This is a genomic window from Iodidimonas sp. MBR-22, assembly GCF_029946565.1.
Taxonomy (GTDB): Bacteria; Pseudomonadota; Alphaproteobacteria; order Sphingomonadales; family Rhodothalassiaceae; genus Iodidimonas; species Iodidimonas nitroreducens.
Genome location: NZ_JARKVQ010000004.1, coordinates 57,672 through 173,014, shown reverse-complemented (window position 1 = coordinate 173,014; position 115,343 = coordinate 57,672). Strand labels below are relative to the sequence as shown.

The 115,343-nt window shown below is 56.7% G+C and carries 100 protein-coding genes, 1 tRNA gene and 1 other RNA gene (2 of these 102 cut by a window edge); 70 read left to right on the top strand and 32 right to left on the bottom strand.

Annotation, left to right across the window (positions count from 1 at the left end):
- The 7 genes from merA to QK300_RS04980 form a co-directional block, all read left to right on the top strand.
- Nucleotides 1-209, top strand: partial view of a mercury(II) reductase gene (gene merA, locus QK300_RS05010; RefSeq protein WP_281300493.1) — the end only. Its footprint begins 1,216 nt before the window's first position; 209 of the gene's 1,425 nt are visible here — the last part of the coding sequence; its start codon lies beyond the left edge, outside the window; it ends in the stop codon at nucleotides 207-209.
- 54 nt (nucleotides 210-263) lie between these two features.
- On the top strand, nucleotides 264-1,640 hold the full coding sequence (gene chrA / locus QK300_RS05005; protein ID WP_281300494.1) for a chromate transporter: 1,377 nt from the start codon (nucleotides 264-266) through the stop codon (nucleotides 1,638-1,640).
- 24 nt (nucleotides 1,641-1,664) lie between these two features.
- On the top strand, nucleotides 1,665-2,378 hold the full coding sequence (locus QK300_RS05000; protein WP_281300495.1) for a hypothetical protein: 714 nt from the start codon (nucleotides 1,665-1,667) through the stop codon (nucleotides 2,376-2,378).
- A gap of 157 nt (nucleotides 2,379-2,535) precedes the next feature.
- Nucleotides 2,536-2,844, top strand: coding sequence for an EthD family reductase (locus QK300_RS04995; protein ID WP_281300496.1), 309 nt, complete (start codon nucleotides 2,536-2,538; stop codon nucleotides 2,842-2,844).
- A gap of 52 nt (nucleotides 2,845-2,896) precedes the next feature.
- Nucleotides 2,897-4,324 (top strand): leucyl aminopeptidase family protein, encoded by a 1,428-nt coding sequence (locus QK300_RS04990; RefSeq protein WP_281300497.1) that lies wholly within the window; start codon nucleotides 2,897-2,899, stop codon nucleotides 4,322-4,324.
- Nucleotides 4,325-4,386: 62 nt separating this feature from the next.
- Nucleotides 4,387-4,773 (top strand): MarR family winged helix-turn-helix transcriptional regulator, encoded by a 387-nt coding sequence (locus QK300_RS04985; protein WP_281300498.1) that lies wholly within the window; start codon nucleotides 4,387-4,389, stop codon nucleotides 4,771-4,773.
- 11 nt (nucleotides 4,774-4,784) lie between these two features.
- Nucleotides 4,785-5,666 (top strand): C40 family peptidase, encoded by an 882-nt coding sequence (locus QK300_RS04980; RefSeq protein WP_281300499.1) that lies wholly within the window; start codon nucleotides 4,785-4,787, stop codon nucleotides 5,664-5,666.
- A 69-nt stretch (nucleotides 5,667-5,735) separates the two neighbouring features.
- Here the strand turns inward: QK300_RS04980 and QK300_RS04975 are convergent, their stop codons facing one another.
- From QK300_RS04975 to nudC, 3 genes are all read right to left on the bottom strand, one after another.
- A complete protein-coding gene (locus QK300_RS04975; protein WP_281300635.1) occupies nucleotides 5,736-6,332 on the bottom strand; it encodes a cytochrome c family protein in 597 nt (198 codons plus the stop codon).
- Between the two features lie 269 nt (nucleotides 6,333-6,601).
- Complete coding sequence (locus QK300_RS04970; protein ID WP_281300500.1) at nucleotides 6,602-9,331, bottom strand: M1 family metallopeptidase; 2,730 nt, start codon at nucleotides 9,329-9,331, stop codon at nucleotides 6,602-6,604.
- A gap of 57 nt (nucleotides 9,332-9,388) precedes the next feature.
- The gene (nudC, locus tag QK300_RS04965; RefSeq protein WP_281300501.1) at nucleotides 9,389-10,342 is read right to left on the bottom strand and encodes an NAD(+) diphosphatase; all 954 of its coding nucleotides are present in this window, start codon (nucleotides 10,340-10,342) and stop codon (nucleotides 9,389-9,391) included.
- 177 nt (nucleotides 10,343-10,519) lie between these two features.
- On the opposite strand from nudC, the gene QK300_RS04960 reads away from it, so the two are divergent.
- The 6 genes from QK300_RS04960 to recR all read left to right on the top strand — a co-directional run bounded on the left by QK300_RS04960 (nucleotide 10,520) and on the right by recR (nucleotide 14,566).
- The gene (locus QK300_RS04960) at nucleotides 10,520-11,104 is read left to right on the top strand and encodes an RNA polymerase sigma factor (RefSeq protein WP_281300502.1); all 585 of its coding nucleotides are present in this window, start codon (nucleotides 10,520-10,522) and stop codon (nucleotides 11,102-11,104) included.
- A complete protein-coding gene (locus tag QK300_RS04955; protein WP_281300503.1) occupies nucleotides 11,088-11,474 on the top strand; it encodes a DUF6768 family protein in 387 nt (128 codons plus the stop codon). Before QK300_RS04960 ends, QK300_RS04955 begins: the two co-directional genes overlap by 17 nt.
- Before the next feature lie 80 nt (nucleotides 11,475-11,554).
- An RNA gene (gene ffs / locus QK300_RS04950) (signal recognition particle sRNA small type) lies at nucleotides 11,555-11,649 on the top strand.
- 106 nt (nucleotides 11,650-11,755) lie between these two features.
- Entirely contained in the window at nucleotides 11,756-13,621 is a 1,866-nt protein-coding gene (locus QK300_RS04945; protein WP_281300504.1) for a DNA polymerase III subunit gamma/tau, read from the top strand.
- On the top strand, nucleotides 13,618-13,941 hold the full coding sequence (locus QK300_RS04940) for a YbaB/EbfC family nucleoid-associated protein (protein ID WP_281300505.1): 324 nt from the start codon (nucleotides 13,618-13,620) through the stop codon (nucleotides 13,939-13,941). The genes QK300_RS04945 and QK300_RS04940 overlap by 4 nt, the downstream gene beginning before the upstream one ends.
- Nucleotides 13,942-13,948: 7 nt before the next feature.
- Nucleotides 13,949-14,566 (top strand): recombination mediator RecR, encoded by a 618-nt coding sequence (recR, locus tag QK300_RS04935; protein WP_042088106.1) that lies wholly within the window; start codon nucleotides 13,949-13,951, stop codon nucleotides 14,564-14,566.
- A gap of 73 nt (nucleotides 14,567-14,639) precedes the next feature.
- Here the strand turns inward: recR and QK300_RS04930 are convergent, their stop codons facing one another.
- Nucleotides 14,640-15,038, bottom strand: coding sequence for a (deoxy)nucleoside triphosphate pyrophosphohydrolase (locus QK300_RS04930; protein WP_348651827.1), 399 nt, complete (start codon nucleotides 15,036-15,038; stop codon nucleotides 14,640-14,642).
- Between the two features lie 157 nt (nucleotides 15,039-15,195).
- Here QK300_RS04930 and QK300_RS04925 point away from each other — a divergent pair, with 157 nt between their 5' ends.
- Nucleotides 15,196-15,414 carry a Flp family type IVb pilin gene (locus QK300_RS04925; protein WP_281300507.1) on the top strand — a complete coding sequence of 73 codons (219 nt, stop codon included), beginning with the start codon at nucleotides 15,196-15,198 and terminating at the stop codon, nucleotides 15,412-15,414.
- Nucleotides 15,415-15,448: 34 nt separating this feature from the next.
- Here the strand turns inward: QK300_RS04925 and QK300_RS04920 are convergent, their stop codons facing one another.
- Together QK300_RS04920 and argJ are read right to left on the bottom strand one after the other, a co-directional pair.
- Nucleotides 15,449-15,661 (bottom strand): hypothetical protein, encoded by a 213-nt coding sequence (locus QK300_RS04920; RefSeq protein ID WP_281300508.1) that lies wholly within the window; start codon nucleotides 15,659-15,661, stop codon nucleotides 15,449-15,451.
- Nucleotides 15,662-16,008: 347 nt separating this feature from the next.
- Nucleotides 16,009-17,247 carry a bifunctional glutamate N-acetyltransferase/amino-acid acetyltransferase ArgJ gene (argJ, locus tag QK300_RS04915; RefSeq protein WP_281300509.1) on the bottom strand — a complete coding sequence of 413 codons (1,239 nt, stop codon included), beginning with the start codon at nucleotides 17,245-17,247 and terminating at the stop codon, nucleotides 16,009-16,011.
- 398 nt (nucleotides 17,248-17,645) lie between these two features.
- On the opposite strand from argJ, the gene secA reads away from it, so the two are divergent.
- From secA to QK300_RS04860, 11 genes are all read left to right on the top strand, one after another.
- Entirely contained in the window at nucleotides 17,646-20,381 is a 2,736-nt protein-coding gene (secA, locus tag QK300_RS04910) for a preprotein translocase subunit SecA (protein ID WP_281300510.1), read from the top strand.
- 239 nt (nucleotides 20,382-20,620) lie between these two features.
- Nucleotides 20,621-21,178: a F0F1 ATP synthase subunit delta gene (locus QK300_RS04905; RefSeq protein ID WP_281300511.1), complete on the top strand. Its 558-nt coding sequence runs from the start codon at nucleotides 20,621-20,623 to the stop codon at nucleotides 21,176-21,178.
- Nucleotides 21,179-21,180: 2 nt separating this feature from the next.
- Nucleotides 21,181-22,710: a F0F1 ATP synthase subunit alpha gene (atpA, locus tag QK300_RS04900; RefSeq protein WP_348651826.1), complete on the top strand. Its 1,530-nt coding sequence runs from the start codon at nucleotides 21,181-21,183 to the stop codon at nucleotides 22,708-22,710.
- Nucleotides 22,711-22,769: 59 nt separating this feature from the next.
- Nucleotides 22,770-23,663 carry a F0F1 ATP synthase subunit gamma gene (locus QK300_RS04895; protein WP_281300513.1) on the top strand — a complete coding sequence of 298 codons (894 nt, stop codon included), beginning with the start codon at nucleotides 22,770-22,772 and terminating at the stop codon, nucleotides 23,661-23,663.
- Between the two features lie 46 nt (nucleotides 23,664-23,709).
- Nucleotides 23,710-25,137, top strand: a complete 1,428-nt coding sequence (atpD, locus tag QK300_RS04890) for a F0F1 ATP synthase subunit beta (protein ID WP_281300514.1) — start codon at nucleotides 23,710-23,712, stop codon at nucleotides 25,135-25,137.
- A gap of 44 nt (nucleotides 25,138-25,181) precedes the next feature.
- Nucleotides 25,182-25,589 carry an ATP synthase F1 subunit epsilon gene (atpC, locus tag QK300_RS04885; RefSeq protein WP_281300515.1) on the top strand — a complete coding sequence of 136 codons (408 nt, stop codon included), beginning with the start codon at nucleotides 25,182-25,184 and terminating at the stop codon, nucleotides 25,587-25,589.
- A 216-nt stretch (nucleotides 25,590-25,805) separates the two neighbouring features.
- Nucleotides 25,806-26,633: a ferritin-like domain-containing protein gene (locus QK300_RS04880; protein ID WP_281300516.1), complete on the top strand. Its 828-nt coding sequence runs from the start codon at nucleotides 25,806-25,808 to the stop codon at nucleotides 26,631-26,633.
- Nucleotides 26,634-26,978: 345 nt separating this feature from the next.
- Complete coding sequence (locus QK300_RS04875) at nucleotides 26,979-27,773, top strand: helix-turn-helix domain-containing protein (RefSeq protein ID WP_281300517.1); 795 nt, start codon at nucleotides 26,979-26,981, stop codon at nucleotides 27,771-27,773.
- Nucleotides 27,748-29,286 carry a GNAT family N-acetyltransferase gene (locus QK300_RS04870; RefSeq protein WP_281300518.1) on the top strand — a complete coding sequence of 513 codons (1,539 nt, stop codon included), beginning with the start codon at nucleotides 27,748-27,750 and terminating at the stop codon, nucleotides 29,284-29,286. Before QK300_RS04875 ends, QK300_RS04870 begins: the two co-directional genes overlap by 26 nt.
- Nucleotides 29,283-29,822, top strand: a complete 540-nt coding sequence (locus QK300_RS04865; protein WP_042088086.1) for an AAA family ATPase — start codon at nucleotides 29,283-29,285, stop codon at nucleotides 29,820-29,822. The genes QK300_RS04870 and QK300_RS04865 overlap by 4 nt, the downstream gene beginning before the upstream one ends.
- Nucleotides 29,823-30,008: 186 nt before the next feature.
- Nucleotides 30,009-30,131, top strand: coding sequence for a hypothetical protein (locus QK300_RS04860; protein WP_281300519.1), 123 nt, complete (start codon nucleotides 30,009-30,011; stop codon nucleotides 30,129-30,131).
- 50 nt (nucleotides 30,132-30,181) lie between these two features.
- On the opposite strand, the gene QK300_RS04855 is transcribed toward QK300_RS04860, so the two are convergent.
- Nucleotides 30,182-32,887 (bottom strand): M14 family zinc carboxypeptidase, encoded by a 2,706-nt coding sequence (locus tag QK300_RS04855; RefSeq protein ID WP_281300520.1) that lies wholly within the window; start codon nucleotides 32,885-32,887, stop codon nucleotides 30,182-30,184.
- 129 nt (nucleotides 32,888-33,016) lie between these two features.
- On the opposite strand from QK300_RS04855, the gene arsC reads away from it, so the two are divergent.
- Complete coding sequence (arsC, locus tag QK300_RS04850; protein WP_281300521.1) at nucleotides 33,017-33,358, top strand: arsenate reductase (glutaredoxin); 342 nt, start codon at nucleotides 33,017-33,019, stop codon at nucleotides 33,356-33,358.
- A gap of 5 nt (nucleotides 33,359-33,363) precedes the next feature.
- Here the strand turns inward: arsC and metH are convergent, their stop codons facing one another.
- From metH to QK300_RS04830, 4 genes are all read right to left on the bottom strand, one after another.
- The gene (gene metH, locus QK300_RS04845; RefSeq protein ID WP_281300522.1) at nucleotides 33,364-36,027 is read right to left on the bottom strand and encodes a methionine synthase; all 2,664 of its coding nucleotides are present in this window, start codon (nucleotides 36,025-36,027) and stop codon (nucleotides 33,364-33,366) included.
- A 93-nt stretch (nucleotides 36,028-36,120) separates the two neighbouring features.
- Nucleotides 36,121-37,197, bottom strand: coding sequence for a homocysteine S-methyltransferase family protein (locus QK300_RS04840; protein ID WP_281300523.1), 1,077 nt, complete (start codon nucleotides 37,195-37,197; stop codon nucleotides 36,121-36,123).
- The gene (gene metF, locus QK300_RS04835) at nucleotides 37,194-38,132 is read right to left on the bottom strand and encodes a methylenetetrahydrofolate reductase [NAD(P)H] (protein ID WP_281302269.1); all 939 of its coding nucleotides are present in this window, start codon (nucleotides 38,130-38,132) and stop codon (nucleotides 37,194-37,196) included. Before metF ends, QK300_RS04840 begins: the two co-directional genes overlap by 4 nt.
- Nucleotides 38,129-39,094 carry a metalloregulator ArsR/SmtB family transcription factor gene (locus QK300_RS04830; RefSeq protein WP_281300525.1) on the bottom strand — a complete coding sequence of 322 codons (966 nt, stop codon included), beginning with the start codon at nucleotides 39,092-39,094 and terminating at the stop codon, nucleotides 38,129-38,131. The genes metF and QK300_RS04830 overlap by 4 nt, the downstream gene beginning before the upstream one ends.
- A gap of 309 nt (nucleotides 39,095-39,403) precedes the next feature.
- Here QK300_RS04830 and QK300_RS04825 point away from each other — a divergent pair, with 309 nt between their 5' ends.
- A complete protein-coding gene (locus tag QK300_RS04825; protein WP_281300526.1) occupies nucleotides 39,404-40,198 on the top strand; it encodes a VacJ family lipoprotein in 795 nt (264 codons plus the stop codon).
- Nucleotides 40,199-40,211: 13 nt separating this feature from the next.
- On the opposite strand, the gene QK300_RS04820 is transcribed toward QK300_RS04825, so the two are convergent.
- Nucleotides 40,212-43,523: a S41 family peptidase gene (locus QK300_RS04820; protein WP_281320820.1), complete on the bottom strand. Its 3,312-nt coding sequence runs from the start codon at nucleotides 43,521-43,523 to the stop codon at nucleotides 40,212-40,214.
- A 190-nt stretch (nucleotides 43,524-43,713) separates the two neighbouring features.
- Here QK300_RS04820 and QK300_RS04815 point away from each other — a divergent pair, with 190 nt between their 5' ends.
- The 6 genes from QK300_RS04815 to QK300_RS04790 all read left to right on the top strand — a co-directional run bounded on the left by QK300_RS04815 (nucleotide 43,714) and on the right by QK300_RS04790 (nucleotide 54,701).
- Complete coding sequence (locus tag QK300_RS04815; RefSeq protein WP_281302270.1) at nucleotides 43,714-46,719, top strand: TonB-dependent receptor; 3,006 nt, start codon at nucleotides 43,714-43,716, stop codon at nucleotides 46,717-46,719.
- 276 nt (nucleotides 46,720-46,995) lie between these two features.
- Nucleotides 46,996-47,472, top strand: coding sequence for a MerR family DNA-binding transcriptional regulator (locus tag QK300_RS04810; RefSeq protein WP_081836942.1), 477 nt, complete (start codon nucleotides 46,996-46,998; stop codon nucleotides 47,470-47,472).
- Nucleotides 47,473-47,506: 34 nt separating this feature from the next.
- Nucleotides 47,507-49,297, top strand: coding sequence for an acyl-CoA dehydrogenase C-terminal domain-containing protein (locus QK300_RS04805; protein ID WP_281300530.1), 1,791 nt, complete (start codon nucleotides 47,507-47,509; stop codon nucleotides 49,295-49,297).
- Between the two features lie 134 nt (nucleotides 49,298-49,431).
- Nucleotides 49,432-50,640, top strand: coding sequence for an acetyl-CoA C-acetyltransferase (locus QK300_RS04800; protein WP_281300531.1), 1,209 nt, complete (start codon nucleotides 49,432-49,434; stop codon nucleotides 50,638-50,640).
- Between the two features lie 23 nt (nucleotides 50,641-50,663).
- A complete protein-coding gene (locus tag QK300_RS04795; protein ID WP_281300532.1) occupies nucleotides 50,664-52,871 on the top strand; it encodes a 3-hydroxyacyl-CoA dehydrogenase NAD-binding domain-containing protein in 2,208 nt (735 codons plus the stop codon).
- 222 nt (nucleotides 52,872-53,093) lie between these two features.
- The gene (locus tag QK300_RS04790) at nucleotides 53,094-54,701 is read left to right on the top strand and encodes a lysine--tRNA ligase (protein ID WP_281300533.1); all 1,608 of its coding nucleotides are present in this window, start codon (nucleotides 53,094-53,096) and stop codon (nucleotides 54,699-54,701) included.
- A 16-nt stretch (nucleotides 54,702-54,717) separates the two neighbouring features.
- Here QK300_RS04790 and QK300_RS04785 read toward each other — a convergent pair whose 3' ends face one another.
- The 7 genes from QK300_RS04785 to QK300_RS04755 form a co-directional block, all read right to left on the bottom strand.
- A complete protein-coding gene (locus QK300_RS04785) occupies nucleotides 54,718-55,320 on the bottom strand; it encodes a peroxidase-related enzyme (RefSeq protein ID WP_281300534.1) in 603 nt (200 codons plus the stop codon).
- A 110-nt stretch (nucleotides 55,321-55,430) separates the two neighbouring features.
- Nucleotides 55,431-56,231, bottom strand: a complete 801-nt coding sequence (locus QK300_RS04780; RefSeq protein ID WP_281300535.1) for a HesA/MoeB/ThiF family protein — start codon at nucleotides 56,229-56,231, stop codon at nucleotides 55,431-55,433.
- A 123-nt stretch (nucleotides 56,232-56,354) separates the two neighbouring features.
- Nucleotides 56,355-56,819 (bottom strand): Rrf2 family transcriptional regulator, encoded by a 465-nt coding sequence (locus QK300_RS04775; protein ID WP_281300536.1) that lies wholly within the window; start codon nucleotides 56,817-56,819, stop codon nucleotides 56,355-56,357.
- A gap of 103 nt (nucleotides 56,820-56,922) precedes the next feature.
- On the bottom strand, nucleotides 56,923-57,387 hold the full coding sequence (gene dut, locus QK300_RS04770) for a dUTP diphosphatase (protein ID WP_281300537.1): 465 nt from the start codon (nucleotides 57,385-57,387) through the stop codon (nucleotides 56,923-56,925).
- Between the two features lie 35 nt (nucleotides 57,388-57,422).
- Nucleotides 57,423-58,673, bottom strand: coding sequence for a bifunctional phosphopantothenoylcysteine decarboxylase/phosphopantothenate--cysteine ligase CoaBC (gene coaBC / locus QK300_RS04765; RefSeq protein ID WP_281300538.1), 1,251 nt, complete (start codon nucleotides 58,671-58,673; stop codon nucleotides 57,423-57,425).
- A 50-nt stretch (nucleotides 58,674-58,723) separates the two neighbouring features.
- Entirely contained in the window at nucleotides 58,724-60,271 is a 1,548-nt protein-coding gene (gene ubiB, locus QK300_RS04760; protein WP_281300539.1) for a 2-polyprenylphenol 6-hydroxylase, read from the bottom strand.
- Nucleotides 60,272-60,286: 15 nt separating this feature from the next.
- The gene (locus QK300_RS04755) at nucleotides 60,287-61,123 is read right to left on the bottom strand and encodes a class I SAM-dependent methyltransferase (RefSeq protein WP_281300540.1); all 837 of its coding nucleotides are present in this window, start codon (nucleotides 61,121-61,123) and stop codon (nucleotides 60,287-60,289) included.
- Nucleotides 61,124-61,264: 141 nt separating this feature from the next.
- On the opposite strand from QK300_RS04755, the gene mutM reads away from it, so the two are divergent.
- From mutM to QK300_RS04705, 10 genes are all read left to right on the top strand, one after another.
- Nucleotides 61,265-62,107, top strand: coding sequence for a bifunctional DNA-formamidopyrimidine glycosylase/DNA-(apurinic or apyrimidinic site) lyase (gene mutM / locus QK300_RS04750; RefSeq protein ID WP_281300541.1), 843 nt, complete (start codon nucleotides 61,265-61,267; stop codon nucleotides 62,105-62,107).
- A 154-nt stretch (nucleotides 62,108-62,261) separates the two neighbouring features.
- A complete protein-coding gene (locus QK300_RS04745; protein ID WP_042082706.1) occupies nucleotides 62,262-63,038 on the top strand; it encodes an enoyl-CoA hydratase in 777 nt (258 codons plus the stop codon).
- A 161-nt stretch (nucleotides 63,039-63,199) separates the two neighbouring features.
- Nucleotides 63,200-63,466 (top strand): 30S ribosomal protein S20, encoded by a 267-nt coding sequence (rpsT, locus tag QK300_RS04740; protein WP_281300542.1) that lies wholly within the window; start codon nucleotides 63,200-63,202, stop codon nucleotides 63,464-63,466.
- 581 nt (nucleotides 63,467-64,047) lie between these two features.
- Nucleotides 64,048-65,598, top strand: a complete 1,551-nt coding sequence (gene dnaA / locus QK300_RS04735) for a chromosomal replication initiator protein DnaA (protein WP_281320819.1) — start codon at nucleotides 64,048-64,050, stop codon at nucleotides 65,596-65,598.
- Between the two features lie 226 nt (nucleotides 65,599-65,824).
- Nucleotides 65,825-66,343, top strand: coding sequence for a polymer-forming cytoskeletal protein (locus QK300_RS04730; RefSeq protein WP_281300544.1), 519 nt, complete (start codon nucleotides 65,825-65,827; stop codon nucleotides 66,341-66,343).
- Nucleotides 66,344-66,459: 116 nt separating this feature from the next.
- A complete protein-coding gene (locus QK300_RS04725; RefSeq protein WP_281300545.1) occupies nucleotides 66,460-67,167 on the top strand; it encodes a ParA family protein in 708 nt (235 codons plus the stop codon).
- A gap of 204 nt (nucleotides 67,168-67,371) precedes the next feature.
- Nucleotides 67,372-68,484 (top strand): DNA polymerase III subunit beta, encoded by a 1,113-nt coding sequence (dnaN, locus tag QK300_RS04720; protein WP_281300546.1) that lies wholly within the window; start codon nucleotides 67,372-67,374, stop codon nucleotides 68,482-68,484.
- Nucleotides 68,485-68,579: 95 nt separating this feature from the next.
- The gene (gene recF, locus QK300_RS04715; protein WP_281300547.1) at nucleotides 68,580-69,863 is read left to right on the top strand and encodes a DNA replication/repair protein RecF; all 1,284 of its coding nucleotides are present in this window, start codon (nucleotides 68,580-68,582) and stop codon (nucleotides 69,861-69,863) included.
- A 95-nt stretch (nucleotides 69,864-69,958) separates the two neighbouring features.
- Entirely contained in the window at nucleotides 69,959-72,391 is a 2,433-nt protein-coding gene (gene gyrB, locus QK300_RS04710) for a DNA topoisomerase (ATP-hydrolyzing) subunit B (RefSeq protein WP_348651825.1), read from the top strand.
- 63 nt (nucleotides 72,392-72,454) lie between these two features.
- Complete coding sequence (locus QK300_RS04705) at nucleotides 72,455-74,458, top strand: penicillin-binding protein 1A (RefSeq protein WP_281300549.1); 2,004 nt, start codon at nucleotides 72,455-72,457, stop codon at nucleotides 74,456-74,458.
- Nucleotides 74,459-74,471: 13 nt separating this feature from the next.
- Here the strand turns inward: QK300_RS04705 and QK300_RS04700 are convergent, their stop codons facing one another.
- On the bottom strand, nucleotides 74,472-75,161 hold the full coding sequence (locus QK300_RS04700; RefSeq protein WP_281300550.1) for a SprT family zinc-dependent metalloprotease: 690 nt from the start codon (nucleotides 75,159-75,161) through the stop codon (nucleotides 74,472-74,474).
- Between the two features lie 63 nt (nucleotides 75,162-75,224).
- The gene (locus QK300_RS04695) at nucleotides 75,225-75,443 is read right to left on the bottom strand and encodes a DUF3126 family protein (RefSeq protein ID WP_281300551.1); all 219 of its coding nucleotides are present in this window, start codon (nucleotides 75,441-75,443) and stop codon (nucleotides 75,225-75,227) included.
- Nucleotides 75,444-75,769: 326 nt separating this feature from the next.
- Between QK300_RS04695 and QK300_RS04690 the strand changes: the two genes are divergently transcribed.
- Nucleotides 75,770-76,390 (top strand): cell wall hydrolase, encoded by a 621-nt coding sequence (locus QK300_RS04690; protein WP_281300552.1) that lies wholly within the window; start codon nucleotides 75,770-75,772, stop codon nucleotides 76,388-76,390.
- A 21-nt stretch (nucleotides 76,391-76,411) separates the two neighbouring features.
- Here the strand turns inward: QK300_RS04690 and QK300_RS04685 are convergent, their stop codons facing one another.
- The 3 genes from QK300_RS04685 to QK300_RS04675 all read right to left on the bottom strand — a co-directional run bounded on the left by QK300_RS04685 (nucleotide 76,412) and on the right by QK300_RS04675 (nucleotide 79,015).
- Nucleotides 76,412-76,957, bottom strand: a complete 546-nt coding sequence (locus QK300_RS04685) for an ActR/PrrA/RegA family redox response regulator transcription factor (RefSeq protein ID WP_281300553.1) — start codon at nucleotides 76,955-76,957, stop codon at nucleotides 76,412-76,414.
- Between the two features lie 86 nt (nucleotides 76,958-77,043).
- Nucleotides 77,044-78,444, bottom strand: coding sequence for an ActS/PrrB/RegB family redox-sensitive histidine kinase (locus QK300_RS04680; protein WP_281300554.1), 1,401 nt, complete (start codon nucleotides 78,442-78,444; stop codon nucleotides 77,044-77,046).
- A gap of 7 nt (nucleotides 78,445-78,451) precedes the next feature.
- Nucleotides 78,452-79,015, bottom strand: coding sequence for an ankyrin repeat domain-containing protein (locus tag QK300_RS04675; protein ID WP_281300555.1), 564 nt, complete (start codon nucleotides 79,013-79,015; stop codon nucleotides 78,452-78,454).
- Between the two features lie 225 nt (nucleotides 79,016-79,240).
- On the opposite strand from QK300_RS04675, the gene QK300_RS04670 reads away from it, so the two are divergent.
- The 3 genes from QK300_RS04670 (at nucleotide 79,241) to QK300_RS04660 (ending at nucleotide 80,764) form a co-directional block, all read left to right on the top strand.
- Nucleotides 79,241-79,876, top strand: a complete 636-nt coding sequence (locus QK300_RS04670; protein ID WP_281300556.1) for an SCO family protein — start codon at nucleotides 79,241-79,243, stop codon at nucleotides 79,874-79,876.
- The gene (locus tag QK300_RS04665) at nucleotides 79,876-80,328 is read left to right on the top strand and encodes a YcgN family cysteine cluster protein (RefSeq protein WP_281300557.1); all 453 of its coding nucleotides are present in this window, start codon (nucleotides 79,876-79,878) and stop codon (nucleotides 80,326-80,328) included. Before QK300_RS04670 ends, QK300_RS04665 begins: the two co-directional genes overlap by 1 nt.
- Nucleotides 80,329-80,407: 79 nt before the next feature.
- Nucleotides 80,408-80,764: a DUF962 domain-containing protein gene (locus QK300_RS04660; protein WP_281300558.1), complete on the top strand. Its 357-nt coding sequence runs from the start codon at nucleotides 80,408-80,410 to the stop codon at nucleotides 80,762-80,764.
- A gap of 15 nt (nucleotides 80,765-80,779) precedes the next feature.
- Here the strand turns inward: QK300_RS04660 and QK300_RS04655 are convergent, their stop codons facing one another.
- Nucleotides 80,780-81,892 carry a quinone-dependent dihydroorotate dehydrogenase gene (locus tag QK300_RS04655; protein ID WP_281300559.1) on the bottom strand — a complete coding sequence of 371 codons (1,113 nt, stop codon included), beginning with the start codon at nucleotides 81,890-81,892 and terminating at the stop codon, nucleotides 80,780-80,782.
- Complete coding sequence (locus QK300_RS04650; protein WP_281300560.1) at nucleotides 81,889-82,251, bottom strand: DUF952 domain-containing protein; 363 nt, start codon at nucleotides 82,249-82,251, stop codon at nucleotides 81,889-81,891. The genes QK300_RS04655 and QK300_RS04650 overlap by 4 nt, the downstream gene beginning before the upstream one ends.
- Nucleotides 82,252-82,342: 91 nt before the next feature.
- Between QK300_RS04650 and QK300_RS04645 the strand changes: the two genes are divergently transcribed.
- Complete coding sequence (locus QK300_RS04645; protein WP_281300561.1) at nucleotides 82,343-83,917, top strand: long-chain-fatty-acid--CoA ligase; 1,575 nt, start codon at nucleotides 82,343-82,345, stop codon at nucleotides 83,915-83,917.
- A gap of 51 nt (nucleotides 83,918-83,968) precedes the next feature.
- On the opposite strand, the gene QK300_RS04640 is transcribed toward QK300_RS04645, so the two are convergent.
- On the bottom strand, nucleotides 83,969-86,653 hold the full coding sequence (locus QK300_RS04640; RefSeq protein WP_281300562.1) for a M14 family metallopeptidase: 2,685 nt from the start codon (nucleotides 86,651-86,653) through the stop codon (nucleotides 83,969-83,971).
- A gap of 217 nt (nucleotides 86,654-86,870) precedes the next feature.
- Between QK300_RS04640 and QK300_RS04635 the strand changes: the two genes are divergently transcribed.
- The 4 genes from QK300_RS04635 to QK300_RS04620 all read left to right on the top strand — a co-directional run bounded on the left by QK300_RS04635 (nucleotide 86,871) and on the right by QK300_RS04620 (nucleotide 88,994).
- Nucleotides 86,871-87,941: a class I SAM-dependent methyltransferase gene (locus QK300_RS04635; RefSeq protein ID WP_281300563.1), complete on the top strand. Its 1,071-nt coding sequence runs from the start codon at nucleotides 86,871-86,873 to the stop codon at nucleotides 87,939-87,941.
- Between the two features lie 108 nt (nucleotides 87,942-88,049).
- A tRNA-Ile gene (locus QK300_RS04630) sits at nucleotides 88,050-88,126 on the top strand.
- Nucleotides 88,127-88,159: 33 nt separating this feature from the next.
- Nucleotides 88,160-88,633: a GAF domain-containing protein gene (locus QK300_RS04625; protein ID WP_281300564.1), complete on the top strand. Its 474-nt coding sequence runs from the start codon at nucleotides 88,160-88,162 to the stop codon at nucleotides 88,631-88,633.
- 163 nt (nucleotides 88,634-88,796) lie between these two features.
- Nucleotides 88,797-88,994 carry a hypothetical protein gene (locus QK300_RS04620; RefSeq protein ID WP_042082662.1) on the top strand — a complete coding sequence of 66 codons (198 nt, stop codon included), beginning with the start codon at nucleotides 88,797-88,799 and terminating at the stop codon, nucleotides 88,992-88,994.
- On the opposite strand, the gene QK300_RS04615 is transcribed toward QK300_RS04620, so the two are convergent.
- Nucleotides 88,991-89,458, bottom strand: coding sequence for an iron-sulfur cluster assembly scaffold protein (locus QK300_RS04615; protein ID WP_281300565.1), 468 nt, complete (start codon nucleotides 89,456-89,458; stop codon nucleotides 88,991-88,993). The genes QK300_RS04620 and QK300_RS04615 overlap by 4 nt on opposite strands.
- Nucleotides 89,459-89,713: 255 nt before the next feature.
- Between QK300_RS04615 and folE the strand changes: the two genes are divergently transcribed.
- The 4 genes from folE to QK300_RS04595 all read left to right on the top strand — a co-directional run bounded on the left by folE (nucleotide 89,714) and on the right by QK300_RS04595 (nucleotide 93,852).
- Nucleotides 89,714-90,295 carry a GTP cyclohydrolase I FolE gene (gene folE / locus QK300_RS04610; RefSeq protein ID WP_348651824.1) on the top strand — a complete coding sequence of 194 codons (582 nt, stop codon included), beginning with the start codon at nucleotides 89,714-89,716 and terminating at the stop codon, nucleotides 90,293-90,295.
- A gap of 18 nt (nucleotides 90,296-90,313) precedes the next feature.
- Complete coding sequence (gene hisI, locus QK300_RS04605; protein WP_281300567.1) at nucleotides 90,314-90,751, top strand: phosphoribosyl-AMP cyclohydrolase; 438 nt, start codon at nucleotides 90,314-90,316, stop codon at nucleotides 90,749-90,751.
- Between the two features lie 10 nt (nucleotides 90,752-90,761).
- Nucleotides 90,762-91,538, top strand: a complete 777-nt coding sequence (gene gloB, locus QK300_RS04600) for a hydroxyacylglutathione hydrolase (protein WP_281300568.1) — start codon at nucleotides 90,762-90,764, stop codon at nucleotides 91,536-91,538.
- 76 nt (nucleotides 91,539-91,614) lie between these two features.
- The gene (locus tag QK300_RS04595; RefSeq protein WP_281300569.1) at nucleotides 91,615-93,852 is read left to right on the top strand and encodes a prolyl oligopeptidase family serine peptidase; all 2,238 of its coding nucleotides are present in this window, start codon (nucleotides 91,615-91,617) and stop codon (nucleotides 93,850-93,852) included.
- Nucleotides 93,853-93,902: 50 nt separating this feature from the next.
- Here the strand turns inward: QK300_RS04595 and QK300_RS04590 are convergent, their stop codons facing one another.
- Complete coding sequence (locus tag QK300_RS04590) at nucleotides 93,903-94,919, bottom strand: DMT family transporter (RefSeq protein ID WP_281300570.1); 1,017 nt, start codon at nucleotides 94,917-94,919, stop codon at nucleotides 93,903-93,905.
- Nucleotides 94,920-95,053: 134 nt separating this feature from the next.
- Here QK300_RS04590 and QK300_RS04585 point away from each other — a divergent pair, with 134 nt between their 5' ends.
- The 3 genes from QK300_RS04585 (at nucleotide 95,054) to QK300_RS04575 (ending at nucleotide 97,826) form a co-directional block, all read left to right on the top strand.
- Nucleotides 95,054-95,716, top strand: coding sequence for a glutathione S-transferase N-terminal domain-containing protein (locus tag QK300_RS04585; RefSeq protein ID WP_042082652.1), 663 nt, complete (start codon nucleotides 95,054-95,056; stop codon nucleotides 95,714-95,716).
- A 150-nt stretch (nucleotides 95,717-95,866) separates the two neighbouring features.
- Entirely contained in the window at nucleotides 95,867-96,682 is an 816-nt protein-coding gene (locus tag QK300_RS04580) for a methyltransferase domain-containing protein (RefSeq protein WP_281300571.1), read from the top strand.
- 103 nt (nucleotides 96,683-96,785) lie between these two features.
- Entirely contained in the window at nucleotides 96,786-97,826 is a 1,041-nt protein-coding gene (locus QK300_RS04575; RefSeq protein WP_281300572.1) for a LacI family DNA-binding transcriptional regulator, read from the top strand.
- A 2-nt stretch (nucleotides 97,827-97,828) separates the two neighbouring features.
- Here QK300_RS04575 and QK300_RS04570 read toward each other — a convergent pair whose 3' ends face one another.
- Nucleotides 97,829-99,418, bottom strand: coding sequence for a sodium:solute symporter (locus tag QK300_RS04570; RefSeq protein ID WP_281300573.1), 1,590 nt, complete (start codon nucleotides 99,416-99,418; stop codon nucleotides 97,829-97,831).
- A gap of 338 nt (nucleotides 99,419-99,756) precedes the next feature.
- Between QK300_RS04570 and zwf the strand changes: the two genes are divergently transcribed.
- The 8 genes from zwf (at nucleotide 99,757) to QK300_RS04530 (ending at nucleotide 110,792) form a co-directional block, all read left to right on the top strand.
- On the top strand, nucleotides 99,757-101,247 hold the full coding sequence (gene zwf, locus QK300_RS04565) for a glucose-6-phosphate dehydrogenase (RefSeq protein WP_281300574.1): 1,491 nt from the start codon (nucleotides 99,757-99,759) through the stop codon (nucleotides 101,245-101,247).
- A complete protein-coding gene (gene pgl, locus QK300_RS04560; RefSeq protein WP_281300575.1) occupies nucleotides 101,240-101,953 on the top strand; it encodes a 6-phosphogluconolactonase in 714 nt (237 codons plus the stop codon). Before zwf ends, pgl begins: the two co-directional genes overlap by 8 nt.
- Nucleotides 101,954-102,128: 175 nt before the next feature.
- Nucleotides 102,129-102,659 (top strand): hypothetical protein, encoded by a 531-nt coding sequence (locus QK300_RS04555; RefSeq protein WP_281300576.1) that lies wholly within the window; start codon nucleotides 102,129-102,131, stop codon nucleotides 102,657-102,659.
- Nucleotides 102,660-102,671: 12 nt separating this feature from the next.
- Nucleotides 102,672-104,483, top strand: coding sequence for a phosphogluconate dehydratase (gene edd / locus QK300_RS04550; protein ID WP_281300577.1), 1,812 nt, complete (start codon nucleotides 102,672-102,674; stop codon nucleotides 104,481-104,483).
- A gap of 31 nt (nucleotides 104,484-104,514) precedes the next feature.
- Nucleotides 104,515-105,159 carry a bifunctional 4-hydroxy-2-oxoglutarate aldolase/2-dehydro-3-deoxy-phosphogluconate aldolase gene (locus QK300_RS04545; protein ID WP_281300578.1) on the top strand — a complete coding sequence of 215 codons (645 nt, stop codon included), beginning with the start codon at nucleotides 104,515-104,517 and terminating at the stop codon, nucleotides 105,157-105,159.
- 213 nt (nucleotides 105,160-105,372) lie between these two features.
- Nucleotides 105,373-107,856 (top strand): TonB-dependent receptor, encoded by a 2,484-nt coding sequence (locus tag QK300_RS04540; protein ID WP_281300579.1) that lies wholly within the window; start codon nucleotides 105,373-105,375, stop codon nucleotides 107,854-107,856.
- 108 nt (nucleotides 107,857-107,964) lie between these two features.
- A complete protein-coding gene (locus QK300_RS04535) occupies nucleotides 107,965-109,887 on the top strand; it encodes an alpha-amylase family protein (RefSeq protein ID WP_281300580.1) in 1,923 nt (640 codons plus the stop codon).
- Nucleotides 109,884-110,792: an ROK family protein gene (locus QK300_RS04530; protein ID WP_281300581.1), complete on the top strand. Its 909-nt coding sequence runs from the start codon at nucleotides 109,884-109,886 to the stop codon at nucleotides 110,790-110,792. Before QK300_RS04535 ends, QK300_RS04530 begins: the two co-directional genes overlap by 4 nt.
- Nucleotides 110,793-110,833: 41 nt before the next feature.
- Here the strand turns inward: QK300_RS04530 and QK300_RS04525 are convergent, their stop codons facing one another.
- Both QK300_RS04525 and QK300_RS04520 read right to left on the bottom strand, forming a co-directional pair.
- Nucleotides 110,834-111,229: a hypothetical protein gene (locus tag QK300_RS04525; RefSeq protein WP_281300582.1), complete on the bottom strand. Its 396-nt coding sequence runs from the start codon at nucleotides 111,227-111,229 to the stop codon at nucleotides 110,834-110,836.
- A 14-nt stretch (nucleotides 111,230-111,243) separates the two neighbouring features.
- Nucleotides 111,244-111,696: a type II toxin-antitoxin system antitoxin SocA domain-containing protein gene (locus QK300_RS04520; RefSeq protein ID WP_281300583.1), complete on the bottom strand. Its 453-nt coding sequence runs from the start codon at nucleotides 111,694-111,696 to the stop codon at nucleotides 111,244-111,246.
- 176 nt (nucleotides 111,697-111,872) lie between these two features.
- On the opposite strand from QK300_RS04520, the gene QK300_RS04515 reads away from it, so the two are divergent.
- The 3 genes from QK300_RS04515 to QK300_RS04505 all read left to right on the top strand — a co-directional run.
- Entirely contained in the window at nucleotides 111,873-113,228 is a 1,356-nt protein-coding gene (locus QK300_RS04515; RefSeq protein ID WP_281300584.1) for a cytochrome P450, read from the top strand.
- A gap of 25 nt (nucleotides 113,229-113,253) precedes the next feature.
- Nucleotides 113,254-114,906 carry a GMC family oxidoreductase N-terminal domain-containing protein gene (locus QK300_RS04510; protein ID WP_281300585.1) on the top strand — a complete coding sequence of 551 codons (1,653 nt, stop codon included), beginning with the start codon at nucleotides 113,254-113,256 and terminating at the stop codon, nucleotides 114,904-114,906.
- A 134-nt stretch (nucleotides 114,907-115,040) separates the two neighbouring features.
- Nucleotides 115,041-115,343, top strand: partial view of a peptidylprolyl isomerase gene (locus tag QK300_RS04505; RefSeq protein WP_281300586.1) — the 5' portion only. Its footprint extends 126 nt past the window's final position; the window shows 303 of its 429 coding nt (coding positions 1-303); its start codon is at nucleotides 115,041-115,043; its stop codon lies beyond the right edge, outside the window.

Sequence of the window (115,343 nt, the reverse complement as noted above, 5' to 3'; positions counted from 1 at the left end):
AAACCACCGATCGCCTGTTGGGCGGACAGATCATGGCGCCTGAAGGGGCGGATTCGATCCAGACTTTGGTTCTGGCGATCAAGCATGGCATGACCACAGCAGAGCTGGGGGCGACGATTTTCCCCTATCTCACCACGGTCGAAGGGTTGAAACTGGCGGCACAGACCTTTGACAAAGATGTGGCCAAGCTGTCCTGCTGCGCGGGATAGGGCCTGTGGCCCCCTTGCCTTATGCAAAGCCCCCGTCATGATGGTCAAAGCCCGATGATCCAAAAGCGCCCCTATCCCAGCCTTGCCGAGGCCACCCGCATCTGGGCACAGATCGGCCTTTTGAGCTTTGGCGGCCCGGCGGGGCAGATTGCCCTGATGCACCGGATTCTGGTCGAAGATCATAAATGGCTGGGCGAAAAGCGGTTTCTCCATGCGCTCAACTATTGCATGCTGCTGCCCGGACCCGAGGCCATGCAGCTTGCGGTTTATATCGGCTGGCTGATGCATCGCACGCCGGGCGGGATCATCGCCGGTGTCTTATTCGTTTTGCCCGGTGTGGTGGCGATCATGGCCTTGAGCTGGATCTATGCCCTTTGGGGCCATGCCGGGCCGGTTGAAGCCTTGTTTTTCGGGCTGAAGGCGGCTGTCCTGGCCATTATTGTGGATGCGGTGATCCGTATCGGATCGCGCGCTTTGAAAAACAGGGCCATGCTGGCCATCGCGGGGGCTTCCTTCATTGCCATTTTTGGCTTTGCCGTCCCCTTTCCGCTGATCATCATCGGTGCGGGGCTGATCGGATTTTTGGGGGCCCGGGCCGGGCTTGGTGCCTTCATGGCTGGCGGTGGACATGGCAAGCCGGGCCAGATCGAAGTGGCGGATCGCGATAGCCTTTTGGGCGAGGAAGCGCCCGCGCACAGCCGGGTGAACCGTGGCTGGGCTTTTCGCATCTCAGCCATTTTTCTTGGCGCCTGGCTCGTTCCCCTGATGGCACTGTTTGGGGTATTTGGCCCGGAGAATATTTTTACCCAGATTGCCGGATTTTTCAGTGTCATGGCGGTGGTCACCTTCGGTGGTGCTTATGCGGTGCTGGCTTATGTGGCACAGGAAGCGGTGCAGAATTTTGGCTGGCTGGCCCCGGGTGAGATGCTCGATGGGCTGGGCATGGCGGAAACCACCCCCGGCCCGCTGATCATGGTCACCCAATTTGTGGGCTTCATGGGGGCCTTTCGCGATGCCGGGGGCCTGCCGCCGCTATTGGCCGCAACACTGGGCGGCCTGCTCACCACATGGATGACCTTCACCCCGTGTTTTTTATGGATTTTTCTGGGCGCGCCCTTTATCGAACGGCTGCGGGGAAATCAAACGGTGACAGCGGCGCTGACGGCGATCACCGCCGCCGTGGTGGGGGTGATCCTCAATCTTGCCTTATGGTTTGGATTGCATGTGATCTTTACTGAATTGCGCCCCTACAATGCCTTTGGTTTAGAACTCGATATTCCCATCATGGCCTCTCTCAATGGCCCGGCTTTGGTGCTGGCGGCCTTGGCCACGCTGGGGGTTTTTTATCTTCGTTTAAAGCCGGTCATCATTCTGGCGGGCTGCGCTGGGATTGGCTTTGTCTTTCATCTCTCCGGGATAGCCGTGATCTGAACCTCCGATATAAGATTGACCCCTATGAGCATGCTTTTTGAAGAATTGGACTATCAACCCACCGCCATCGGGGATCTGAGCCTGCGCCGCCGTCGCGAATTGAGCTTGGGCATCGATGTTTTTGAAATCAAGCTCGGCGATGCCTTTTTGATGTCGAGCCTCTTTACCCAATCCGAGATTGCCCTCGCCCGCTTAGGCATCGCGGCCCTTACAGGGGATAAGCTCGATATTCTGGTGGGGGGCTTGGGGCTTGGCTATACCGCGCAGGCGGTTTTGGAGCATGAACAGGTGGGATCGCTGGTTGTGATCGAAATGCTGGATGCGGTGATCAATTGGCACCGCAGCGGGCTTTTGCCCCTTGGCCCTGTGCTGATGGATGATCCGCGCTGCCAGATCATCGCCGGTGATTTTTTTGCTCTGGCCAAAAGCGAAAAAGGCTTTGATCCGGCTATGCCTGGGCGGCTATTTGATGCGATTCTGGTGGATATCGATCATGCACCCGATGATTTGCTCGATGCCCGCAGCACGAATTTCTATCAAGCCGATGGCCTGCGGGCAGTGGCATCCCATCTGAAGCCGGGCGGGGTGTTTGGCCTATGGTCGAATGATTTGCCCGATGATGCCTTTACCGCGCGGCTCAACACTGTTTTTTCCAAGGCCTGGGCCGAGCCGGTGACATTTCATAATCCACTGCAAGACAAACCCTTTACCCAAACCGTTTATCTCGCGGAATCATAAGGGCCTTAAAACGGCCTTCCGATCCTCAAGGGGCACCCTCGGTGCAAATCATTGCCGAAAGGGCATGAGGGCGCTTATGCTGATGGTCTGATCCTGCTCTTACGTCCTCCGGGTTCCTGATCGTGGAACAGGGGGCCTTCATTTTGAAAGGTTGTTTATGTCTTTATCCTTGCAGGTTTTATATCCTCAGGCTGAGGGAACCCACTTTGATCACGCCTATTACAACAGCACGCATATGGCGATTGTCGCCAGGCAGATCGGCGCCCAGATCGAAAGCACCATGGTGATCAAGGGCCTGGCCGGTGGCCCTGATACGGCACCGCCCTTTCATGCCATTGCCACCATCCGCTTTGCCGATCAGGCCAGCATGGATGAAGCCATGACCAAAATGGGCCCGGCGGTGGCCGATATCCCCAATTTTTATAATGGAACACCATTGACCATGATCGGTGAAATCGTCGGCTGATGAGGCGGCAAAGCCACTCTCCCCAAAAAAACCCCGATGAAGAGGTGAAACCGTGACGTTTGATGCCGGGCCGTGCCTTTTGGCGAAGGCCGATGATCGCGCTTTTGAAGATTGTCTGGCGATCCGGGCGTTGGATCAGGCCGGTTTTGAGCAGTGGCTTCAAACCGCCCCGCCATCGAGCCGGGCATGGGTGGAGCGGCATCAATTCCGGCCCCAGAAAGGCGCGGTGCTGATGCTGCCCGGAGCCACGGATTTCGCGCCGGTCATTCTGGTGGGCTTGGGTGAGGCTGGCAGCCTTCAAGGCCCCGATCCCTGGGGCTGGGCGCTGGTGGCCGAACGCTTACCGCCGGGATGCTATTTCATCGATGGGGATATGCCGCCCCAGGCCCAGATGATGGCCGGGCTTGGCTGGGCTTTAGCCCATTATCGCTATGATCCCTATCTTCAAAATCAGCCGGATCGCCCGCTCAGGCAATTGATCATTCCCGATGCAAAAGCGCGGATCGCGGCCATCCGGGATGCGAAAGCCATCGCCTTGGTGCGTGATCTGATAAACAGCCCCGCCAATGATATGCTGCCGGGCGATCTGGAGCGGGTGGCCCGCGATCTGGCGAAAAGCTGGTCGGCGGATATCGAGGTGATCTGCGGCGAGCAGCTTTTGGCGCAGAATTTCCCCACCATCCATGCGGTTGGCCGGGCATCGAGCGATGCGCCGCGTCTCATCGATATCCGCTGGGGGTCGCCCGATGCGCCCCGCCTCACTTTGGTGGGAAAGGGTGTGTGTTTTGATTCGGGGGGGCTGGATATCAAACCCGCGAGCGGGATGCGCCTGATGAAAAAAGACATGGGTGGTGCTGCGCATGTTCTGGGGCTGGCCCAAAGGATCATCGATGATGATCTGCCCGTGCGCCTGCGGGTGCTGATCCCGGCGGTGGAAAATGCCATCGCGGGCAATGCCTTTCGCCCCGGCGATATTCTGCGCACCCGCAAGGGATTGTCGGTGGAGATTGGCAATACCGATGCCGAAGGGCGGCTGGTTTTATGTGATGCGCTGGCCTGGGCCTGTGAGGAAAAGCCCGATCTTTTGCTCGATTTTGCAACGCTGACCGGGGCGGCGCGGGTGGCTTTGGGGCCGGATCTGCCCGCTTTATTCACCGCCGATCATGCTCTGGCCGAAAGCTATGCCAAAGCCGCGATCCACACGGGTGATCCCTTGTGGCGGCTGCCTTTATGGGATGCATATCTCGAATATCTCGATAGCTCCATCGCCGATATTGCCAATGCGGGCGATAGCCCCTTTGCCGGAGCCATTACGGCGGCGCTTTATCTCTCGCGGTTTATTGAAAAAGGCCAGTGCTGGGCGCATTTCGATGTCTATGCTTGGGCGCAAAAGCCCCGCCCCGGTCGCCCGATGGGGGGGGAAGCGATGGCCCTGCGTGCCAGTTTCGAGGTGATCAAAAACCGCTATACCGCATCCTGACTTGCCTTTTGAGCCAATTTTGTTACGCTATCCTAATGAATATGGGGTGATAGGATCAGATCTTGGCACAACAGAATTTGGCTGATGTTTTGGGGCTTTGGCACCGTGCTTTGGTCAGCAGTGTGCGCCATGATGCGCCGGATCTCACCACCCGGCAGATGGCCATTCTGCTCAGCGTTTATACCACCTCGCCGCCACATACCGTGCGCGGGCTGGCGGCTGAACTGGGGGTTGCAAAACCTGTGATCACCCGGGCGCTGGATAGTTTGAGCGTTCATGGCTATCTGAAAAGAAAGCGCGATGAAAAAGATCGGCGCAGCGTTCTGGTGCAACGCACGGTGAAGGGGGCTGTTTATCTCAGCGAATTTCGCGATTCGGTGGTTCGCGCCGGTGAGCCGCAAAGGCCGCAGGCAGATCACTCCGCACAAACGGCAGCACAGGCTTTGTAATTCTTTTGAAGATGGACCCCCGTATAACCCCGGCCCGCCCCGATCTTGCGGCCTCTGCCTTGAAAGATAAGGTGAAGGCCCTGCGCTATGCAGAAGGGCACACGGCGATCATAATCAAAGGCAGCACGGCCCTGCGCGGCAGCCGAAACAGCCGTGGCAAGCAGATGACCGAGCTTTTATTTGGCGAGCGGTTTACGGTTTATGAAAATCGCGTGGGCTGGATCTGGGGGCAATCTCAACGCGATGGCTATGTGGGCTATGCCACCGCCAAGGCTTTCAATATCGATCTGCCGCCTGAGCCAGCGCCGCCCAGCCATATCATCATCAGCCTGTTTGCCCATCTTTACAGTAAGGCCGATATGAAATCGCCGGTTCTTGGCCTGCTGCCCATGACATCCCTTTTAAGCCTTGATGATCTAAGCGCATGCGGCCGATTTTATCATGTGGTGGAATGTGATGGCTGGATCAGCACCCGGCATGTGGCGCCCCTTGATGGCCCTTATGAAGATGCGGTGCTGGTTGCGGAACGTTTTTACGATGTTCCTTATTTATGGGGGGGCAAAACCGCCAGCGGTATCGATTGCAGCGGTCTTGTTCAGGTCTCGATGGCTCGGGCCGGATTTGATCTGCCGCGCGATAGCGATCTGCAATATCAGGCGATATTGGCCAAAGGCTGGTCCCCGCAAAGCCTTGAAACCGCCCGTCGGGGTGACCTCGCGTTTTTTCCCGGTCATGTAGGGATCATGCTGGATCAGGAAACCCTGCTCCATGCCAATGCCACTTTCATGGCCGTCACCGCCAATCCCATCGAAGATGTGATCGGCTGGGTGGGCAAACATCATGAAGCACCGTTTCGCGGGCTGTTCCGCCCCCCCAAACCCGCCGGATCATAAAAGCCTGATCATAAAAAAAGGGGGGCCCATCTTCGGGCCCCCGCATCTCCATCCACTTGAAAGCTCGGCTTATTCCTGAGCCGCCTGATCTTCTGCGGCTTCTTCATCTGCGGCTTCTTCATCTGCGGACGCTTCTTCTGCGACCGGCAAGGGCTCGGGGTCATCCGCCTGCATACGCAAAAAAGCAATCAGATCAGCGCGTTCCGTTTCCTTGCGGACCCCGGCAAAGGCCATTTTATTCCCCGGAATCGTGCTTTTGGGATCGAGCAGCCAAGCATCAAGGCGCTCATAGGTCCAATCGCCTTCATGATTTTGCAGGGCATCGGAATAGCTAAAGCCATCCACATGCGCAATCGATGCCCCCACCACAGCATAAAGATTGGGGCCGATCTTGTTGGCTCCGCCCTTATCATAGCTGTGACAGGCCGCGCATTTGGCAAAGGCACGCTGGCCCTTATCGACCGATGCATCAGCCAGCAACATGGCAAGGCTGGGGCCTTGTTCTTCCGGTGCGGCGGCATCAGCCGTTTCGGCTTCGGGCAGGGCCACGGCATAGGCCGGGGTTTCCGGGGCTTCAACATGAAACCGCCCTTCGGCCAGCATGGCGCTGCCCTTGACCAGCAAAAGCGAGATCAGGATCCCCGCAAGGATTTTGTTAATCGTCATCGTATCCACGAACTGTGCTCCTATACCCCAGTTTTTTAGCCAAAACATGTTGACCCAAACATGCTGGCTTAAACGTGCCAAACCCGCTCAATTTTGCGGCGCAAAGCTTAAACCGCCTGCCGCAGATCTGACAAGCCGCACCCTCTTTGGGCTGCTTTTATCCTGCGAAACCGCCCGATGCAATGCGACAGAACGTCAATATGACCGATAAACGCAAAAAGCGCCGGATGATCCACCCGGCGCTCCTTTCTGAATCAGGGCATCAAAGCTTAGCGCGCGGCGAAATAGGCATCCACTTCCGGGCCTTTTTCTGCCAAAAGCGCGGCGCATAAAGTGATCCGCTCCACTGTTTGGGCCAGTTCACGCGGGCCGCCTTCAAGGTCTTCAACCTTATTTTGGAAGAAGGCATCCACTTCGTTCGCCCGTTCGGTGGAACAAAAGCCCGCCCCCATATTGACGATGGCCCCTTTGCGCCAAGTGGGGATGCGCGGCAAAAGCACATCCATATTGCTTTGCATCCAGGTCCAGATGGCTTCGCGTTGGGCAGGCTCGCCGCTTTGGGTGAAGGCAATCATGGTGGCTTCATTATCCCGCAGGCGGGGATCGCCGATGATGCCGCGCATCATGTCCGCTACCTTATCATCGGCTGCGGAAGCAAGGGCCGAAAGCGCCCGCTGACGGAAGGTGGCATCCCGCGATGCCAAAGCCCGATCCAGCAGATTTTGCGCAAAAGCCGGGTCTTTATCGGCCACCGCCACGGTGAGAGCGGTGCCCACAAGGCCGGAGTCGATGGCCGCAGGGTCGAGGTCATCGGCTGCCAGATAATTTTCGATACGGCTGACTAAAGCCGCCCGCACCGCATCATCTTCGGCAAGGAGGGCCAAAGCCCCCACAAGGCTGGCGCGGAACAGGCTGCTATCGCCATCCTCACCCGCTTTGGCTTCAAGCCCCAAAGACGCCAGACGCTCGCTATAAAGCTGTTGGATCAGCGCCGCAATTCCAGCTTTCGCCGCGTCAGTTCCCGCAAGACGTTCCTTCATCAGGGCCAGATCCCCCAAAGGCTGGGTTGCGACTTCGCGATCAGACGCCGCAGCCAGAACAGGAAAGGCTTCGACCAGGGTTTCGGTGGTGGCATCACCAGACCGATAGGCCGCCGACAGGGAACTCAAAAGCGCCTGAGCTTCCCGGTCGCTCAACTGATTGAAATTCTCAAACAGTGCCGACCAGCCTTCATCTGAAAGCGCCATACGATAATAGCCAGAGCCCTGATCATTGGGCATCAGCCAGGCCGGGCATTGATCCATGGGCAGATCGACAGTGGCCTGTTCGGTGCTGAGCAAGGTGCAAATGCGGCTGCGTTCGTCCCCTTCGGCCCCAAAAGCCATACACACCGGAACCTGCCATGTGCGATTGCGATCCCCCTCAGAGCCAAGAGGGAAATAGCGCTGCTGCGACAGGGAAACCGTTGGATTGGCGCCATCGGCACAGCTTAATTCCGCCCGCACGATGGGAACGCCGGGCTGAAACAGAAAGCTGCGGAAAGCATCCACCACATCCGGGCGGCCCGATCCATCTGCCAAAGACGACAGAAAATCATTCACATCCGCCACATCATGGGCAAAACGCTGCATATGCAGCCGCACCCCTTCGCGGAAGGCATCTTCGCCCAGCCAGGCTTCAAACATCGCCAATACCCCGCCGCCTTTGCGATAGGTGATCCCATCGAAAGCGGTGGCGATATCATGGTTCGACAGGATCGGCTCCCGGATCTGCCGGGCGGTGCTGAGCGAATCAGCCCCCATCACCCCCAGCGCCCCACGGAAGGTTGCGGTGGCATATCCGCCCCCCGGAAAGGCCATATCAACGGCCTTGTTCCCCATCCATGTGGCAAAAGATTCATTCAGCCAGATATCATCCCACCATTTGGGGGTAACCAGATTGCCAAACCACTGATGCGCCAGTTCATGAGAATGAACCGAGGCATAGCGGCGCTTTTGCGCTTCGGAAACGGTTGTGCCATCCCCCAGCAAAAGCAATTGCTCGCGATAGGTGATCGCCCCCACATTTTCCATGGCACCGGCGGCAAAATCGGGCACCGCGATGATATCAACTTTGGGATAAGGGAAGGGAACATTGAAATAGGATTCCAGCGCATCAACGATAGGCTGGGTATTTTCAAGGGCATAGCCAAGCTGATCCCCCTTGCCCTTTGTGGCCACCCCGCGCAGGGGCAAAGGCCGGTCGCGCACATCATTGGGCGGCAGATCGCCAAAATCAACCACCTCCAAAGGCCCCACGGCAAAAGCGATCAGATAAGTAGGCAGGGGCGGGGTGGTGGCAAAGCTGCGGGTGACCAGCCCATTTTCAGGATCGGTGACAGCGGTTTGCGGGGTGGCGGTGATCACCACATCATCGGCTTTGGCTGTGACCTTGATATCAAAAGGCGTTTTAAACACCGGCTCATCAAAGCTCGGGAAAGCCAGCCGCGCCGAAGTCGCTTCAAATTGCGTAAAGGCATAAGCATCGCCCCCGTCGCTCACCTTATAAAGCCCTTCAAGGGCGCCATTGAACGGGGCATCATAAACAAAATGGAGGGTTGCAGCCCCAACGGGTGGCACCTGATCCAGATCAAGACGCGCAATGCCGGTGGCATCCACCTGTTCATAGCTGGCCTCAATCCGCTGCTCGCCGGTTGTCAGCCACACATCCTCAACCGTCAGATCATTGCCATGCAAAAAAATCACCGATGCGGGCTGATTGATGGTGATATCAATGCCCACACGCCCGGAAAAGCGCTCTTCTTCCGGCAGAATGGTGAGATTGAGGCGATAATGTTCGGGCACCACCGCCATGCCAAGCTGGCCGGCGGGGATCGCATCCGCGACCTTTTCTGCTTTGTTTTCAGGGCCCGATCCGGTTTCGCCCTCATTGCCACAAGCGGCCAGGGCCCCAAGGCCCATAAGCGCCATGGTTGTATAAAATGTGCGCATGATGCGCATGTGCCGTCTCCCGATGCTTATTGGTATTTTGACTGTATCGAACCATAATATCAGTGATTAGCGTTCGTCCAGCCATCTTCTGAGCAAATGATGGGCGATGGCAATGGATTGGGGAAGAACGAGGCTTGGATTCGTTCCCATCAAGGCCGCCGTCACCTCATCACGATGAAACCAGCGGACATCTTCCAGCTCTTCTCGATCCATCACGATCTGATCATCCAGGGCTTCGGCCAAAAATCCCAGCATCAGATTCGAGGGAAAAGGCCAGGGCTGACTGCCCACATACTGCACCCCGCCGATTGTGATGCCTGCTTCTTCATGAACTTCACGGCGGACCGCGGCTTCAAGGCTTTCGCCCGATTCCACAAAGCCCGCCAGCGCCGAATACATGCCCGCCGGAAAGCCGGGCTGTCGCCCCATCAGGCAATGATCGCCGCGCACCGCCAGCATGATCGCCACCGGATCGGTGCGGGGATAATGCTCGGTTTCACAGGCCGCGCACCAGCGCTGATAGCCGCCCCGCCGCGATTCTGTCGGGGCACCGCAGCGGGCGCAGAAACGATGATGGCGGTGCCAGACCAGAATGGCCAGCGCCTGGGCGGCGATCCCGGTGGTCCCCTGATCATGGCGGGGATCGCTTAATTGTAAGGCCAGTGATCGCCCATCGATGAAAAAAGGTGATGGGGATGCCGGGCCCATAGCATCCGGCAGAACCCAGTCATCCGGGGCGCGGATGGCAAAAAGCGGGGTTTGGTCGGGGTCTACGCCCAAAAACACAAGATCAGCCCCGGCTTTGATCAAGGGGGCGATCTGTGCCTGATCAAACAGGCATAAGCGGAGCGGAGGACCGGCATGAACGGCGATTTTCCCGGCCCGTATGGCCAAAAAACGCCCCTTTTGAGACGCGTCCTGCAGCCAGTGTTCGTCACCGCGGCGATTTTCACAGCGATCAAGAGGATTGCCGCAATAGGCGATGCGCAGGTCCGGGCGATAAAGAGATGCGGATTTCATCTGCCTGTGATGCCATAGATCAGTCGCCAGACCAATCGTCCTTTAAAAAAAAGCGCTCGCAAAAAAACAACATTGGTCAATGAACCGAGATGGAACAATCCGACACCTTATTCCTGTGTGACAGTGTGTTGAGGCGATCAAGGCAGAGAGCACCAACACTAAGGAGGGGACCACATCGTGCGCAGCGATAAAGAGCACCTGCTTGATGAATATCTGGTGACGGCCGCCCGCGTAGGCGACCGACGGGCACTGGATCATCTGGTAGCCCGCTTCCATCCTCGGCTTTTGCGCCATGCCTACAGGCTTTTAGAACATGAAGCCATGGCGCAGGATATGGCGCAAGAAGCATGGGAGCAGATTGTGCGTGGTCTGGCACGGTTGGATGATGCCCGCGCATTTCCCGCCTGGGCCTATCGCATCGTCACGCGCCGCTGCGCCCGCGCTATTCGGCAATTGGAAAAGAACCGGACTGGCCAGAAAGCTCTGGCGGCCGAACCGACCCCGCTTGCCGATGCACCGCATGTTGATCAGGAGGCCGACAGCGCGCGCCAAACGAACATAGCCCGCGTTCTGGCGGCTTTGCAGACTTTGCCGGGGCCGCAAAAGGCCGCTTTGGCCCTTTTTTATCTGGACGATCTGAGCGTGGCAGACATTGCCATCGCGCTGGAAATTCCTGTGGGAACGGTGAAGACCCGCCTGATGCACGGGCGCTCGAAAATTCGCGACATCATGAAAGGATATGACGATGAGCAAGCTGGATGAGTTGATCGAAGACGCCCTGAAGCATGAAAACAGGACAGTGTCGGGCCACAGCCGGGAACCGGGATATTTCACGCAGGCCAAGGGGCTGTTTCGCGGCCCGCTCGGCTGGGTGATATGGCTGGTTAATCTGATGCAAATTTTTGCTTTCTTGGGCGGCGTTTATGCCTTTTGGCAGATGCTCATCGCGCCGGAAAGCGTTATGGCCGTGCGCTGGGGTGTGGGGACCATTCTTCTATTCCTGACCACCCTTTCAGGCAAAAGCTTCATGGGCAGCCATATGGAAGCGAATCGCATCCTGCGTGAAGTGAAACGGCTGGAATTGCGGTTGTCCTTAATGGAAACGACAAAAACCGACAGCAAAGCGGAATAAGGCCGCCAGAGAGAGGGGCATCCGCATCAACCATGTGCATCCCCTCTTGCATCATCGGCGCCAAACACGCATATAGCCCGTGGAAGCCGGTGCGGACGAACCATTCGCCAATCCGGTCAGGTCCGGAAGGAAGCAGCCGTAACGAATTCGGTCCGGGTCGTGCCGGTTTCCACCTTGACGATTTTGCCATCCTGCGGGATCTGCACGCAAAGATCGGTGGCCACAGGGGCGCGCTTTGCCATAAGATCGGCCCATCATCAGTCCAGAACAGGGTCGGCCCCATGAGCGATAACCGCGAATCCAATCCTGAGCCTAGCAATGTTCCCTATCGGGTTCTGGCGCGCACATATCGCCCGCAAACCTTTGAAGCCCTGATCGGCCAGGAGGCGATGGTCCGCACATTGGGCAATGCCATTGCCGCCGGTCGGCTGGCCCATGCCTTCATTCTCACCGGGGTGCGCGGCGTGGGCAAAACCACAACCGCACGGCTGATCGCCCGGGCGCTTAATTGCATTGGCCCCGATGGCAATGGCGGCCCCACCACAAGCCCCTGCGGCCAGTGCGATCCCTGCACGGCGATTGCCGCATCGCGCCATGTGGATGTCATCGAAATGGATGCCGCCAGCCGCACCGGCGTTGATGATATTCGTGAAATCATCGATGGCGTGCATTATGCGCCGGTGTCTGCCCGCTATAAAATTTACATCATCGATGAAGTGCATATGCTTTCGAAAAATGCCTTCAATGCCCTTCTCAAAACCCTTGAAGAGCCGCCTGCCCACGTCAAATTCCTGTTTGCCACCACCGAAATCCGCAAGCTTCCGGTCACTGTTTTATCGCGCTGCCAGCGCTTTGATTTAAAGCGGGTGGATGCGCAGGCGATGATTGCCCATCTGAAGGGCATTTGCGAGAAAGAGAGTGCCGAGGCCGATGAAACGGCGCTGGCGATGATCGCCCGGGCTTCCGAAGGATCGGTGCGCGATGCGCTTTCTTTGCTCGATCAGGCGATTGCCCATGGCGGCGGCGCGGTGCGCCTTGATGATGTGCGCGATATGCTGGGGCTGGCGGATCGGGCGCGGGTTCTCGATCTCACCAAAGCGGTGATGGCAGGCGAGTTGCCAGAAGCTCTCACCATCCTGCGCGGGCAATATGATCTGGGGGCCGATCCGGCGGTGGTGCTGGGCGATATGCTCGATCTCATCCATTGGCTGACCCGGCTGAAGGTGATGCCCGAAGCCGGGGAAACAAGCGCCCCCGAAGCCGAGCGCCATCAGGGGGCCGAGATGGCCCAAAGCCTTGCCATGCCGCATCTGACCCGGGCATGGCAGATGCTTTTGAAAGGGCTGGATGAGGTGCGCCGTGCCCCCAGCCCGATTGCGGCGGCGGAAATGGTGCTGATCCGGCTGGCTTATGCCGCTGATCTGCCCAGCCCTGCCGATGTGATCCGGGCGCTGCAAAAAAATGATACCAAAAGCACTGATGCGGCCCCATCATCGGGCCAGACTTCGGCTCCCTCCTCAGCACCTTCCTCTGAAAACCAGCCCCAAAGCGCCCGCATTCTGGCCCTGAGGCCCGATCATCAGGGCGCGGGAACTGCCGCCGGTTCGCCGCCCCAACAGATGCCGCCCCAAAAGATGCAGCCCCGGCATGCCCCACCAAAAGATTTTGCGGCTCTGGTCCGCCTGTTTCATGCTGAAAAGGAAGGGGTGCTGGCAACAACCCTGAAAGATCAGGTGCGGCTGGTGGATTATCGCCCCGGGCGGCTGACGATCAATGTTTCAGACAAGGCCCCGCCCGATCTGGCGCGCCGGGTGCAAAGCTGCCTCCTTGCATGGACCGAAATGGCCTGGCAGGTGGTGATCAGCAATGAAGATGGTGCCCCCAGCTTGCGTGACAACGAACTGGAGCAGCAAAAACGCCAGCACGAAAATGCTTTGGCCGATCCCCTTGTCAGTGCCGTTCTCACGCAGTTTCCCGGGGCGAGGATCGTCGATATCCGGCCCCCCCATCGGATCGAACCATCGCTCGATGAACCGCCGGAGGGGGATGGATTTGATCCGTCCGATGGGCTATTTCCCGATGCGGGTTCATCGGATGATCTTTTGTTTCAAGGCCCGTCATTAAAGGGCAAGGAGAAGAATGCATGAAAAATCTGGGCCAAATGCTCAAGCAGGCACAACAGATGCAGCAGAAAATGGCCGATATGCAGCAGGTGTTAGACAGCATCGAGGTGACTGGCCAAGCGGGTGGCGGCCTGGTGCGGGTGACCTTATCGGCCAAAGGGGATTTGCGCGGCCTTCATATCGATCCGTCGCTGCTCAAGGCCGAAGAGGGCGAAATTCTCGAAGATCTGATCAAGGCGGCGCATCATGATGCCCGGCAAAAAGCACAAGAGCGCAGCCAGGAAGAAATGAAAAAAATCACCGGAGGGCTGACCCTGCCCGAAGGCATCCAACTGCCTTTCTGAACAGCAGATGCCTGATCGCTTCACTCCTCCAGCCGCGCCGGTTGGTATCGATGGCCTGATCGCTTTGCTGGCGAAATTGCCGGGCCTTGGCCCGCGTTCGGCGCGTCGGGCGGTTTTGCAGCTCATCAAAAAGCGCGAAGGGCTGATGCAGCCTTTGGCCCGGGCTTTGGCAGATGTCGCCGAAAGCATCAAAATCTGCGGCCAGTGCGGCAATGTGGATGTTGTCGATCCCTGCGCCATCTGCCGCGATCCCCGCCGGGATGCCGGGCTTTTATGCGTCGTCGAAGATGTTGCTGATCTGTGGGCGCTGGATCGGGCTGGATTGTTTCGGGGCCGTTATCATGTTTTGGGGGGTACCTTATCGGCGCTCGATGGGGTGGGGCCTGATGACCTGTCGATCCCGGCCCTGATCGCCCGGGCCCAAAGTCCCGATCTGCAAGAGGTGATCCTTGCCCTTAATGCCACGGTCGATGGGCAGACCACGGCCCATTATATCACCGATCGGCTGGCCGATTGCGGGGTTGAGGTTACCGCCCTTGCCCATGGCCTGCCGGTGGGGGGCGAGCTTGATTATCTCGATGATGGCACCCTGGCCGCTGCCTTGAAGGCCCGCCGAAAATTCTGAGCGGCTGGCTCAATCTCATTCGATGCTCCGGATCAAGCCCGGGGCCACAAAGAAGAAAAATCAGGGCCAGCGATCACAGATGATCCTGTAGCATGGCCACCAAAGGCAGATCGGCGGCGGGCATGGGATAATCCCCCAAACGCTGGGGCCGCACCCATTTCAGATCCTGCGCCACCAGGGGTCGGGGCAGGCCATCCCAATTGCGGATCAGAAACAAGGGCATCAGCAGATGAAAATCTGCATAGGAATGGGATGAGAAGCTGAAGGGCAACATGCACGATGGGCACACATCGATGCCCAGCTCCTCATAAAGCTCCCGCGCCAGGGCGGCTTCGGGGATTTCTCCCCCCTCGATCTTGCCCCCGGGAAATTCCCACAAACCGGCCATTGCCTTGCCTTCCGGTCTTTGGGCGATGAGCACCCGGCCATCGGCATCGATCAGCGCCCCGGCCACCACCTGAATGATCGGCAGGCGACCGCTGAGATCAATCGGCCGTGGGGGGCAGCTTTTGGATGATGCGGGCGCAGCCGCAGATGACGATCCCATATCAGCCCCTTCTCACGTCTTTGATTTTCATCGAATTGTTCGTTTAACGACATGGCAAGGATTGCTTGTCAGATTAGGCATCATGACACAGCACTTTGCAGATTTGCAGGTTTTTCTGGCCCGCCTCATTCATGACAGGCGCGGCGTCACCATCCTTGAATATGGGCTGATTCTTGCGGTGATGTCTTTGGTGATTCTGGCCGTTGCCTCGCTTTTCGGCAGCGAGGTCATTGATAATTTCAATGCCTTGTCCGGCGCGGTGGAGCAGGCGGACGCCAGAGGGGATGAAACGGCACCCTGAAGCCCCGATTCCGTCTTTTGTCGCGTGCGAAAAATCAGCGGCCGGCATGCGCCGTTCTGGGGGGCGCCACCTGCTCTTGATTGCGATCCAGCATGGCTTTGCGCACGGCGGCGACCTCGCGGCGCATGGCTTCCAGTTCATCATGCTGGCTGTGCTCTTTGGGCACGCGACCGCTTAACAGCGCTTCATCAAGGGCGCATTCCACTTGTTGCAGCAAGATCAGATAGGCATCGGATGGCTTGGTCATGATTGTTTCACCTCCAGACAGATAAGCATGTCGGTGCTCTCCATTCAAAAGCCGTGCCAGTTTTGAATGGGTCTGAAAATCCGCCTGAAAGTGGCCGATTGGGGATGCCGGGCTCATATCCATGGGCCAAAAAGGCGACCCGCAAGGCAAAGACTGCCGATCCACCCGGCACCACCCGGCAGAGAGTTCCCCCTAAAACATGATAGCCAGACCATGAGACTAGAGCATTTTCCGATCAAAGTGGATCGGATCAAATGCTCTAAATATTTGTTTGAACGCGATTTCCTTGCCGCGTCGTGATCCCACTCCGCTCGAAATCGCTCTAGGGCTTTGAGGGTCGCCGCCCTTCAGCTCCGATAATCGGCATTGATCGAAATATAGCCATGGGTGAGATCACAGGTCCACACCGTGGCCGCGCCTTCGCCCACCGCCACATCCACATGGATCGCGATATTTTGCCCGCGCATATGGCCGGCGGCGGCGGCTTCGCTATAATCGGGATGGCGGGCGCCTTCTTCGGCCACAAGCTGATCGCCGAGCCAGATTTTAAGCCGGTCCCGATCCGCCTTTTGCCCCGATTTTCCCACCGCCATGATGATGCGCCCCCAATTGGGATCGCTGCCGGCAATGGCGGTTTTGATGAGCGGTGAATTGGCGATGGCAAAGCCGATGATCTGAGCGGCAAACTCGTTCTCTGCCCCCGTAACCTTGATGGTGATGAATTTTTGCGCCCCTTCGCCATCACGCACCACCTGATGCGCCAGATCGATGAGCACGGCCTTCAACTGGCGGCGGAAATCATCGAGTCGGGGATCATCGGCGCGGCTGATGGGGCTGTGGGTCACGCCACAGCCGCTGGCCAGCATCAGGATGCTATCGCTGGTCGAGGTATCGGAATCAACGGTGATGCGATTGAAGCTTTGGCCAACCGCTTCGCGCAGCAGATCGATCAGCGCATCGGGAGCAATGGCCGCATTGGTGCAAATAAATCCCAGCATGGTGGCCATATCGGGCTGGATCATCCCCGATCCCTTGGCAATGCCGGTGATCACCACCTCATCCCCATCGATGCGGGCGCGGGCCGAAGCGCCTTTGGGAAAGGTATCGGTGGTGGAAATGGCGCGGGCCGCCTGTTCCCAATCACCGCTGTTGAAAGCCAGCCCCGGCAAAGCGGCCAGCAAAGGCGCTGGATCAAGGGGTTCGCCAATCACTCCGGTGGACGCCAGCGCAATGGCATCGGGGGTGCAGCCAAGATGGGCGGCATAGGCACGGGCCAGCGTTTCATTGCACAGCGCCCCGGCTTTGCCGGTAAAGGCATTGGCATTGCCCGCATTCACCAGAATCCCGGCCAGATGGCCCGCCCCATCGGGCAGCACGCTCTTGCACCAATCCACCGCCGCCGACGGCATGAGCGAGCGGGTAAAAACCCCGGCCGCCGGGATCGGTTTTTCCGCGCGGATGGCCAGCAGATCGACCCGCCCCTTATAGCGGGCACCGGTTTCAGCCACCGCAAAAGCGATGCCCGGAACGGGGGGCAGATCGGGAAAATGATCGGGTGCCAAAGGCGAACGGGCAAGAACGGCCATCGATGATCCTTTAAAGTCATGCACAAGACCCCGGAAGATGCGCGATGATGCGGCGAAAATCCGCCCCTCACACGCCGCTGTCACATGCCGGGATATAGGCTTTTATCAGCCTTCTTTGGTCTTTTGAAAGGGCGAAATCAGGCGATCAAATAGCCCCTTCATGGCAGGGCTTTTGCGCGGCTTGGTTGACAGGCTCTGATGCCCCGCTTATTTCCACAGGCACTGTCTGTCAACGTCAATGGCTTTTCCGGTCAGGGCAGCTATCTTCAAGGCTGTTCAAAACGGCAAAAAAGGCGGATTGGCAGATGGGTTTGGGTTCAGGTCCGGCCAAAGCTGAGCAGGATCGATAACAGTATGGCGCACAGCGATGATGATTTGCGTCTTTCAAGGGGTTGCACATGATGGGTTTCGGCGCTTTTGCCAAAAAGATTTTCGGCTCGCGCAATGACCGGATCGTCAAGGGGCTGATGGCCCGCGTGGCGGCAATCAATGCCCTTGAGCCTGAGGTTGAAGCCCTTACGGATGAAGCGCTGATGCAGCGCACTTCGGATTTCCGGGAGCGATTGGCCAAGGGCGAAACCCTTGATCAGATTCTGCCCGAAGCCTTTGCCACGGTGCGCGAGGCGGCGCGGCGCGGCTTGGGTCTGCGCCATTTCGATGTGCAGATGGTCGGCGGCATGGTTTTGCACAATGGCGATATTTCAGAAATGAAAACCGGCGAAGGCAAAACCCTGGTCTCCACCCTTGCCGCCTATCTCAATGCCCTCGAAGGCAAAGGCGTGCATATCGTTACGGTCAATGATTATCTGGCCCAGCGCGATAGCCAGTGGATGAAAAAGGTCTATGACCGTTTGGGCCTTAGCGTGGGGGTGATCGTCAATGGCCTTGATGATCAGGAGCGCCGGGTCGCCTATGCTGCCGATATCACCTATGGCACCAATAATGAATTCGGCTTTGATTATCTGCGCGACAATATGAAATATCGTCTCGATCAGATGGTGCAGCGGCCCTTCAATTTCGCCATCGTCGATGAGGTTGATTCCATCCTGATCGATGAGGCCCGCACGCCCCTGATCATTTCCGGGCCCACGGAAGATAAATCCGATCTTTATCTGAAAATCGATCGGCTGGTGCGCCGTCTTGAAGAGCAGCATTATGAAAAAGACGAAAAGAACAAGACCATCGCCCTCACCGAAGCCGGCGCCGAGCATATCGAGGAGATTCTCCGCGATCAGGGGCTTTTAAAGGGCGATAATCTTTATGATTATGAAAATACCACCATCGTCCATCATGTGGATCAGGCCCTGCGCGCCCGGAAAATGTTCGAGGCCGATACCGATTATATCGTAAAGGATGGCAAGGTCGTCATCATTGATGAATTTACCGGACGGATGATGCCCGGTCGGCGCTGGTCGGGCGGGCTGCATCAGGCGGTCGAGGCAAAAGAAGGGGTGGAGATTCAATCGGAAAACCAGACTTTGGCTTCGATCACCTTCCAGAATTATTTCCGCATGTACCCCAAGCTTTCGGGGATGACCGGCACGGCGGCCACGGAAGCGGCGGAATTTGCCGAGATTTACGGGCTTGATGTCATCGAGATTCCAACCAATCAGCCGGTACGTCGGGCCGATGATCATGATGAATTCTATCGCACCGCCGATGAAAAAAACCATGCCATTGTCGAAGATATCCGTGATTGCCAAAAGCGCGGCCAACCGGTGCTGGTGGGGACGGTTTCCATCGAGAAATCAGAACAGCTTGCGGCGCTTTTGAAGAAAGGCAAGATTAAGCACAATGTGCTGAATGCCCGCTATCATGAACAGGAAGCCAGCATCGTGGCGCAGGCCGGACGCCTGGGCGCGGTGACCATTGCCACCAATATGGCCGGTCGGGGTACCGATATTCAATTGGGTGGCAATCTTGAGATGCGCATTCATGATGAAACGGCGGCCCTCGATGATGAAAGCAAGCGCGCCGAACTGATCAGCCGCATCACCGCCGAGATCGAGGCGGAAAAGGCGAGGGTTCTGGAGGCGGGCGGCCTTTATGTGATGGGCACCGAACGCCACGAATCACGGCGCATCGATAATCAGCTGCGCGGACGGTCGGGGCGGCAGGGCGATCCGGGCCGGTCGAAATTCTATCTGTCCTTGCAAGATGACATGATGCGCATTTTCGGGCCGGAACGCATGGATTCGATGCTGGTAAAGCTCGGCATCGAGGAAGGCGAGGCGATTGTCCATCCCTGGCTCAATCGGGCCATCGAAAAAGCGCAGGAAAAGGTGGAAGCCCGCAATTTCGAGATGCGCAAGCATGTCTTGAAATATGATGATGTGATGAATGATCAGCGCAAGGTCATTTTCGATCAGCGCCGGGAAATCATGGATCTCGAAGATGTGGCGGAAACCGTCAAGGGCATGGGCGAAGATACCTGTTTCCATCTGATCGAAAGCCATTGTCCGCCGAAAACCTACCCTGAACAATGGAATATCGAAGGGCTGCATGTGGATGTGCGGCGGATTTTGTCCCTTGATCTGCCGCTGGCCGAATGGGCGGGCGAAGAAGGCATTGATCGCGACAAGATGACCGAGCGCCTTGAAACCGCGCTGGAACGGCATCTGGCCCAAAAAGCCACCCATTATGGGGCTAATGTCTGGCGGCAGGTGGAAAAAAGCCTGCTTTTGCAGATCATCGATCAGGAATGGAAAGATCATCTGGGCAATCTGGATTATCTGCGCCAGGCGGTGAATTTGCGCGCTCTGGCCCAGCGCAATCCGCTCAATGAATATAAGACCGAAGCCTTTTCCATGTTCGAGGCGATGCTTGGCCATGTGCGGGAATCGGTAACGCAGATGCTGTGCCATGTGGAATTGCAGCGCCCCGAAGCGCCGCCCGAACCCCAGGCCCCCCAGCAGATGAACACCCGCCATGATGATCCCCATACCGGTCGCAATCTGGTGGATGATGGCGGCCATGCCGGGCGGGTGGTGAATGCCGGCGGGACGATTGCCGCGCGGCAGCCGGCGGCCCAGCCCGATCCCAATAATCCGGCAAGCTGGGGGCGGGTGGCCCGCAATGCACCATGCCCTTGTGGTTCGGGCAAGAAATACAAGCATTGTCACGGCGTTTTGTGATCGCAGCATGCCGGGGCGGCGATACCGGGATTTTTTGCCGGAAATGCCAGAGGGTTTTTTGCCTGAAATGAAAGAATTGCCCGTCCCTTGCTTGCACCTCAAAATCCCGTGTGCTAAGGGGTGCGCGCCCGACTGAGGAACATCTGTGTGATGGCCGCTTTGTGCGCCGGTTCGCTTTGTTTCAAAAGATCGTGTATCCATAGCCTTATAATCAAGATTTCCACTTGAGGAATAAACCGTTGCCCGCAGAAAAAGCGATCGTATCAGGATTGTCCGGCCGTTATGCCACGGCTCTTTTTGCGCTGGCCCGCGAGTCCGCCTCGTTGGAGGCGCTGGCCCGTGATCGGGCGCATCTCACGGCTTTTTTTGGTGAACAGCCGGGTTTGTTGTCTTTGGCGGCGTCCCCACTTTTGACCCGCAATCAGCAGGGCGCGGTGGTTGAAACTTTGGCGACCCGGCTTGATTTATCGGCTCTGATGAAAAAATTTCTCGGCGTTTTGACACGCAATCGTCGTCTTTCCATCCTGTTGGCGGTGCTGCGCGATCTCAGCGCACTGGAAGCCGATCACAAGGGTGAGGTGACGGCGGATGTCCGCGTGGCCAGAGCGCTGACCAAAACACAAATGACGGCTTTGGAAGCCCAATTGAAGTCGATTGCCGGGCGTGATGTGGCGATCAATGCGTCAGTGGATGAAAGCCTGATCGGCGGTCTCGTCGTCAGGATCGGCTCACGCATGATCGATAGCTCGATCGCCACCAAGCTCGACAGTCTTGAACGCGCCATGAAAGGGATTTGATGATGGACATCCGTGCGGCAGAGATTTCGCAGGTCCTCAAAGACCAGATAGCAGGCTTTGGTGTTGAAGCCGAAGTGTCTGAAGTGGGTCAGGTGCTTTCGGTGGGGGACGGCATCGCCCGTGTCCATGGCCTTGATAATGTGCAGGCCGGTGAAATGGTTGAATTTCCCGGTGGTGTGCAGGGCATGGCCCTCAATCTCGAGGCCGATAATGTGGGGATCGTGATTTTCGGATCGGATCGCGGCATTGCCGAAGGCGACACCGTGAAGCGCACCGGAACGATTGTGGATGTGCCGGTGGGGCGCGGTTTGTTGGGGCGTGTGGTGGATGCCCTTGGCAATCCCATCGATGGCAAGGGCCCGATCGAATCAAGCGAACGCCGCCGGGTTGAGGTGAAAGCGCCAGGCATCATCCCGCGCAAATCGGTGCATGAGCCGATGCAAACCGGGCTGAAAGCCGTGGATGCCCTTGTGCCTGTGGGCCGTGGCCAGCGGGAACTGATCATCGGCGACCGCCAGACCGGCAAAACGGCGGTGGCCATCGATACCTTCCTCAATCAGCGCCCCATCAATGCCGGGGATGATGAGTCGAAAAAGCTTTATTGCGTTTATGTGGCCGTTGGGCAAAAGCGCTCCACCGTCGCCCAGATCGTCAAAACCCTCGAAGAAAATGGCGCGATGGAGTATTCCATCGTGGTGGCGGCAACGGCATCGGAACCCGCGCCCCTGCAATTTCTGGCCCCCTATACCGGCTGCGCCATGGGTGAGTTCTTCCGTGATAATGGCATGCATGCGGTGATCGTTTATGACGATCTATCGAAACAGGCCGTGGCTTATCGCCAGATGTCGCTCCTGCTCCGCCGTCCGCCGGGCCGCGAAGCCTATCCGGGCGATGTGTTCTATCTTCATAGCCGCCTTTTGGAGCGCGCCGCCAAGCTCAATGATGATCATGGAGCCGGATCGCTGACCGCTTTGCCCATCGTGGAAACCCAGGCCGGTGACGTATCGGCCTATATTCCGACCAATGTGATCTCGATCACCGATGGCCAGATCTTCCTCGAAACCAATCTGTTTTATCGCGGCATCCGCCCGGCCATCAATGTCGGCCTTTCGGTCAGCCGCGTGGGGTCGGCCGCACAGGTGAAGGCGATGAAGCAGGTGGCCGGCTCGATGAAGCTGGAACTGGCGCAATATCGTGAAATGGAAGCCTTCGCCCAATTTGGCTCGGATCTCGATAAATCCACTCAAAAGCTGCTCAATCGCGGCCGTCGTCTCACCGAATTGCTCAAGCAAAAGCAATATTCACCGATGACGGTGGAAGAGCAGGTGGTCTCGATCTATGCGGGCACACGCGGCTTTCTCGATGATGTGGCCCCCGATGCGGTGTCGCGCTTTGAAGAAGAACTCCTGTCGCAGATTCGCTCCAAACATGGCGATCTTCTGGAAAAAATCCGCACCAAACAGGCGCTCAATGATGAGATCGAGACAGAGCTGAAATCCGTGCTCGGCACCTTTGCCAGCAAATTTGCATGAGCCACCCGATGATTTCGCCCGTTTTTCTGCTTGAAACAAGCACCCGTTAGGGGACAGCAATGGCCAGTCTCAAAGACCTTAGAAATCGCATCGCCAGTGTGAAATCGACACAAAAGATCACCAAGGCGATGAAGATGGTCGCGGCATCAAAGCTCAAGCGCGCCCAGAATGCCGCTGAACAGGCCCGGCCCTATGCCCAGCGCATGGATAAGGTGATGGCGGCGCTTGGGCAATCGGTGATCGGCCAGCCCGGCTCTTCGCCCTTGCTGGTGGGCAGCGGCTCGGATCACACCTGGCTCGTTGTGGTGGCCACATCGGAACGGGGCCTGTGCGGCGGCTTTAATACCAATATCGTGCGGGCCGCCAAGCGCCGGATCGATAGCCTTTTAGCAGACGGTAAGGATGTCAAAATCCTGTGCGTTGGTCGCAAGGGGCGGGCGCAGCTTCGGCGGTTTTATGGCTCTCGGATCATCGATGTGATCGATATGTCGGGGATGCGATCCGTGGGATTTGCCGATGCGGCGGCGATTGCCGAACGGGTGCGGGTGATGTTTGATGAAGGTGAATTTGATGTCGCCATCATGTTTTATGCCCGTTTCCAATCGGCCCTGACCCAGATCGCCACCGAACAGCAATTGATCCCTGTGCCCTTGCCCACCGTTGAAAACGGGGCGGGTGATCTGAAGGCCGGGGGCGATGCGGTTTATGAATATGAGCCGAGCGAAGAAGCGATTTTAGAAGATTTGTTGCCGCGCAATGTTTCGGTGCAGGTCTATCGTGCTTTGCTGGAAAATGCCGCCTCGGAACAAGGCGCCCGCATGACGGCGATGGATGCCGCTTCGCGCAATGCCGGGGATTTGATCGACCGTTTGACGATTGAATATAATCGCACCCGTCAGGCTGTGATCACCAAAGAACTGATCGAAATCATTTCGGGCGCAGAGGCGCTCTGACAGACGCGTTGGCAATTCGTTGCGGGACCGCGAGGAGAGAGAAAAGATGGCAAAAACTACCAGCAGTACGGGCCGGATCGTATCGGTCATCGGCCCCGTGGTGGACGTGAAGTTCGACGGTGATCTGCCGGCCATTCTATCGGCGCTGGAAGCCGATAATCATGGCACCCGGCTGGTGCTGGAAGTGGCGCAGCATCTGGGTGAAAATACCGTGCGCACCATTGCCATGGATGGCACCGATGGCCTCGTGCGGGGTCAGGAAGTGACCAATACCGGCGAGCCGATCATGGTGCCGGTGGGGCCGGAAACTCTGGGCCGGATCATGAATGTGATTGGCGAGCCCGTGGATGAGCGCGGCCCGGTGAACACCAAAATGCGCCTGCCCATTCACCGCGAAGCACCAAGCTTTGCCGAACAATCCACCGAGCAGGAAATTCTCGTCACCGGGATCAAGGTGGTGGATCTCCTCGCCCCTTATGCCAAGGGCGGCAAGATCGGCCTGTTTGGCGGCGCGGGCGTGGGGAAAACCGTGCTGATCATGGAATTGATCAACAATATCGCCAAGGGCCATGGCGGCTATTCAGTTTTTGCCGGGGTGGGTGAGCGGACCCGCGAAGGCAATGATCTGTATCATGAAATGATCGACTCCGGGGTTATCAATCTGGAAGGCGACTCCAAAGCCGCGCTGGTTTATGGCCAGATGAATGAACCGCCGGGCGCGCGCGCACGGGTGGCTCTGACCGGGCTGACCCAGGCCGAATATTTCCGCGATGAAGAAGGCCAGGATGTGCTGTTCTTCGTCGATAATATTTTCCGCTTCACGCAGGCGGGTTCCGAAGTCTCCGCCCTTTTGGGCCGCATTCCTTCGGCGGTGGGCTATCAGCCCACTCTTGCCACCGATATGGGGCAGCTTCAGGAACGCATCACCTCGACGCATAAGGGGTCGATCACCTCGGTGCAGGCGATTTATGTGCCCGCCGATGATTTGACCGATCCGGCCCCCGCCACATCCTTTGCCCATTTGGATGCCACCACGGTTCTGAACCGCGCTATTGCTGAATTGGGCATCTATCCGGCGGTGGATCCCCTTGATTCCACATCGCAGATGCTCGATCCCCGGATCATTGGTGATGAGCATTATCAGGTGACCCGCGATGTGCAGCGGGTTTTGCAAAATTATAAATCCCTGCAGGACATCATCGCCATTCTGGGCATGGATGAGCTTTCGGAAGAAGACAAGCTGACCGTGGCCCGGGCCCGGAAAATCCAACGCTTCTTATCGCAGCCCTTTCATGTGGCGGAAATCTTCACCGGCTTTCCGGGGGTTTTCGTGCAGCTTGAAGAGACCATCAAGGGCTTCAAGGCGATCGTGGCCGGGGAATGTGACGATATGCCCGAAGCGGCATTCTATATGGTTGGAACGCTGGATGATGCCAAGGCGAAAGCCCGCAAAATGGCATCGGATGCGGCCTAAGCCTTTGTTGCTGCGCCCAAAAGCAGAGAATGGAGTTTGCCATCATGGCTGAACTGATGAGCTTTGAACTGGTGAGTCCTGAACGCCTGTTGCTTGATCTGCAGGTGGCGCATGTGATCGTTCCCGGATCGGAAGGCGAATTTGGCGTGCTGCCCGGCCATGCGCCCTTGATGTCAACCCTGCGCCCCGGTTTGATTTCTGTTTATGAAGACGAACAAAAGCCGCCGCAGGTTTTTTTCCTCAAGGGCGGCTTTGTGGAAGTGAACAGCGAAGGGCTGGTGGTTTTGGCTGAAGATACCATCGATCCCGAAAGCATTGATCGGGCGCAGCTTGAGCAGGATATCAAAAACAGCATGGAAGATCTCAGCCTCGCCAAAGATGCTTTAGAGCTGGAGCGCGCGGAAAAGCGGCTGGCCTGGATGAAGCCGCTGCAGGAAATCCTTAAGCATTAAGGGGCTTTTGCCCTGGGTGGCGGGGTCACTTCCCATCAAAGATCATCCTGATAAAGTCATGCCTTGGCATGGCTTTTTCTTTTTATCGGGAACATGATAAGCTATGCATTCGTTTTTTTGTGAAGGCGCTATGGCGCTTTGATGACAAGGCTGCCCCGCAGGCCCGAATTCTATGATGGGCATCAAATGAGAATGGGCGACAGGTGAAAGAAACGCATGGCACAGCATTGGACATTGGATAGCATCGATTGGTCGGGCTTTGATCCCGATGCCGTATCGGATGATTTGCTGGCGGTGGTCAAGGCAGCGTCATTGGTCGAGGCGAATTCGGCCGATTATGTCACCTATTTATGCCGTGTTTTTCCCGATGATGCAGATTTTCAAGCCGCCGCCCGGCAGTGGGGCGACGAAGAAGCCCAGCATGGGGCGGCTTTGGGGCGATGGGCGGAAATCGCCGATCCCGCTTTTTCCTTTGCACAAAGCCTAGCCCTTTTTCGCGAAGGCTATGGCCTGCCCCTTGATGCCAGCGCATCGGTGCGCGGCAGCCGGGCGGGGGAATTGATCGCCCGCTGTGTGGTGGAATCGGGCACATCGTCCTTTTATTCGGCGATCCGCGATGCCACCAGCGAGCCGGTTTTGAAAGAGGTGTGCCGGCGCATCGCCATCGATGAGTTTTTTCACTATCGTTTATTTCAAAAGCATTTGGGGCGCTATAAATCGGGCGACCGCCTGAGCTTCATGGAGCGCCTGAAAGTGGCGCTGGGCCGGGTGCAGGAAGCCGAAGATGATGAACTGGCCTATGCGTGGTATGCCGCCAATATTCTGCCCCATGATCCCAAAGCGGTGTATGATACCAAGGCCAATGCCACGGCCTATTGGCGCAGTGCCATGGCCCTTTATCAGCGCCAGCATATCGATAATGCGGCACGGATGATCTTGCGGGCGGCGGATTTCAATGCCAATGGCCGCCTGGCCGATCTGGTGGCCGGGGCAGGATGGCATTTCGTGAAATGGCGGCGCGATAAGCTCGCCCGCACCGCCTGATCACCCAGTGGAGTCACTGCCCGGGGGTGAGGTGGGGTGGAATTGGCAAAAGCTCCTAAAGCTTATCTCGCAAACGACTACGGACAGCAGACCACCCCGCCCGAATTCACCGAGGGGGGTTGGAACCTTGCTGTGGTTCATTATAATAAGTTGCACGTAGAGCTAGCAAATGCATGAGTTTTAATTTTCCACTTTTTGATCCTTCCAATCTTTCCATCTATTTTGTCCCCGATGGAAGAAATAAGATTGCTGAACCTTGAGCCTGTACGAGATGTGTAACCCCGCGATATTTCTTGCTTGGAATACCAGTCCGGCTTACAAAAACAAGAAATGAAGGTTCATCCAATGGGCAAGCTTACCGGAAAAATTATCGAAGCTCAGGCCATAGAGGATGGGCTAGGCACAGCGCGGATCGGTGCCGAATTGAAGAAGCTGCGCATTCTGGCTGGCCTCACGCAAGGGCATGTTGCTGCGAGCATGGACGTTCAGCAAGCCTCGATCTCCAAGATTGAGAACGGCGGTGAAATATATCTCAGCACCGTGGAACGTTATGTCAAAGCCCTTGGTGCTTCGCTGCGTCTGAACGCGCATTTTCCAGTCGATACCCCGATTGCAGCTCGGCTGCAGAGTGTGCCTTTCGACATCGAGCCAGGGCACGATGACCAACTCATACTTCCAATTCTTGCAGACGAGCCATTCAAACCCCAACGCGACGTGGTGTTGTCTATCAAGCCGGTCTATTCCGAGAAAATCCTCACAGGTGAGAAGACGGTAGAATTGCGCCGCCGTTTTCCTGTTGCAGCTCCGCATGGTGCCTTAGCCTATATTTATTCAAGCTCGCCAGTTAAGGCGATGGTCGGCACCGCTTCGATCCGTGATGTCTTAAAGCTTCCAGTCGAGCAAATCTGGAATAAATTTGAAAGTAAGGCCTTTATCGAGCGGCCGTTATTCGACAAGTATTTTGAAGGATTGGATTATGGCTACGCGCTTGTATTTGATGATGTGAAATCATTCACCCGTCCGCTACCGCTTCACGAGCTTCGAGAGAAATTTGGCTTTGAGCCGCCACAGTCTTTTCTTTACGCCAAGCATGATCTGAGAAGGGCACTTCAAGATGAGCCATCAAGCGTATCTCATTGATACGAATATCCTGATTGAGCTCGAAGACAATCACACAGTTAAAGCAGCTTATGCTCGATTGCTCGCACTAGCGGCGACCCATAAGGTAGGCGTTTACGTTCATGAGGCTGCGATGGACGACATCGCCCATGATACGGATGCGAGGCGCCGTGAAATTTCCCTCAGCAAGATCCAAAAGTATCAGCTTCTGAAGAAGCAGCGCGGCTTGAAACGGCTCGATCTCGAAGAGGCCTTCGGACAGCTAAAGAAGCCGAACGATGTTGTAGATGCGACCCTTCTTGATTCGCTTGAGAAAGGCGCTGCAGACTTTCTTGTCACACAGGACAAAGGGCTTCATCAGCGCGCCCAGAAACGTTCGCCTGACCTTGCGCGGCGCGTCCTGTTTGTCAGCGACGCCGAGGAATTGCTCGTTCAGACCTATGAGCCGAAGCAAGTGCCGATCCGCCACGTTGGCGAGGCAGCAGCACATGAGATCGACAGATCGGACACATTTTTTGACAGCCTTCGAAAGGGCTATCCGGAATTCGATAACTGGTGGCGAGAAAAGTGCGTGAAGCAGCACCGATCATGCTGGGTGGTTTATGATAACGACCAGTTGGTGGGACTGATCGTTCGCAAAGACGAAGATGCATTGGATACTGATGCGGTCACGAAAGCCAATAAAATTCTCAAAATCTGCACCTTCAAGGTAGCGTCGGAAAGCCGGGGGGTGAAGCTCGGAGAGTTGCTTCTGAAACAGGTTCTTTGGTATGCTCAAACCAACAAATACGATCTAGCGTATCTGACGACATATGAAGAACATGTCGCTTTGATGCAGTTGCTGGAATATTATGGGTTTCGGAATTCGGGTCAGAACGCCAACGGCGAATACATCTATGAGCGAGATTTCTCCGCCGTGGTTCTTACACCACAAGATGACAAAAGCGACTTCGATCTGGCACGGGAGCACTATCCACGCTTTGTATTTCACGACAATACACCCGGCTTCGGCATTCCGATCAGGGAGGCATATCACGATACGCTCTTCCCGGACCTTTATAGCCCACTTCAGCCGGACCTTTTTGCTGGTGCGTCCCGCGCCGAGACGATTACAAGGCCTGGCAACACGATCCGAAAGGTGTATCTCTGTCGTTCCAAATCGAAGCTTGGGCCTGCAGGATCACTTCTATTTTTTTACAAAAGTACTTCGCGGAATCCCCCATCGCAGGCCATTACCGCTCTTGGCATTCTGGAAAGTGTGACGCCGGCCGGATCGACCAAAAAGCTCATGCAACTGACAGGCGGTCGGTCCGTCTATAGTGAGGAGCAGCTGAAGAAGTGGAAGGCAACGCCCGATGATCCCGTCAAGGTTATCAACTTCCTGCTGATTTCATATATCGAGCCGGCGGTGTCGCTTCAAGAGTTGCGAAGCATGGGTGTCATCAATGGCCACCCTCAGCAGTCTATCTACAGACTAAACCAAACGCTGACGGCAAGTCTGGTAAAGCGTGCAAATCTAAAGTTCGAAGTATGAACCAGCGGATCGTTGCGTTCACAGGTATTTCTGGCGTGGGAAAGACTACCTTCTTGTGCCGGCTAGCAAAGCTAGTTGATTTCCAGCACCTTACTGGCGGCAGCCTTATTGCCGCAGCTCGGCAGGTTCCATCAGAAGGCAGAGATGCCATTCGCTATTCTGACCTTGATGATAACCAGCGCCTTTTGATCGAAGGTTTCATTCTTACACGCGATCCAAACTCGAACTTGGTTGTGATTGACGGACACGTTGTCATTGACGATGGAAAAGGGCTGACGAAAATTTCGAGCGAGATTTTCAGGGCGCTTGGAGTTTCATTCATGGTACATCTGGAATCCGAGCCGGAACGTATTGCTGCCAATCGTGGAGCGGATACATCACGGTCTCGTCCGACTTATCCATCGAATGTTCTTAAACAGCACCAAGTGATTTCTCGTGCTCACGCCCAAGCCATCGCTGACATAATAGATGTCCCCTTCTTTATAGTCACGCACAAGGATATTGATCAGTTGGCCAGCCTTCTCATCGCCGAATAATCTATACAACTCTGAGGCCTTGCCATTCTCTAACAGGGAGAACAATCTGTGGGGCAGAAAAGACCGCCTTTGCAGCACTTTCAAAAAATCGTCTTAAGTGGCGGAAAATGACTTTCTGCCTTCCCTGACAAGCCTAAGATTCTATAAGCCTTCGTTTATATGACTTATACATACTCTTGGGCGAGTATGACCGTCAAGACAACCATCGGCTTCACCGACTGTCATCATGGTTTTCTGGCCGATCTGGTGGCCGGGGCGGGGTGGCATTTCGTGAAATGGCGGCGCGACAAGCTCGCCCGCACCGCCTGATCATCCAGCCTGTACCACGACCAAAGCCGCTGCCTTCAGCTTTGGCGCCTTCAGTGGCTATCGCTGTTTTCGGCCATCTCATCGGGGTTGCGGGGTGATTGGAAGGCTTTCGACCAGAACAGTCCATTCAGGAAAAGCTTGCTGGTACCCAGAAAAATTCCCCGGAAATTGACGGCATCGGCAATGGCGATGACGCTGCCCGCGCCCTTCCGTTCAGCCAGCATCATCGGGGTGCCTGCGATGTCCTTGATCCGGCGGTCTGAGGCATAGCCTGAGAGCAGCGGCTGTGTTTCCAGATAGCGGGCGATCTGGGCATAGGGATTAGCGGGCACCGCAAGGGTGCGGGTGATATTGCGATGGCTGGGGATCAGCCGATCAGAATAGCCAAAGGCCATGGGATGGGTGATATCGAGATCGCTGCCAAAAATCGCCCCGCCGATCACATCTTTCGCCTCGGCCACCGGGAAATCGGCATAATCAAGGCGCTTGGGGCCAGCCTCTTCCGCCTTGGCACCCCCCGTTTTCCCCTCTTTCGATTGGTCCTTGGTTGATGTGTCGGCGGCGGTCAAAAAGCTTTTCTGGGCCCACAGGGCGCCTTGGCGCAGAGCGATCAGGGTGCCACCCTCTTCGCTGATCCATTGGCCCAAACGCTGGGTGCTGCGTTCATCCAAAGCGGCGTTGCCGCCGGGCAGAATGATATGGCTATAGACCGACCAATCAAGGCCGCGCAGATCATCCTTCGCCCGCAAGGTGACCGGGATATGCATTTCATGATCGAGCAGGAACCAGGCTTCACCGGCTTCATATTTGCTGATGCCCGCATCGAAAAGCAAAAGCACCTTGGGCTTTTCTAGGCTTTCAAAAGAATTGCGACCCCCCAGATCGGCCCCCACCGTGGGGGTGAGGCCTGAGCTTATGGCATGAACCGCGATGCCCTCATCCGCCGCCACCGATGCCACGAGGCGATGGATAGCATCCGCCCCGTGATCCTGGCCCGCCAGCGGCACAAACAGGCTGCCGCGCGGGAAATCGACGATGCCCTTGGTGGTGATGGCGCTGAAGGGCTCAACAGCACCCCGCACCCGAAGCCCGGCATCGAGCAGACGATAAAGCGCCTTGGGGGCATAATGATCGGTCCATTCAAAACCATAGCCATAAGGGGCACGATCCGGCACCGGGGCGCTTTCGGCCTTCGCCATGGAGGGGGTGGGGGCGGGGGCGCCCATCAGATCATCGCGCCAATCTTTTCGATCAAGGGAGGCATGATCAAGATCATAGGCCAAGGGCAGGGTCCAGCCCGAAACATCATAGAAAACGGCTTCCTCAAAGCGGCGCACCCGCTCGAAAATGCCCTTGATCATGTGATATTGGGTTTGCGCCATGGGCACGATCACCGCTTCACCGGCGCGATAAGGAATATTATCGATGGTGATGGTGCGGGCCAGTTCATGGCTTTTGATCTGATGGCGCGCCAAAAGATCGGTGAAAAGCCGCATCCGGGCCTGATCGGGGGAGCTGTAAACCCAGCCTTTGATGGGATCATCCTTGGCTTTCGCCATGGCATCTTGATGAAATTGCGCCTGATAGGCCAGCAGATCGGGCTTCAGCCCCAGCGCGCCCCGGATCGATGAAAGCGATGTGCGGAAATGCTTGCGGATATTTTCGCCATGGGTGCGCAGGCCATTGGGGGTCTCGATCACGCCGCCACGGGCGGCCCCGGCCTCGAACAAAATGCCGATCGATCCATTGATATGGGGATAGGTTGATCCCTTGCCGATATAGTAATTATCAAAGCCTTCTTCGGTGAAATAAAGGGTGCCATCCTGATCAAGGCTTTTGGCATGATAGCCGGCCATTTGTTTCAGAAGATCGCGGGATCGATCCGGGATCAGGGGGTTTTTGCGTTGCGGCTCGCCGGGGTGGAAATAATAGGTCGAATTGGAACCCATCTCATGATAATCGACCGTGACATTGGGCTTCCACTCATGCCATTTGGCGAGCCAGGCCTTTGATTCGGGCTGGGTTTGCAACAACCATTGGCGATTGAGATCAAACCAGTAATGATTGGTGCGCGCATCCACCCATAAATCATGAGCAGCATGGGCAGGATCGGTGACCGGCACCACCGAACCATATTTATAAACATGATCAATGCGGCGGGAATGGCCATCGGGATTGAAGATGGCGGTGATCAGGATGATGCTGCCTTCAAGGCTTTGTCCTGTTTCCTCATCCTGCGCGGCGGCCAGATGATACACCACCGGAATGGCGGCATCCATGCCCGAGGCTTCGGCCCCATGCACCCCATAGTTCAGCCATGTCACCACCGGCATTTCGGGGCTGACTGTGGCACTATCGGGGCTGGTGCTCAGCGCCACATGGGCAGAGCGAAGGGCGGGAAGGCGCTGATGATTGGAGGGCGAGGTGATCACCAGAAATTCGATGGGCCGCCCTTCATGGCTGTGGCCGATGGTATCAATGTTGATGCGATCCGAAAGGTCTGCCACCCGGCGCAGATAGGCGACCATCTGATCATGGCGCACCGGCTGTGTGCCCAATTCATAACCTGAAAAGGCTTCCCAAGTGGGGATCGCCGGATCATAGCGCGCACCCTCGGGGGCGAAATAGGCCATGGGTTCGGCCTTGGCAGGGCTTGCGAGGAAAAGAGCGGGGCCGGCTTGCACCCCCATGATGATCAGGCTCAACAGGATGAAAAGGCGCTGAGCCGAGAGGGCGAGGCTGGGGAAAAGGCGCATATGGGGCGGTCCGTTCTTTTTTAAATCCCGATGGGCCCCATCCTAAACACCGCCCCCACCTCTTGCCAAGTGTGGGCCGCTTTTATAAAAGAGGGGCACAATCGATCATCAGGACAAAAGGGGCCGCAGATGGAGCTTTGGCATAATCCGCGTTGCAGCAAATCGCGCCAGACCCTCGCCCTTTTGGATGCGCGCGGCGTGGATCTGGTGATCCGGCGCTATCTGGAAACACCCCCCAGCGCCGATGAAATCGCCCATGCCCTGAAGCTGTTGGGGATGACCCCACGGCAATTGCTGCGCCGGGGTGAAGCCGCCTATCAGGATCTGGGGCTTGATGATCCCGACAAAAGCGATGAAGACCTCATCGCCGCCATGGCCGCCCACCCCATTCTGATCGAGCGCCCGATCCTGATCGGCACTGATCGCGCCGCCCTTGGCCGCCCGCCAGAGCAGGTGCTCGATATTCTCTAAAGCGATCAGCCGGTTTTTTTGAACCGTGCGGCAGGCTCATAGCCAAGATTGGGCGACAGCCATTTTTCGATCCGGGCGATCTCGACCCCGCGCCTTTTGGCATAATCCTCCACCTGATCCGGGCCGATTTTGCCAATCCCGAAATAATGGCTTTCGGGATGCGCCAGATAATAGCCCGAAACGCTGGAGGCAGGCAGCATCGCAAAGCTTTCGGTGAGATGAATGCCGGTGGCCTTTTCCGCATCGAGAAGGGCAAATAGCGCCGGTTTTTCAGAATGATCGGGGCAGGCCGGATAGCCCGGTGCCGGGCGAATGCCGCGATAGCCTTCCTTGATGATCTGTTCATTGCTCAGGGCTTCATCGGATGCATAGCCCCAGAATTCGGTGCGCACCTTTTCATGCAGCCGCTCGGCAAAGGCTTCGGCCAGCCGATCCGCCAATGACTTCAGCATGATCGAGGCATAATCATCATGGGCGGCCTTGAATTCGGCCAGCTTTTCTTCGATCCGGCCCCCCGCCGTGACCGCGAAACCGCCGATATAATCACACAGGCCGGTGGATGCAGGGGCGATGAAATCGGCCAGACAATCATTGCTGCGCTCTCCGCGCTTTTGCTGCTGCTGGCGCAGGAAATGCACCCGGGCGCGTTCTTTTGTGCGGCTTTCATCGTGCCATAAAATCACATCATCGCCATCGGCATTGGCGGGCCAGAAGGCGCATACGCCCCGCGCTTCCACCCAGTGTTCATCGATGATGCGCGCCAGCATTTTTTTGGCATCGTCAAACAGATTGCGGGCGGTTTCCCCGATGATCGCATCTTTTAACAGGGCGGGATAGGTGCCAGCCAGTTCCCATGTGCGAAAAAAGGGCGTCCAATCAATGCGTTCCACCAGATCGCCAAGCGGATAATTGTCGAGCACGATACGCTCCGGGCGCCGGGGTTTCGGTGCCGATGGGCCGTTCGACCAATCAAGGGCGGGGGCATTGTCGCGGGCCTGAGCAAGGCTGATCAGACGATCCACCTGGGGCCGGGCCAGGCGCTTTTCGCGCATGCTGTCATAGCTGCTTTTGGTTTCATCCACAAAGCGCTGCTTGTGCTGATCCGATACCAAGGTGCCCGCCACCCCCACTGATCGCGAGGCATCAAGCACATGCACCACCGGCCCATCATAGGCCGGGGCGATTTTCACCGCCGTGTGCATTTTCGATGTGGTGGCCCCGCCGATCAAAAGCGGCAGCTTGAAGTGCTGGCGCTGCATTTCCTCGGCAACCGTGACCATTTCATCAAGGGATGGGGTGATCAGGCCCGAAAGCCCGATCATATCGACTTTCTGCTCGCGGGCAGTCTCGAGGATGGTTTGCCATGGCACCATCACCCCCAGATCGATGACCTCGAAATTATTGCATTGCAAAACCACCGCCACGATATTCTTGCCGATATCATGCACATCGCCCTTCACCGTGGCCATCACGATCCGGCCTTTCGGTCCGCCCGCGCCTTCGGCTTTTTCAGCCTCGATATAGGGGAGCAGATGGGCCACGGCCTTTTTCATCACCCGCGCCGACTTCACCACCTGAGGCAGGAACATCTTCCCCGAACCAAACAGATCGCCCACCACATTCATGCCATCCATCAAGGGGCCTTCGATCACATCGATGGGGCGCGATGCTTTTTGCCGGGCTTCTTCGGTATCTTCCACCACGAATTTGTCGATCCCCTTCACAAGGGCATATTCAAGGCGCTTTTCCACCGCCACATCCCGCCATGAAAGATCTTCTTCCCGGCGCAGGCCGCCGCCTTTATAGCGTTCGGCCATCTCCAGCAGGCGATCGGTGGCATCGGGGCGGCGATCAAGGATCACATCCTCGACACAATCGCGCAATTCCGGCTCGATCTGATCATAAACGGCGAGCTGACCGGCATTGACGATGCCCATATCCATCCCGGCGGCAATGGCGTGATATAAAAACACCGAATGCATCGCTTCGCGCACCCGATCATTGCCGCGAAATGAAAAAGACACATTGGAAACGCCGCCCGATATGCGGGCATGGGGGCAGCGCTGTTTGATGATTTTCGTGGCTTCGATGAAATAGCGGGCATAGGGGTTATGCTCTTCAATGCCGGTGGCAACGGCAAAGATATTGGGATCAAAGATGATGTCTTCGGGGGGGAAGCCATCCTCGGTCAGTAATTTATAGGATCGTTCGCAGATCGCCACCTTGCGTTCGATGCTATCGGCCTGGCCATCCTCGTCAAAAGCCATCACCACGGTGGCCGCGCCAAAACGGCGGATCGTGCGGGATTGTTCCAGAAAGGGCGCCTCGCCTTCTTTCAAGGAGATTGAATTGACGATGGCCTTGCCGGGAACGCATTTCAAACCGGCTTCGATGATCGCCCATTTCGAGCTATCGATCATGATCGGCACCCGGGCAATATCCGGCTCGGTGGCGATCAGATTGAGAAAGATGGTCATCGCCTCTTGGCTGTCGAGCATCCCCTCATCCATATTGATATCGATGATCTGGGCCCCGTTTTCCACCTGTGAGCGGGCCACCTCCAGCGCTGCATCATAATCGCCATTCAGGATCAACTTGTTGAACCGGGCCGATCCCGTGACATTGGTGCGTTCGCCGATATTGATGAATTGTGCGGTTTTCTGGGTCATGCTGTGCGATCTGATTGCGTGAGGAACGATCCGGGCTACGCATCCATAGCCCGCAAGATGAAGAAAGGGCTGTGGCCCCGATGCATGGGGCGATCAGGCGACCATCGGTTCCAGCCCCGCCAGCCGCAATTTTGGCGCTGGCGATGGCGGGATGCGCGGCTTTTGATCGGCGATGGCCCTGGCGATGGCCCGGATATGATCCGGCGTGGTGCCGCAGCAGCCGCCCACGATATTCACCAGGCCATCGCGGGCAAAGCTTTCGAGCGACCCGGCGGTATGGGCCGGGCTTTCATCATAATCGCCCATATCATTGGGCAGTCCGGCATTGGGATAAACGCAGATCAGCGTTTCCACGATTTTGGATAAAGCCAGCACATGGGGGCGCAATTGATCGGCCCCGAAAGAACAGTTCATGCCTGCCGCCAAAGGCCGGGCATGGCGCACCGAATACCAGAAGGCTTCAACGGTTTGCCCCGATAGATTGCGCCCTGATAGATCGGTGATGGTGACCGCCAGAATGATCGGGATGTGCACATCATGGCTTTGGGACAATTCATCCACGGCCACAAGGGCGGCCTTGGCATTCAGGGTATCGAATATGGTTTCGATCAGCAAAAGATCGACCCCGCCTTCCAGAAGAGCGGCCGCCTGCTGTTTATACACATCTTTCATCTGATCGAAGGTGACATCGCGATAGCCCGGCTCATTGACCCGGGGCGATACCGAAAGGGTTTTATTGGTGGGGCCGATGGAACCGGCTACAAAGCGCGGCTTATCCGGTGTTTTCGCAGTCCATTCATCGGCGGCTTTGCGGGCGATGCGGGCGGCGGCCAGATTGATCGCCTCCACCTGTGCTTCCATGCCATAATCGGATTGGCTGATGCTGGTGCCATTGAAGCTGTTGGTGGTGATGATATCCGATCCGGCGGCCAGAAAATCCTCATGGATGGCTTGCATCAGGGCGGGCCGGGTCAGGCATAAAAGATCGTTGTCGCCCTTCAGATCCCGCGTCCAATCGGCAAATTGGCTGCCGCGATAATCGGCTTCCTTGAGCTTGTGGGATTGGATCATCGTGCCGGTGGCCCCATCGAGCAGCAAAATGCGCTCTTTTGCCAAGGCACGGATCTTTTGGGCGCTGTTGTTCAGGCGATTTTGGATCGACGGGTTCATCCGGTTTTATCCTTTGGAAGATCGGCAGTCCGCGCGGGCCTGATGCCCAGCATATGGCAGGTGGCATAGGTCAGTTCATCGCGGTTGAGGGTATAGAAATGAAAGCTGTTCACCCCGCCCGCCTGCAAGCGGCGGCACAATTCGCTGGCGACGGTCGCGGCCACTAAGCTGCGGGTTTGCGGGTGATCATCCAGCCCTTCAAACAGATCGGCCATCCAGCGCGGAACCGAGGCCCCACAGCTGGCGGCAAAGCGTTTGAGCTGTTCGAAATTGGTCACCGGCAGGATGCCAGGGGTGATTTCCACATCGATGCCATAAGATCGGACATGATCGAGATAGCGGAAATACTGATCCGGTTCAAAAAAGAACTGGGTGATGGCGCGGGTGGCCCCGGCCTCCACCTTGCGCTTCAGATTATCAAGATCGGCTGCCAGATTGGGGCTATCGGGATGACATTCGGGATAGGCGGCCACCGAAATCTCGAAATCGCCGATCTTTCTGATCCCGGCCACCAGATCGGCGGCATTTTCATAGCCCCCCGGCGTTGCCCGATAGCCGGTGGATGGATCAGGGGCATCGCCGCGCAGGGCTACGATATGCTTCACCCCGGCCTCTTTATAATCGTGAATGATGGCATCGATCTCGTCGCGGGTGGCCCCCACACAGGTGAGATGCGCCGCTGGCTTCAGGGTGGTTTCCGTAAGCAGGCGGCGCACGGTTTTATGGGTGCGTTCCCGGGTTGAGCCGCCCGCCCCATAGGTCACCGAAACGAAACGCGGCGCCAAAGGCTCCAGCATTTTCACCGCCGTCCACAGGCGTTCTTCCATCTTTTCGGTTTTGGGCGGAAAAAATTCAAAAGACACATCCACCGCTGACAGATCCCCGGTAAACAGGGGCTGCCCCAAAGGCTTTATCCAGGGCTGATGATGGGTCATAAGGCCGGCTCCAATCTTTTTGCGGCAGGCTGGGTTTGGGGTTTTTCCAATGTCCATAAGGTGACGGTGAGGGTGCCGCCATCCAGATGCTCGATATCAAAGGCCCGAAGCCCGGCGGATTGGGCCCAGCCCACCACCTCATCATCGGCGAACCCTAAGCGGCGATGCTGATGATCATCGCGCAGGTCTTCATGCTCATGGGGGGCGAAATCAACGATCAGCGCCATGCCGCCGGGGCGCAAAACCCGCGCCGCTTCCTTCAGCGCCGTGCCCGCATCTTCGGCGAAATGCAAAACCTGATGCAGGATGATCAGGTCCATGCTGTCATTGGCAAGGGGGATATCGTACATATCGCCCAAGCGCACCTGACAATGGCCGATATCCTTGGCGGCAAGGCTTGCCCGCGCCACGGTCAGCATTTCCGGCGAAAGATCGATCCCCAAACCCCGGCTGATATGGGGGGCGAATACCTCCAAAATCCGTCCGGTTCCCGTGCCGATATCCAGCAGGTCCTTCACCTCGATCTGATCAAGGATGGCCAGCAGCCGACTTTCCACCTGATCTTCAGGCACATAAAGCGAGCGGATTTTATCCCAATGGGGGGCATTGGCCCGGAAATAAGCGGCTGCCGCCTCGGCCCGGGCCTTGCGCACATCATCCAGCCTTTCCAGATCGCGCTGATGCTCCTGATCCTCATCGGGCAAAAGATCGACGATGGTGCGCGCCAGATGGCCCTGGGTGCCCCCCTCCACGATCCGGTAAAACACCCAGGCTCCTTCACGAAAACGATCCAGAAGCCCGGCTTCGGATAACAGGCGCAAATGGCGCGAAACCCGGGGCTGGCTTTGCCGCAGGATCTGGGTCAGTTCCGTTACCGTCAATTCACCATGGCCCAAAAGGCCCAAAATCCGGAGCCTTGTGGGTTCTCCGGCGGCACGCAGGGCTGAAAGGATCGCATCCATGTCGTTTACAGGCCTTAAACTGATATAATATGTCCATAGTATATAAACATATCTTTATGTCTGGTAAAGGGTTTTGTGTTTTTGACTCTCAAAAAGCAGCGCTCGTTTAAAGGTTGGATTGGGGCGGGATCCCTCAAAATCGGCCATAATCCAGAGGGAGGCCGATCCATTCCGTTCACATGATCGTAGCCGCGCAGCGAAAGAGTTGAGGCCCGCATCAACTCTCTGCTAGAGAAGACAATAGCCAAGGGCCGCACTGCCTGATCTGGCAAGAGCCTTCACATCCTCATTTCAGGAGCGTCCGCGCTTATGATTTTGCCTCAAAATTTTTTCATGCGCGGCCTTGCGGCTGCTCTGCTCATTTTAGCCATCGCAGGCTGTGCCACCCGGCCCCCGGCCAATGATCTGGATGCTGTAGCCGCTTATGAAGAGGCCAATGATCCGCTGGAGCCATTCAATCGGGCGATGTGGAAAGTGAATAATGGGCTGGGTACGGTGATCCTGCAGCCGGTCACATGGGTTTATCGCACCATCATTCCGAAAATTTTTCGTGAAGCCATTTCCAATATCTATGCCAATGCCAGAATGCCTTTGGTGATCGTCAATTCCCTTTTGCAGGGCGAAGGCACCCGCGCTGGCATCGCCACCAAACGCTTTTTGGCGAATACCGTTCTGGGCATTGGGGGCATTGCCGATCCCGCCACGGCCTATGGGATTCGCCGTGTGGATGAAGATTTTGGGCAAACGCTGGCGGTGTGGGGCATTGGCGGCGGTCCTTATCTGGTTTTACCGATCATCGGCCCCACCAATCCTCGCGATACCATTGGCTTTGTGGGGGATTCCCTGTCTGATCCGGTCAGCCTTGGACTTGATATCGCCGATGAACGCTGGGCCCGGCGGGGCTGGGCCGCGGGTGGCGTGATGGAATCACGGGATCGCAATTGGAATATAATCAAGGAAGTGATGAAGGCAGATGATCCCTATGCCTTTGCCCGTTCGGCTTTTCGCCAGCGCCGCTTATTTGAAATCAGCAATGGCCAATCGGGCCAAACCGATGAAGAAGCGGATCTGTTTGATCAGGATTTCGAGGATTTCCCGGAATAGCCACAGACCCTGCTCAGGGTCCTTCCGGGGCGCCGGGCAGTTTGGGCGGTGGGTTTTCGCCTAATTGCTGCAAGATCACGGCGATGGCCTTGTCAAGCTGGGGGTCGCGGCCTTCGATCACCGCTTTCGGGGTCATGTCCACCGTGATATCGGGGCTCACCCCTTCATTTTCGATGGCCCAGCCCCCTTTGGGGTGGATGAAGCGGAAATAAGGTGTGGTAATCCTGCCCCCATCGATCAGATCAGGCGCCACCCCGATGCCGATCAGCCCGCCCCATGTGCGGGTGCCGATCAGGGTGCCGCCGGTTTGGTATTTAAAGGCAAATGGCAGAAAATCGCCGCCTGAACCCGCGAATTGATCGATCAGCATCACTTTCGGTCCGAAAATCGCCCCCACAGGCGTTGTAAAAAGCGCGCCATCGCGATCCTTCCATGAGGCCAGATGGGATCGGTTGAGCAGATCAACGATATAATTTGCCGCCTGCCCACCGGCATTACCGCGCTCATCGATGATCAAAGCCTGTTTATCAAGCTGGCTGAAAAAATAGCGATTGAAATAGCTGAAGCCATCGGCGGCGGTATTGGGCAGATACACATAGCCCACGCGATCATCGGTCAGGGCGGCCACATGGCGGCGATTATCTTCGATCCAGGCCCAGCGGCGCAGCCCCCGTTCATTGGGGATCGGCTGCACGATGATGGAATAAGCCCCCTTCATCTCGGGCTTGTCATTCAGATGCAACAGGGTTTGCCGCCCCACCGTGCCTTCCAAAAAACGATAGGGATTATCTGATGCGGTGATCGGCTGGCCATTGATCGCCAGCAGATAATGCCCGGCCTTCACCCCAAGCCCCGGCACTGCCAAAGGCGCCCCGAGAAAGGGATTGAAGCTTTCCCCATCATAAATCCGGCTGATCTGATAATAGCCATTGGCAACCCTGAAATCAGCCCCCAAAAGCCCCACTTTCTGGCCTTCCGCCTTCACGATATCGCCCCCCGAGGCGCGGGCATGGCCCACCCCCAGTTCGGAAATCATTTCGATCAGAATATGGGTGAGATCCTCGCGGCGGCCCAGATGATCGAGCATGGGCGCATATTTTTGCCGCACCGCCTCCCAATCAAGACCATGCATGGCAGGATCATAGAAATAATCACGCTCCAGCCGCCAGACCTCGTTAAAAATCTGCCGCCATTCCGCGCGGGGATCGATTTGAAGGCGAATTTTATCAAGCGCCAGATCCTTGATCCCCTGCATGGGGGCTGTTGGCGTGCCGGTTTCCACCACCGCCCATGATTTTTTGGGGCGCGAAACAAGCAGATGATCGCCATCGGCGCTGATCTCGGCCTCACCCACATCCGCCAGAAACAGGCTTTCCTTATGCGTTTTGAAATCAAAACGATAGAGGCTGTGAACGGCATCACTCTCGCGGCCCGGAGGGCTTTCTTCCGCCGCATCCGGGCGGAGAGCAAGAGCATAAAGGGCACCATCCTTGCCGATCATCAGCCGATTATAATCGCGCAAGACCATAGGCAGGGCGACAATGCGTTTTTCGAGCCCTTCGCGGTCGAGCCGGGTTTGCGGCGGGGCGGCAGGATCAGGGGCTGCGGCCTTGTTTCTGGTTTTTTTGCGCGAATCCCCCGGGGGATTTGGAGTCGCTGACGGTTGATCGATTTCAGGAAGGACCGGGGTGGGATCGCTGGCCGAAAGCACAGCCGCATAAACCCCCCGGCGCACCACCCGATCCTGATTGCTCATATCAAGCCAGGCACCGGCCGGGCCGCTATTGGTGCTGGCGGTGAAAAACAGATATTTCCCATCCCGGCTGAAAACAGGGGCATCAAGGCTGCCGGGGCCGTTGGTCAGGGAAAAAGTTTCGCGGCTTTGGCGATCATGGATCATCAGGCTGTTCAAATAGGTTTCATTGGCCCGCCGGAAGACCACATAGCGGCTATCGGGCGAGACCGCGAGGGCAAAGCCATGGGGATACCAGCGCCGGGCATGGCCGCCAATGCGCACCGATGTGCCATCCTTGAGGCTGATTTCATAGAGATTGAGATGATTATCCTCATAAAGAATAGCCGATCCATCCGGCGTAAAGGCATGGAGCCGATAGGTGGCGGGGGCACCGGCCAGATCATAATAGGTCGTGGTGCCAAGGCCGCTGACAGCCCCCACATAAAGGGCATATTCCCCCGATTGATCGCTAAGATAAGCAAGCTTGCGGCCATCGGGCGACCACAGGGGCGCGCGATCATGGGCCCCCGATGATCGGGTGATCTGGATCATCTCATCATGATTGACCGAAAGGCTGATGATTTCGCCCCGCACACTGAGCAGAGTCGTTTGGCCATCGGGGGACAGGCGCGCTTCGGCGATATAATCTTTCCCTTCGATCCATTTTGGCCGGGCGGCGGGCAGATCAACCGTCAGGTCAATCGCAAGAGCTTTTGTGCTGTCTGTTTCCAGATCATAAAGATGCAGGCGACCACCCAATTCATAAACGATGCGCCGACCATAGCCGGCGGCAGATTTGATATCCCAATCCTTGTGATAGGTGTGTTGGCGCAAAGTTTGATCGGCCAGATCATATGACCATAAATTGGCCACGCCATCCCGGTCTGATACAAAGAAAATGCTGTTATCGAGCCAGATGGGGTGGGCATCATTCACGCCATCATTGGGGATCGCGCTGATCTCATGGCTTTTGGTATCGAAAATCCAGATCGGTGGGGTGGTCCCGCCGCGATAGCCTTTCCAGCCAGCCGATCCGCTATAGCCCGATGGAAAGGGCTGATAGGCGATCTGCCCGCCATCGGGGGCATAAGCGCCATCCCAGGCAATGGGCATGGGCAGGGCCCGGGGCAAGCCATGGGGCTCTATCCCATTTTTTAAAGCAATTTCAAAAAGCTGGCCGCCGCGCTGATAGCTTAAGCCCCGATCCGAACTGAACAGCACCGCCGATCCATCCGCCGACCAGCCGCGCACCCAATCATCACCGGGGTGATAGCTGAGCCTGACCGGCTGCCCGCCGGTGATCGGCATCACATAAACATCGGCATTGCCTTCATAATGGCCGGTGAAAGCCACCATGGTGCCATCCGGTGAGATATGGGGGTGGCTTTCTTCGGCAGCCCCCACGGTCAAGCGGCGGGGGTTCGCGCCCAGTGGATCGGAAACATAAAGATCACCGGCATAGGCAAAAACAAGATGCGTGGCCGATAGATCGGGTTGGCGCAACAACTGTGTCTGGCCGGCAACGGTTTGGGCGAAAAATATGAGGATGAGGGTGATGGTGCCTTTGCTGGCAAGATTTCCAAAACACATCATAACCCCCTTCATGAAAACAGGTTTCCAAGCCTGCCAAGATTGCGGCCAAAGGTCAATTCCCGGATCAGAGCCGTCTCTCCATTTAAAATAGATTATGACAAAATATTTCTCTCATCAGTTGATTTTAAATTGTTTAGGCTTGGCCTGCGGTCATCGGGATCGTTTCAAAAAAAATTGGGAGGTTATTATGAAAAATAAAATGCTTCGCACGCTTTTGATGGGGAGCAGCGGGGGCTTTGCCCTGCTGCTGACAATGCCTGCGCTTGCCCAGCCAGATCAATCACAAACGGATGAAAAGGCCACGACCATCGAGGAAGTGGTGGTGACCGGGTCGCGCATTCGGCGCAATCCCCTCAATTCGCCCTCCCCGATCGTCAATCTCAGTTCGGAAGATATTGATCGTAGCGGTTTGACCAATGTCGGCGATTTTCTGCAAAGATTGCCGCAATCCCAAGGCACCTTTAACAGCCGATTCAATAATTCAGGCAATTTTGGTTTTCCACCCGATGGCGGCGGCATTGGCGCGGGCTCGGTTCAGGCCGATCTGCGTGGATTGGGCCCCAAGCGGGTGCTGGTGCTGGTGGATGGTAAGCGCTGGGTGAATGAAACATCGGGGTCCGGCGTTTCATCGGCGGTGGATCTGGGCACCGTGCCCACCAATGCGATCGAACGGATCGAGGTTCTGCAAGATGGGGCTTCGGCAATTTATGGCTCGGATGCCATTGCCGGGGTGATCAACATCATCACCAAAAAAGATTTCGAAGGATTCAAGGCCTCGGCCTATGGCGGCATGTTTCTTAATGAAGGGGATGGCGAAACCCAGGAATATTCCCTGTCATTTGGTTCTCAGGGAGAGCGCACCCGGATTTTTGTGGATGTAACCTATAATGAAGCCAGCGCGATCAGGGCTTCTGATCGTAAAATCTCGGCCTTTCCAACCCCCGGTGTTGGGGCCTGCACGCCTTTTTGTTCTTCGGGCACGCCACAGGGTCGGTTCATTTTTGGCACCGGGGCTTTTGATGGCGATGGCAATCCCATAAACGCCGATATCACCCTTAATAATGGGGCCATCAATCAATTGGGCAATCTGGCAGCTTTTGATCCGGCCAATCCGGCATCGCTGGATTTCAATGCTTTCGATACCAGCGACCGTTTCAATTTCGCGCAATTCAATCTGGTATCCACGCCCAATAAACGGGTGAGTGTCTTTTCCAATATCGAACATGATCTGACCGATAATGTGGTTTTCGAAATGAAGGCTGTGTTCAACAATCGCGAATCCACCAATCAGGCGGCGCCAGAGCCTTTGTTCATCGGCCCCGATGCCGGCAATGGCAATCTGATGGATACGATTTCCGTGGATGCGACCAATCCCTTCAATCCCTTTGGCATCACCCTTAATGCGGATAACGGCTTTGTTTTCGCCGGACGCAGACCGCTGGAAGCCGGGCCACGCATTTTCGAACAGAATGTTGATACCTGGTATCTGAATGGGGGCTTGCGGGGTGATTTCACCTTTGAAGATCGCAGCTTCTTTTGGGATATAAATGCCACCTTTTCCGAAAGCCGGGGCAGCCAGCGTAAATTCGGGGCGTTCAATTCCGCCAAATTGAAACAGGCTCTGGGCCCGATCGATCAATGCCTTAATCCCGATGGCTCCAGCATCAATGGCTGCGTACCGTTCAATTTTTTTGGCGGCCAGGGCGCGGATGGAACCGGCTCCATCACGCCTGAAATGCTCGATTTCGTGACCTTTGTGCAAAAGGATGAAAGCGAATCGGAATTATTCGATGTCACCGCCAATATTTCCGGCGATCTGATCCGCTTACCTGCGGGCTGGATCGCTTTTGCCGGTGGTTATGAGCACAGAAAGCGCGAAGGATTTTTCCAGCCCGATGCCGTGGTGGTGGCCGGTGAAAGCGCCGGTGTGCCCTCAACCCCCACCCAGGGCAGCTTCAATGTCGATGAAGTTTATGGCGAAATCGTTTTGCCGCTTCTGGCCGGGGTGCCCTTTGCGGAATATCTCGAAGCTTCTTTTGCGGCCCGCTATTCCGATTTTTCCACCTTTGGCGGCAATACCACGATCAAAGCCGGGGTGAACTGGCGGATAACCGAGGATTTCCTCTTGCGCGGCAGCTATGCGGAAGGCTTGCGGGCCCCCGGCATTGGGGAGCTTTTCGGCTCTGAAGCCCGATTTGATGCCACTTTGCAAGATCCCTGCTCCAATTTCCTCGGTCTGGGGGGCGGCAATCCGGCATCGGCCCAAATTCAGGCAAATTGCGTCGCCCTTGGGGTGCCTGCCGATGGCAGCTTCACCCAGCTTAATTCCCAGATTTCCACCACCGTGGGGGGCAATCGGGAATTGCAGCCGGAAACATCTGATAGCTTCTCGATTTCTAGCGTTTACAGCCCCAAATGGGCGGCCGATATCAAAGGCGTGGAAAGCCTGACCTTTGAAGCCACCTATTGGAATATCGATCTGGAAAATGCCATTCAGGCCATTGATCAGGATGTTAAATTGCAAGGCTGCGTGCAAACCCTTGATCCGGTTTTGTGCAGCGGCATCAGCCGCACGCCGGGCGGGGCCATCAATGGGTTTAATATCCAGCTCCAGAATATCGGCGGCATTGAAACCGATGGGGTGGATTTTTCCATCGATTATCAATCGCCCATGACCGATTTTGGTCGATTCAGTGCCGGTGTCCTCACCACATGGGTGAACAGCTTTGAAGAAAGCTTCCCATCAGCCGATGGCTTTACAAGGGTCGAGCGGGTTGGCACCGAACAGGGCGATCCGGAAAAAGGCTGGCCGGAATTTCGGGTTCAGGCCAATCTCAATTGGGCCTATAAAACGGTTTCGGTCAATTTCATCGCCCGTTATATCGATGGCCTGACGGAAAGCTGCCCGGCCAATCTGTTCGGGGTTTCGGCAGGGGGGATCAATGATCTGAGCACCCTGTGTTCCGATCCCGCGGATGGCACCAACAAACTCAGCTCCAAGATCTATGGCGATCTTCAGGCCACATGGCAGCCCGCCATTTTTGAAGACCGCATCGCCTTCAGTGTGGGGATCAACAATATCCTGCAAACCGATCCGCCGGAATGTTTCTCCTGCGCGCTCAATGGCTTTGACGCCACCTTGTTCGATGTCCCGGGGCGCTTTGGCTATGCTCAGGTGAACGTCACCTTCTGATCCATAAAATGGGGGCCAGTGCTTCGTCGCGCTGGCTCTCTTTTTATGCTTCCGCTCCGCCCGGCGCGGCGGTTGATCGAACCGTTGGTGTTGGCGCCGGTGCCCGCATGAAGCGTGCTCAAGGCTGGGGCTGCCTGCGGCCGGTATGATTTGAGGTATGGGGTCCTCTGCACCCGCTCCGCCCGGCAGGGATTGGGCCTCAGCATAAAATCATATCATTTGTTATTGACGTTTACGTAAACGTTAATTATAGTGGGAGAAATTGAGGATAAACCCATGGCATCTGCAACCTATTCCATTGCCACCCTATCGCGTGAGTTTGACATCACGCCCCGGGCTTTGCGCTTTTATGAAGATCAGGGCCTGATCTCGCCCCGGCGCGAGGGGCAGACGCGGATTTATTCCAGCACGGATCGCGCCCGCATTGCCTGGATTTTGCGGGGCAAAAGGGTGGGCTTTTCCCTGGCTGAAATTGCCGAAATGCTCGATCTTTACAGCCTTGGCGATGATCGCAGCGCCCAACGCCGGGTGACACTGGATAAATGCCGGACAAGGCTTTCCGATTTGCGCGCCCAGCGGGCCGATATCGATCAGATGATCAATGAACTCACCGCTTTCACCGATCTGATCCGGGATCTGATCGATCATCCCGAGCGCGAAGATCAGGCGAAAACCAAATTTCATGCAGCCCTTGGCGGCCCCGAAGGCATCGGCCCCGCCAATATGGCTGTCGTTCAATCACCGTCTTCCTAAGCATCCTTATAACCGAACCAGAAAGGGTCCATTCATGCCCACATATCGCGCCCCCGTGAAGGATATGACCTTCATTTTGAACGAGCTTTTAAAGCTCGATTCGTTCAACGACCTGCCCGGCTTCGAGGAAGCCACCCCCGATCTGGTTGCCGCCGTGCTGGAGGAAGGGGCCAAATTCTGTGAAAATGAATTGCAGCCGATCAATGCATCGGGCGATCATGAGGGCTGCACCCGCCATGAGGATGGCTCGGTCAGCGCCCCCAAGGGATTCAAGGCCGCTTATGACAAATATGTCGAGGGCGGCTGGCAGGGGCTGACCCAATCCCCCGAATTTGGCGGTCAGGGGCTGCCCCATGTGGTGGGCTTTGCCTTTGAGGAAATGATGATCAGCTCGAACATGGCCTTTGCCATGTATCCGGGGCTGACCGCCGGGGCCATTGCCGCTTTGAGCGCTGTGGCGTCCGACGAGATCAAGCAAAAATATCTGCCCAGGATGATCGCGGGCGAATGGACCGGCACCATGAACCTCACCGAGCCCCATTGCGGCACCGATCTGGGGATGATCCGCACCAAAGCCGTGCCCCAGGATGATGGCAGCTACACGCTTTCGGGCACCAAGATCTTCATTTCCGCTGGCGAACATGATCTGTCGGAAAATATCATTCATCTGGTGCTGGCCAAAACCCCGGATGCCCCCGATACGGTGAAGGGTATTTCCCTGTTCGTGGTGCCGAAATTCATCGTCGGCGAGGATGGATCGGTCGGCGATCGCAATGGCGTTTCCTGTGGTTCCATTGAAGAAAAAATGGGGATTCACGGCAATTCCACCTGCGTTCTGAATTATGACGGGGCCACCGGCTGGCTGCTGGGTGAAAAGAACAAGGGCCTGGCTGCCATGTTCATCATGATGAATGCGGCGCGTTTGGGTGTGGGCCTGCAGGGCCTGGGTCTGTCGGAAGTGGCCTATCAGAATGCTGCCGATTATGCCCGGGATCGCATTCAGGGCCGGGCGCTGACCGGTGCCAAAAACCCCGATGACAAAGCCGATCCGATCATCGTGCACCCCGATGTGCGGCGGATGCTGATGGATGCCCGGGCCTTTAATGAAGGCGCGCGCGCCCTGGCTTTGTGGGGCGGCTTGCAGGTGGATCTGGCGCACAAGGCCAAAACCGAGGAAGAGCGGCAACTGGCCGATGATATCGTGTCTTTGCTCACCCCGGTGATCAAGGGTGTGTTCACCGATCAGGGCTATGCCAATGCCACCAATGCCCAGCAGGTTCTGGGCGGCCATGGCTATATCCGCGAATGGGGCATGGAGCAATTCGTGCGCGATGCCCGCATTGCGATGATTTATGAAGGCACCAATGGCATTCAGGCGCTCGATCTGGTGGGTCGCAAGCTGGGGCTGAATGGGGGCCGGGCCGTGCAAACCTATTTCAAGATCGTGGGCGGCTTTTTGAAGGATAATGGGGACGGCGACATGGCCGAATTCACCCAGCCTTTGTCCAAAGCCCTGAAGGATCTGCAATCGGCGACCATGTGGCTGATGCAGAATGGCATGAAAAACCCCGATCATGCGGGGGCTGCCGCCACTGCCTATATGCATCTGATGGGGCTGGTGGCGATGGGCTTCATGTGGGCGCAAATGGCGAAAATTTCGCTTGAAGCCCTTGATGCGGGAACCGGCGATGCTGAATTCTATCAAAACAAGCTGATCACCGGGCGGTATTTCATGGCCCGTATCCTGCCCGAAAGCGGCACGCATCTGGCCAAGATCGAAGCCGGGGCGGATGTGGTCATGGCGCTTGCGGCGGATGCTTTTTAAAAACGCGCGGCAATGCCGATTTAGCCAATTTCGGCGGGCAGGGGCGGTTTGGCCTTGTCCGCTGAAGGCAGGGCCCCAAACTCTGTAAAGTCAAAGCACGAAAAACAGACACACCTTCGGGAAAGGATTCTAGAATGGCCGACGCCTTTATTTATGACGCTGTGCGGACCCCGCGCGGCAAGGGCCGCAAAGACGGCAAATTGCACGAAATCACCCCCATTCAGCTTGCGACCCAAGTGCTGGAAGGCCTGCGTGATCGCAATGAGCTGGATACCAGCCTTGTGGATGATGTGATTTTCGGCTGCGTTTCGCCGGTGGGTGAGCAGGGTGCCTGTATCCCCCGCGTGGCGGCCATCAATGCGGGCTATGCCGAATCGGTTGCCGGGGTGCAGATCAATCGCTTTTGCGCCTCCGGGCTTGAAGCCAGCAATATGGCCGCAGGCCAGGTGATGGCGGGCCAGGCCGATCTGATGATCGCGGGCGGTGTGGAAGGCATGAGCCGGGTGCCCATGGGATCGGACGGCGGCGCCTGGGCCACCGATCCGGCGGTGGCCATGCCCACCTATTTCGTGCCCCAGGGCATTTCCGCCGATCTGATCGCGACTAAATACGGCTATAGCCGCGATGATGTGGATGCCTATGCCATTGAAAGCCAGAAGCGCGCCAAGGCGGCATGGGACGACAAGCGCTTTGCCAGATCCATTTTGCCGGTAAAGGATGTGATCGGCGAGGTGGTGCTCGATCATGATGAGCATATGCGCCCTGAAACCGATATGCAGACATTGGGCGCGCTGAAGCCTTCATTCGCTGAATTGGGCGCCAATTACGGCTTTGATTCCGTGGCCTTGCAGCGCTATCCCGAATTGGAGCGCATCAATCATGTGCATCATGCGGGCAATGCATCGGGCATCGTGGATGGCTCGGCCGGGCTTTTGATCGGCAGCCGCGAAATCGGCGAACGCACGGGCATGAAGCCCCGCGCCCGCATCCGGGCCTATGCCTCCATCGGTTCGGAACCCACCATCATGCTCACCGGCCCGTCTTTTGCTGCGGAAAAAGCCCTGAAGCGCGCCGGGATGACCCCGGGCGACATTGATCTGTGGGAATTGAACGAGGCCTTTGCCGCCGTTGTTCTGCGCTTCATGGAAGCTTTGGATGTGGATCATTCCAAAATGAATGTGAATGGCGGCGCCATTGCCATGGGCCATCCGCTGGGGGCCACCGGCGCGATGATTTTAGGCACCATGGTTGATGAATTGGAGCGGTCGGGCAAATCCACGGCGCTGGTCACCTTGTGCATCGGCGCGGGCATGGGCACCGCCACCATCATCGAACGCGTTTGATCGCAAGACAGGGAAAACAGATTATGACCAAAACGATCAATTTTCGCATCGAAGACGGTGTGGCCATCATCGGTATTGATGTGCCGGGCCAATCGATGAATGTGATCACCGCCGATTTCACGTCTGAACTTGAGCAATCCATTGATAAAGTGCTGGCCGATGATGCCATCATCGGTGCCGTGATCTGCTCGGAAAAGCCCGCCTTCATGGCCGGGGCCGATCTGCGGATGCTGGGCGGCCTCTCGGCCATGGCGAAAACCGCCACACCGGGCGAGGTATTCCAGAATTCCGTGCGGCTCAACCGTATTTTGCGCAAGATGGAAACCGGCGGCAAGGATGCCAAAGAGCTTCAGCGTTCAAAAACCAAGCCTTTCATTGCCGCTATCAATGGCATGGCTTTGGGCGGTGGTTTTGAAATTCCCCTGGCCTGTCATCATCGCATCGCCGCCGATGATGGCTCGGTGAAGCTGGGCCTGCCCGAAGTGATGGTGGGGCTGCTGCCCGGCGGTGGGGGCACCCAGCGCCTGCCGCGCCTGATCGGTATTCAGGCCGCCCTTCAGTTTCTCTCCACCGGCAAGAACATGACCGGCAAGGAAGGGGTTGGCTTTGGGATCATCAAGGAATTGGTGGCCCGGGATCAACTGGTGGAAAAAGCAAAAGAGCTGGTGAAAGCCAATCCCAAGGCGATCCAGCCCTGGGATGAAAAAGGCTTCAAATATCCCGGCGGCGGCGGTGCCATGCATCCCGGTTCGGTGCAAACCTTCATGGCTGCCAATGCCATGGCGCGGGATAAAACCTACGGCAATTATCCGGCGGTGCAATATATCCTGTCTTCGGTTTATGAAGGCTCGATCGTGCCCATGGATATGGCTATCGAGATTGAAAGCAAATATTTCACCCGGCTCATCGTTGAAGGGCAGGCGGGCAATATGATCCGCACGCTGTTTGTCAATAAAACCGCTGCGGAAAAAGGCGCGCGGCGGCCTCAGGGCTTTGACAAAATGCCCACCAAAAAACTCGGCATGTTGGGCGCGGGCCTGATGGGCGCGGGTATTGCCTATGTCTCGGCAGCAGCGGGGATCGAGGTGGTGCTGGTTGATCGCGATCAGGCCTCGGCTGATCGGGGCAAGGATTATTCGGTGAAAATCGTCGAAAAAGCGGTGCAGCGCCGCAAGATGACGAAAGAAGACGGCGATGCCCTGCTCGCCCGCATCACCGCCACCGATGATTATACCAAATTGGCTCATGCCGATCTGGTGATCGAAGCGGTGTTTGAAGATCGCGCCCTGAAGGCCGATGTGACGAAACGCGCACTGGCGGTGACGGGTGATGACATCATCTTTGCCTCTAATACCTCGACCCTGCCGATCACCGGCCTTGCCGAAGCTTCATCGCAACCGCAGAATTTCGTTGGGATTCACTTCTTCTCACCGGTTGAAAAAATGCCGCTGGTGGAAATCATCACGGGTGAAAAAACTGGCGATGAAGCGATTGCCAAAGCCCTTGATTATGTGCAGCAGATCAAAAAAACCCCGATTGTGGTGAATGACAGCCGGGGCTTTTACACATCGCGTTCCTTCGGCACCTATGTGATGGAAGGCTATGCGATGGTTGCGGAAGGGATCAATCCGGCGCTCATTGAAAATGCCGGAAAGATGCTTGGCATGCCGGTCGGCCCGCTGGCTGTGGGCGATGAAGTGGCGATTGATCTGTCTTACAAGATCATGAACCAGACCAAAAAAGATCTGGGTGCCGATTATCAGGCCTCTCCGGGTGATGTGGTGGTCGATACCTTCGTTGAAAAGCTCGAACGCTTTGGCCGCAAAAACGGCAAGGGCATGTATGTTTACCCCGAAGATGGCGGCAAGAAATATATCTGGCCTGGCATTGCCGATCATTTTCCCCGCGCGGCCGAGCAGCCCACTGTGGACGAGGTGAAAACCCGCCTGCTGTATCGCCAGATCGTGGAATGTGCCCGTTGTTTTGCTGAAGGCGTGCTGACAACGCCCGAAGATGGCGATCTGGGGGCGATTTTCGGCTGGGGCTTTGCGCCCTGGACCGGCGGCCCCTTCAGCCATATGGATTTCATCGGTTTGTCCGCTTTCGTGGCCGAAGCCGACCGTTTGGCGGATCGCTATGGCGAGCGGTTCCGGGTGCCGGATCAGCTTCGCGAGATGGCCAAAAAAGGTGCGAGCTATTATCCGGAAACCAGCGCTGCGGCTGCTGAATAAAGCATCCAGCCTTGATCATTGTTATGGAAAGGGGGGCTTTCAGGCCTCCCTTTTTTTGCCACGGCCTTTTGCTTTTGCGCCTGTGATCGGTGGGGCCAGGGAGATCAGGCAAAAGCTTGGCTTGGAAAATAGACCACGGGCGTTGTATATGCCTGTGAACCCGTGAACCACCAATCCCCCAACCCCGAACCCCCCCAACCCCCAACCAATGTGCATCAATTCATGACCAGCAGTAATCTCACCCCCATCCCCGCCGAACTGCGCCGCCTTGCTCAAGGCTCGAACGCCTGGCCCTTTCAGGAAGCGCAGGCTCTGATCAAACGCATCGAGACGGGTGGATCGAAAAAGGGCGAGGTGCTGTTTGAAACCGGCTATGGGCCATCGGGCCTGCCGCATATGGGCACATTTGGGGAAGTGGTGCGCACATCCATGGTGCGCCATGCCTTTTCCCTGCTCAGCGATCTTCCTACCCGGCTGATCTGCTTTTCCGATGATATGGATGGGCTGCGCAAGGTGCCCACCAATATTCCCAATCAGGAGGCCATGGCGGTGCATCTGGGCAAGCCGCTCACCGCTGTGCCCGATCCCTTCGGCAGTCATGAAAGCTTTGCCCATCATAATAATGCCCGGCTGTGCGCCTTTCTCGATCAATTCGGTTTCGATTATGAATTCCGCTCAGCAACCGATTGTTATCGTTCGGGATTGTTCGATGAAACCCTGCTCAAGATTTTGCGCAATTATGATAAGGTGATCCGTGTCATCCTCCCCACATTGGGTGAGGAGCGGCGCAAAAGCTATTGCCCCTTTCTGCCCATCAGCCCCAAAAGCGGCGTGGTGTTGCAAACGCCCCTGATCGCTATGGATGCCGAAGCCGGAACGATCAGCTTTCATGATGAAGAGGGTGAGGCCTTCACCGTGCCGGTCACCGGCGGCCATGTCAAATGCCAGTGGAAAGTGGATTGGGCGATGCGCTGGGATGCGCTGGATGTGGATTATGAAATGGCGGGCAAGGATCTCATCGAATCGGTGAAGCTGTCATCGGCCATTCGGCGCATTCTGGGCAGCCGCCCCCCCGAAGGCTTTAATTACGAGCTGTTTCTCGACGAAAAAGGCGAGAAAATCTCCAAATCGAAGGGCAATGGCCTCACCATCGAGGATTGGCTGTCTTATGCCTCGCCCGAAAGCCTGTCGCTTTATATGTTCCACGCCCCCAAAAAGGCCAAGAAGCTGTTTTTCGATGTCATCCCCAAAACGGTGGATGAATATTATAGCTTCATCGCCAAATTCCACGAAGAAACACCGGAAGCGCAGCTTAAAAATCCCGCCTGGCATGTGCATCTGGGACAGGTGCCGCATTTCGATCTGCCGGTCAGCTTCAGCCTGCTGCTCAATCTGGTGTCCGCCAGCCACGCGCGGGATAAAGCCGCTTTATGGGGCTTTGTGTCCCGCTATCAGAAGGGGGTTTCGGCGACAAGCCACCCCGAGCTTGATCGCCTGATGGGCTATGCCTTGGCCTATTATCGCGATTTCGTGGCCCCCACCAAATCTTTCCGCGCCCCTTCGGAGATGGAGCGGGCGGCGATGGAAGATCTGCTTACCCGGCTTGATCAATTGCCAGATAATTGCGATGCCGAAACAATCCAGACAGAGGTTTATGAATCTGGAAAAAGCCAACCGTTTGATAGTTTGCGCGATTGGTTCAAGGCGCTTTATGAAACCCTGCTCGGGCAAAGCCAGGGGCCGCGCTTTGGCGGCTTCATCGCGCTTTATGGCCTTGAAAACAGCAAGACCCTGATCCGCGATGTGTTGGCTGGCAAAAGCCCGAGCTGAGGCAAAAGCCCCTCTCTTATTCGCTGATCACCCCAAGCTGCACCCCATAGCCGCGATAATGGCGGCTGTTCAGGTCTTTTTGATTGGCGGCCTTGCGATCTTCGATGGGCTGGGCGCGCACGGCTTCAAGGCGGCGGGCATAGAAATCATTGAAATCATCCACGCCCATGCCCAAAATCACCCGGTTCATATAATTGAACAAGGCGGCCACCTTATTGGTATCGGCTACCGCCGTTTCATTCCAGCCGGCATCCAGAATGGCCGCCACATCGGCTTTGGTGACATCGGATGGCCGGATCGTCAGCTTGCCGGCATAGGCAAGGATCGGCCGCAGGGCATCATCGATGGGGGCGGTCGCCAGATCATCCAGCAAAGCCGGGGTCACATCCGGGCCAAAGCCATAGCTTTCCGCATAAACCCGGTGCGCATTATAGCAAAAATGGCAGTGATTGAGGCCCGAAACATAAGCAGCGATCAATTCTCGCTCGCCGATGCTGAGCGGGCTTTCACCGCGTAAAACAACATCATGAAAATCAAAAAGCGGCTCCCAGGCGACAGGAAAGCCCTTGATCACATCCGATAGATTGGTTTTCTTGGGCAAAGACGGTAAAAACGACATCAACGGTCCTTCAGATGATTGTTTGACTATCATACAAGTTTAAGCGGTGGATTTTCATCCGGCAAGAGATCGATCCCGTTCTTCACGCGCTTGGGATGACGCCTTCGGGATCAGGCTCTTGAGAGAGAAGCGGGCCGAGGCTGATGGGCCATATGGGGATCAGAACAAATCGCGCAGGCCGGGTCTTTTCCCAGCCCCACGGTTCGGGTGATGGCATCCCGGGCATTGAACAGGATCATGCGCCCGGCCAGGCTCTCCCCCACATCCATCAGTTCCCGCATGGCTTCTAAAGCAGCCCAGCTTCCCATCACCCCGGCAACCGCCCCCAAAACCCCCGTTGCGGCGCAGGATTGCTGCGCTTCATCCGCAGGGGGGGCCGGCACCAGACATTGATAGCAGGGGCGATCCGGCAGATACCCCTTGAACACGGAAAGCTGTCCTTCAAAAGGCCCGATGGCTGCCGAAACCAGCGGAATTGCCAAAGCCACCGCCGCTTCATTCACCGCCAGCCGGGTGGTAAAATTATCCGATCCATCAAGGATCAGATCATAACCACGAAGCAAAGAGGCGGCATTGCTCGCATCAAGGCGCATCTCGTGCACATCAACCCTAACATCGGGATTGATCGCCCCCAAACGTTCGGCTGCCGCCTGCCCTTTGGATCGCCCGATATCCGAGGTGCCATAAAGGATCTGGCGCTGCAAATTCGACAGGCTCACCCGATCATCATCAAGGATGCCGAGATGGCCGACCCCTGCCGCAGCCAGATAAAGGGCTGCGGGCGAGCCGATCCCTCCGGCCCCGATGAGCAATATCCGGGAGGCCAGCAAGCGCTGCTGCCCGGACCCGCCCACCTCATGCAGGATAATGTGCCGGGCATAGCGCTCCAGCTGTTGATCTGATAGCTCCATAATCCCTCGAAGGCGGCGATCGCCCCGCATAAACTGTGATGATCCCATAATAGAGGATCACAAGGCATGATGCCACAGATCAATCCGCAGCGCAGGCTTGCCAAGGGGTGCGAAGGGCTCCAGTCAGGCGCTTTGCAAGAGTCGTGCGGGGCTCGTGCTCTCCGCGCTATTGGAATTTCCTGATTGCGCCTGCTTCACCAGATCGGCAATCAGCACGCGATCAAGACGCTCCATCACTTCACGATCAAGGGTCTCGAAAATCGGCAGCACGATCAATTCGCCCAGTTCGGATGCGCTTTCATGCTCATTGCTTTCATCGCCGCCATCCAGACCCCGGATCACCCCAACGATTTCGCCGATGCTGATCCGTTCCGCCGGACGGGCAAGACGATAGCCCCCCCGCGGTCCCCGTACGCCTTTTAAGATATCGCATCGCACCAAACGCTGAAGAACCTGCTCCAGATAGCGTTCGGGGATTTGCTGGCGCCCGGTGATTGCACGCGATTGCACTGGCGCTGTTTGGCCATGAAGCGCAACATAAACAACCGCTTCAACAGCATAGATCATCTTTTTGGAGAATCTGAACATTTCTAAAACTCAACCCTACATTGACATAATCAGACATAAAACATATGTATTTTGGGTGACAGAAAGTTCAGATCACGTCCAATCACGCATTCGCGAAATGTGTTCACAATCCCGTGGACCCAAAGCCGCCCTTGCCTCGGTCCGTTTCGCCTAAATCTTGTGTTTCCACAACTTTTGCCTGTGCCACGGGAGCGATCACCATTTGGGCAATGCGCTGGCCCCGATCTATCGTATAAGCTGCATCCCCATGATTTATAATAATAATATTAATCTCACCACGATAATCGGCATCGATGGTTCCGGGCGCATTCAACACCGTGATGCCGTATTTGATGGCTAAACCCGAGCGCGGCCTGATCTGGGCCTCAAAACCAGCGGGCAAAGCCATCGCCAAACCGGTTGGAATCAGCGCTCTTTGGCCGGGCGCCAAGGTTTTTGGCGCATCTAATGCCGCGAGCAGATCCATCCCGGCGCTGTCTTTTGTGGCATAGGATGGCAGATCCAGCCCCTCAGCATGGGGCAGGCGCATCAGCGGGATGCAAACGGTTTCATCGGGGGGCTTCAGCATCGGATCAGCCTTCAATTTTACAGATTGTCATCAAATCAGTGTATTTTGGAGCGCGACTCGGCGACGTCGGTTGCGGGGGATTTTTTAAAATGATCGGCAATCCTTAAGGCCAGCCTCTGCGCGATGGCGTGCTTGCTCGCCCGTTCCCAGCGTTCCGTGCCCGCATCGCTGATCAGGGTAATGGCATTGTCGTCGCCCCCCATCACGCCGCTGCCGTTCGACACATCATTGGCCACAATCCAATCGCAGCCCTTGCGCTGTCTTTTCGCCTCGGCATGGGCCAGCAGCTTTTCGGTTTCCGCCGCAAAACCCACCATCAGCTTTGGGCGATCCGCCCCCAGCCCGCATAAGCTGGCCAGAATATCGGGGTTTTCCGCGAATTGCAGCACCGGGGCTTTGCCATCATCCGTTTTCTTGATTTTTTGGACACCTGCCCCTACCACTTTCCAATCCGCCACCGCCGCCACGCACAGGGCCAGATCGGCTGGCAAAGCCGCTAGGCTGGCCGCCAGCATCTCATCCGCACTCACCACATCGACCCTATCCACGCCTTTTGGGGTAACGAGCCCCACCGGGCCGGATACCAGCGTGACCCGGGCGCCGAGGGCGGCCAGCGCCCCGGCAATGGCAAAGCCCTGCTTTCCCGAGGAGCGATTGGCAATATAGCGCACGGGATCGATCTGTTCGTGGGTGGGGCCGGCTGTCACCAAAGCATGAAGCCCGGAAAGCGGCAATCCTTTCGGACCCGAAAAGAATGATCTGACGGAGGCGAGGATGTCCTGCACCTCGCTCAGGCGGCCCGCGCCGATCTCGCCACAAGCCATCATGCCGCTGGCCGGGCCAACAAAAGAGATGCCATCGGCCTCAAGCAAAGCGCGATTGCGCCGGGTGGCCGGATGCGCCCACATTTCCACATTCATCGCCGGGGCGATCATCACCGGCTTATCGGTAGCCAAAAGCGCTGTGCTGGCCAGATCATTGGCCAGCCCATGGGCCATTTTAGCCATCAGATCTGCGGTTGCGGGGGCCACCAGCACCAGATCGGCTTCCCGCGAAAGGCGGATATGGCCCATTTCCGCCTCATCGGTGAGGGAAAACAGATCCATATAGCATTTATCCTGACTGAGGCTGGAGACCGCCAAAGGGGTGACGAATTGCGCCCCGGCATTGGTGAGGATGCAGCGCAGCCGCGCCCCTTCATCTTGCAGCCTGCGAATGAGTTCAAGGGATTTATAGGCCGCAATCCCGCCCCCGATGATCAGCAAAATGCGTTTTCCATGCAGCACGGCGTGTCACCCTTTCCAGCTTCTTCTATGATCGGCCATCTTTAATCCGTTCACAAACGGCCCACAATCCATCCCAATATAACCGCCCCCGCGGCCAGCAGTGCAATGCCCGGCCAGCCTTCCAGCCCCATCCGCTCAGGGTTTGGGCGGTCTTTTTCGTCGCGCACTTTCGTTTCCAGATCCTCCATCAGATCCGAAGCGCGGCGCACAAGCTTTGGTAAAAGGCCCAGACTTTCGATCACCGTGTTCACATGATCGGCCAGTGCCACTTCGGGGCTGAGCTGATCACGCATCCAATCCCCGATCACCGGACGCGACAAGGCCCACATATTCGCCTCGTGATCCAGATGGAGCGCCATGCCTTCCACCATCACCATCGAACGCTGCAACAACAATAATTGCGGCTGGGTTTCCATGCCAAAGGCTTCGGTGGTGGCAAAAAGCTGCCCCAAAAGCCGCCCTGCCGAAACCGAGCGCACGGGTCGCCCGAAAATCGGCTCGGCCACCGCGCGCATGGCCTGGGCAAAGGTTTCTTCGGATTGATCGGCCGGCACATAGCCTGCCGAAAAATGCCAGCGCGCCACCCGGCGATAATCCTTTTGCAAAAAGCCATACAGAATTTCCGCCAGATAACGCCGGGATTCCCGATCGAGCCGCCCCATGATGCCGAAATCCAAGGCCACCACATTGCCTTCGGCATCCACAAACAGATTGCCCTGATGCATATCGCCATGGAAAAACCCATCGCGCATGGCCTGCAATAAAAAGGCCCGCACGATGGTGGAAGCCAAAGCCCGGCGATCCAATCCCGCCGCATCAAGGCGATCCACATCGCTCAAGGGAATGCCATCGATCCATTCCAGGGTCATCATATGGCCGGTGGTGCGCTCCCAATCGATCAGCGGGATGCGATAGCCCGGTTCACCCGCCATATTTTCCGCGAGTTCGGAAGCCGCCGCGGCTTCCAGCCGCAGATCAAGCTCGCTCGCCACCGTTTGCACCACCGTTTCCACCACCGCCACCAGCCGCAGCCTTCGGGCTTTTGGCACGGTGCGTTCAGCAAAACGGGCGAACCATGAAAAAGCCGCCAGATCGCGTTCAAAGGCGGCTTCGATCCCCGGACGCAAAACCTTGACCGCCACCGCCATGCCCTCAGGCGTGCGCGCTTTATGAACTTGCGCAATCGAGGCGGCGGCCACGGGTTCGGGGGAAAATTCGGCAAAGCACTCTTCAAGGGGGCGGCCCAGTTCGGCTTCGATGATGGCGCGCACGCGATCCGCCGGGAAGGGGGGCAGGCGATCTTGCAATTGGCGCAGATCCAAAGCCACATCATGGCCGATCAGATCGGGCCGGGTGGCCAGCATCTGCCCCAGCTTGATATAGGCGGGGCCCAGATCCTGCAAGGCGGCGGCCAGCCTTTTGCCCCGCCTTTCGGCCAGACCCTTGCGGCGGCGGACAAAGCGCGTAGCCAGCCGCACGATCAGCTTCAAACCCGCCGGCGCGCGCCCCACATCATCGATCCAGAATAAAGCATCATGACGCGCCAAAGCACGGGCCACGGCCAAAAATCGCAAGATATGGCGCAAGGATTCAAACACGATAAAGCCCTTTGATCACAGCTTCCAGCCGCTGTGGATGGCGCAAACACCGCCCGATAAAAGCCGATGGCTGAGCTTGCTGAACCCTGCCCTGCCGCACATGGCCTCAAATGTCAAAGGATCGGGAAAACGGCGGATGCTTTCCACCAGATAGCGATAGGATGGCGCATCATCAGCCAGCCATTGGCCAAAGCGCGGGATCATTGCATCGCTATAGCGGGCATAAAGCCGATCCAGAAGGGGCAGGGCCAGATGCGGGCAAAATTCAAGACACAGGAAATGCCCGCCATATTTGAGCACCCGATAGGCTTCCGACAGGGCTTCATCGATCCGCGTGACATTACGAATCCCAAAGGCAATCGTATAGGCATCCACCGTTTGATCGGGCAGGGGCAGATGCTGGGCATCGCCGCACAACCAATCCATGCGGCCTTTTATCCCCAGCTTTTCAGCCCGCTGGCGGCCCACCCCCAGCATCGCATCATTGATATCCAGAATGGTCACATGGCCCTGGCCGCCAGCCCCTTTCAAAAAGCGAAAGGCAATATCCCCGGTGCCCCCGGCCACATCAAGGAGATGCATCCCGGCGCGGGGATTGAGGCTATCGATGAGGCTCGATTTCCACAGGCGATGGAGGCCGCCGCTCATCACATCATTCATCAGATCATAGCGCCCGGCCACGCTTTTAAACACATCATGCACCCGCCGGGCCTTGTCGGCTTCGGCCACCGGCTGATTGCCAAACCATGCGGTTTTACCCGCAGGATCGGCGGTTTGCTCCGGATCGGCGGCAAGCGGGGGGCGGGTTGGGGTTTTGGCGGTCATTTCCATGCTCTGGCTGTGGCTTGACATCGGGTCTTGTCCATGTGATTGCGGCCCGAACATAGCGAAGCTTTTCCTGCGATACCAGCATGTGATGGCAGCAAAGGGCGCTGGCAAAGGCGCAATGGATCAGCCTAAACTGATTTCGCACCCCATAGAACGGATCTGGCCATGCCCGAATTGCCCGAGGTTGAAACGGTTTGTCGCGGCTTGCGCCCGGTTCTGGAAGGGGCTGAGATCACCCGGCTGCTGACCCGGCGCGAAGGGTTGCGGCGGCCCTTTCCCCTCGATCTGGCGCAAAGGCTGGTGGGGCGGCGGGTGGCCGGAGTCAGCCGGCGGGCCAAATATATCCTGATCTCGATGGACGGCGGCGATGCCAGTGTTCTGATTGTGCATCTCGGGATGTCGGGGCGGGTGAAGGTGGATCTGCCGGGATGCGACCACCGGGAGCCGGGGCGGCATGATCATCTGATCATCCAAACCCGGGACGGCGCCCAGATCATGCTCAATGATGCCCGCCGATTCGGTCTGGTCGCCCTTGCCGATGCGGCAAGCCTTGCGGATCATCCGCTATTGGGGCATTTGGGCCCCGAACCCTTCAGCGATGGCCTTGATGCGGCCTATTTGCTTGGCGCGTGCCAAAAGCGCGCCACATCGATGAAAATGCTGTTGATGGATCAGCAGGTGATCGCCGGGCTTGGCAATATCTATGTAAGCGAATCGCTTTATCGGGCCGGGATTTCGCCCCGGCTGAAGGCCGCCCGCCTCAGCCGCAAACGCGCCGAAGCCTTGATCGAGGCGCTGCGGGCGGTTTTGGAGGAAGCGATTCTGGCGGGGGGCTCCAGCCTGCGCGATCATGCCGGGATCAATGGCGAACTGGGCACATTCCAGCATGGTTTCAAGGTTTATGGCCGCGCTGATGAGGCCTGCCTTGCGGACGATTGCGGGCAATCCATCAAACGAATCATTCAGGCCGGGCGTGCCACATTCTATTGCCCGGGCTGCCAGCGCTAGGCCCGAGAACCAAAGCGATGAGCGGGCCCTGATGGGGGGATGGCAAACATATTTTGCAATAGTCGCCGCTTGGGGCTAAGCAGGGTCGCCTGAACGGTCGGGCCGCTGGTCTGATCATCCTGATCGCAAGTCCGCACAACAGATGAGGTGCGCCATGTCTTATGAAACCATCCTTCTCGACAAGCGCGAGGCTGTCGGCATCATCACGCTCAATCGCCCAAAGGCGATGAATGCGCTCAATAATCAGTTGATGGATGAGTTGACTGCAGCCCTGCGCGATCTGGAAGGCGATGATGAGATCGGCTGCATCCTGATCACCGGCAGCGACAAGGCTTTTGCCGCCGGGGCCGATATCAAGCAGATGGCCGATAAAAGCTATCGCGATGTTTTCATGGAAGATTTCATCAGCGCCAATTGGGAAGAAGCGAGCCGTGTGCGCAAGCCGATCATTGCCGCCGTTGCGGGCTATGCTTTGGGTGGCGGATGCGAACTGGCGATGATGTGCGATTTTATCATTGCCGCCGATACGGCCAAATTCGGCCAGCCCGAAATCACCATCGGGGTGATCCCCGGCGCCGGGGGCACCCAAAGGCTGACCCGCTTCATCGGCAAATCCAAAGCCATGGATATGGTGCTCACCGGTCGCCATATGGATGCTGCAGAAGCTTTGGCTTCGGGTTTGGTGGCGCGGGTGGTGCCAGCGGATGATCTTTTGGATGTGGCGCTGGATGCCGCCGAAAAAATCGCCGGCTTTTCCCGCCCGGCGGTGATGATCGCCAAAGAATCGGTCAATCGCGCCTATGAAACCACCTTGAATGAAGGGATGCGCTTTGAACGCCGGGTCTTTCATTCGCTCTTTGCCTTTGAAGATCAAAGCGAAGGCATGGCGGCTTTCATAGAAAAACGGCGTCCGCAGTTCAAAAATCGCTAAAAAGCAGCCGGGAAGGGCGGAACGGCAGTTGACCTTGTTCGCCGTCCCCTCTATAGAGCGCATCTTAGTTTTGAAGGGCAGAGTCTGCCATGCGGGGTGATCCGCAAGAAGCCCGGGCTCTTTTGTTTGTCCTCGTTTGATTGTCTGAGAAGGTTTTAGATATGGCCAATACGCCGCAATCGAAAAAGCGCGTTCGTCGCAATGATCGTCGCACCGTTATCAATACGGCGCGCCGTTCCCGCATTCGTACCTTTATCAAAAAGGTAGAACTGGCCCTTGAATCAGGGGATCAGGCTGCGGCTGCCGATGCGTTCAAGGTGGCTGAACCCGAAATCAAACGGGGTGTCTCCAAAGGCGTTTTGCATAAAAACACGGCCTCGCGCAAAGTGTCGCGGCTGACCCGCCGGATCAATGCCCTGAGTGTTTGAAGTTTTGGGCGTTTGAGGCGTTCAATCTGAACGTTTAAGCACATCTGAATCACAAGAGCCTGCATTCCTGCGAATGCGGGTTTCTTGTTTTAAAGGGTCTTTCGGGCGGAATTGCAAGGCTCCCGATTCGACGACCGAGCCACATTTTATGCGATCCCATTCAAATTCATAACACGCATTACCTGTATTCAGCGGTTGATGATTCTGGCCTTTCCGCTTTCCGCCTCCCTATGGGTCTGCAACCACCCTATATATGGTAGGTATCCCCCCGCGCACTGCATAGGGCTTTCAGAATCTGCATCTTCAACCATGGAATCGGTTGCAGCCAATCCATGCGGGATGTAGCTTCTGTGGTCATGCTGGACGAGGCAAAGAAATAGAAACTGTTCAAATGTATTAAAATACAATCAAATGAACAGAATAAGTGATGCGATAGATTGCGAATAATATTCGTCCAACAATTACGATAGAGCAGCGTTTAAATATGCCGAAAGGCATGCCGCTTTTATGCGAATAATGATACCTTTGTTTTCTATAGAGTGACTATGAAACAAGGGATGGGTGCAGATCGGGGAACAGGCGTGGCCAATCCTAAAGCCGAAACACAACAGACGCCGGATCAGCAAATGGGGCATGATCATGAGCATTGGCGTTGGGTTCAAAGCCAGTTGAAGCGTGAATATGGCCAGGCGCAATTTGATCGCTGGCTCAGGCCCTTGCAATTATCCACGATCAGCGGCGGCGTTGCCCGGCTCAGTGTCCCCACCGATTTCATGCGCGATTGGGTGGAACGCAATTATCTCAATCGCATCCGATCCCTGATGGCCACAGGCCCCGATCCGATTGCCGATGTGTGTGTTGATGTGGTTTTGGATGATGGGGAAGAGCTGTCTGCCAGCTCCCGGCAGAATGAGCTTCACAAGATTGGCGCGTCTTTGAATGGCGTGCAGTACAATCAGGCGGGCATCAGCCCCGCAACCCATGCCAATGCCCGGCTGGGTTCGGCCATCAAAAGCTATGCCAGCGGACAGCGTGCAGCGGCCGCGCCAACACAAGACCCGGGCCTGCAGGCGCATAATCAATCCATGGCCGATGGGGTCGAGGGTTTGGGCGGACGGCTGGAGCCCCGCTATAGCTTCGAAACCTTTGTGGTGGGCAAATCCAATGCCTTTGCCCATGCTGCGGCCCGCCGGGTGTCGGAATCCCAAAGCGTGCCGTTCAATCCCCTGTTTTTGCATGGCGGTGTGGGGCTGGGGAAAACCCATCTGATGAACGCTATCGCCTGGGAATATTCCCGGCTCTATCCCGAGCGCCGGGTGATGTATATCTCGGCTGAAAAATTCATGTATCAGTTCATCGCATCGGTGCGTTATCGCGATACCATGTCATTCAAGCAGCAATTCCGCTCGGTGGATCTTTTGATGCTGGATGATTTCCAGTTCATCGCTAACAAGGATTCAACGCAGGAAGAATTTTTCCACACCTTCAACGCCCTGATCGAAAGCCAAAAGCAGCTCATTATTTCCGCCGATCGCTCGCCCACCGATCTGGAAGGCTTTCAGGAACGAATCGTTTCGCGGCTGGGCTGGGGGCTGGTGGCGGATATTCACCCCACCGATTATGAATTGCGGCTGGGGATTTTGCAAAGCAAGGCGGAAGCCTTGAGCGATCTTGAAATCCCGATGGATATTCTTGATTTTCTGGCCCGCAAAATCACCTCGAATGTGCGCGAGCTGGAAGGCGCGCTCAATCGGGTGGTGGCTTATGGCCAGCTCGTGGGCCGCGCCATCACCATCGATGTGGTGCGCGAAGTTCTGGCTGATCTGTTGCGGGCCAATGATCGCAAGATCAATATCGATGATATTCAAAAAGCGGTGGCCGATCATTATAATCTGCGGGTCAGCGAAATGCTCTCGGAACGGCGCTCACGCAATATCGCCCGCCCGCGTCAGGTGGCCATGTATCTTGCCAAGAAGCTGACCCAGCGATCCCTGCCCGAGATAGGCCGCAAATTCAGCGGGCGCGATCATACAACGGTGATCCATGCGGTGAAAAAGATTGATGATCTGCGCCATTCCGATGCCACATTGGATGATGATCTCACCCGCCTCACCCGCCGCCTTCAGGGCTGATCACCCCCGTACTCAGCAAAGATCGTGCCTTGATGGCGAAAATTTAACGAAAAAGTGACACCAAGCGATGATTGTCTGCTTGTGCTGGGCTATTGTGTGCGGGAACGTCTCGCCAAATTGCTTTAAACTGTTTAGAAGCATTAGGATGATGCATCCCGGATCGGCCATCCGGTTTTGAAACGAGGGGCGTTTTGGGCATCATGCCAGCAGATTGGAGACAGAAAAAATGACCGAAAAAGCCAACAAGCCGGATTATTATGAATTTTTCGTCGGCGAGCACAGCTCGATGGAAGGGGCGGAAATGTCGATCACCGGCACCGCCCGCATCGATGGCAGGCTCACCGGAAAAATCTATGCCGATCATCTGATCGTGGGGGAAACCGGTTATGTTGCAGGCGAAATCTCGGGCCAAAGCGCCGAGATCAGCGGCACATTGGAGCAATCCATTACCCTCAAGAAAAAGCTCAAGGTGATGAAATCGGGGCGGGTCAGCGGCCGCATTTCCTATGGCAGCATCGATATCGATGAAGGGGCCACCATCACCGGCGAGCTGCATACCGATAGCGACAAGACCAGCGGTGTTTTCTCGGATAGTGAATCCCGATTGAATCAGGTTTCAAAAGCTTTGGGCTTTGCATCGGGCAGTGAAGCCCCGCGCCCGCCCGCCTATCCCGAAGAACGGCCACAGGCCCCGGGCAATGCCAATTATGACAATGGTCGTCCCGACGATAAATACGACGATTGATCCTGAGAGGAAAACCGGGTCGGCGATGGTGCCGACCCAAAGAGATCATCAGGGTGCGGCTTCAAGGCAGATCATGCGATCCTTGTATTTTCATCTGACCAAAAACGGAATGTTTGATGGCGCGTGAACGAACGATTCCCGCCGTTATTTTTGCCAATGCAAAAGGCGGTGTCGGCAAAAGCACGCTTGCCCTTCTCACCGCCCTGTGCATGGCGGCGCAAGGCAAGCGCATCTGCTTCATCGATCTCGATCAGCAGAAATCCGGCGAAAAATCCCTTGCCCGCTTCATCGGTGATGGCCGCATCGATGTGGCGCATGTGGAATGGCCCGGGCGCGATAGCTATGAAGCCTATGAGCGCCTGTTTGATCCCACCCATGCAATCGATAATGACCGGTTCGATCTGATCGTGATCGATACGCCAGCGGGGATTGATCCTGAAGATCTGTTGTTTTTATCCGCCTTTGATCTGATCCTCATCCCCACCTCCTCATCGGATATGGATCTCAATGCCACCCAGCGCTTTGTGGGGCGGCTTTTGCAAAGCGGCGCTATGCAGGCAGGCGAACGTCGCACGCTTCAGATCATGCTCGCCCCCAATATGATCGATGATCTTGAAGATCTGCGTCAGGTTCGCACCCAGATCCGCACGATCGGGACCATGCCGCCGGTGCATTATTCCGCCGATGTGCGCCGGGCCATGCAATCTTATGTGGGGGAAATGAAAATCGTTGAGGCGATCCGCGCGAATAAGGAATTTTTCAGTCGCCTGATGGTGTGGCTGACCCAGGCCCAAACCCGCGCCGATCTCGCATCACGGCCATAGGGTGCGACCGATCCGTCGCCTTTGTGCCGCCCTTCCTCCACCCTTGTGCCACCCTGGCCGGGAAAGCGGTGAAAAAACCGGCTCATATCGCGTGAAAAAGTAAAAAAACGGCTGTCAGAACGTGGATTTCTGCTATGGTTCCTGCCTTGAGCCTGAAAGGCTCAGGATCATCTCACAGCCCTTCAACAGACAAGCGCCGATCTTATGAAATTCACTATCGAACGAAATGCGCTCCTGAAAGCGTTGAGCCATGTGCAAAGCGTGGTGGAAAAGCGGAATACCATCCCCATTTTGTCCAATGTGCAGATCGAAGCGGTTTCGGGTCGGCTGGGGCTGACCGCTACCGATCTCGATCTCGCCATTATCGAGCATACGGATGCCGATATCGGCGAAGAGGGGGCCACCACCGTTCCGGCCCATACCCTGCACGATATCGTGAAAAAGCTGCCCGATGGGGCGCAGGTGGGGTTTGGTCTTGATGATCGCAAGCTGGTTTTGAAGGCCGGTCGGTCGCGCTTTACCCTGTCATGCCTGCCTAAGGAAGATTTCCCGGTGATGAGCGCCGGTGATCTGCCGCACCGCTTCAAGCTGCCCGCCCGGGACATGAAGCGTTTGATCGATAAAACCCGGTTTGCCATTTCCACGGAAGAAACCCGCTATTATCTCAATGGCATTTATCTGCATGTGGCCGAAGGGGCGCAGGGGCCAAGGCTGCGCGCCGTGGCCACCGATGGCCATCGTCTGGCGCAGGTGGATGCGGCGCTGCCCGATGGTGCGGCAGGGATGCCCGGCATTATCATTCCGCGCAAAACGGTACTGGAAATCCAGAAGTTGATCGATGAATTTGATGGCGATCTGGGGATTGATCTGTCGGATACCAAGATCCGTTTCCATTTTGGCCATGCGGAAATCACCTCGAAGCTGATCGATGGCACCTTCCCCGATTATTCGCGGGTGATCCCCGAAGGCAATGATCGCGTGCTGACCATCGGCTGCGAAGATTTTGCTGAAGCCGTGGATCGCGTTTCCACCATCAGTTCCGACAAATCACGATCCGTGAAGCTGGCGCTGGATGGCGACAAGATCACTTTATCGGTGACCAGCCCGGAAAATGGCACCGCCACCGAAGAATTGGCCGCCAGCTATAGCGCCGATAGCATGGAGATCGGCTTTAATTCGCGTTATCTGCTGGATATTCTCGATCAGGTGGATGGCGATCAGGTGGAAGCCCGGTTGGCCGATGCCGCCTCGCCCACGGTTTTGCGCGATAGCAGCGATGAAACGGCGCTTTATGTGCTGATGCCCATGCGGGTGTGATGGCCAGCCGCCACAGGATCGGCCACATAATCAGCCAAGCCATCGACAAGGCCCATTCAAACGGTGATGAAACAGGGATAAGAGCGATCAGCGCGATGCCCCGATCAACGCATCAGGCCCAATCCTTGAAGCCCGGGGATGCGGTTGCCTATGAGCAGGCGGACGCCCGGCAGCAATCCGGGCCTCGGCGGGCTTCGTCCTGTTTCATTGCCCGCCTTGATCTGGCGCATTTCCGCTCTTATCCTCATTTATCCTTGCGCCTTCCGATCCATGAAACGGCCCCCGCGCCGGTGGTGCTGGTGGGCCCCAATGGGGCGGGCAAAACCAATTTGCTGGAAGCCTTGTCGTGCCTGTCTCCGGGCCGTGGCCTGCGCGGGGCGGGCCTACATGAAATCACCGCCATGGGATCATCGGCGCCCTGGGCGGTCCATGCCCGGCTGCATCGCCCTGATGCTGTTTTTGAAATCGGTACCGGCCTTGCCCCCGGTATATATGCCGATTCTGAGGGTGATGATGAGGGGGGCGCAAGCCGCCGCGTGGTGCGGATCGATGGAGAAACGGTCTCGGGCAGCGGGCATCTGGCCCGGATTGTATCGGTTTTATGGCTGACCCCGGCCATGGATCGGCTGTTTATGGAGGCGGGATCGGGGCGGCGGCGCTTTCTGGATCGTATCGTGCTTGCCCTGCATGGCGATCACAGTCGGCAGGTCAATGCCTATGAACGGGCCATGCGCGAACGCAACCGGCTTTTGAGCGAACGCGGACCGGGCTTTGATAACGCCTGGCTTTCGGCGCTGGAAGCCCGGATGGCGGCGCATGGGGTGGCGATTGCGGCGGCCCGGCTGGAAACGCTTGATGATCTTGGCCAGCGGCTGAAAGCAATCCCCGAAGGGCCTTTTCCCCTGCCCCTGATCAGCCTTCAGGGCTATATCGAGGATCAATTGGCGATCAGCAGCGCGCTGGAAGCCGAAGAAGCCTTTAAAAGCCATCTGGCCGCCATGCGTCGGCGCGATGCGGCTGCGGGCCGCACGGGGGATGGGCCGCATCGCTCCGATCTGATCGTTGTGCATCAGGAAAAGGCCATGCCGGCGCATTTATGTTCCACCGGCGAGCAGAAAGGGCTATTGATCTCTATCATTCTGGCCCATGCTGATATGACCGCCGATCAAACCGGGCACACGCCGATCCTGTTGCTCGACGAAGTGGCCGCCCATCTGGATGAAGACCGCCGCGCTGCTTTGTTCGAGCGGCTTTTGGCGCTTGGCGGCCAGGCTTTCATGACCGGAACCGATGCCGCCTTGTTTGCGGCCCTTGGCGGGCGTGCCGATATTTTCCATATTGGCGATGGACAGGTGCGGCTGGGGAGCGGTGCGCCGTAGTGGGAAAACCGGGGCGGGAAAACCGGGCCCAAATATCCGGCCCGCGATAAGCACGTTTTTGACCTTTATCGAGACTGAGAGAAAATATGAGCGATATGAAAAAAAGTGAACGGGATCAAGCCGTAGAAGATTATGGTGCGGACTCGATCAAGGTCTTGAAGGGGCTGGATGCGGTCCGCAAGCGCCCCGGCATGTATATCGGCGATACCGAAGATGGCTCGGGCCTGCATCATATGGTGTTTGAAGTCACCGATAATGCCATCGATGAATCGCTGGCGGGCTATTGCGATCAGGTCACCATCCTTCTCAATCCCGATGGCTCGTGCACGGTATCCGATAATGGCCGGGGTATCCCCACCGCCATCCATGAAGAAGAAGGCGTTTCAGCCGCGCAGGTGATCATGACCCAGCTTCATGCCGGGGGTAAATTCGATCAGAATTCCTATAAGGTCTCAGGCGGTCTCCATGGGGTGGGTGTTTCGGTGGTGAATGCCTTGTCGGATTGGTTGGAACTGACCATTTGGCGCAATGACAAGGAACATTGGATGCGCTTCGAGCGCGGCGAGCCGGTGGCCGATCTGGTGGAACGGGGCAGTGCCCATGGCCAAAGCGGCACCCGCATCACCTTCCTGCCATCCAAGGATACCTTCGTTCATACCGAATTCGATTTTGCCCGCCTCGAACACCGCTTTCGCGAACTGGCCTTTCTCAATTCCGGAGTGCGCATCCAGATCGAGGACAAGCGTTCGGTAGAACCGAAGACCGTCAATCTGTTCTATGAAGGCGGCATCACGGCCTTTGTGAAATATATCGACCGCACCCGCAATTCGGTGATCGGCGAGCCGGTATCGATGATCGGCGAACGGGAAGGCATCACCGTTGAGGTGGCGATGCAGTGGAACGACAGCTATCACGAGAATGTCTTTTGCTTCACCAATAATATTCCCCAGCGCGATGGCGGCACCCATCTGGCGGCTTTCCGCGCGGCGCTGACCCGTACGGTCAATAATTATGCCAATGAGTCGGGTCTGGCCAAGCGGATGAAAGTCACCTTGTCGGGGGATGATGCCCGTGAAGGGCTGTCTGCGGTGCTGAGCGTGAAGGTGCCGGATCCGAAATTCTCCAGCCAGACCAAAGACAAGCTGGTGTCATCCGAAGTGCGCCCGGCGGTGGAGCAGATCGTCGCCGATAAGCTTGGCCAGTGGTTTGAAGAGCATCCCAATGAAGCCCGTTCGGTGGTGCAGAAAATCGTTGATGCCGCCTCTGCCCGCGAAGCTGCGCGAAAAGCGCGTGAGCTGACCCGCCGCAAAGGTGCGCTCGATATCGCCTCTCTGCCCGGAAAACTTGCCGATTGTCAGGAACGCGACCCGGCCAAATCAGAGCTGTTCATCGTCGAGGGCGATTCCGCCGGTGGCTCAGCCAAACAGGGCCGCCATCGCGGCTTTCAGGCGATTTTGCCCCTGCGCGGCAAGATTTTGAATGTGGAACGGGCGCGCTTTGATCGGATGCTTGCCTCCAATGAAATCGGCACGCTGATCACCGCCCTTGGCACCGGGATCGGCCGCGATGATTTCAATATCGAAAAGCTGCGCTATCACAAGATCATCATCATGACCGATGCCGATGTGGATGGCGCCCATATCCGCACCTTGCTCCTTACCTTCTTTTATCGCCAGATGCATGAGCTGATCGCGCGGGGGCATCTTTATATCGCCCAGCCGCCCCTTTATAAGGTGAGCCGTGGACGATCCGAGGTTTATCTGAAGGATAACAAGGCGCTGGAAGATTATCTGATGGGCAATGGCCTTGTGGATGCCCTGCTCGAAGATGGCGACGGTGTGCAGCGCACCGGCGAGGATCTGGCTCAACTGGTCAGCGAAGGGCGGCAGATCCGCGCCCTTCTCGATGGGCTGCCCAGCCGCTATAGCAGAATTCTGGTCGAAGCCCTGAGCCTTGTTGGCGGCTTGAACAGCCAGACCCTGAATGACCCCGACCGCGCCCGTGCCGCCGCCGCCAAAGCCGCCGCATGGATGAACCAGCTTGCCAGCACCGAAGATCAGGCGGGATGGAGCGGCGAACTGGCCGCAGATGGCGGCTATCATTTCATTCAGGATGTGCGGGGGATTGCGGATCATCATATGGTGGATGCGGCCCTCGTCGATTCTGCCGAGGCCCGGCGCCTTGATGAACGGGTGCGCCCGCTGGCGGCGCTGTTTACCAATGCCGTGACCCTGCGCCGCAAGGAAGGGGCGGTGAAAGCCGTGCGTCCCACCGAGCTTTATGACGGCGTGCTTGCCTTTGGTCGCAAGGGGTTGTCGATCCAGCGCTATAAGGGCTTGGGGGAAATGAACCCCGGCCAGCTTTGGGAAACCACCCTCGATCCCGATGTCCGCTCGCTTTTGCAGGTGAAGATCAATCAGGCCGATGAAGCCGATGAAATGTTCACCCGGCTGATGGGCGATCTGGTAGAGCCCCGGCGCAATTTCATTCAGGATAATGCCTTGAATGTTGCCAATCTGGATGTGTGATCGGGGCGGAAAGCGCCCTACTATCCTTGCCAAAGCCATATTTGTTCTTGAAGCTCAAGCCTGATGGCCAGAAAAACCCGCAATCATCCGATCGATACCCGCGATCGGCCCGTGCCACCAGCGGCGGGCCGGGGCCGGGGCCGCAAGGAGGGGCGGGAGAGTCAATCCGGCGCGGCCCGCCCACAAGGTGCCACCAATCCGCCAGCAAAGGGGGGGCCGCCCCATTCCAGACCCTCTTCTGCCGCCAGCAAAGGAGGGGCCACGCGCCGCCGCAGGCCCATCAGGCGCGCGCTTTACTGGTTTGCCATCCTGCTGGTGTGGGGGGGCATTCTGGGGGTGCTGAGCTTTATCTGGATCGCCCATGATCTGCCCGATGTGAGCAATCTGCCGCCGCCGGGCCAGGAACGCACGGTGACCGTGAAAAGCGTGACCGGGGCCACCCTTGCCAATTATGGTCCTGTGCGGGGCCAATGGCTGGCTTATGAGTCGATCCCCGAAGTGATGATCCTCGCCCTGCTCTCGATCGAGGATCGCCGGTTTTTCAATCATAGCGGTGTGGATATTCTGGGGATCGGCCGGGCCGTTCTCGCCAATCTCCGCGCTGGCGGCGTATCGCAGGGGGGCTCGACCCTGACCCAGCAATTGGCGAAAAATCTGTTTTTAAGCTCGGAACGCAGCCTGAAGCGCAAGGCGCAGGAACTGCTGCTGGCCCTTTGGCTGGAGCGGGCCTACAGCAAGGAGCAGATCCTGACGCTTTATTTGAACCGGGTTTATTTCGGAGCCGGAACCTATGGCATCGATGCGGCCAGTGAAACCTATTTCGGCCATAGTGCCCGACGCCTGAGCCTGGCGCAGGCGGCCATGCTGGCGGGTCTTGTCAAGGCGCCTTCGCGCCTTGCGCCCTCCCATAATTATGCCGGTGCCTTGCAGCGATCCGAACAGGTGCTGGCGGCGATGGTGGATACCGGCTTTATCACAGCCCTTGCGGCAGATCGCGCCCGCAATCAGCCCCCTCCTTTGGCCGAGGATGCCGCCGGGCCCGATATCCGCTATTTCACCGATTGGGTACGCAGCCGCGCCGATGCATTGCTGGATCATCCGGCGGGGGGGATCACCATTCTCACCAGCCTTGATCTCACCGCGCAAACGGCTGCCGAACAGGTGCTGCGCGCCCATCTCGATGAGCGCGGCAAAAAATTGGGGGTCGAGCAGGGGGCGCTGGTGGCTCTGGCCCCCGATGGAGCGGTGCTGGCGATGATGGGGGGCCGGTCTTATGGCCAAAGCCAATATAATCGGGTGACCCAGGCCCGCCGACAGCCGGGATCGGCCTTCAAGCCTTTCGTTTATCTGGCGGGATTGGAAGCTGGGCTTTCCCCCGAAACCATTTTTGTCGATGGCCCGGTGACGGTCGATGGCTGGTCGCCCCAGAATTTTTCCGAAGGTTATGCCGGGCCCATCAGCCTGCGTCAGGCCTTTGCCCGGTCCTTGAATACCGTGGCGGTCAGGGTCTCTCAGCATGCGGGCCCAAAGGCGGTTGCCGCTCTTGCCCGGCGTTTTGGCATCGAAAGCCCATTGCAGGCCGTGCCCAGCCTTGCTTTGGGGGCCTCGGGGACAACGCTGCTTGAACTGACATCGGCCACCGCCTCCCTTGCCAATGGCGGCGAGGCGGTCAAACCCTATGCGATTATCGAAATCCATGATCGCACGGGCCAGACCCTTTATCGCTTCACTCCCCCCGCACCCCGCCGGGTGGCGAAGCCCGATCAGGTGGCTGCGATTGTATCCATGATGGGGGATGTGATCACCGAGGGCACCGGGCGGGCGGCACGCATCGATCGCCCGGCGGCAGGGAAAACCGGCACCAGTCAGGATTATCGCGATGCTTTATTCGTGGGCTTCACCAGCGATCTGGTGGCGGGCGTGTGGGTGGGCAATGATGATGATCGGCCCACAAAGCAGGTCACCGGCGGCAGCCTGCCCGCCCAGATCTGGCATGATTTTATGATCGATGCCCATGTGGGGCGGCCGGTGCGGCCCTTACCCGCCTTACAAAATCCGCAAAATTAAGGGCGATGGCCCCTCAGCCCGGCGGCGGCCCCATCCGCATCAAAGCCTCGCCATGCTGGCGCAGCCACAGCCGCGCTTCATGGCGATGGGGCACAAGCCGATCCACCACAGCCCAGAAATGTGGGCTATGATCCATATGCAGGCGGTGCGCCACTTCATGGGCCGCCACATAATCGCCGATCATCGGCGGGGCCAGAACCAGCCGCCAGTTAAAGCTCAGATCGCCTGCCGCCGTGCAGCTTCCCCAGCGGCTGATGGTATCGCGCACCCGCACCCGCCCCAGTTCAACATCAAGACGGCTGGCATGCTGGCAGGCCTGTGTGGCCAGATGATCCTGGGCCATGGCCCGCAACCAGCGCAGGATCCGATCTTCCAGCCGATCCACCGGCCCCCCCACATGGATGGTACCCTCGTTGATCTGAGGGGCGCGGGGCAGATGATCCCCATGCTGGATGAGATGGGGCACATCATATAAAGGCACGAAGCTGCCGGGGATGAACCGCAGGCGCTGGGGCAGGCGGTCAAGCTGGGCTTTGATCCAGCCCTGATGCTGGCTGATAAACTGGTCGATCTGGCGTGCCGATGCGCCCATGGGGGCGGTGCACACGGCCAGGGCGCGGCGGCGATCAATCCGCAAGCCCAGCCGCCGGGCCCGATCATGGCGCCGGATGAGAACGCTGCCCGCTTCCTCCTCCCTTAGCATATTGTGTCACCTTGGGTCGCCGCCGGGGTTTATTCAATCCAGCTCAATCCAATTCAATCCAGTTCAATCCAACTCTGGCAGATCCATATCCAGAATGGCCATATTGAAGGCATAGGAAACATCGCCTTCATCATCATCCTTGTAGATCAGGCCGATGAATTCATCTTCGAGCAAAACTTCGACCGAGGCATCATCCCGCGACCGACGCTTCAGATTGATACGATTATTGTCAAAAGTGCTGCGCAAATATTTCTGAACACGCGCAATTTCGGTTGGGGTCACGAAGAGTCTCCTTGGATCATTCCATTGCTACCTGATCGAAGGGTTTAGCTGACAGCCACCCCCGAAAGCAAGGCACACAGGCAGTTCATAGATTCTGATTTTAATTCAAATTTGCCATATTATCGTCTTATTCATCGCTATAATGCGCCCAACATTCATTCGTGCCCACTCCATGGCAGGCTTTATCCTGAATGTGGGGTGATCTTTTTTGATCAATAAAGCCATGGGCAGAAAAGCCCAAAGCGCGGGACGATCAAGGCTTCAGTCCCGATCATCGCTATCGTGCGTATCAGGCATCGAGAAACGACAGTTTCGGAAGGAAGGCCATGTCCCGCTTTGCTCTGCTTGCAGGCTTGAGCGCTTTATTTTTGCCCGCTCTTTTGCCCACCCCGGCCCAAAAAGCCCCTATGCGGGCTGCTCCCATTGTGGCTGATCGCGCATCAGATCGGCCCGTTATCCCCCAAAATCTTGAAGAGGCCCTGCACTATGTAGAGGCGCGGATGCCGGCTGAATTTGAAGATGATGCCCGCTGTTTGGCGCAGGCGATTTATTTTGAAGCCCGCTCCGAGCCGGTCAAAGGCCAGCTTGCGGTGGCGCAGGTGGTGCTCAATCGGGTGAGCAGCCCGCTTTGGCCGGAATCCATCTGCGCGGTGGTCTTTCAAAATGAGCATCGCCGCCATGCCTGCCAGTTTTCCTTTGCCTGCGATGGCCGTTCAGATAATCCCCGCAATCCCGTGGCCTGGCAGAAATCAAAGCTGGTGGCTTTAGTGGCATTAGAGCAGCTTTGGGATGATATATCGGATCAGGCGACCCATTATCATGCCGATTATGTCTCGCCCACCTGGAATAAATCCATGCGCCAAACCGCCCGCTATGGCCGCCATCTTTTTTATCTCGATGCCCGGCAAGCCATGCTGATCAGCGATCATGCCCATGGCGATGGCTGATTTGACGGACGGTGTCACGGATCAGCGCGGTGCCCGCTTGGCAAGGATGCGCTGCAAGGTCCGGCGATGCATATCAAGCCGCCGAGCGGTTTCCGAAACATTGCGCCCGCATAATTCATAAACCCGTTGGATATGTTCCCAGCGCACGCGATCAGCCGACATTGGATTATCCGGCGGCGGCGGCGCTTCATCCTCACCAGCCAGAAGGGCTGCGGCCACGGCATCGGCATCGGCGGGTTTGGCCAGATAATCCACGACCCCCGTTTTCACGGCTGAAACCGCGCTGGCGATATTGCCATAGCCGGTCAGCACCACAATGCGGATATCGGGGCGCACTTCGCGCAAAGCGGGCACCAGATCAAGGCCATAACCATCATCCAGCCGCATATCGACAATGGCATAAGCAGGCTTCATCGCCCGGGCATGGCTGAGGGCATCGCTCACACCTTCCGCGAGTTGGACGCTAAAGCCCCGGCTTTCCATCGCCCGTCCCAAACGAATCCTGAAGGGCGGGTCATCATCGACAATGAGCAGCGTTCGGCTGCCCGCATTCTGATCATCGTTCATCTCACGCCTTTCTTCCGCTGCGGATAGCCGCATGCGGGCTTATTCCCCGTGCCCATCCATAGCCAGCATCATCTGGATCATCAGTGTCATCTGGCCTGTGATTGGCTCTTGTCTTCTGGTGCCAGCATCTCTTTTTGCCACAGGATTTTGACCACAGCACCGCCGGATTTCACATCATTTACGAAGCGAACCGTGGCTCCGGTTCTTTCCAGCAGAGTTTTTGCGATAAAAACACCCAAACCCAGGCCGGTATCCCCCGTGGCATTGACATGATGCGCCCCCATGGCCTCGGTCCCGCGCCTGCGGGTGGTGACATAAGGCTCGCCCAGATTTTTCTGTACCGAAGGATCAAAGCCGGGGCCATCATCCTTGATGATCACCTCGATCACCGAAGAAGACCAGCCGATCCGGACCAGCACCCGGCTGCGGGCGAATCCCACCGCATTTTCAATGAAATTGGTGAGCGCATGTAAAATTTCAGCGCGGCGGCTGATCACCGGCTGTGGAGCATTGCCCTCATCGAGGGGGGCGGCCTCGACATCGATGACCACATCGGTCAGATATTCAAAAGCCCGGGCCGCTTCATGGGCCAGTGCTTCAATCGTTTGAATGGCAAACGGAAAAGCCTCATCGGATAAATCCTTATAAGACAAGCGCTCCAAAATGCCCCGGCAGCGCGAAATCTGATCATTGATCAGGAGCACATCCTCATGGCGGGGATCGCCCTCTGGTGTTTCGCGCAATAATTCCCGTGCCGCCAAGGTGATGGTTCCCAAAGGGGTGCCCAATTCATGGGCGGCGGCAGCGGCCAATGTGCCCAATTCCGCCAGCTTATGTTCCCGTTCAAGAGCGGCTTCGGTGGCGGCCAGCGCCTGCGATCGTTTGCGGGTATCCACAGAAATGCGGGCGGCATAAAGGGTGAGGAAAATCATCGCCACCGCCAAACCCATCCATAAGCCCAGCCTATACATGGCGGGAAGGGTGAAAGAGGAATCGGGCCAGGGCAAAGGCAGGTGCCAGCGCGCCATCAGAATGCTGAGCCCCAAAGCGAGAACCAGCAAAGCCCATGTGCTTTTGCGCGAAAGCACGGTGGCTGAGATGGTGACCGGCACCAGCAACAGAATGGAGAAAGGATTGGATAGCCCCCCGGTGAAAGACAAGAGCAGCGCCAATTGCACGAGATCGAAACCAAGCTGCATCGCCGCCTTTTTATCGGGCAGTTGATGAGCAGCAGGAAACAGGACGATCAAAAACAGATTGAAGGCCACCGAAACGGCCACCACCATCGCCGCCCAGAAAATTTCAAAATCATAGCCCAGCCCAAAATAGATGACGAGCAGGGCCAATCCCTGGCCGAGAAGGGCAATCCAGCGCAAAGTGACAAGGCTGCCCAATCGCACGCGATTATCAAAACCGATGCCTGCCCGATCCATGGGATCGCGATCAGCCGCCCGATCCGGGAGCAAGGGCCATAAAAAAAGTGCCATGGGCCGATCAGCCAGCGGTTTCCAGCAGGCGTTCAATATCTCGATAGCGATTATTGCGGGCAATATCGAAAACCGTTTGCCCCTGATAATCGGGCATATCGGGGTCGGCTCCGGCTTCGAGGAGAGCGCTGACCACCCGCCCATTGCGGGATTGGGCTGCCAGCATCAGAGCCGTTTGCCCGGTGCTATTGCCAGCATTGAGATCGGCCCCTTTTTGGATCAGCATCTGCACCCCATCGAGATTTCCCCGGCGGGCCAATTCCATCAGCGCCGTGCTACGGTTATGGCGATCTGCGGCATCGGGATTGGCCCCCATTTCCAGCAGGTATTCGATGATTTTGCTATCAGAATTGCGGGCCGCCATCACCAGCACCGGAATATCATCCACATTGCGCACATTGGGGCAGCGGCATTTCAGCATCTGGGTGCGCATTTCCCCATAATCCTTGTCTTCGACCGCCTTGATCAGTTCATAGGCCGCCGAAAATTGCGCCGCTGCGGGGATGCTGCCAAGGATCGCGGCCAGCATGAACAAAAACAGCCCGATCGCCGGCTTTCTTGTCCACTTCATTTTTACGGCATCCTCGCGCCTTGCCCATGATAGCGGGGCTATCCGGTTTGATCTCATCTCGTGCATTGCATTACTCTCCCGAAAGATCTGGATCGGCTATGGTCAGATCGTCACATCGACAGCAAGCCCCGGCCCTTGTATAACATCATGAAGCCAAGCCCCAAGATTAAACCCGACAGGATCAGGGCGAAAACCCCCAGACACTGAGCCGAAGGACGCTATTCCATGACACTGCTTCGTATTCTTATCGCAGCGCTGATCGTTTGTCTTGGTGCTCTCGGACTTTTGTTGATGGCCGCGCCCGATTCCCCGGATCGCGCCTCGAAAAGCCCTGTAGCTGACGGTTCGGTGCCCATCGGCGGGCCGTTTGCTCTGGTTTCGCACCAGGGCGAGCCGGTGACTGACGAGGATTTTCGCGGCCGCTATCTGCTGATCTATTTCGGCTATAGCTATTGCCCCGATGTTTGCCCCACCGAATTGGCGAAAATGACCCGCGCCCTTGATGTGTTGGAGGCGAGGGGCCTTGATCTCGATCCCATCCAGCCTTTGTTCATCAGCGTGGATCCCGAGCGCGATACGGTGGCCCAAATGGCCCAATATGTGACGATGTTCCACCCCCGGCTCATCGGGCTGACCGGCACCCCGGAACAGGTGCAAATAGCTAAAGATGCCTATCGCATCTATTCGGTGAAAAGCGGGGACGTGGACAGCGATCAATATCTGGTGGATCATGCTTCGATGATCCTGTTGATGGATCAAAACAATCAATTCATGGATTTCTTCTCATCGCGCGAAAGTGCCGATGAGATCGCCGCCACCCTCGCCCCCTTATTGCCAACCCTGTCGGCCACCGCATCCTGATGAAAAACGATCCCGCCGATCCCCCTTTCTGGAAAAGCGTGCCATTCAATGAGATGACGCGAGATCAATGGGAATCTTTATGCGATGGCTGCGGTAAATGCTGCCTGCACAAGCTGGAAGATGCCGAAAGCGGCGAGATTTATTATACCAATGTGGCGTGTCGCTTGCTCGATCATCACTCCATGCGCTGCACCCGCTATGCCAGCCGCACCCGGTGGGTGCCCGATTGCACCGTTTTGAAGCCCGAACAGATCGCCGATTTCAAATGGCTACCCAAAAGCTGCGGCTATCGCCTTGTTCATGAAGGGCGCGATCTGCCCGATTGGCATCCTTTGGTATCCGGCGATCCCGAATCCATTCATGAAGCCCGGAAATCCATGCGCCATCGCTGGCTGATCGATGAGCGAAAAGCGGGCGATCTGGAAGATCATATCATCGAGGGCGAACCCTGAAAGCGCCCACGCAATCAGGTGGGTCGCCTTCTCCATCCTGTTTTGTTAAGCTGATGCCCGGTTGATCAGGAGAGAGCAGATGAGCGAGCGGATCGAAAGCTATGGCGCGTTCTTTTTGTTTTATCTGCGCGAACATGCGAGGCCCCTCACCCGGGCCCTCCATTATGCGGCGGCCTTTGCCTCTTTGACCGTGCTTTTTTATGGCCTTTTCATTGGGCCTTTATGGCTGGTTCTTTTGATGCCTTTGGCGGGCTATGGCTTGGCATGGTTTGCCCATTTTTTCATCGAAAAAAACCGCCCCGCCACCTTTCAATATCCCGGCTGGTCCTTGATATCCGATTATGTGATGACGTGGCTTTGGCTCACCGGGCGGCTGGGGCCATGGCTCGATAAGGCCGGCGTGGCGCGCGGCAAGGCCCCCGCACATCAGCGGTGATCGGCCCCGATGGCCTCAGTGATGATGGTCGGCCCCGATGGCCTCGCGGACTGAGGCAAAACCATCGCGTTTCAAACAGGCGGCCAGATCGGCCTTGATGCGGTTCACAAGGCCCGGCCCTTCATAAACAAGGGCAGTATAAAGGGCCACAAGGCTTGCCCCTGCGCGGATGCGGGCATAGGCATCGGCCCCCGAGGCTATGCCCCCCACACCGATCAGGATCAGCCTGCCCCCGCTCAGCCGATAAAAATCCGCCAGAATTTCGGCCGATAAATCTTTCAATGGCGCACCCGATAGCCCGCCTGCCTCATCTTTTGCCGCATCCTTTAATGCGGATGGGCGGGTGATGGTGGTATTGGAAATGATCAGCCCTTCGATCCCGCTTTCGCAAGCGATTTGGCCGATCATGGGGCGCGCATCGGGCGAAAGATCGGGGGCGATCTTCAGGAATATCGGCACCGGCGGGCGGCCATTGGGGCGGGCATAAAGATCGCGCGCCGCCACAAGCCGCGCCAGCAGGGCGGGCAGGGCGTCGCCTTGTTGCAGATCGCGCAGGCCCGGGGTATTGGGCGAGGAAATATTCACTGCGAAATAATCCGCTACCCCGCCAAAAAGTCTGATCCCGGTTTCATAATCACCGATCCGGTCGGGGCTATCCTTGTTTGCCCCCAGATTGATCCCCAAGGGTGCGATCTTTTGGCGTTTGGCGTTTACTATCCGCGCCAAAGCCGCTTCATGGCCCTGATTATTAAAACCCATGCGATTGATCACGGCGCGATCTTTGGCCAAACGAAAAAGCCGGGGGCGCGGATTGCCCGCCTGTGGGCGCGGGGTGAGCGAGCCACATTCAACAAAGCCAAAGCCCAAAGCCGAAAGGGCGGGAACCGCTTCGGCATCCTTGTCATATCCGGCGGCAAGGCCCACGGGGTTTTTGAAATGGAGGCCGATCCGATCAAAATCGATGGCAAGAGAGAGATCGTCATCGGGTCCGCGTTTTTGCCCCTGCCCTGCGATTTTAGCCAATATTGGCGTGGGCACGGCCTTCAGCAGCCTGATGGAAAGCCGGTGTGCCCGTTCCGGATCAAGCTGAAACAGCCCGGCTTGCAACAGGCCCCAAAAAAGGCTCATGGCTTTGGATTACCATTTTCCAGATCTGCGGGCAGGATATGCCGGCCCTTTGCATCCAATGACAAAGGCATCGTATTTTCAACCGCCGCCAGTTCGAGCCGGTCATAAAGATGGGGGAAAAGCTGGCCGCCACGCGCTTCTTCCCAACGTAAATGGGCGGCATCAAGGCGATCCGGGTTCACCGCCAAAAGCACCAGATTGGGCGCGCCCGCATAATGGCGCGCCAGCGTTTCCGCCAGCTGTTTGGCGGTTGAAAAATGGATATAGCCATCCGCCAGATCCACTGCCGAGCCATCAAAATAGCCCTGATCGGCACATGCCTGCCAATCCCGTGCGGTGAGAATTTTATAGATCATCATGGCCATCCCCCGCGTTTGTGGCTTTGCACATCATCCTTTGCTCTTTATCCTTTAAGGATCATAGGTTCAAGATTGCTTGGGGGAGATCGGCATGGCGAGGATCGAAGGCATAGAAACGATTGGCGATATCGTGCGCCATCATGGCCGCCTCCATCCCCATAAAACGGCGCTGATTTTCCAGGGCGAGCGGGTCGATTATCAAAGCCTTGACGCCCGATCCAACCAGATGGCTCAGGCCCTTCTGGCGGCAGGCATAAAGCCGGGGCAGCGGATCGCCCATTTCGGGAAAAACAGTGCCGATTATTTTGCGCTGGTTTTTGCCGCCGCCAAGATCGGTGCTGTGCTGGTGGGGATCAATTGGCGGTTAAGCCCGGCGGAAGCCCGCTATATCCTGATCGATAGCGAAAGCCGTCTGCTGTTTTGTGATCGCGATATGCCGCCGCTTTTGGAAGCCGATGATCAAGCTGATAACCAGCCTTGCCCCACCATTCTGATCGGGGCCGGGGATGAAAGCGGCCTCATGGCCTTTTACCACCCTCATCCCACAAGCGACCCCCAAATTGCTGTGGATGACGATGCGGTGCTCTATCAGATGTACACATCGGGCACCACCGGCCATCCCAAGGGAGCGGAAATCACCCATAAGGGCGTGCTTTTGCCCCGCCAGATGGATGATCTGATCGATGCCCGGGAATGGCATCGCTGGACCGGCGATGAAGTGCAATTGGTGCAGGCTCCGGTTTTTCACCTGACCGGAAATGTGTGGGCGATGATCGGGCTTTATGTGGGGGCGACCCTCGTGGTGCATCGCGATTTTGATATGGATCGCATCTTTGACGATATCGAGCGCGAAAAAATCAGCCATGCCATTTTCGTTCCGGCCATGCTGATGGCGATGGTCCAGCATCCCCGGGCGAAAACCACAGATTATCAAAGCCTTGTTGCGATTTATTATGGCGCCTCGCCCATTCCGCTCGATCTCTTGCGCCACGCCGTCGATCTTTTCAGGACCGATTTCATCCAGCTTTATGGGATGACCGAAATCAGCGGTTCAGCCACCTATTTGCCGCCTGCCGATCATGATCCCAGCGGCGATAACCCGCGCATGCGATCAGCAGGCAAGCCTTTTCCCTGGGCCCGGATCAAAATCATTGATGAAATCGGCCAAAGCCTGCCGCCCCATCAGGTGGGGGAGGTGCTGATCAAAACCGATACGGTGATGCGCGGCTATTGGAAACGGCCCGATGCCACCCAAGCGGTGCTTTCCGATGGCTGGTTTCATACCGGCGATGCCGGGCTGCTTGATGAAGATGGCTATCTCTATATCCATGATCGCATAAAGGATATGATCATCTCGGGCGGGGAAAATATCTATCCCGCCGAGGTGGAAAGCTGCCTTTTTGCCCATCCCGGCATTCGCGATGTGGCGGTGATCGGCGTTCCCTCCCCCCAATGGGGTGAGGCGGTGAAAGCCATTGTCGTGCCCAATGACCCAAGCCTTGAGGCCGAAGATGTGATCGCCTTTGCCCGCGCCCGGATCGCGGGCTTTAAATGCCCGCGCTCTGTCGATTTCATCGATGCTTTGCCGCGCAATGCATCGGGCAAGATTTTAAAACGCGATCTGCGCGCCCCTTATTGGGATCAACAGGATCGGCAGGTGAATTGATCACGCTTTAGAGCCGGGGGCGACCCGGGAGCCGCCCCCTGTTTCATGGTCTCAGCGCGGCGGCCTTGCATGTTGGGCGCCCCGGAAAATGGCATTGATCAACAGCAGATCAAGGCCATCCTGATAGGCTCTTGTGGTGCTTTCCTGCGTGATGGCAATGACCTGCCCCCGGCCCTCCGGCTCATTCACCATCAAGGGCTTATAGGCCAGTTGATCGCGGCTTTCCTGCCATAAAAGCCCGCTGGCCACCAGCTCTTCAGGTCCGGCAAAGCGCACCACATTCACCCCTTCGCCGATGGCCACGGGGGTATAGATGCCGCGCCCGGTGACAAGGGTATAAACTGTGGGTTTCAAACCGGCGGCCAGCCAATGCGTTTCATCCACAAAGGCGCGAACAATGGCCCCGGGGATCTGATCGGGGGCACGATCCCGGGCATGGGTGAGGGCATCATAAGCCTCGCGGTCCTTGATCACCACACCTGCCACCGTGCTTTCATCCTCTTTCGCTTTGGGATAATCGGGCAGGCCTTCGGGCTGGGCTTCTTTTTCCTTGCGGATCGACAACAGATCCACTTTGGGATCAGCCAGCCAATCGGTTGCCGATCCCAAACCGATGATCAACCCGCCATCCTGCACCCAATCTTTCAGGTTTTTGGCCCCGCTATCGCCCAGATGGCTTTGATAGCGGCCCCGGCTATCGGGCAGGATCAGCACATCATAATGGCGCAGATCCGCTGATTTCAAACGATCAGTGCGAATGGGTGTGACCGGATAGCCATAGCGTCGTTCGATGATGAAACGGCTGTTTCCGGCATTATAGCTGTTGGTTGGCTCATCCCAGGCCATGGCAATGCGGATGGGCAGATGCGGCAAAACCTTGTTTGATCCAAAGCTGGGGCCATCGGTGACCCAGCTCGTATTCACTCCCACGATCCGCGCGCCGGTTGTTTCGACCAGTGCGGCCAGTTTCGTGTTGAGCCCGGGATCATTCTCGCCAATTTCAAAAATCAGCGTGCCCGAGGGATAGCGCTTGTCGAGAAGCGTGAAAGGCTCATCGCTGCTTTTCACCTTCAGCCCATGGCGCAGGGCAGCACTCAAAAGCCGGGCTGCTGATGCTTCACCCCAAGGGGCAAGGAACGCCACCGTGGCATCGGGGTTTTCAAGTCTGCCCTGATGCGGCGTATCACCCGCCACCGCGATGGTTTCCACCCGGGGCTTATCGGCACAGGCTGTGGCTTCCAGATTAAACATCAAGGGCAGGGACCATGCGGTGGTATCATAAATCTCATCGGGAAGATTGCGCGCCCGGCGGGCTTCCTGATCGGCAATGAAATCCGCCGCCATCGGCACCTGCCGGTTCATCAAAACACTGATCCGGCGTTTTTCCGGCTGGGCCATATCGATGACATAGGCACCGGCTTTATAATCCACGCCACAGGCCCGGAAAGAGGCGGACGCCCGCGCCACCTCGATCCCCTGAAACGCCAAGAGACGCGCCAGTTCATCGGCACCCGCCTGATCGCTTTGGGTGGGGATCAGCCAGCTTTTCACATCCCCTTTGCGGCCCTCTTCGATGGCTGAACTGCGATAATTGTAAAAATCGCTGTAAAGCTTGCGGCGGTTATCGGCCACCACTTCGGCCGTGGAAAGAGACGTGATGAGATGATTGCGGATGGTTTCGGCATAGCTCAGATCCTTGCCATCATATCGGCGGTAAACCAGCCCCCGGCTGCTCGCCTGTTCATAGGTCATGGCAATCCCGCCATAATAGCTGGGCCAGCTTGCCCCATAGCCGGGATAAAAGGCATCGAATATCTCGCGGGTGAAATAAGAAATGCCAAAGCGATCGAAATGCCGCGCGTGATTTTCCCCAAACAGATGCAGGTTCTGTTTTTGGCTGGCGGTGAGATGGGGATTATAGGGCACGGCTTCGGGAGCAAAGAAATAGGTGCTGTCGCCCCCCATTTCATGGGCATCCACCATCACCAGCGGCAGCCATTCCAAAAGTGCGGGCACCCGGCCCTTGGTTTCGGGCTGGCTGATGCGAAACCAATCGCGATTGAGATCAAACAGATAATGATTGGTGCGCCCGCCGGGCCAGCCCAGATCATGTTCTGCTGAAATCCGGTCGCCCTGGGGCTCTAATCCCAAAGCCTGCTCATAGGCCGCTAAAAACCGCGCCCGACCATCGGGATTTTGCATGGGATCGATGAACAGCACGGTATTGTTGCGAATATTTTCAAGCTGTGCCGATTGTCCGGCCAAAACATGCCATGCCGTGAGCAGGGCGGCTTCGGTGGATGAGATTTCATTGCCATGCACGCCATAAGATAACCACACCGTGCCCGGCAGGCGCTCGATGATGGCATCGGCATCGGCTTTTGGCAGGCTGCGGGGATCGCTCAACGCCTTGATATCGGCCTTGATCGCATCGAGATTGGCAATGGTTTGCGGCGTGCCGATGATCGCATAAACCAGGCGGCGGCCCTGCCATGTGGTGCCATAATCGATGATTTTCATGCGATCAGGGGCGGCGGCCTCTAAAGCCTCAAGATAGCGCAGGGCCTCATCGGGGCGGGTGATGCGGCTGCCCGGTTCATAGCCCAGAACCGCTTCAAAGCTTGGAATGGCCGGATCGAACCGGGTATCGGGCCAGGCGGTAAACACCCCATCGGCACGGGCCGAGCCTATCAAAAGCCCCAAAAGCAGCAGCACGCTTAGCCAACCACGCAGCATGAAACACCCTTTCTTTTTCAATCCGGCTTTACATATCCCGGCTTCACAGATCAGGGTGCTCTCAATGGATGCGCCCCCCCTTATCCCGCATAACATTCACGGCTTTGCCACGAAGTGCAAGGGGTGCGATGGGTCCATCCGCGTCAGATAGTCGCCAACCGCCCTTTGCTGTGCATCCCATATTGCCGAAAGGCCGGTTTTTGCGCAGAATAGCCCCATGATCACCCGTCTGCAAAAAGCCCGCTATCTTGTTGGACAATCGGCCCGCATGGGCTTTTTTGCCAGCCAATATATGATGACCCGAAAATTGGCGGGCGCCGATGATGAAACCGATCATCACCCGTCCATGGGGTCTGATGGCAGGGATCGCGATGCCCCCGATCTGCCATCCAAAGCCGCGATCCGGGCGGCGATGCGCGATCTGGTGCGGCAGGATCTGGCGAATATCGACGCCGGTTATTATCCGTCGCCCAAGCTGATCGACGACAATCCCTTTACAACATTTGGCGTTTTGCGCAGCTATTTTGCCGATCTGCCCAGCGTTACAAAAAGACGCCGGCAGCATGGCCATAGCGATGTGCAAAAGCAGGTCAGCCCCGATGATCGCTATCCGCGCTATTATCTGCAGAATTTCCATTATCAAAGCGGCGGTTGGCTCACCGATGACAGTGCCCGGCTTTATGATCATCAGGTCGAGGTTTTGTTCAGCGGCACCGCCGATGCCATGCGCCGGCAGGCGCTGGTGCCCTTTAAAAAACATTTCGGATCAAGGCGCGAGCCGCAGATCACCCCCCGGCCCCGGCTTTTGGATATCGGCAGCGGCACCGGCCGATTTTTGAAAGCCCTGCGCCAGATCCTGCCCCATGCCCGGCTCAATGCTTTGGAGCCATCGCCCGCTTATGGTGCGGTTTTGCAAAAAGCCGTGCCATCGGCCCGCCTTCATGCCGGTTTTGCGGAAGCCATGCCCTTTGAACCGGCGCGGTTCGATGGGTTAAGCGCGGTTTATCTGTTTCATGAATTGCCCCCCAAAATTCGCCAAGCGGTGATGGCCGAGATCGCCCGTGTTTTAAAGCCCGGCGGGTTGTTCGTGCTGGCGGATTCTTTGCAATATGGCGATCAACCCGCCTTTGATGGGCTGCTGGCCCGCTTTCCCACGCGCTTTCACGAGCCTTATTATGAAAGCTATCTGAAAACCGATCTCGGCGCGCTGGCTGCCGCCCATGGCCTTGTTCAGATCGATCACATCACCGCGTTTCTGACCAAGATCATGGTTTTTCAAAAACGGTGAAGGCCAGAAAGCATCAGGCTGTTGCAAGATCGCTCTTGGCGCGGGGATCAGGCATTGCTATCTAGAGCCAGAATGTGGGACGCCTGTTTGGTCCTTTCGCACATTTGGGGGCCTGTAGCTCAGTTGGTTAGAGCGAACCGCTCATAACGGTTTGGTCGCAGGTTCGAGTCCTGCCGGGCCCACCATCTTCCCCCATAGCCCCGCAAACGGAGCCGTTCATGACGCAGGACGAAAAAAACCGCCGCTATCATGAGATTGCGGCGCAGATTGCATCCGTTCTCGAACATGAGGACAATCTCATCACCCGCATGGCCACGGTGTCGTGCCTTTTGGCATATGGCTTTGAAAGCTATTTCTGGACCGGGTTTTATATGGTGGATCCCAAAAAGCCACTCGAACTGGTGGTTGGCCCTTATCAGGGCAGTTTGGGCTGTTTGCGAATCCCTTTCGGTAAAGGGGTGTGTGGCCGGGCAGCCAGCGAAGAGCGCACGCAGATCGTTGCCGATGTGGATGCTTTTCCGGGGCATATTGCCTGCGACCAAAGATCGAGATCGGAAATCGTCGTCCCGGTTTTTGATGCCGAACACAGGCTGATTGCCGTTTTCGATGTCGATTCCGAGCAGCTTGGGAATTTTGATGAGACCGACCAGAGATGGCTGGAGCAGATCATTATGCAAACTTTTGCCCAATGAGTTATTTACCCTTTAAAGATGATTTGTGTGTTAAAAACCTAGAATAATCTCTTTAAAGATGTAATTTACAGAAAATTAATCTTGATTATCACGAATTTGTGATGATAGATCGCCACAGACAGTCGCGCTGGGGGGCGCGTTATTTCAGTGGGAATATTTTATCATGGCGGCGATTACATCCGAAGATCTTGCGCGATCCATTCGCATTTATGAAACCCTTTTTCAGGCCACGGCTGTGCGCGGCGATGCCCAATGCGATAGGGTGCTTTATTCTCGGCTGACCCGGGCCATTTTTACCGGCATTGCCCTGAGCGGGCCGCGCGCCTGTCTGATCGATCCGATCTATCCGCCTAAGCGCTAGATAGAGGCCCGGGCATCGAAAGCCGCCAAAGCCGCATCGAATATCAGCATGACCGAGGCATGGCGGGCCTTATGGGCCCGCACCGGTTCCAACAAAGTAAGCCGATCAAAGGGCGGGGCGGGGGCCTCACCATTCTGGGTGAGCATCTGAGAAAATTCGGCAGCCGCCCGGGCGATCTCATCCCGGCTTCGGCCGATCAGCAAGGGGGCCACCAGGGCCGAAGACGCCTGACCAAGGGCACAGGCCCGTACATCAAGCCCGAGCCGGGCGATCTGATCCCCTTCAAAACAGGCATCAAGACTGACCCGCGACCCACAGATGCGGCTGGTGCGCACAACACTGACATCGGGCGTCGGCAAACGCTCGGTAAAGGGAATTTGCGTCGCCAAACGCAGGATATCGGTGCTGTAAAGAGTGTTCATGCCCCACAGATAAGCTGCCGCCTGATAAAATCCAAGTCTCATCACATCGCACTCTATAGCCTCTGTTAAAGGGGATGCTGCGCAATCCAATGCGGCCTTGCCTGCGTATTCTTGGTTTTGGTGAAACCTGATCCTCTGTCCGGGGCAAAATCTCGGCAGGATAGCGAAAAAATTGGCGAAAAGGGGCAAGGCGTGGATGAACTGATCAGGCTGGCATCGGGCAATCGAGACGGGACGACCCTGCACACGCCCTATGATTCAAAACCGGTCGACTATGGAAAAAAGGCAACGGATGCGCTGAATGGCAAACAGCGGCCCGACCGTGAGGCAGCGATGCAGGCGGTCGAGACCCTGCTCGCTTTCATGGGCGAAAATCCCCAGCGTTCGGGCCTTTTGGATACGCCGCGCCGGGTGGTGGATGCTTTGCTTGAGCATGGCCGGGGCTATGATCTTGATCCCCACGAAATTCTTGCCCGCACCTTTGATGAGGTGGAGGGCTATGATGATATGGTGCTTTTGCAGGGTATTCGTTTTGAAAGCCGCTGCGAACATCATCTGGAGCCGATCATCGGCGTGGCCCATGTGGCTTATCTGCCCTCTGATCGGGTGGTGGGCCTGTCGAAAATTGCCCGCGTGGTCGATGTTTTTGCCAAACGCCTGCAAGTACAGGAACGCATGACCGCGCAGATTGCCAACGCCATTGAACAGGCGCTTGCCCCGCGCGGGGTGGCGGTTTGGCTCTCGGCGGAACATTTCTGCATGGCCAGCCGGGGCGTGCATAAGGCGGGTGTTTTAACCCATACCCAGCGCATGACCGGGCTTTTCACCAAAGATGCGCATCTGGCCACCCGCTTTATGGCGCTGGCCAAGGCGGTTTGAATTTTGCAATAATGCGGCATGACAGAAAAATCCGTCTCTTATTTCCCACCGCCGCCAGATGATGCCACGGCCCTTGAAACCGGCCCGGTGCTTTGCCCGCGCTTTGATCATAATGGCCTGATCCCCGCCATTGCCACGGATCATAAAACCGGCAAGGCCCTGATGATGGCCTATATGAATGCCGAAGCTCTGAAGCTTACCCTTGAAACCGGGATCGCGCATTATTTCAGCCGATCCCGGCAATCCCTTTGGAAAAAAGGCGAAACATCGGGGCAAATCCAGGATGTTGTGGAATTGCGGGTGGATTGCGATCAGGATTGCATCTGGTTAGAGGTACACCAGCATGGGGATGGTTGCTGCCATGTGGGCCATGAAAGCTGCTTTTATCGCCGGGCCATCCCTGCGGCCGACGGTGGTTTCGAGCTTGTAACAACACCCCATATCACAAAAACATAAGGGAGCGAGGATGGCCGAATTGACAATCGAGCTTGTGTTCATCGAACAGCCCTTGGCCAATTATGTGTATCTGCTGCGCGAAAACCAAAGCGGCCATGTGGCGGTGGTTGATCCCGGTTGGGCGGCTCCGGTGATCAAGGCCTTGGAAAAACGGGGATGGACGCCCGATGTTATTTTGCTCACCCATCATCATGCCGATCATATCGGGGCGACAAAAGACCTGAAGGATCGTTATCAGGCGCGGGTGATCGCCCCCGATGCCGAACGCCATCGCATCCCCCATGCGGATGAATGGGTGCGCGAGGGTGAAAGCGTGCATATCGGCCAGGCTCGGGGCGAGGTGATTGCATTGCCCGGCCACACCCTTGGCCATGTGGCCTATCATTTCCCCAAAGAAAAGGCGCTGTTTTGCGGCGATACGCTGTTTTCGCTGGGCTGCGGGCGATTATTTGAAGGCACCGCCGCGCAGATGTGGCAATCCCTGTCGAAATTGGCCGCCCTGCCCGATGAAACCCTGATGTGCTGCGCCCATGAATATACCGAAGCCAATGGCCGCTTTGCCCTCACGATAGAACCGGGGAACAGGGCCCTGCACACCCGGATGAACGAGGTGAAGGCCCTGCGCCTTGAAGGCCAGCCCACCGTGCCCTCCAATATCGGCATCGAGCGGGCCACCAATCCCTTTCTTCGGCCCCACAGCCCGGAAATCCGGGCGCGTCTTGGGATGGAAGCCGCCAGTGACGCCGAAATTTTCGGTGCCATCCGCAAGGCCAAGGATTCCTTTTGAGATCGCGCGAAAAGGGCGCTTTAATCGCCTGATTGCATCATTATAGCCATCGCAACAAAAGCACAGGGATAAAACCATGGGGATACGCATCATCGAACGCCGCCAAACGCCAGCCGGATATGGACACTGGCATCCGCCCTTTTCCGGCCGCACACGATCAATGGGCTTAGCGGTTCTCATCGCTTTCGGCCTTGCCGCCTGCGATAGCGGCCCCCAGCAAACCCAACAGGATCAGCAAAACGTGCCTGAGCAGACATCACAAAACAGCCGGGATCAGGATCAGATCGCCGCCACCGATGATCCCTATCTGTGGCTGGAAACCGTTGAGGGTGATGACGCCCTAGAATGGGTGCGTGGCCAAAATGAAACATCGCTGGCGCGCCTCACCGATGATCCCCGCTATGAGCCGATCCGGGCGGCTGCCGAAAAGCTGCTCACCGCATCCGATCGCATCCCCTATGGCCGGATCGTTGGTAATGAAGTGCGCAATTTCTGGCAGGATGGTAACCATGTGCGGGGCATCTGGCGGCGCACCAGCCTTGAGAATTATCAAAGCAACAATCTCGAATGGGAAACCATTCTTGATCTGGATGCTTTGGCCAAAGCCGAAGATCAGAATTGGGTGTGGAAAGGGTCTGATTGCCTTGCCCCCGATTTTAATCGCTGCATGATCAATTTATCCCGTGGCGGTGCTGATGCCGTGGTGATGCGGGAATTCGATATCGAACGCGGGGTTTTTGTGGATGGTGGCTTTTTTCTGGAAGAAGAAAAGCAGAATATTGATTGGATCGATGCCAATCGGCTGCTGATCGCCAGCCCCCTTGATGGCGGCTCGAAAAATACATCGGGCTATGCCCGCACCATCCGCATCTGGGAACGCGGAACCGATCTGGCCGATGCCCCCACGATTTTCACCAGCGAAGAAACCGATGCTTTCACCTTTCCGTTGGTGATCCATCGCCCGGAAGGGGTTGAAACCTTCATCTCACGTGCCCCCGATTTTTTCCATCAAACCCTTTATCATGTGAATGCGGATGGCACGCTGAAAGCCCTGCCTTTGCCCGATGATGTGAATTTCCAAGGATTGTATAAGGGCCGGATTATCGCCCTTTTGCGCAGTGCATGGGATGCGGGCGGGCAAAGCGCGCCGGCGGGTGCGGCGGTGTCGCTGCCCCTTGATCAGCTTTTGGCCGATGATCTGAGCGGCCTTGAAATTCTGGCCGCCCCCACCGAAAGCCGGGCCATCGAAACGATCGCGATCAGCCGGGATGCGGTTTATATCTCGATGCTTGATCAGGTGCGCGGACGCCTGATCAAGGCACAGCATGATGATAATGGCTGGGTCCAAAGCCCGGTGGCCCTGCCCGAAACCGGCAGTTTGTCGGTGGTCTCGTCGGGCCATTTCAATCGCCAGCTCCTGATCAATTTTGAACGCTTTCTCGAACCCGATAGCCTGTTTCTGGTGGAAGGCACTGCGGCCAAAGTGATCAATGCGATGCCTGCCCGCTTTGATAGTGCTGATTATCAGGTGAACCAGCATTTCGCCATCAGCGACGATGGCACCGAAATTCCTTATTTCCTGATCGCCCATAAAAATGCCCCCATGGATGGCAGCAGCCCCACCATCCTTTATGGCTATGGCGGTTTTGAAATCTCGCTCACCCCGTCTTATCTGTCGCCTTTGGCGATTGAATGGCTCAAGCAGGGTGGGGCCTATGCCGTGGCCAATATTCGGGGTGGCGGTGAATTCGGCCCGCGCTGGCACAAGGCGGCCTTGAATGAAAACCGCCCCCGTGCCTATGAGGATTTTGCCGCCATTGCCCGCGATCTGGTGCAATCGGGCCTGACCAGCCCTGCCCATCTGGGTATTTTTGGGGGATCGAATGGTGGGCTGCTGACCGGGGCGACCATGGTGCGCAATCCCGAATTATTTGGCGCTGTGGTTTCGGCCGTGCCGCTTTTGGATATGCTGCGCTATCACACTCTTTTGGCCGGTGCGTCATGGATCGGTGAATATGGCGATCCCGATATCGCGGAAGAACGCGCCTGGATCGAGACCTATTCGCCTTATCAGAATGTGAAGGCCGAAGCCGATTATCCGCCGGTTTTCTTCACCACCTCCACCCGCGATGATCGGGTGCATCCCGGCCATGCCCGCAAAATGGCCGCCAAAATGATCGAACAGGGCCATAATGTGCTTTATTATGAAAATATCGAAGGGGGCCATGCCGGGGCCGCCAATTTAAAGCAGCGGGCCATGCGCGATGCCCTGATCCTTATCTGGTTTCTGCAGGAACTGAAAAAAGATGCCTGATCGGCTTTGAGGTCGCATCTCGTGCCGGATGGGGGCGCCGATCCAATGGATCAGGCGCCCTTATCTTTTGGCGCCAATGGTAAAGATCCGGCTTTTCCGGCGCGCAGGGTCGAAAGCCGTGCCAACCCAATGCCCAAAAGCACCATCAAGGCCCCGATCAATTCGCGTCCGCCCATGGATTCGGCAAATAAAAGCCAGGCGGCCAGGCTGGCCACCACCGGCTGCAATAAAAGGCTGAGGGCGGAAAAGGCGGCGGGCAGATGCGCCAGCGCATAAATGATCAGCCCTTGGCCCATGATCTGGCAGATCACCGCCAATCCCCATAAAATGAGCCAGCCTTGGGGGGTTTCGGGCCACAGAGTTTCCCCGCTGCCATAGGCCACCGGCAAAAGAGCAAGGGCGGTAACGATGGCGGTCCACAACAACACCTCCACAGCGCCGATATGCGCCCGCAGGCGGGATGCGGTCATGAAATAACCCGCATACATCAAGGCCGTGGCCACCCCCAGGCCATCGCCCAAAAGCCGTTCGGGGGAAAAGCGCAGGCTCGCCCCCATCAGGATGATCGCCCCCGCCATCGCCGCCACAAGGCCCAGCAAAAACAGGCCACTGAAGCGTTCCTTGAACAAAACAAAGCTGAACAGGGCGACAAAAACCGGGTTCAGATTGGCCAGCAAGGTGGCATTGGCAACGGATGTGAGGGTGATCGACCAATGCCATAGCCCCAGATCGGCAGCGAAAAACAGGCCACACAGGATCAAAAGCCCGCGATGGCGTGTCAAAAGCTTGTGGCCCTGTGCTTTCAAGTCGCCAATGGCGTCCACAGCAGGATCAAGAACCGCTGAAGGCAACGCTGAAGGGGGCTTTGAGGGGCGGCGGCGCATATGCCGCAAAGCCAGCCACAGCATCAAAAGCGGGATAGAAAGCGCAATCCGCCAAAAGGCGCTGGAAACCGGCCCCACATCCGAAAGACGGACGAAAATCGGCGCAAAACCAATCCCAACCGCCCCCAAAAGCAGGGCGGCAAAAGCGCGGGAGGCTGGCTTTGAAAGCGCTTTATCAATCATGCACAAGAACCTGTGGGATACCGGACATTCCAGGTGGCGGATCTTGTGATCACAAAAACGTGAATATGCGATGCACAGGCTCCTGCTGTCTCTTATGTTGAAGCGACATCAGCGTCAAATGAAAGGCTTGTTTCATGATCGATCTTTATACCGCCCCCACGCCCAATGGCTATAAGGTCTCTGTGACTTTGGAAGAAATGGGGATTGATTATCAGCTTCATGCCATTGATCTGATGAAGGCCGAACAAAAGGAAGATTGGTTTTTGAAGATCAATCCCAATGGCCGAATCCCTGCTATTGTTGATCGCGATAATGATGATTTCGCGGTTTTTGAATCCGGCGCGATCATGCTGTATCTGGCGGAAAAATCCGGCAAGCTTTTGCCGACCGACAGCAAAAAGCGATCTCAGGTCATTCAGTGGCTGATGTTTCAAATGGGGGGGCTTGGTCCGATGCAGGGGCAGGCGAATGTATTTACCCGCTATTTCCCCGAAAAAATCCCATCGGTGATTGCCCGCTATCAGAATGAAACCATGCGTTTATACAGTGTTTTGGATAAGGCTTTGGAAGGCCGCGATTATCTGGTGGATGATTATTCCATCGCCGATATCGCCAATTGGTGCTGGGTGCGCAGCCATGCCTGGTGCGGGCTGGAAATTGATAGCCTGCCGCATCTGAAAGCCTGGTCAGAGCGCATTGCCAGCCGTCCGGCGGCGGAAAAAGGGGTCATGGTGCCGCCACGCAATCTGGATGATGAAGCGGCAGTGAAGGCGGCGCAATCGATGCTCCAGCGTTGAGGCTATAAAAGTCGCCGATTTTGGGTCAATCATCTGGGCCTGATCCCCTTTTCCTTGCGGTGGCGTCCCGGCTTGGGTAGCTTGATCCACAAAGAATAGAAGCCAATGTCAAGGCCAGCCACCGGCCCCCCCCAAGGAGGAGAAAAAACCATGCGCCTCATACCCCTTATGCTGAGCGGGCTGCTTTTAGCCGCCACTCTTCCCGCCGTTGCTCAAGAACAACAGGCCATCGAAAAGGCGGTGATGGAAAATCCCTATCGCACCGATGAGCAAAAGGCTCGGGATCAGGATCGTCACCCCATTGAAACCCTTGTATTCTTCGGCATCACCCCCAGCATGACGGTGGCCGAGCCTTTACCCGGCTGGTATACGGAAATTCTGGGGGATCTGGTGCGGGACGAAGGCACCTATATCGCCCTTAATCTGCCGCCGCATCTTTATGATAATGCCGATCGCCGGGCGCGCACTCATGCCTGGCGCGATGGCTATATCGCTTCTAAGGGCAAATTATTTGGCGACAAGGCCTTTGCCCGTTTCATGCTGACCGAGGACAATTTCGCCGCCGATAACAGCGTGGATGCCATTCTGGCTTTTCGCAGCCTTCATGGCTGGGTTTATTCCGATGTGCTCGATAAAGCCCTAGCCGAATTTTATACGGTTTTGAAGCCGGGTGGTGTTTTGGGTGTAGTGCAGCATCGCGAGGATGAAGACAGCCCCAATACCCCTGCTGATCGGCGCGGTTATTTAAAGCAGAGCTTTGTGATCGAGGCCATCGAGGCGGCGGGCTTTGTATTGGAAGCGCAAAGCGAGATCAATGCCAATCCCAAAGATACCAAGGATTATGACATCGGGGTGTGGGGACTGCCGCCGGTTTTGCGCGTGAACAGCGATGAAGAACGCCGCCGCAATATGGCCATTGGCGAAACAGATCGCATGACCTTGAAATTCATCAAGCCGAAAAACTGAGGACAAAAGGCATGGCCGCCGCTTTTTGGAGGTCATGCCTTTTGCGCGTCCGGCGGGTGACGGCACTTCCCGTGACCCGCTTTCTGTATCAGGATACCCCCCGATGACGTCCCTCAAGAATCTGTCCCGATCCGATAGCCTGAATATGGCGGATATTGCCCGGCTTGCCGGGGTTTCGGAATCCACGGTCTCGCGGGCTTTGGCCGATAGCCCGCTGGTCAATGCCAAAACCAAGGATCGCATCCGCAAGATCGCCCGGCAAAATCATTATGTGGTGAATGAACAGGCGCGTAATTTTCGCTTGAAGCGCACCGGCACCATTGCCGTTGTCATCCCGATCGATGCCATTCAGCAACAGCCGATTTCCGATCCGTTTTTCATGGAATTGCTGGGGGCCATCGCCGATGCATTGAATGCCCGGGGTTTTGATCTGCTGCTCAGCCGCGCCGATGCCACCAATCCCAAATGGTCGGCCATGGCTTTGGATAATGGCCGCGCCGATGGCACCATCATCATCGGCCAATCCACCCAGCATCAAACCCTGAACAGGATGGCCGATAGCGGGGCGCCCATGGTGGTTTGGGGCGGGCGGCTTGTCGATCAGCGCTATACCACGGTGGGCTGCGATAATCTGGCGGGCGGCATGATGGCGACCAAACATCTCATTGATCAGGGCCGCCGCCATATTGCCTTCATGGGGCATCGCGATTGGCCCGAGGTGGATTTGCGCTATCAGGGTTATCTGGCGGCGCTTGAAGCCGCTGGCCTCGAAGCCGATCCCCAACTGGTGCTGGATAGCCGCTTCACCCGCGAAGATGCCCATCGGGTGATTGCCGATATGACCCGGTCCGGGCTGGCCCCGGATGGCATCGTTGCGGCCAGCGATGTGCTGGCGATGGCGGCGATCAAAACCCTGCAGGAACAGGGCATCCATGTGCCGCGCGATCTTTCGATCATCGGGTTTGACGATATCGCCCTTGCCACATGGTATAATCCGCCGATCACCACCATTCGCCAGCATATCGTGCAGGGGGGGCGTTTTCTGGTGGATCTGATGATGGCGAAAATCGCTGGCGAAGCCACCGCCCCGGTGATGCTGACCCCCGAACTGGTGGTGCGCGGTTCTTGCGGTGCCAAGCCCTGATCCTACCAGAAGCTGATCACGATCACCGCCGTGATGGCCAGCAGGCCCACTGAAAGAACGCGATAATTCTGCCACCATGGCAAGCTCGCCAGATCAGCGGATTCTTCATGCCATGTGGCCGGAGTCCACATCAAACCTTCGGTTTTCTCCAAAGCCGGAGCCGGGGTCAAAAGGCTGCCGATCACTAAAACGATGCTCGAGAGCACAAACAGGATCGGGGCCACATAAAGAAAGCCGATGGCCGGGGCATCGAGCACAACTTCATTGATGATGAAAAATGCAGCCCCCGCCAGCCCGCCGACGACCAGCGATGCAAAACCCCCCGAGGCATTTGCCCGTTTCCACAAAACCCCGAACACAAACATCGCCACAATCGGCGGCACGGTATAGGCCAGAACCGCTTGCAGATATTCAAAAATCGATTGAAAGCGGGCGATCTGGGGTGCCCATAAAACCGCCAATATCATGAAAATAAAGGTGGAAATCTGCCCGGCCCGCATCAATTGGTGGCTATTGAGATCGGGGCGAATGCGGCGCACGAAATCCATCACCACAAGGGTTGATGCGGAATTGAGCGTGCTGTCGATCTGGCTCATCAGGGCGGCCACGAACCCCGCCAGAACCAATCCCAGAATCCCGACCGGCAAAAGATCGACCAGCATGGTGGGATAAACCAGATTGGGATCCTCCAGATCGGGATAGAGCAGGATGGCAATGGTGCCGGGAATGACCATGATGAACAAAACCGGGAGCTTTAACAAACCGGCAAACAAGGCCCCCCAGCGGCCATGATGGATGTTTTTTGCTGCCAGCAGCCTTTGCACCATGAACTGATTGGTGCACCAGAAATAAAAGCCCAATAAAAACACCCCCGTAATCAGCCCCGGCCAGGGCACGCCGGGATCGCCGATCGGGCGGATAAGGCTGAGCTTTTCCGCGGGAACCGCCGCCAGCACCGCCGACCATCCCCCCACCTGATCAAGGGCGAAAATGGTGATCAAAACAGACCCGAAGACCAGCAACACCGCTTGGATGGCATCGGTGAGCATCACCGCCGCCAAACCCCCGGCAATGGTATAAATCCCCGCCGCCACAGCCAGAACCGTGACCGTGGTCCAGATATCGAGCTGGGGAAACATCATCTGCAATAAAAGCGCCCCGGCAAACAGCCCCCCCGCCGTATCGACGACGATATTCAAAAACAAAGTGAGCAACGAGAAATAGGTGCGCGCCCGGTTATCAAAGCGTTTTGAAAGAAATTCCGGCATCGTATAGACCTGCGAGCGCAAAATGGCCGGCAGGAAAAACACGGCAAAAACCACCAGAACGACCGCCGCCATCCATTCATAATTAAACACCGATATGCCGGTGGAATAAGCCGATCCGGCAAGGCCGACGAGGGTGGTGCTGGAAATATTCGAGGCAAACAGCGAAAGCCCGATCACCGGCCAGAGCATACCGCGACCCGCCAGAAAAAAATCACTGGCGGTTTCATGCTTACGTCCAAACCAGATCCCAAGGGAAATGGCGATCACGAAATATGCAACCAACAATCCGATATCGATCGGATGAAGTGAGATACCCAGTTCCATAACACTCCCCAAAGTGGCAATGGGCCAAAGCGGCAACAGGTCGACTTTCAAGCCTCTTACAAAACGCTACAGGCACTGCACCCTGACTTTCCAGTCATTCTTTTGCATTCTTCGCAAGATTTTTGCAGCGGGTGCAGATCGGGCACCGTCAGACAGGCCTTCACAAGACTGTGCTTGATTTTGCAATCGATTGTAATACACATATCAGAGATTTTATGTCATAAGCAAGCTGCAAACGCTTCTTTTATGGCTGAAAATCCCTTAAATGCCTTTTCTGGCGACAATGATCTTCGCTGATCCGTTGATCCAAAACCCTGAGACGAATGCAGGATAGATTTATGCAGGCTGATAGCACATCCCGTTCCGGCACTGGCCGCCCCACGGATCTGATCATTTTTGGCGGCACCGGCGATCTGGCCATGCGGATGCTTTTTCCCTCTCTTTATTTTTTAGAAGCCGATGGCTATCTTGCTGATGATGCAAGGATCATTGGCGCAGCGCGGGGCGATCTGAGCCGCGATGCCTTTTTGGATGAGGTGCATAAGCGCCTGAAAAGCCATATTCCCAAAAAATATTATGATGCCGATGTTTGGGATCGTTTTGCCCAAAAGGTCGATTATAAGTCGGTGGATGCCACCGATGGCAGCGGTTTTGAGGCTCTGGCCGCTGCCTTGCGCATCAGGGATGGCAGCGAAGCGGTCTTTTATTTCTCAACCGCGCCGCGCTTTTATGGCGATCTGTGCGCCCAATTAAAAGCACATGATCTGGCCGGGCCCCAAAGCCGGGTGGTTTTGGAAAAGCCCATCGGCCATGATCTGACATCGTGCAGGGCGGTGAATGATGCGGTGGGGGCGGTTTTCCCGGAAAGCCGGATTTATCGCATCGATCATTATCTGGGCAAGGAAACGGTGCAAAATCTGATTGCTTTGCGGTTTGCCAATTCCCTGCTCGAACCTTTGTGGAATGCCCAAGGCATTGAACAGGTGCAGATCACCGTTTCAGAAACCGTGGGGGTCGAGGGTCGCTGGTCTTATTATAACGACTCGGGCGCCCTGCGCGATATGCTGCAAAATCATCTGTTGCAGCTTTTGTGTCTGGTGGCGATGGAGCCGCCCACTTCCCTTGATGCCGATGCCGTGCGCGATGAAAAGCTGAAGGTTTTGCGGTCTTTGCGGCCGATCGGCAAGCATGAAAATGCGCTCAAAACCGTTTGCGGCCAATATACCGCAGGCGCTGTGGATGGCAAAGCCGTACCCGGCTATTTCGAGGAGGGCGAGGGCGAAAGCACCACCGAAACCTTTATATCTCTGCGCGCCGATATCGATAATTGGCGCTGGCGGGGGGTGCCTTTCTATCTGCGCACGGGCAAGCGGCTTCCTTATCGCTATAGCGAGATTTTCATTCAGTTCAAGGATGTGCCCCATTCCATCTTCCCTGAAGACAGCAATCTCACTTTACAATCCAATAAGCTGATCATTCGCTTGCAGCCCGAAGAAACGATCAAGCTTTTGATGATGAATAAAGTGCCCGGGCTCGGCCGCGATGGCATGAAATTGCAGGAAGTCTCCCTTGATCTGTCGATGTCGGATGAGGTTCGTTTGCGGCGGCGGCGGATCGCTTATGAACGGTTGTTGCTCGATGTTATGAATGCCAACAGCACCTTGTTCGTGCGCCGCGATGAAACCGAAGCGGCCTGGAAATGGGTGGATCAGATCGCCGAAGGCTGGCGGGAATTGGGGCAAAAGCCCAAGCCCTATGCCGCCGGAAGCTGGGGGCCATCGGCCTCTGTGGCGCTCACCGAACGCTATGGACATAGCTGGCATGATTGAACCCCTTTTCACGGCTTATGAAGATCGCGCCAGCATGGGCCAGGCTTTGGCGGGCCGGGTGGCGATGCGCATGGCCGAGGCGCTGGAAATCCATGATGCGGCGGGCCTGATCCTTTCGGGAGGCGGCACCCCCAAGCCGCTCTTTGCCGCCCTGAAGGATCAGAGGGTCGCGTGGGAGAAGATCACCCTCACCCTTGCCGATGATCGCTGGGTGCCCCCCGATCATGAAGCCAGCAATGAACGGCTGGTGCGGGCCGATCTTTTGCACAATGCAGCGCAAAATGCGCGCTTCATCAGCCTTGTGACCGATGACCCCCAAGCCAAAGACGGGGAAGCTTTGATCGAAGATCGCCTGCGGGCTTTTCCCTGGCCTGCGGCTTTAGTGCTCTTGGGGATGGGGAATGATGGGCACACGGCGTCGCTTTTCCCCGGCTCTGCCGCGCTTTCCGCAGCCCTTGATCCGGAAGGCACGGCCCGCGTTCGGGCCATCACCCCCGGAACGCTGCCCAAGGATGCGCCCTATGATCGCATGTCTTTAACCGTGTCGGCTTTATTGAGCAGCCACCTCATCCTTTTGATGATCAATGGGGATGATAAGCGTGCCACCTATGAGCGGGCACTGGCGGGTGATGATCGGGCTGCCATGCCCATCCGCGCCATTTTGCAACAAAACCGCGTGCCTGTTGAGGTGCATTGGGCGCCTTGAGGGCTTATAATGAGTGGCGACAAGGCAGCAGACCGCGACCGTGCGGCTGCCCCGGCTTTGGGGGGAGGCTCTTTTGACAGGTTTAATGCAGGTGATGCCGTTGAAACAGCTATGGATCTGGCAGAAATGGGCGGCCTCGCCTGTATGCTGGGGTTCGATCCTCTTGGCCTGTTTCATGGCATCTTTGGCTTTGGCGCAAAGCGCATCTGTGCCCGAAGCCGAGCCTAAAAGGGTGCTTGAGCCTTTACCGGAAGCCCAATGGCCGCTGGTGTTTCCGCCTTTGCAAATTACCATCACCCCGCGCCGCACTGTGCCGGAAAGTGAAGCGGCACAGGCTCCCGCCGATTGGGCTCTGGTGCCTTTGGCCAATGGCAAGAAGGGCGATCTGCTGGGCTTTTTGGGATTATCTTTGGATCATGAAACCGGCTGGACCGCCAAGAGCGCCTTTGCCGAGCATCTGACAATCACCGGGGATAAGGCTTATCAACCCGATATCCGGCAAAGCCTGGTGGAGCGCGCCGATCTGGCGGTGATGATGGGCGGCGGATTTCTGGGCATGAGTCTGGCGCAGATTTATGTGAATTTCGGCTTCGAGCCGGATGGCACGCGCCCCTTGCCCAAGGCTTATGGCATTTATTCGCCGGTGCAGCCGGAAATGTGCCTTGAAGGCGGTATTTCCTGCCGCGCTTCGATCGTAAAACAGTGATGAAGGAGAGAGATGGTGCATGATACATTACAAGAGGTAACGACCCGTATTCGCGAACGCAGCCTTGATCGCCGCACCGATTATCTCGAACGGATCGAAGCAGCGCGCCAGCAGGGCCCCAATCGCGGCACCTTATCATGCGGCAATCTGGCCCATGGCTTTGCCGCCGCAGAAGATGACAAGCCCGCCCTGAAGGCAGATAAAAGCCCCAATATCGCTATTGTCTCATCCTATAATGATATGCTCTCGGCGCATCAGCCCTATCAGCGCTTTCCCAATCTGATCAAGCTGGCAGCCCGCGAAGTGGGGGCAACGGCGCAATTTGCGGGCGGCGTGCCCGCCATGTGCGATGGTGTCACCCAAGGTCAGGATGGCATGGAACTCTCGCTGTTTTCGCGCGATATCATTGCCCAGGCCACGGCCATTGCCTTGTCGCATAATATGTTTGATAGCGTTTTGGCGCTGGGGATTTGCGACAAGATCGTGCCCGGCCTGATGATCGGAGCCCTGAGCTTTGGGCATCTCCCCACCATTTTCGTGCCGGGGGGGCCGATGCCTTCGGGCCTGCCCAATAATGAAAAATCGCGCATTCGCGGTCTTTATGCCGAGGGCAAAGCCACCCGCGACGATCTGCTGGAAGCCGAATCGCAATCCTATCACAGCCCCGGCACCTGCACCTTTTATGGCACCGCCAATTCCAATCAGATGATGATGGAAATGATGGGCGTGCATCTGCCCGGATCGGCCTTCATCCATCCCAATACCAAATTGCGCGATGCCCTCACCGCCCAAACAGCGCGGCGGGCGGCGGCGATCACCGCTTTGGGCAATGCCTATACGCCCTTGGGGCGGGTGATTGATGAACGGGCCATCGTCAATGCCATTGTGGGGCTGATGGCCACCGGCGGCTCCACCAATCACACTTTGCATCTGGTGGCGATTGCCCGGGCGGCGGGGATCGAGCTCAACTGGACCGATTTTGCCGATCTGTCTGCCGTGGTGCCCTTGCTCACCCGGATTTATCCCAATGGCTCGGCGGATGTGAATCATTTCCATGCTGCCGGGGGGATCGGCTTTTTGATTCGGGAACTGGTGGATGCCGGGCTTTTGCATGGCGATATCGAAACCATCCATGGGGTTCCGCTTTCTCAACATGCCTGTGAACCGATGCTGGATGGCGATAAGCTGGTGTTCAAACCGGCCCCCCTCAAAAGTGGCGACCCTGATGTGTTGCGCGGCGTGGATAATCCCTTCAGCGCCACTGGCGGGCTGGTTCTGGTGCAGGGCAATCTGGGGCGCAGTGTGATCAAGGTGTCGGCTGTGGCACCCGAACATCGCGCCGTGAAGGCCCCGGCCCGGGTGTTTCATCATCAAAATGAACTGGGCGAGGCCTTCAAACGCGGCGAATTGGAGCGCGATTTCGTAGCCGTGGTGCGCTATCAGGGGCCACGCGCCAATGGGATGCCGGAATTGCATAAAATGACCCCGGTTCTGGGGCTTTTGCAGGAGCGGGGCTATAAAGTGGCGCTGATCACTGATGGGCGCATGTCGGGGGCTTCGGGCAAGGTTCCGGCCGCCATTCATCTCACCCCCGAAGCGCTGGATGAAGGGCCCATCGCCCGGATCCGGGATGGCGATATCATCAATCTGGATGCCGAAGCCGGTCGCCTTGATGTGGAGATCAGCGAGGCCGAATTGCTGGCCCGCCCGATCACCCGGCCCGATCTTACGGGCAATCGATTTGGCATGGGCCGTGATCTTTTCGGCGCGGCACGTCATGCCGTCAACACCGCCGAAGAAGGCGCATCCTTCATCTTATCCTGATCGCGATCAATCTTTGCAAAGGCTTCAGCCCATGTCATCTGCACTTCACACCATCATGACCACTGCGCCGGTAATCCCGGTTCTTGCCATTGATAAGATCGAACAGGCGGTGCCTTTGGCGCAGGCCCTTGTTGCGGGCGGCCTGAGGGTTCTGGAAATCACCTTGCGGACCGAGGTGGCGCTTGCGGCTATCGAGCAGATGATCCGCTCTGTGCCCGAGGCCATCATCGGCGCGGGCACGATCCGCACGATTGATGATCTCGCCCGGGTGGAACAGGCAGGCGTGCGTTTTGCGGTCAGCCCCGGTCTCACCGCCGATCTCGCCAAAGCCGCCCGGCGATCCAGCGTGCCTTTGCTGCCGGGCATTGCCACGGCATCAGAGATCATGGCCGCCAATGATCATGGCTTTGATCATTTGAAATTCTTTCCCGCCGAATCATCGGGGGGCGTTCAGGCGGTGAAAAACTTCTTCGGCCCCTTCCCCGATGTGCGATTCTGTCCCACCGGCGGCATTGGTCTGGCGAAAGCCGCCGATTATTTGAACCTGCCCAATGTACTCTGTGTGGGGGGGAGCTGGATCGCCCCGAAAAGTGCAGTGCAGCATGAAAATTGGGCTGAAATCGAAAGGCTTTCCAGCGAAGCTTTTCGCACTGCAGCACAGCATCCCGAAGGCTGACATCTAAGCCACATCAAGGGTTTTTGGCGTATTTTGGTGCGTTAAAACTGCATTTCATTGTCGATATGTTATTGCAATCGATTGCAAGTTTATGCATGATCCGTGTAGAGAAGCACAGGCAAGCAGCGCATAAGAAGCCACCCTGCGCTTTAAGGATAACAGACCGGCCGGGCCAAACGGATGCCTTGCCCTTATCACCTTTGGGGAGATCAAATGATGCCAGGATATATCAAACAAGCCCTGATGCTGTCGGCGGCGGGCTTTGCCATGGCCGCTTTTCCGGCTTTTGGGCAAACTGAAAATAATGATGAAGCTGGAAGTGACGCACGCCCCCAAAGGGTGGGGATGCTCGAAGAAATCGTTGTCACGGCGGTGCCCATCAGTGGCACCAAAATGACGACTGCGGTGTCCACCAGTTCTTTGAGTGCCGAAGAGATCCGCAATTTCGCACCGCGATCGACTGCGGAAATTTTCCGCAATATTCCCGGCATCCGATCTGAAAGCTCGGGCGGGGGTGGCAACGCCAATATCGCCGTGCGCGGCCTGCCGATCTCCACGGGTGGTGCCAAATTCCTTTCTTTGCAAGAAGATGGTCTGCCGGTTTTGCAATTTGGCGACATTTCTTTTGGCAATGCCGATAATTTTCTGAAGGCTGATAGCACGATCCGGCAAATCCAGGCCATTCGGGGCGGTTCGGCCTCCACCTTTGCCCAGAATTCTCCGGGCGGCGTGATCAATATGATCAGCAAAACCGGGGAGGTTGAAGGCGGCTCGCTGGGGATCACCCGTGGCATCGGCTTTGATCGTACCCAGATCGATTTTGAATATGGCGGGCCTTTGGCCGACGATCTCAGCTTCCATGTAGGCGGTTTTTATCGGGTGGGTGAAGGCACCCGCGATACCGGCTTTAATGGCGATGATGGCGGGCAGATCAAGGCCAATATCACCAAAGATTTCGATAATGGCTATGTGCGCCTTTTTTTCAAGCATCTGAATGATCGGGAAACCACCTTCCTCCCCATGCCTTTGCTGGCAACCGGCACCAACAGCAGCCCGAATTTCCAATCGGTTGAAAATTTCAATATTAAATCCGATACCCCCCACACGCCTTTTCTTTTGACGGGCGCGGGGCTTGATGGGGAAAACAACCGCCGCACCTTTGATGTGACCGATGGTTTGCGTTCGCTCAGCACCGCTGTGGGGATCGAATTTGAATTCGATCTGATCGATGATTGGCGGATCAGCAATAAGGGCCGCTATGCTGATAATTCCGGCAGCTTTACCGCACCCTTTCCGGCAACGGTTGGAAGTGCATCCTCACTTGCCCAGCAATTTGGCGGCGCCGGGGCCAGTTTGGCCTTTGCCAATGGTCCCAATGGCGGGCAGGTCATCAGCAATCCTGCCGCCCTCAATGGCAATGGCCTTGCCATGCAGATTGCGCTCTTTGATGTGGATGTGAATAATTTCAACAATTTCGCCAATGATCTGCGGCTGCAGAAATCCTTTGATTTCAATGAGGCCGGCACTGTTGATCTGACCTTCGGCTATTATAAGGCCAATCAGAACATCAATATGGATTGGGTCTGGAATTCCTTCCTGATGGAAGTGAAAGGCGATAAAGCGGCCCTTCTCGATGTCTTCGATGCCAATGGCGTAGCCCAAACCATCAATGGTCAAACCAATTTCGGCGATCCCTTTGGCGGCTGCTGCACACGCGCGTTCAATACCGATTATGATACCGATTCGCCTTATGCCTCCGCATCCTGGGTGATCGACGATCTGACCCTTGATGCCAGCCTCCGCTGGACCTTTGGCGATGCCTCCGGCACCTTTGCGGGCACGGTCCAACGGCCCTTCGACATCACCAATGATGGTGAAATCACCGGGCCTGAGAACAATGTCTCGTTCGTGGATACGGCCAATCCCTCGCCGGTTGATTATACTTATGATTTTGCGTCCTACACCTTTGGCGCCAATTATCTTTTGAATGATGATCTGGCGGTTTTCGCCCGCTATAGCCGGGGCGGCAGCGCCAATGCCGATCGCCTGCTGTTTGGTCCGGCGATTGGCGCTGATGGCTCGCTTCTGGATCAGGATGCGGCGGTCGATATTGTCAAGCAAACCGAAGCCGGGGTGAAATTGCGCACGGGCGGGCTCAATCTTTTCGGAACCTTCTTTTATGCCAAAACCGAAGAGCAGAATTTCGAGGTCACCAGCCTCACCTTCATCGATCGCAAATATCGCGCTTATGGGGTGGAACTGGAAGGCGCCTACAGCTATGGGCCTTTCGATATCACCGCCGGTTTGACATGGACCGATGCCGATATCATCGAGGATAATCTCTCCCCCGAACTGGTTGGCAATACCCCGCGCAGGCAGGCGGATCTGATCTATCAGGTCACCCCATCCTACACTGATTATGGCTTTTCAATCGGCGCCAATATCATCGGCACCACCAGTTCATTTGCCCAATTCAACAATGAATTGAAGCTGCCGGGTTATGCGCAGGTGAATTTCTTTGCCAATTATGAAATCATGGATGGGCTGCTGATTTCCGCCAATATCAACAATCTGTTCGATACATTGGGGGTCACGGAAGCCGAAGAAGGATCGATCATCCCGAATGCAGAGAATATCATCCGGGCTCGGGCCATCAATGGCCGCACGGCTTCAGTGTCTTTGCGTTATAGCTTCTAGGATCAACATGCGTGTCAGCCGCAATCACTTGGGCTCCTTGAGATCTTGTGATTGCGGCTCTTATTCTTGTAAGAGGGCGTTCGCCCGAAAAGGCAACACGGATCGATCATGTCTTTTTCCCAATCCATAGTGCATCATCCCCTTCTCGATCAGCAGCCCGCAGGTGATCGGGATTTGTTTGCCATCCGGGCCGAACTCTTTACCTCAGATGCCGAAGAAGCCCTGTTTGCGCTTTACGGCCAGCAGCCCGATTATGATGATTGGCTTTCACGCTTTTACGACATCATCGCCGAAGGCTTTGCCGCCCGGCCCGATGATCTCAAAAAGCTGGATCAGCAAAGGGTGCATATCCCCGATTGGTTCCAAAAGCCCCATATGATGGGCTATTCCGCCTATGCTGATCGCTTTGGCGGCACTTTGGCCGGGGTGGCGGATCGCCTTGATTATCTGGCAGATATGGGGATCACCTATCTGCATCTGATGCCCATCACCAAGCCCTGTGCCGGGGAAAATGACGGGGGCTATGCAGTTGAGGATTATGAAATGATCGATCCCCGCCTTGGCACCATGGCCGATCTGGAAAGACTGGCTGCCGCCTGCCGGGATCGCGGCATCAGCCTTGTCAGCGATCTGGCGCTCAATCACACCGCCGACAGCCATGTCTGGGCGAAGGCGGCCAAGGCAGGCGATCCCCATTATCAGGCCTATTATCATTGCTTTCCCGATCGCCGCCTGCCTGATCTTTATGAGCAGAGCCTTGATGAGGTTTTTCCCATCAATGCGCCGGGGAATTTCACCCATATCCCGCAAATGGATCGCTGGGTGTGGACAACCTTTTATCCCTATCAATGGGATCTGAATTACAGCAACCCTGCGGTTTTTGCCGAAATGCTGCGCATCATGCTGCAGCTTGCCAATCGCGGGGTTGAGGTGCTGCGCCTTGATTCTGTGGCCTTCATGTGGAAAGCCATGGGCACGGATTGCCGCAATCAGCCGCAGGCGCATCAGCTTTTGCGGGCCTTTCGCGCTTTATTGCGGATCGCGGCTCCGGCGCTGGCGCTGAAGGCGGAAGCCATCGTTGCTCCCGAACATCTCACCGCCTATCTGGGGGAAGGGGCCCATGCCGGGAAGGAATGTCAGCTAGGTTATCACAATACCCTGATGGTTTTGCTGTGGTCGGCCTTGGCGGAAGGCCGGGCCGACCGGCTCACCCGGATGTTGCGCCGGATGCCATCGCCGCCCGCCAATACAAGCTGGATCACCTATGTGCGCTGCCATGATGATATTGGCTGGCCGGTGCTGGATGTGGAACGCGAAGGGGATGGCCCCAGTGATCATGTCCGCTTTTTATCCGCTTTTTATGCCGGTCAAAGCGCCAACAGCTTTGCCCGGGGGCAATCCTTTCAAACCGGCGAAGATCGCGCGGTGCATGGCACATCGGGGATGCTCGCGTCCCTCGCCGGGCTGGAATCGGCATGTGATGCGGGCAATGATCAGGCCATCACGCAGGCTATGGCCCGGATCAGCCTGCTGCACAGCATCATCTTTGCTTTTGGCGGCATTCCGCTGCTTTATATGGGCGATGAATTGGGGATGCTCAATGATCACGATTTCGAGGGTGATCCGCAAAAAGCCGCCGATACCCGCTGGCTGCATCGCCCGATCATGGATTGGGCCAAGGCCGAAGAACGCCATGAAAAGGGCAGCCTCACCCACAGGATCTATAGCACGATCCGCCATCTGATCGATTGCCGGGCGGATTTTCCCGCCCTTCATGGGGATACGCCTTCGCGGCCTTTGTCGGCAGTCAATCCCCATATTTTCGTGATGCGGCGTTCGGGCGCGCGGGGGCGGCTGCTTTTACTGGCCAATTTCAGCGCCAGCCCTCAGATCATCACCGCTGATGAGGTGATCGCCGCGCGCTTTCGCTTTCCCTTAAAAGATCGCTTGAGCCAAAGCCGGTTTGATGGACTCGACGATCTGGTGCTGGCCCCTTATGCTTGCCATTGGCTTGAGGAGACGAACGCATGACGGACAGCGCGCTTTATGGGGCGATCGAGGCCGGGGGCACCAAAATCATCTGCCTGATCGGCCAGGGCCCGGATGATATCCGCGCCCAGATTGAATTGCCCACGCGCAGGCCGGATGAAACCATCCCCGATATTCTCGCCTTTTTTGAAGGCTATCGATCCCAGCTTGGGCCTTTGGCACGGGTGGGGCTGGCAAGCTTTGGGCCGGTGGATATCAATCTCCATTCCCCCCAGTGGGGCCATGTGCTCAAAACCCCCAAGCCGGGTTGGACCGGCACCGATCTGGCCGGTGCGATCAAGGCCGGGCTGGGGGTGCCGGTGGTTTTCGATACCGATGTGAATGGCGCGGCTTTGGCGGAAGGGCGCTGGGGGGCGGCGCAGGGCCTTTCGGATTATGCCTATATCACTGTTGGCACCGGCATCGGTGGCGGTATCGTTTCGGGCGGGGCTTTGGTGCACGGGGTGATGCATGGTGAATTGGGCCATATCCCGGTTCCCCATGATCTGATGAGCGATCCTTATGAAGGCCATTGCCCCTTTCATGGCGATTGCCTTGAAGGAATGGCCTGTGGGCCGGCGATTGAAGCCCGCTGGGGCACGCCTGCACAGACTTTATCCGCCGATCATCCCGCCTGGGCGATGGAGGCGGGCTATTTGTCGGTGCTTACCACCAATCTGATCCTGATGCAGTCCACCCGACGGATTTTGCTGGGGGGTGGGGTGATGAAACGCGCCAGCCTGTTTGAAGCCCTGCGCGCTCAAACCAAAGCCCGGCTGAATGGTTATCTCACCAATCCGCCCCATGATGGCGATCTGGTGGATGTGATCATGCCCCCCGGCCTTGGGGAACGCGCCGGCCCCTTGGGGGCTTTGGCTTTGGCGCTCGATGCCGACCGCGCTGTGTGAAGAATAATTGAAAAAAACAGCCAATAGAAATTTTAAATATCTTACGGCCCTAAACGTTTCTTGATGTGCCCAACACCCAAGGATGCAATAATGCCTCCAATAGATAGGCTCTTAATCACTTCCAACTGAGAAGTTGAAAGCCAGTGCCATCTACATGAAAAGAGGGTATGATACGCCCATGTCAGGACCATCCCAATTATAATGATGGTGAAAACCCATAGTACCAGAATCGCAACGTATTCAAAATGATCACGAAATTTTTCGTTTCTGTGATGTTCATTTTCTGCAGCTCTTCTTTTGATTTCTTTCTCATCTAATCCTTGTGAGAGCGTTTCTGCTTCAAGCGCACCCGTATCATGCTCGGGAACGGTATCAGATGAATCATTTTCTTCCGCTATTGATTCCGGAATTTTTTTATAGGTTTCTGATTCATCCACGCTGATGAGTGTCCTTAATTTTTATTGGCTAACCGACTATAATGATCCTGAATGATATCATTGGATATCACCTTTCCAAATTCGCCCTCACGATATGTTAATGCCCATGGAGATCCGGGCTGATGGGTCAGGCGCGATAATGCCGGGCCAGATTTCTTTCCATAAATTTTAAAAACCTGCTCGATCAAATTTTTTTCTCTATCGCCCAAAGAGCCATCAACCTCGTCAGGAAGACGTTTCTTAACAGGATTACTGCGATATTTTTTAATCTTCGCATATAATTCGGGGATTACAGGCCCATACTGCCATGCTTGGATTTCTTCGTTTATTAACGGATTTCCATAAAGCCCAAGGTTCCAGCCATGCGCAATATATACAAGTTTTAGGACTTGCATTGGGGTAAGAGTTGCATCGGCCTCATCTGCTAAACTAAGGAGGTAATTTGTGACGGAAATCGAGCTTGCCATCTGAGCCTCCATTTTTGCTTCCAAAAGATAACACTTGACATAGATATACGTATTTTTAGCCAGAATGGAATAGCGAAACAGATTCGTAGCAAAAATTTGCACGCCGGTTCTGGTGGCTGAGGGCGGGGCCGGAAGCGCGTATAGTGGGATCGGGTTTCATTGCGAAAGATCCTTTTATGGCCAGTCTCCCTGCAAAGCTGCGGCGACCATCGAAAGCCGGTCGGCTCGATCATATCCCCGGTGAAAAGGGCTGGCCCATTCTGGGCAATACCTTGGAAGATTTTCGCGATCCCCGCGCCTATACGCAGCGGATGCTGGATCGCTATGGCCCGGTCTATCGCCATCATATCCTTTTTCGCGATCAGGTTTCGCTGATCGGCCCCGAGGCCAATGAATTCTTTTTCCTCGACCGCGACAAGGCCCTGTCATCGGAACAGGGCTGGATGCTGTTTTTAAAGGATCTGTTCCCGCGCGGCCTGATGCTGCTTGATTTCGATGTTCATCGCGCCCATCGCAAAATCATGGGGGTTGCCTTTAAAACCCCGGCCATGCGCCATTATTGCACCCGGCTCAATGCGGGCATTCCCCAGCGCATCGATCAATGGGGCAAGGGTGGGCGGTTTTTGTTTTATGATGCCATCAAAACCCTGAGCCTTGATATGGCGACCGATGTTTTTTTAGGGATGGCGCCGGGCGCAGAAGCGGCGGCGGTGAATAAAGCGCTTTCCGATATGGTGGCGGCTTCGATGGCGATGTTTCGCTATCCTTTGCCCGGCACATTATATGGTCGGGGTGTGGCCGGGCGGCGGGCGATGGGCACATTTTTTGGCCGCCTGATCCCCCAAAGGCGGGGCACATCGGGATCGGATACCTTCAGCCTTTTATGCAATGCCACGGATGAAAAGGGCGAAGGTTTCAGCGATCAGCAGATCATCGATCACATGAATTTTCTGTGGATGGCGGCTCATGATACCATCACCTCATCGGTGACCACCCTGATCTATGAATTGGGGCGAAACCCCGATTGGCAGGACAGGCTGGCCGATGAGTGCGCAAGTCTTGGCAGTGATCATCTGGATCATGAGGATCTGGGCAAGCTGGAACTGGTGGATCATGCCTTCAAGGAAGCCATGCGCCTGAATGCCCCGGTGCCTGCCCTGCCCAGGATGACCATCAAGGATGTGGACTTTGGCGGCTATGAAATCCCCAAGGGCACATTGGTGGGCATTTCCCCCACCTTCGTGCATCGGATGCCCAGCTTATGGCCCGATCCCGAACGCTTTGATCCCATGCGCTTTTCTGATGAAGGCGGGGTGCGCGAACGCCATAAATATGCCTATGTGCCTTTTGGCGGCGGGGCGCATATGTGTTTGGGGCTGCATTTCGCCACCATGCAGGCCAAGATCATCCTGTTTCATCTGCTGCGTCATTGGCGCATCAGGCTTGATCGTCCCGATTATCAGGCCGAATTCCAGATCATGCCCCTGACCAAGCCGAAATGCGGCCTTCCGCTGGAGCTTGTGCGGCGGTGAAAAACAATAAAAGGGGGGGATGATCATGGACCATTTTGATTTCATCATCATAGGGGCAGGATCGGCAGGCTGCGTGCTGGCCCATCGGCTGAGCGAAAATCCCGCCCATAAGGTGCTTTTGCTGGAAGCCGGGCCAAAAGACAGCAACCCCTTTTTCCACATGCCTTTGGGCTATGCCGTTACCTTGAAATCCACCCGCTATAATTGGCAATTTCCCACCGTGCCGGATCGCCATACCCATGATCGCATCCATAAATGGCCGCGCGGCAAGGCTTTGGGGGGGTCATCCTCGATCAATGCGATGATCTATATTCGCGGCAATCCCGGCGATTATGATGGCTGGCGGCAATTGGGCTGCACGGGTTGGGGGGCGGCGGATGTGCTGCCCTATTTCATGCGATCCGAAGATTATGAACATGGGGCCAAACCCGGCCATGGCACGGGCGGGCCGCTGCCGGTGCGTGAACCGGCTTATGTTCATCCCATGTCGCGGGTTTTGCTTGAGGCGTGCGCGGATTATGGCCTGCCTGTGCTCGATGATTTCAATGATGGTCGGCAAGTGGGCGCGGGGCTGTGCCAATTCACTATCGATCAGGGCAGGCGGATGTCAACCGCGCGCAGCTTTTTAAAGCAGGCAGCAAAAAGGCCTAATCTGGTGATCAAAACCGGTGCTTTGGTGCACAGGCTTTTAGCGCAGGGGCGCAAGATCACCGGGGTGCGCTATGCCATTGGCCATAAATTGATCGATGCTGCCGCCGATAGGGAGGTGATTGTATCTGCGGGCACGGTCAATTCCCCCCATCTGCTGGAGCTTTCAGGCATTGGCGATGCCCAAAGGCTGAAGGCGCAAGGCATCGATCTCTTGTGCGATCTGCCGGGGGTGGGGGAAAATCTGCAAGATCATTATAATGCGGCCTTGGCCTTTCAATTCGTTCCGGGAACGCCATCGATCAATGCCATGGCCCGGGGCCTGCCGCTTTTGGGGGCGCTTTGGCGTTATTGGCGGCATCGGGATGGGATGATGTCAATCGGTCCGGCGCATGTCACCGCCTTTGCCCGCAGCCGGCCGGATGTGCACTGGCCCGACGTGCAATTTCATGCCACCCCCGCCACTTTGGATGGCGAAGCCTATAAAAACAACGAACTGATTTTCGATCAGGACCCCGGGCTGACTTTGGGCGGCTGTGTGCTGCGCCCCGAAAGCCGGGGATCGGTTCATCTGAAATCCCCCGATCCGCGCCATTATCCTGATATCACCCCCAATTATCTGGAAGCCTTGACTGATCAGAAGCTGATGGTGGACGCGCTTTTGATGGTGCGGGCGATCATGGCGCAACCCGCCATGGCCCCTTTTGTGGACAAGGAACGCGATCCCGGTGCCCAGGCCCGCAGTGCTGATGAATTGCTCGCCTTTGCCAGGGAAAGCGGCACCACCATCTATCACCCGGTGGGCACCTGCGCTATGGGTCGGGCGGATGATCCACGGGCTGTTTGCACCCCCGATCTGAAGGTGAAGGGGGTTGAGGGCCTGCGGGTTGCCGATGCCTCGATCATGCCGCGCCTTGTTTCGGGCAATACCAATGCCCCGGCGATCATGATCGGGGAAAAGGCCGCTGATCTCATTTTAGGGAAAACGCCTCCTGCTGCTGAAAATTGGCCCCATGGGGCCGAAGATTGACCCCATGGCGGCATGAAACAGTGCAAGGATGGCAAAATTTTGCCACATGCATTGACATTTCGGGGCGAAGGCACGACCTTCGGGCTGTTATAGTCATCATGAAACACGCCCACTGATCGATCAGGAGAGAGATATTGTCCACGGCAAGCACGGGTGACACCGTCAAGGTTCATTATACCGGCACATTAAACAGCGGCCAGCAATTCGATAGCTCGCGCGAGCGCGAACCCATTGCTTTCGAGCTTGGCAAGCAACAGGTGATCGCTGGCTTTGAAACCGCGATCGAAGGCATGGCCGCCGGCGAAACGAAACAGGTCACCATTCCCGCCGATGAGGCCTATGGCCCCCGCCGTGATGATCTGGTGTTCGCGGTTCCCCCCGATCAGTTTCCCGCTGAAATGACCCCCGAAGAAGGGATGCGCGTTACCGGCACCACC

Excerpts from the sequence above, each read along its gene's own strand:
- QK300_RS04650 (WP_281300560.1), bottom strand. The coding sequence starts at position 82,251 with ATGATGATCTATAAAATTCTCACCGCACGGGATTGGCAGGCATGTGCC.
- QK300_RS04820 (WP_281320820.1), bottom strand. The coding sequence starts at position 43,523 with ATGTGTTTTGGAAATCTTGCCAGCAAAGGCACCATCACCCTCATCCTC.
- QK300_RS04575 (WP_281300572.1), top strand. The coding sequence starts at position 96,786 with ATGACGTCCCTCAAGAATCTGTCCCGATCCGATAGCCTGAATATGGCG.
- argJ (WP_281300509.1), bottom strand. The coding sequence starts at position 17,247 with ATGGCCGTTCTTGCCCGTTCGCCTTTGGCACCCGATCATTTTCCCGAT.
- pgl (WP_281300575.1), top strand. The coding sequence starts at position 101,240 with ATGATTGAACCCCTTTTCACGGCTTATGAAGATCGCGCCAGCATGGGC.
- QK300_RS04595 (WP_281300569.1), top strand. The coding sequence starts at position 91,615 with ATGGGGATACGCATCATCGAACGCCGCCAAACGCCAGCCGGATATGGA.
- QK300_RS04780 (WP_281300535.1), bottom strand. The coding sequence starts at position 56,231 with ATGGAGCTATCAGATCAACAGCTGGAGCGCTATGCCCGGCACATTATC.
- chrA (WP_281300494.1), top strand. The coding sequence starts at position 264 with ATGATCCAAAAGCGCCCCTATCCCAGCCTTGCCGAGGCCACCCGCATC.
- QK300_RS04880 (WP_281300516.1), top strand. The coding sequence starts at position 25,806 with ATGGCACAGCATTGGACATTGGATAGCATCGATTGGTCGGGCTTTGAT.
- QK300_RS04670 (WP_281300556.1), top strand. The coding sequence starts at position 79,241 with ATGACACTGCTTCGTATTCTTATCGCAGCGCTGATCGTTTGTCTTGGT.
- QK300_RS05000 (WP_281300495.1), top strand. The coding sequence starts at position 1,665 with ATGAGCATGCTTTTTGAAGAATTGGACTATCAACCCACCGCCATCGGG.
- QK300_RS04585 (WP_042082652.1), top strand. The coding sequence starts at position 95,054 with ATGATCGATCTTTATACCGCCCCCACGCCCAATGGCTATAAGGTCTCT.
- QK300_RS04940 (WP_281300505.1), top strand. The coding sequence starts at position 13,618 with ATGAAAAATCTGGGCCAAATGCTCAAGCAGGCACAACAGATGCAGCAG.
- QK300_RS04640 (WP_281300562.1), bottom strand. The coding sequence starts at position 86,653 with ATGCTGCGTGGTTGGCTAAGCGTGCTGCTGCTTTTGGGGCTTTTGATA.
- dut (WP_281300537.1), bottom strand. The coding sequence starts at position 57,387 with ATGCTGAAGCCCCCCGATGAAACCGTTTGCATCCCGCTGATGCGCCTG.
- atpA (WP_348651826.1), top strand. The coding sequence starts at position 21,181 with ATGGACATCCGTGCGGCAGAGATTTCGCAGGTCCTCAAAGACCAGATA.
- QK300_RS04865 (WP_042088086.1), top strand. The coding sequence starts at position 29,283 with ATGAACCAGCGGATCGTTGCGTTCACAGGTATTTCTGGCGTGGGAAAG.
- QK300_RS04745 (WP_042082706.1), top strand. The coding sequence starts at position 62,262 with ATGTCTTATGAAACCATCCTTCTCGACAAGCGCGAGGCTGTCGGCATC.
- QK300_RS04860 (WP_281300519.1), top strand. The coding sequence starts at position 30,009 with ATGACCGTCAAGACAACCATCGGCTTCACCGACTGTCATCATGGTTTT.
- QK300_RS04535 (WP_281300580.1), top strand. The coding sequence starts at position 107,965 with ATGTCTTTTTCCCAATCCATAGTGCATCATCCCCTTCTCGATCAGCAG.
- QK300_RS04925 (WP_281300507.1), top strand. The coding sequence starts at position 15,196 with ATGACACAGCACTTTGCAGATTTGCAGGTTTTTCTGGCCCGCCTCATT.
- QK300_RS04730 (WP_281300544.1), top strand. The coding sequence starts at position 65,825 with ATGACCGAAAAAGCCAACAAGCCGGATTATTATGAATTTTTCGTCGGC.
- QK300_RS04700 (WP_281300550.1), bottom strand. The coding sequence starts at position 75,161 with ATGCTAAGGGAGGAGGAAGCGGGCAGCGTTCTCATCCGGCGCCATGAT.
- QK300_RS04870 (WP_281300518.1), top strand. The coding sequence starts at position 27,748 with ATGAGCCATCAAGCGTATCTCATTGATACGAATATCCTGATTGAGCTC.
- QK300_RS04970 (WP_281300500.1), bottom strand. The coding sequence starts at position 9,331 with ATGCGCATCATGCGCACATTTTATACAACCATGGCGCTTATGGGCCTT.
- QK300_RS04895 (WP_281300513.1), top strand. The coding sequence starts at position 22,770 with ATGGCCAGTCTCAAAGACCTTAGAAATCGCATCGCCAGTGTGAAATCG.
- mutM (WP_281300541.1), top strand. The coding sequence starts at position 61,265 with ATGCCCGAATTGCCCGAGGTTGAAACGGTTTGTCGCGGCTTGCGCCCG.
- QK300_RS04785 (WP_281300534.1), bottom strand. The coding sequence starts at position 55,320 with ATGTCGTTTTTACCGTCTTTGCCCAAGAAAACCAATCTATCGGATGTG.
- QK300_RS04510 (WP_281300585.1), top strand. The coding sequence starts at position 113,254 with ATGGACCATTTTGATTTCATCATCATAGGGGCAGGATCGGCAGGCTGC.
- QK300_RS04690 (WP_281300552.1), top strand. The coding sequence starts at position 75,770 with ATGTCCCGCTTTGCTCTGCTTGCAGGCTTGAGCGCTTTATTTTTGCCC.
- QK300_RS04660 (WP_281300558.1), top strand. The coding sequence starts at position 80,408 with ATGAGCGAGCGGATCGAAAGCTATGGCGCGTTCTTTTTGTTTTATCTG.
- QK300_RS04555 (WP_281300576.1), top strand. The coding sequence starts at position 102,129 with ATGGCATCTTTGGCTTTGGCGCAAAGCGCATCTGTGCCCGAAGCCGAG.
- QK300_RS04840 (WP_281300523.1), bottom strand. The coding sequence starts at position 37,197 with ATGAACCCGTCGATCCAAAATCGCCTGAACAACAGCGCCCAAAAGATC.
- metH (WP_281300522.1), bottom strand. The coding sequence starts at position 36,027 with ATGACCCAGAAAACCGCACAATTCATCAATATCGGCGAACGCACCAAT.
- QK300_RS04790 (WP_281300533.1), top strand. The coding sequence starts at position 53,094 with ATGACCAGCAGTAATCTCACCCCCATCCCCGCCGAACTGCGCCGCCTT.
- QK300_RS04805 (WP_281300530.1), top strand. The coding sequence starts at position 47,507 with ATGCCCACATATCGCGCCCCCGTGAAGGATATGACCTTCATTTTGAAC.
- QK300_RS04995 (WP_281300496.1), top strand. The coding sequence starts at position 2,536 with ATGTCTTTATCCTTGCAGGTTTTATATCCTCAGGCTGAGGGAACCCAC.
- QK300_RS04755 (WP_281300540.1), bottom strand. The coding sequence starts at position 61,123 with ATGTCAAGCCACAGCCAGAGCATGGAAATGACCGCCAAAACCCCAACC.
- arsC (WP_281300521.1), top strand. The coding sequence starts at position 33,017 with ATGGAGCTTTGGCATAATCCGCGTTGCAGCAAATCGCGCCAGACCCTC.
- QK300_RS04545 (WP_281300578.1), top strand. The coding sequence starts at position 104,515 with ATGTCATCTGCACTTCACACCATCATGACCACTGCGCCGGTAATCCCG.
- QK300_RS04520 (WP_281300583.1), bottom strand. The coding sequence starts at position 111,696 with ATGGCAAGCTCGATTTCCGTCACAAATTACCTCCTTAGTTTAGCAGAT.
- QK300_RS04775 (WP_281300536.1), bottom strand. The coding sequence starts at position 56,819 with ATGTTCAGATTCTCCAAAAAGATGATCTATGCTGTTGAAGCGGTTGTT.
- QK300_RS04815 (WP_281302270.1), top strand. The coding sequence starts at position 43,714 with ATGAAAAATAAAATGCTTCGCACGCTTTTGATGGGGAGCAGCGGGGGC.
- gloB (WP_281300568.1), top strand. The coding sequence starts at position 90,762 with ATGGCCGAATTGACAATCGAGCTTGTGTTCATCGAACAGCCCTTGGCC.
- QK300_RS04920 (WP_281300508.1), bottom strand. The coding sequence starts at position 15,661 with ATGACCAAGCCATCCGATGCCTATCTGATCTTGCTGCAACAAGTGGAA.
- nudC (WP_281300501.1), bottom strand. The coding sequence starts at position 10,342 with ATGAAATCCGCATCTCTTTATCGCCCGGACCTGCGCATCGCCTATTGC.
- QK300_RS04590 (WP_281300570.1), bottom strand. The coding sequence starts at position 94,919 with ATGATTGATAAAGCGCTTTCAAAGCCAGCCTCCCGCGCTTTTGCCGCC.
- QK300_RS04810 (WP_081836942.1), top strand. The coding sequence starts at position 46,996 with ATGGCATCTGCAACCTATTCCATTGCCACCCTATCGCGTGAGTTTGAC.
- QK300_RS04635 (WP_281300563.1), top strand. The coding sequence starts at position 86,871 with ATGATCACCCGTCTGCAAAAAGCCCGCTATCTTGTTGGACAATCGGCC.
- QK300_RS04580 (WP_281300571.1), top strand. The coding sequence starts at position 95,867 with ATGCGCCTCATACCCCTTATGCTGAGCGGGCTGCTTTTAGCCGCCACT.
- QK300_RS04975 (WP_281300635.1), bottom strand. The coding sequence starts at position 6,332 with ATGACGATTAACAAAATCCTTGCGGGGATCCTGATCTCGCTTTTGCTG.
- QK300_RS04980 (WP_281300499.1), top strand. The coding sequence starts at position 4,785 with ATGGACCCCCGTATAACCCCGGCCCGCCCCGATCTTGCGGCCTCTGCC.
- edd (WP_281300577.1), top strand. The coding sequence starts at position 102,672 with ATGGTGCATGATACATTACAAGAGGTAACGACCCGTATTCGCGAACGC.
- QK300_RS04875 (WP_281300517.1), top strand. The coding sequence starts at position 26,979 with ATGGGCAAGCTTACCGGAAAAATTATCGAAGCTCAGGCCATAGAGGAT.
- QK300_RS04620 (WP_042082662.1), top strand. The coding sequence starts at position 88,797 with ATGGCGGCGATTACATCCGAAGATCTTGCGCGATCCATTCGCATTTAT.
- atpD (WP_281300514.1), top strand. The coding sequence starts at position 23,710 with ATGGCAAAAACTACCAGCAGTACGGGCCGGATCGTATCGGTCATCGGC.
- QK300_RS04655 (WP_281300559.1), bottom strand. The coding sequence starts at position 81,892 with ATGAGCCTTTTTTGGGGCCTGTTGCAAGCCGGGCTGTTTCAGCTTGAT.
- QK300_RS04825 (WP_281300526.1), top strand. The coding sequence starts at position 39,404 with ATGATTTTGCCTCAAAATTTTTTCATGCGCGGCCTTGCGGCTGCTCTG.
- QK300_RS04675 (WP_281300555.1), bottom strand. The coding sequence starts at position 79,015 with ATGAAGTGGACAAGAAAGCCGGCGATCGGGCTGTTTTTGTTCATGCTG.
- QK300_RS04795 (WP_281300532.1), top strand. The coding sequence starts at position 50,664 with ATGACCAAAACGATCAATTTTCGCATCGAAGACGGTGTGGCCATCATC.
- QK300_RS04570 (WP_281300573.1), bottom strand. The coding sequence starts at position 99,418 with ATGGAACTGGGTATCTCACTTCATCCGATCGATATCGGATTGTTGGTT.
- QK300_RS04830 (WP_281300525.1), bottom strand. The coding sequence starts at position 39,094 with ATGGATGCGATCCTTTCAGCCCTGCGTGCCGCCGGAGAACCCACAAGG.
- QK300_RS04855 (WP_281300520.1), bottom strand. The coding sequence starts at position 32,887 with ATGCGCCTTTTCCCCAGCCTCGCCCTCTCGGCTCAGCGCCTTTTCATC.
- QK300_RS04530 (WP_281300581.1), top strand. The coding sequence starts at position 109,884 with ATGACGGACAGCGCGCTTTATGGGGCGATCGAGGCCGGGGGCACCAAA.
- QK300_RS04665 (WP_281300557.1), top strand. The coding sequence starts at position 79,876 with ATGAAAAACGATCCCGCCGATCCCCCTTTCTGGAAAAGCGTGCCATTC.
- hisI (WP_281300567.1), top strand. The coding sequence starts at position 90,314 with ATGACAGAAAAATCCGTCTCTTATTTCCCACCGCCGCCAGATGATGCC.
- QK300_RS04955 (WP_281300503.1), top strand. The coding sequence starts at position 11,088 with ATGAGCAAGCTGGATGAGTTGATCGAAGACGCCCTGAAGCATGAAAAC.
- QK300_RS04645 (WP_281300561.1), top strand. The coding sequence starts at position 82,343 with ATGGCGAGGATCGAAGGCATAGAAACGATTGGCGATATCGTGCGCCAT.
- rpsT (WP_281300542.1), top strand. The coding sequence starts at position 63,200 with ATGGCCAATACGCCGCAATCGAAAAAGCGCGTTCGTCGCAATGATCGT.
- secA (WP_281300510.1), top strand. The coding sequence starts at position 17,646 with ATGATGGGTTTCGGCGCTTTTGCCAAAAAGATTTTCGGCTCGCGCAAT.
- recF (WP_281300547.1), top strand. The coding sequence starts at position 68,580 with ATGCCCCGATCAACGCATCAGGCCCAATCCTTGAAGCCCGGGGATGCG.
- QK300_RS04615 (WP_281300565.1), bottom strand. The coding sequence starts at position 89,458 with ATGAGACTTGGATTTTATCAGGCGGCAGCTTATCTGTGGGGCATGAAC.
- QK300_RS04800 (WP_281300531.1), top strand. The coding sequence starts at position 49,432 with ATGGCCGACGCCTTTATTTATGACGCTGTGCGGACCCCGCGCGGCAAG.
- QK300_RS04625 (WP_281300564.1), top strand. The coding sequence starts at position 88,160 with ATGACGCAGGACGAAAAAAACCGCCGCTATCATGAGATTGCGGCGCAG.
- atpC (WP_281300515.1), top strand. The coding sequence starts at position 25,182 with ATGGCTGAACTGATGAGCTTTGAACTGGTGAGTCCTGAACGCCTGTTG.
- QK300_RS04705 (WP_281300549.1), top strand. The coding sequence starts at position 72,455 with ATGGCCAGAAAAACCCGCAATCATCCGATCGATACCCGCGATCGGCCC.
- QK300_RS04945 (WP_281300504.1), top strand. The coding sequence starts at position 11,756 with ATGAGCGATAACCGCGAATCCAATCCTGAGCCTAGCAATGTTCCCTAT.
- QK300_RS04680 (WP_281300554.1), bottom strand. The coding sequence starts at position 78,444 with ATGGCACTTTTTTTATGGCCCTTGCTCCCGGATCGGGCGGCTGATCGC.
- QK300_RS04685 (WP_281300553.1), bottom strand. The coding sequence starts at position 76,957 with ATGAACGATGATCAGAATGCGGGCAGCCGAACGCTGCTCATTGTCGAT.
- recR (WP_042088106.1), top strand. The coding sequence starts at position 13,949 with ATGCCTGATCGCTTCACTCCTCCAGCCGCGCCGGTTGGTATCGATGGC.
- metF (WP_281302269.1), bottom strand. The coding sequence starts at position 38,132 with ATGACCCATCATCAGCCCTGGATAAAGCCTTTGGGGCAGCCCCTGTTT.
- gyrB (WP_348651825.1), top strand. The coding sequence starts at position 69,959 with ATGAAAAAAAGTGAACGGGATCAAGCCGTAGAAGATTATGGTGCGGAC.
- QK300_RS04515 (WP_281300584.1), top strand. The coding sequence starts at position 111,873 with ATGGCCAGTCTCCCTGCAAAGCTGCGGCGACCATCGAAAGCCGGTCGG.
- zwf (WP_281300574.1), top strand. The coding sequence starts at position 99,757 with ATGCAGGCTGATAGCACATCCCGTTCCGGCACTGGCCGCCCCACGGAT.
- QK300_RS04725 (WP_281300545.1), top strand. The coding sequence starts at position 66,460 with ATGGCGCGTGAACGAACGATTCCCGCCGTTATTTTTGCCAATGCAAAA.
- dnaN (WP_281300546.1), top strand. The coding sequence starts at position 67,372 with ATGAAATTCACTATCGAACGAAATGCGCTCCTGAAAGCGTTGAGCCAT.
- QK300_RS04540 (WP_281300579.1), top strand. The coding sequence starts at position 105,373 with ATGATGCCAGGATATATCAAACAAGCCCTGATGCTGTCGGCGGCGGGC.